This window comes from Pseudomonas oryzihabitans, from assembly GCF_024652905.1.
Classification (GTDB): domain Bacteria; phylum Pseudomonadota; class Gammaproteobacteria; order Pseudomonadales; family Pseudomonadaceae; genus Chryseomonas; species Chryseomonas benzopyrenica.
On the sequence record NZ_CP102428.1, the window covers coordinates 3270001 to 3383730 of the forward strand.

Here is a 113730-nt window from a genome sequence, read left to right on the forward strand (position 1 = left end):
AAGCCGCTTCAGCATCTGCGCCGGAAGTGGGGCGCATTATAGGGGAGTTTCAGGACAGGTCAACAGCTTATTTTCAAAAAGCTAAAAAGAAGGGGCTGCTCGCGCAGCCCCTTCTCTTATAGCCCCTTAGGCCCGACCGATACGGCGGTTGCGCCAGAGGGTGGTGAAGGGTCCGGAGACGGCATAGGCCAGGAAACCCAGCAGCAGGACGCGCGGCGGGTCGGTGAAGACCACGGCAAAGACCAGTACGGCGATCAGGATGACCACGAAGGGCACCCGCCCCTTCAGGCCCAGGGTCTTGAAGCTCCAGTACTTGAAGTTGCTGACCATGAGCATGCCAGCAGCAGCGACCATCAGGGCCACCAGCAGGGACAGCTTGGAGCCCTGGATGCCGAAGTCGCTGAAGCACCAGACGGTACCGGCCACCAGGGCAGCCGCGGAAGGACTGGCCAGGCCGATGAAGTAGCGCTTGTCCACCGAACCGATCTGGGTGTTGAAGCGAGCCAGGCGCAAGGCGGCGCCCGCTACATAGATGAAGGCGACGGCCCAGCCGACATTGCCCAGGCCGCTCAGGGCCCACTGGAAGGCCAGGATGGCCGGCGCGACACCAAAGGCGACCATGTCGGAGAGCGAGTCGTACTGTTCGCCGAAGGCACTCTGGGTATTGGTCATGCGGGCGACGCGGCCATCCAGGCCATCGAGGACCATGGCAATGAAGATGGCGGCGGCGGCGGCCGAGAAGCCGGCGGAGGCAATCTCGTACTGCCCCTGGATGAAGGCGGTCTGCGCCGCGACACCCTTGATGATGGAATAAAGGCCGGCAAAGAGCGCCGCGGTGGTGAAGAGATTGGGCAGCAGGTACACGCCACGGCGTCTGATCTTGCGACCCTGGGCGTCCTGCGTCTCCTCGATGTGTTCATCCACGGGGATGAGGCCGTCGGTGTTGGTGTTGGACGGGGTTTCTTCGGGACGCTCGCTCATGGATTTTCCTTGGGCATTACCTGACGGATTGGACTGACCTCTTGAGGATAGGGTTCAGCCTAACCTCCCATGCTAAGGCATTGCCGGGGTCGTGGGCAGTGCAATGAAAAACGCGGCCGAGGCCGCGTCTTTTACCGTTCGTTTCAAGGCAAGCGCCCTGCCCGATCAGTTCTTGGTCTTGTCGACGATCTTGTTCGACGCGATCCAGGGCATCATGGCACGCAGCTTCTCGCCGACCTGCTCGATCGGGTGAGCCGCGTTGTTGCGACGGTAGGCGGTCATGGAGGCGTAGTTGGACGCGCCCTCGGCCACGAACATCTTGGCGTACTCGCCGTTCTGGATGCGCTTGAGCGCATTCTTCATGGCGGCGCGCGACTCGGCGTTGATCACCTCGGGGCCGGTCACGTACTCGCCGTACTCGGCGTTGTTGGAGATCGAGTAGTTCATGTTGGCGATGCCGCCTTCATACATGAGGTCAACGATCAGCTTCAGCTCGTGCAGGCACTCGAAGTAGGCCATTTCCGGCGCGTAGCCGGCTTCGACCAGGGTTTCGAAACCGGCCTTGACCAGCTCGACCGCACCACCGCACAGCACGGCTTGCTCGCCGAACAGGTCGGTTTCGGTCTCGTCCTTGAAGGTGGTTTCGATGATGCCGGTACGGCCGCCGCCGACGCCGCAGGCGTAGGACAGAGCGACGTTCTTGGCATTGCCGGAGGCGTCCTGGTGGACGGCGACCAGATCAGGGATGCCGCCGCCCTTGACGAACTCGGAACGCACGGTGTGACCCGGGGCCTTGGGGGCGATCATGATGACGTCCAGGTCAGCGCGGGGCACGACCTGGTTGTAGTGGATGGCGAAACCGTGGGCGAAGGCCAGGGTGGCGCCCTGCTTCAGGTTCGGCTCGATCTCGTCCTTGTACAGCTTGGACTGGAATTCGTCGGGGGTCAGGATCATGACCACGTCAGCGGCGGCGACGGCGTCCTTGACCGGCTTGACGGTCAGACCATGGGCCTCGGCCTTGGCCACGGTGGCCGAGCCACTGCGCAGACCGACGACGACGTCGACGCCGGAGTCCTTCAGGTTGCAGGCGTGGGCGTGGCCCTGGGAGCCGTAGCCGATGATGGCGACCTTCTTGCCCTGGATGATGGAAAGGTCACAGTCTTTGTCGTAGTAAACGCGCATTGCAGGTTCTCCTGGAAAAGGGGGTATCAGATGCTCAGGGCTTTGTCGCCACGGGAAATTCCGGTCACGCCGCTACGCACCACCTCGAGGATGGACGCGGCGCCGATCGCCTGGATGAAGCTGTCGATCTTCTCGCTGGTGCCCGCCAGCTGAATGGTATACACGCTACTGCCGACATCGACGATCTGGCCGCGAAAGATATCGGTGGTGCGCTTGACCTCGGCGCGCTGGGCGCCGGTGGCCTTGACCTTGATCAGCAGGAGTTCGCGCTCGATGTGAGCACTCTCTGACAGGTTGACCAGTTTCACCACCTCGATGAGCTTGTTGAGGTTCTTGGTGATCTGCTCGACCGTCTCTTCCTGGCCGATGGTGGTCAGGGTCAGGCGCGACAGGGTCGGGTCCTCGGTCGCGGCGACCGTGAGGCTTTCGATATTGTAGTTGCGCTGGGAGAACAGGCCGACCACGCGGGACAGGGCGCCGGGCTCGTTTTCCAGCAGCAGGGAGATGATGTGTCTCATGTTCAGGTCCGCTCCGTCTTGCTCAGCCACATGTCGCGCATCGCGCCATCCTTGATCTGCATCGGGTAGACGTGTTCGGTGTTGTCCACGGCGATGTCGAGGAAGACCAGGCGATTCTTCATGGCGAAGGCCTCGGCCATCATCGGCTTGAGGTCTTCCAGACGCTCGATGCGCATGCCGACGTGGCCATAGGCCTCGGCCAGCTTGACGAAGTCCGGCAGGGATTCCATGTAGGAGTGGGAGTAGCGGCTGCTGTACTGCATGTCCTGCCACTGGCGGACCATGCCCAGGGCGCCATTGTTGAGGCAGACGATCTTCACTGGCAGATCGTACTGCATGCAGGTGGAGAGTTCCTGGATGTTCATCTGCACGCTGCCTTCGCCGGTGACGCAGGCGACATCCGCGTCCGGGAAGTTGAGCTTGACGCCCATGGCCGCCGGGAAGCCGAAGCCCATGGTGCCGAGGCCGCCGGAGTTGATCCAGCGATTGGGCTTGTCGTAGCGGTAGTACTGGGCGGCGAACATCTGGTGCTGGCCGACATCGGAGGTGATATAGGCATCGCCCGCGGTGACGTCGTACAGGGTCTCGATGACGGTCTGCGGCTTGATGATGCTGCCGTCGCCCTTGTCGTAGGGGAACATCTCGCGGCCGCCGCGCCATTCCTCGATCTGCTTCCACCAGGCGGCCTGGCTTTCGGCATGGGGCTTCTCGCTCAGCTCGCGGACCACGGCGACCATCTCGGCGAGGACGCTGTCGACCGGACCGACGATGGGCACGTCGGCCTTGATGGTCTTGGAGATCGACGCCGGGTCGATGTCGACATGGATGATTTTGGCGTTCGGGCAGAAGCGCGTGGCGCCGTTGATGACGCGGTCATCGAAGCGCGCGCCCACGGCGAGGATGACGTCGCTGTGGTGCATGGCCAGGTTGGCCGGGTAGCTGCCGTGCATGCCGAGCATGCCGAGGAACTGGCGATCGCTGCCCGGATAGCCGCCGAGACCCATCAGGGTGTTGGTGACCGGCAGGTTGAGCAGGCGTGCCAGCTCGGTGAGGGCCGCGGAGGCACCGCCGAGGATGACGCCGCCACCGGCGTAGAGGATGGGACGCTTGGCCGCCACCAGCATCTCGACGGCCTTGCGGATCTGCCCGGAGTGACCACGTTGCGCCGGATTGTAGGAGCGCAGCTTGATCTTCTTCGGATAGACGTACTCGTATTTCTTGGTCGGATCGCCCATGTCCTTGGGGATGTCGACCACCACCGGACCGGGACGGCCGGACTCAGCGAGGTAGAAGGCCTTCTTGAGGACTTCGGGGATCTCGGAGGGGTGCTTGATGATGAAGCTGTGCTTCACGATCGGCCGGGAGATACCGACCATGTCGGTTTCCTGGAAGGCGTCGGTGCCCACCATGTTGCTCGGCACCTGACCGGACAGGACGACCATGGGAATGGAGTCCATGTAGGCGGTGGCGATGCCGGTGATGGCATTGGTCGCACCGGGGCCGGAGGTCACCAGGACCACGCCGGCCTTGCCGGTGGCGCGGGCATAGCCGTCAGCCATGTGGGTGGCGGCCTGCTCGTGACGAACCAGGATGTGGTTGAGCGCCGGTTCCTTGAACAGGGCGTCGTAGATGTGCAGCAGGGCACCGCCCGGGTACCCGTAGATGTGTTTCACGCCCTCGTCGCGCAAGAAGCGGACGACCATCTCAGCGCCAGTTAATAGCTCCACGTATCACCTCATTCCACGCATGGCGAGCGCCCATTGGTGGACGCTCAAGGTTCGGTTGACTGCAAGGCAGAGCATGGGCGACGGTGGTCACCGACGATTCAGCTGCCTAGAAAGCCTTGTTGGAAGATTCCGATGAATGCTGGAGCTTCCACCCGACGCGAGGTAACGCGGTGCAGGGTATTTGACTGTGGCGGCGCGGGTAGGCACCTCATGGTCTGCCGAGCAGTCAGCTTTGGGCCGACTCGCTACAGCGAACTTTGGATTGTTCGCATTCGACCGGTGCAAGTCAAGCCGAAAGGTGCAACCGGGCGCAATCGGTCGTCGGCGATCAGCCGTGATGAAAAGGTCGACGTCTCCTCTTATAGTGAAGTCCTGTCCTCTCCCCTTCCAGGATTCCCATGCGCTCGATCTTCTGGCTTTCCGCCCTGGCTTTCGCCTGCAGCCTGTCCGCCCAGGCCGCGCAGGTCTACAAGTGGACCGACGACAAGGGTGTCACCCATTTCAGTGCCCAGCCGCCTGAGGGCCAGAAGGCCAAGGAGGTGGACGTGAAGACGGCGCCGCAGATCAATGGCGGGGGCAGCGCGCCCACCTACAAGATGCCCAACGGCACCCAGCAACCGTCGGTGTCCAATGATGCCCAGCAACAGGAACTGGATCGACGGGTGAAGGCCCAGGTGCGCGAGGAACAGAACAAGCTCAAGGAGCAGTGCGATCAGGCGCGGCAGAATCTGGCACAACTGCGCAACAACCCGCGCATCCTGGTGCAGTCCGGTCGGGGCGAGACGCGGCGGCTGAGCGAAGAGGAACGTCAGCAGCGCCTGGCCGACACCCAGCTGTCCATCGAGCAGAACTGCGGCAAGTAGCTCAGGCGCTTTCGATGATGCGGTCGAATTCGGCCAGGGACGCGAGCAGGGGCAGGACCGGATCGAGATTGCCCTGATAGACCATCTCGGCCATCGGCCGGATGCCCGAGCGCGCCGGCAGGACCGCATCGCTTTCGATGATCAACTTCATCCGCGGCACGAAGATCCACTGCAGCCACTGGGCGAAACTCAGGGTATCCACGCAGAAGGGCTCCTGGCTGGCCAGGGCCTCCGCGCTGGGCGCCTGCGCCGACCACCAGCCGAGCAGGCGCAATTCACGTTCGATCTGCAGCAGCTGATCGGCCAGGGCGGGCAGGCGCTCGTCCATCAGGTACCCACCTGAGCCTTCTGCCGGGCCAGAGCGGCCCCGGAGGCATCGCCCTGGGCCTCGCGGGCCTGGGCGATCAGCTGCCAGAGACTGGCCTGCAGGGCCGGCCGTCCGTTGGCATAGGTCAGGGCGCGCCGGGCCAGTTGCTCGCCCTGGGCGGGATCGTTCTGCGCCAGGCGTACCTGGGCCAGGCGATAGAGCACCTGGGGCTCGCGCGGCGCGATGCGCTGGGCACGCTCCAGGCTTGAGGAGGCGCCGTTGAGATCGCCACCACCCTGCTGTTGCTGGGCGGTGGTCAGCAGCGCCAGCACCGGGCCATCGAGCTGTTCGTCGGCGGCGAGACCGCCGCCACTGGAGTTACTCGCGGACGGGATTCCGGTCGGCGCCCTGTTGGCCGCTGTGGAACCGTTTTGCGTAGCGGGCGGATAGACCGGCTGCGAATAGCTCGGCTGCACCGGCGCCTGGGTGGGCGGGGCGCTGGGGCTGGACGAGGTGATCAGCGGCGCCGAGGCCGCTGGCGCGGCATAGGTTTCCAGGGGCGCGGAACTGCCGCCCGGTACCATGACGGTCACCCCGGTATCGGCCGGCGCGCTGGGCGCTGCCGCCACCGGGGCCTGGCGTTGCGCCGGCAGGGGTCGGTTGTTGCCTTGGCGATAGAGTTCGCCGTTGGACACCGGACCGCCGGAATCGACCACGGGGATGGCACCACGTTGCGGCGCGGCGCAACCCGCGAGGAGAACACCGGCGATCACCACCGGCCAGACTGCTTTCGTCACCTTGCGACCTCTCAATTCAACCAGCCCTTGACCCAATCCATGACCGGATTGCCCCCGTTGCCGTTCCCGCCCGTGGCGGGCGCGGCCGGTGCGCCACAGGAGGCACCCGGTGGCGGCTCACTGCCGCGAATATAAGGCATCTGCACGGCATTGGGACACGAAGGATCCGTGCCGCGGCCAGTGGTGGCATCGACCCAGGCCTGGGTGATGTTGTCCGGCACCGGCATGTCCAGGGAGACCGGATCGGCGCGGCGCATGAAGTTGCTCCAGACCTGCAGCGCACCGGTGGCACCGGTCAGCGGCGTCTTGCCATTGTCGTCGCGACCCAGCCAGACCACCGCCAGCAGATCCTGGCTGAAGCCGGAGAACCAGCTGTCGCGGGAATCGTTGGTGGTACCGGTCTTGCCCGCCAGATTCACGCTGGTGGGGATCTGGTTGTAGACCGAACGCCCGGTGCCCTCGCGCATGACGCGCTGCATGGCGTACTGCACCAGGTAGATGGCGCCAGTATCGAAGCGCTGCTCGATCTGGAAGGGATAGCGTTTGAGCGGCTCGCCATTAGCATCGAGCACGCTGCGGATGCTGCGCAGCGGCGTATTGAAGCCACCATTAGCCAACGTCTGGTACATCGTCGCCACTTCCATGGGCGTCAGAGCGCCGGCCCCGAGCAGGGTCGCCGGATAGGGCGGCAGGGCGCGACTCACGCCCAGCCGCTCGACGGTCTTGAGCACCTCGGGCAGCCCGAGGTCCAGGCCCAGGCGTGCCGTGGAAAGGTTGTAGGAATGCGCCAGCCCCTGGTAGAGGAAGATGGTGCCGTGTGCCTTGTGCTCGTAGTTCTGTGGCCGCCAGACCTGGCCGTCGGCGCCCTTGACCGAGAAGGGCTCGTCCTGGATCAGGGTGGTCAGGGTGTACTTGCTGGGGCGCTCCAGGGCGGTGAGATAGACCGCCGGCTTGATCAGCGAACCCACCTGGCGCACCGCATCGAGGGCGCGGTTGTAGCCGGCGAAGCGCGGATCGCGCCCGCCCAGCAGCGCCTGGACTTCACCGGTTTCCGGATTGGTCACCACCATGGCCGACTCGACGTTTTCCGCACCCTTGCGGCCATCAATGCGCTTCATGGTCTCGCCCATAGCCGCCTCGGCCTTGGTCTGCAGGATGGGGTCGAAGCTGGTGAAGATGCGCAGCCCTTCCTCGGTGAGGTCTTCGTCGCGGTAGTCCTGCTTGAGCTGGCGCTTGACCAGGTCGACGAAGGCCGGGAAAGAGCTGTTGGTCAGGCTGCCGGCCTTGGTGATACCCAGCGGGCGGGCCTTGGCCGCCTCGGCCTCGGTGGCGCTGACCACGCCCTGCTCGGCCATGAGGTCGAGTACCAGGTTGCGGCGGGTCATGGCGCGCTCGGGGTAGCGGCGCGGGTTGTAGTAGGACGGACCCTTCACCAGGCCGACCAGCAGGGCGACCTGATGCAGTTTCAGTTCGCTGAAGGGCTGGCCGAAGAAGTACTGGGCCGCCAGGCCGAAGCCGTGGATGGCGCGCGAGCCGTCCTGACCGAGGAACACCTCGTTGAGATAGGCCTCGAGGATCTCCTGCTTGCTGTAGTGCAGCTCCAGCAGCAGCGCCATCAGGGCTTCGGTGCCCTTGCGGGTGATGCTGCGCTCGTTGGTGAGGTAGAAGTTCTTGACCAGCTGCTGCGTCAGGGTACTGCCGCCCTGGCGCACCTGGCCGCTGGTGGCATTGACCCAGACCGCCCGGGCGATGGACTTGGGCGAGACGCCATGGTGATGCCAGAACTCGCGGTCCTCGACGGCCACCAGGCCATCGACCAGATGCGCTGGCGCCTGGTCGAGCTTGATGAGGATGCGATCCTCGTTGTGCGCCGGATAGATGCCACCGATCATCAGCGGTTCGAGACGCGCCACGGCGAGATTGCTGCCATCCAGGGCGCTGATGCCGGAGACGGTGCCGCCGGCGAAACGCACGCGGATCGCCCGGGCCGGCTCGACGCCTTCGTAGAACTGGAAGCCGCGGGTATTCAGCTCGACCGTGGAGGCACCCACGGAGACGCTGCCGGGGCCATCCACGGTCTTTTCGCGGCGATAGCCGAGGGCATCGAGTTCGGTGAGGAAGTCGTCACGGCTGAGCTTGACGCCGTTGAACAACTCCAGCGGCCGGGCATAGACCTTGGCCGGAATGGTCCAGCGCTTGCCGGAGAATTTTTCCTGGACCACGGCATCCAGATAGATGCATACGCCAGCCAGGGCTACCAGCGCGACCAGACCAAGCTTGACTGCCCAGCCGGACAGGCGGCGCCAGTCAAAGGTCTTGCGCTTGCGGGAACGAGAGGATCGGGGTCGCTTCATGGCGGCGCATTATACGCACTTGCCCGGTGGCCGACAGCGGCGCGCCAGCGCTTCGTCAGCTGGGGTTCAAGGACGCCCCTTCCCGGTGTCGCGGCTTGCGCAGGCAGCCCTGGCAGCGATAATGCCGCCATCCATTCCCTACAAGGACCGCCCGTGAGCCAGCTCCTGATTTCCGCCCTGCAGAACCCGGCGCTCTATCCCCATCCCACCTCGGCGTTCCGGGTCATCGAAACCCATATTTCCTGGGTCGTGCTGACCGGCGAGGTCGCCTACAAGATCAAGAAGCCGGTGAATTTCGGCTTCCTCGACTTCACTGACCTAGAGGCCCGCGGCCACTTCTGCCGCGAGGAGCTGCGACTCAATCAGCGTCTGACCCGCGACCTCTATCAGGACGTGGTGGCCATCACCGGCAGCGAAGGCGCCCCCGAACTGGGCGGCAGCGGTCCGGTCATCGAATACGCCCTGCGCATGCGCGAATTCCCGCAGAGCCAGTTGCTCAGCGAGGTGCAGCAGCGCGGCGAACTGACCCAGGCGCACATCGACGCCCTGGCCGCTCAGATCGCCCGCTTCCACCTGTCGGCGCCCCAGGTGGCGACCACGCATCCGCTGTGCACCCCGGACGCTGCCATGGCGCCGGTACGGCAGAATTTCGAGCAGATCCGCGCCATGCTCAACGAGGCGGCCGATCTCGACCAGCTCGACCAGCTCGAAGCCTGGGCCGAAGCCAGCTACGCGCGCCTGCTGCCGCTGTTTGAGGCCCGCTGCCGGGACGGCTTCATCCGCGAATGCCACGGCGACATCCACCTGGCCAACGCCACCTTGCTCGATGGCGAGGTGGTGCTGTTCGACTGCATCGAGTTCAACGAGCCCTTCCGCCTGACCGACACCATGGGCGATGCCGGCTTCCTGGCCATGGACCTGGAAGACCGCGGACTCAAGACGCTGAGCAACAGATTCGTCAACGCCTACTTCGAGGCGACCGGCGACTACAGCGGCCTCGCCCTGCTCGACTTCTATAAGGCCTACCGCGCCATGGTGCGCGCCAAGATCGCCCTCTTCCGCCTGGGCCAGGCCGAGGAGCCGGCACTGCGAGCCGAGATCCTGGCCAGCTATCGCAGCTACACCGCGCTGGCCGAGGGCTACACCCAGGTGCCCCAGCCCTTCGCGGCGGTGATGCACGGCGTCTCGGGCATCGGCAAGAGCACCGTGGCCCTGGCCCTGGTCGAGGCGCTCGGCGCCATTCGCCTGAGATCCGATGTCGAGCGCCAGCGTCTCTATGCCGACAGCGACGAGGCCACCCGCTACAGCGCGGCGGCCGGCGAAGCCACCTATGCGCGGCTGCACGAGATCGGCGCCCAGGTACTGGCGGCCGGCTATCCGCTGGTGCTCGACGCCACCTACCTCAAGCAGGGCCAGCGCGCCGCGGCCCAGGCACTCGCCGAGGCCCAGGCCGCGCCCCTGCTGATCATCGACTGCCAGGCGGACGATGAACTCATCGCCCGCTGGCTGCAGGAGCGCCAGGCCGAGGGGACCGATCCTTCCGAAGCCACCCTCGCGGTGGTGGCGGCCCAGCGCCAGGCCCAGGATCCGCTCGAACCAGCCGAGCAGGATCGCGCGCTGGTGGTGGAGCTGGGACGCGCCGGGCAACTGGAGGCCTTGCCGGCTCGCCTGCTGCGCCGACTGGGTCGCGCCCAGGCCTGACCACGACCTCCTGGGGGGCAGAACAAGCGTTCCGTCACAGCCCGTGGAGTTGTGGATTTACGGTCGCCGACGAGCGGCTTATCGTGCGACCCACGTCACAACCTCTGCGTAACAAGAAGGAATTGGCACCATGTACCTCATCGGCGATCAGCCTCCCTATGTCGATCAATTGCGTCAGGCGCTGCAGGCCATTCCGGCGCAATTGGTCAGTGGTGTGGCGCCGAGTCGGCAGCCGCTGCAGCTGACTCCCGCCGCCCTGTTGCAGGACTGGATGCGCAACGACGAGGTCTATCTGATCCAGCGTGGCCCGTTGCGGGTGGTCCTGGATCAGCGGGCGCTGTTCCAGCTTGGCGAAGGCGACCTGATCGGCCTCGGGCGCACCCTGGATCTGCCGATCCTCAATTACGAGAGCGAGGCCGACGTCCTGGTGCTGCCCTATGACCGCGAGACCTTTCTCACGGCGGCGACCGCCACCCCGGTTCAGCGCGATGCCCTGCTGAGGTACCTGCTGGGCCAGCAATCGCTGCTGGCCCAGGCGCTGATCCGCCTCAAGCCGCCGGTCACCCAGCCGGCCACTGGCTTCCGGCGCTATGCCGCCGGCGAGGTCATCATCCGCCAGGGCGATTCGGCCGAACATGTCTTCGTCATCACCGAAGGACATGCCGAGGCCTGGGTGGACGGCTGCAAGGTCGGCGAGGTCTGCCAGGACGAGATCGTCGGTGCCCTGGCGGTCTTCACCCATACGCCGCGTACCGCCAGCGTGATCGCCAAGACGGTCTGCACCGTGCTGGTGATTCCCCAGGATCAGTTCGTCTCGCTGATGGAGACCACCCCGCGCATCGCCCACAGCCTGATCGAGAACATGGCGCGCCATATCGACACGCTGAACAAGGAAGTGACCCGCCTGCGCAGCGTCTCGGAGCGGCCAATCGCCAGTAATTAAGAAATATTCTCGAATACGCTTGACGATGGAATGAGAATTGTTATTATTCAACTCAGCCGGTCGCGAGATCGGTCGATAACAGAAAGTCCAGCAGTGGTCTTTCGGGTTATCTCCTCATCAGGCTAATCACGGTTTTGGACCCGGCTCTGCCGGGTCTTTTTTTTGTCTGCGATTTGGTGGCTAGCGCCGATCCAGCAAGGCCGGCACTGGATCAGCCGGTCGCTCTTCCCCCAGGACATAGGCCGCCTGCAGCTGCCGGGCAGCCCGCGCTGCACTGTCAGCGTCACGGGCATGGATCAGGCCCAGGGACCGACTCTCGTCCACCCGCTCACCCGGCAGTGCTAGGCCGGCCAGGCCCACCGCGGGATCCACTTCATCTTCCGGACGTTGCCGCCCGCCACCCAGCTCGACGACCAGCAAGCCAAGGGCGCGGGTATCGACCTGCTGCACCCAGCCCGGGCGTGCCGGATGGACGGCGCGTACCTCTTGAGCCCGGGGCAGATGCTGCCAGGGCCGCTCGGTCAGGTCGGACGGGCCGCCCAGGGCCAGGTTCATCGCGGCGAAACGCGCCAGGGCGCCGCCGCTCTGCCAGGCCTCCAGCACCAGGCGCTCGGCGGTGGCGGCATCCCTGGCCAGTCCAGCCAGTTGCAGCGTCTCCTCGGCCAGGGCCTGAATCACCTGCCAGAGTCGTTCACTGCGCACCTCGCCGGCCAGCAGGGCGATGGCCTCCTCCACTTCCAGGGCATTGCCGGCGCTGCGCGCCAGGGGCTGACTCATGTCGGTGATGAGGGAGCGGGTACGCACCCCCGCGGCCTCGGCGACCTCGACCAGGCTATCGGCCAGGCGCAGGGCCGCGTCGCGCTCGACCATGAAAGCGCCGCCACCGGTCTTGACGTCCATGACCAGCACGTCCAGGCCAGCAGCCAGTTTCTTGGCCAGGATGGAGGCGGTGATCAGGTCCACCGATTCCACCGTGGCGGTGACGTCGCGGATGGCATAGAGGCGGCGATCGGCCGGGGCCAGATCGGCGTCCGGACCGACGATGGCGCAACCCACCTCGGCCACCACCTGACGAAAGCGCGCGAGGCCAGGGCGGATGCGATAGCCGGGGATGCTCTCCAGCTTGTCCAGGGTGCCGCCGGTATGGCCCAGGCCGCGCCCGGAGATCATCGGCACATGGCAACCACAGGCGGCGAGCAGCGGGGCCAGTACCAGGCTGGTGAGATCGCCCACACCGCCGGTGGAATGCTTGTCCACCACCGGCCCCGGCAGGTCCCAGTGCAGCACCTGGCCGCTGTCGCGCATGGCCAGGGTCAGGGCGGTGCGCTCGGCGGCGGTCATGCCGCGCAGCAGGGTGGCCATGGCGAAGGCGGCGATCTGGCCTTCGCTGAGGCTGTCATCGGCGATGCCGCCGACCAGACGCCGGATATCCGTAGCGGACAGCTCCAGGCCATCGCGCTTCTGGCGGATCACTTCCTGGGCGAGCCACATGGGCGGACTCCTTAGAAGTCGTCGAAGGCGCCGGGCAGCAGCTCGGCCAGGGTCCAGATCCGGGTGCGGCCGGGCTCACTGCCGCTGCAGACGATGGTCGCGTCGGGCGCCATCAATTCCAGCAGCACCTGGCGGCAGGCGCCGCAGGGGCTGATCAGGGGCACACCCGGTGAATGGATGGCCATGGCCGTGAAGCTGCGCGGCGGCAGGCCCTGGCTGACGGCAGCGAACAGGGCGCTGCGCTCGGCGCAGTTGGTCAGCCCATAGGAGATGTTTTCCACGTTGCAGCCATGGACGACCGCACCTTCGGCGGTCAGCAGGGCGGCGCCCACGGGGAAGTCGGAATGCGGGCAATAGGCGCGCTGGGAGGCGGTGACGGCTTCGGCCAGCAGGTGTTCGAGGGTTGCAGCAGGGACAGCGGACATCGGGAGTACCTCGGAAAACGAAAGGAGCGAGCTGAGTCTAGCCCGGTCGTGCGACCGGGCCAGCGGGGCTTAGAGACTGACGAAGAAGCCGGCCAGGGCCGCGCTCATCAGGTTGGCCAGGGTGCCACCGAGCATGGCGCGCAGGCCCAACTGGGCCAGTTCGTGACGCCGCTGGGGGGCGATGCCGCCCAGGCCGCCGAGCTGGATGGCGATGGAGGACAGGTTGGCGAAGCCACAGAGGGCGAAGGTGACGATGACCTGGGTGTGCGCCGACAGGGGTTGCACCCCCGCTGCCGCCGCCTTGAGCGGATCCAGGTAGGTCGAGAGGTCGGCATAGGCGACGAATTCGTTGAGCACCAGCTTCTGGCCGATGAAGCCGCCGGCCTGCACCGCCTCGCTCCAGGGCACGCCGATCAGGAAGGCGACCGGCGCCAGTAGATAGCCCAGCACCAGCTGCATGCTCAGCTGCGGCAGGCCGAACCAGGCGCCGCACCAGCCGAGGATGCCGTTGAGCAAGGCGATCAGAGCGATGAAGGCCAGCAGCATGGCACCGACCGCCAGGGCCACGCGCAAACCGACCTGAGCGCCTTCGGCGGCTGCGTCTATGACGTTGGCCGGGCGCTCCTCGCCCTCCCCCAGGGTCTTCATGGCCTGGTCGCGAGGCTGCTCGGTCTCCGGCTCCATCAGCTTGGCCATCAGCAATCCACCCGGCGCGGCCATGAAGCTGGCGGCGATCAGGTACTTGAGCTCCACGCCCATGCCGGCGTAGCCCAGCAGCACCGAGCCGGCCACCGCGGCGAAACCGCCGACCATGATGGCGAACAGCTCCGAGCGGGTGAGCTCGGCGATGAAGGGCCGCACCACCAGCGGCATTTCCGACTGGCCGAGGAACAGGGTGGCGGTAACGGTGGTGGACTCCACCCGGCTAGTGCCGAGCAGGGCATGCAGCGCCCCACCCACCAGGCGGATGATCCAGCCCATGATGCCCAGGTAGTAGAGCACTGCGATCAGGCTGCCGAAGAACACGATCAGGGGCAGCACCCGCACGGCGAAGACGAAGCCGCCGTTACCGAAGTACTCGAACATCCTGGGTCCGGCGAGGCCGCCGAAGAGGAATTCGATGCCCTTGTCGGCATAGAGCTGCAGCGACGAGACGGCCCCGGAGACGCTGCCGAGCACCTGCTGGCCCCAGGGAATGTAGAGGACGAACAGGCCGAGCCCCGCCTGCAACAGAAAGGCCGCGAGCACGGTACGCACGCGAATGGCGCGCCGCTGGCGGGAGAAGAGGATGGCGATGGCCACCAGCAACAGCATGCCCAACACAGAGATCATCAAGAGACTCCTAACAGGATCGCCTGGTAGCGGCGATCGATGGGCGACAAGCGCAAGCAAGGCGCCTGCCAGAAGCTGTCCGACCGATCAGCTTTTGGCTGACCTAATGGTCAGCCAGGCGCAGGGGTCGGTCCAGTTGCAGACCCACGGGCGAGAGCCGTGCCCCATAAGCCAGCACCTGCACGCCCTGCCGGCGTGCCTCGCCCAGAGCCAGGGCATAGGCGGCATCGATTTCAGCCGCCGGGCGTACCGCCTCGATGCCGTCGAGCAGCACGCAATAGAGCAGCACCGCCCGCTCGCCGGCCGCGGCCAGTGCCGCCAGCTCACGCAGATGGCGGGTACCGCGGGTGGTCACCGCATCAGGAAAGGCGGCGATAGCGGTATCGGCGAAGCCCAGGGTGACGCTCTTCACCTCGAGGTACAGCGGCCCCGCGGGATACTCCAGGCGGAAATCGGCGCGGCTGTTTTCCAGACCGTAGGCTACCTCCCGGCGCAGGGCGGTGAAGCCGGTCAGTTCGGGAATGCCGCCGGCCAGCAAGGCCTCCTCCACCAGGCGATTGGCACGGGCAGTATTGATGCAGGCCAGTCGCCCATGATCCGTCTCGACCAGCTCCCAGGTGCCGGGCAGCTTGCGCTTGGGGCCGCTGGCACGGCTGAACCAGACGCGGGCGCCCGGCGGCTGGCAATGGAGCATGGAACCGGTATTGGGGCAATGCAGGGTCAATACCTCGCCGCTGGCGGTCTCGATGTCGGCGAGAAAGCGCTTGTAGCGGCGCAGCAGGCGACCCTCTTCCAGGGGCGGCTCGAATCTCACCGGGTACTCCAGCGCTGCAGGCCCTGGGCGATGCGGGCAACGGCCTCTTCCAGGCGCGGCAGCGATTGGGTGTAGGCGAAGCGCACATGGGTGTCGGCGCGATGGCGACCGAAGTCCAGGCCCGGGGTGATGGCCACGTGCTCGGTCTCCAGCAGGAACTGGCAGAAGGCATAGGCATCGCCGCCGAAGGCGGAGATGTCGGCATAGAGATAGAAGGCGCCCTGGGGCTCGACGGCGATCCTGAAGCCCAGGGCACGCAGCGCCGGCAGCAGGTAGTCGCGACGGTGGGCGAATTCGGCGCGGCGTGCTTCAAAGATGGCCATGGCTTCAGGGGTGAAACACGCCAGGGCGGCCTGCTGGGCCACGGTGGAGGCGCTGATGTAGAGATTCTGCGCCAGCTTTTCCAGCTCCGGCACCGCAGCGCGCGGCGCCACCAGCCAGCCGAGGCGCCAGCCGGTCATGCCGAAGTACTTGGAGAAGCTGTTGAGCACGAAGGCCGCGTCGTCCACTTCCAGCACGCTGGGCGCGTCCAGGCCGTAGGTCAGGCCGTGGTAGATCTCATCCACCACCAGATGGCCGCCACGCGCCTTGAGCGCGGCCGACAGCCCGGCGAGTTCGTCGCGATCGAGCAGGGTGCCGGTCGGATTGGCCGGCGAGGCCACCAGGGCGCCGACGCTGTCGGCTTGCCAGTGCCGCTCGACCAGCTCGGGGGTGAGCTGATAGCGGGTGTCGGCGCCGACCGGAATCAGCTGGGCCGCGCCTTCCACCAGGCGCAGGAAGTGACGATTGCAAGGATAGCCGGGATCGGCCAGCAGCCAGTGACGTCCGGGATCGACCAGCAGGGCGCTGGCCAGCAGCAGCGCGCCCGAGCCGCCAGGGGTGATCAGCACCCGCTCCGGATCCAGGTCGACGCCATAACGCTCGCCATAGAAGGCGGCGATGGCCTGGCGCAATTCCGGCAGGCCGCGGGCCGCGGTGTAGCGGGTCTGACCGGCCGCCAGGGCCGCCTGGCCAGCGGCGACCACCGGGGCGGCCGTGGTGAAATCGGGCTCGCCGATCTCCAGGTGGATGACGTCGTGTCCGGCGGCCTGGAGCTGGTTGGCGCGCTCCAGCAAGGCCATCACATGGAAGGGCTCGATGGCCTGGCTGCGCGCGCTGTAGGAATTGGACATGGAAGGGGTCCGAACTTGTGGCGAAGGCGGGATTCTAACCAAGGCTTCGCAGACCGGCATCCACCGCGTCGGCAAGGAGCGGGAGGCCGGTAGTAGCGCCCCCTGGAAGCTTCTGGTAAGTTCGCCGGCTTGCATCCGCAGGGCGACTGGCCAGTCGAGAACATATTCAGCCTGGCGTCGGCATTGCGCGGGACGCCATCGGCAGCCACAGCCCCCAGGCGTTCCAACATGGAGAGGCCTGGAAACGCATCCAGCCTGTGGACAGGATCAGCGAAAGTGAGAGGGTCAATCATGCCCAGCGAAGCAAATCAGCAGAACAATCATCTGGCCCGTGGCTACGAACCCTACCAGCCCAGCAAGGGCGAGGAATACATGAGTGAGCGCATGCGCGCCCACTTCACCGGCATTCTGAACAAGTGGAAGCAGGAACTGCGCGAAGAAGTCGATCGCACCGTGCACCACATGAAGGAAGAAGCGGCCAACTTCGCCGACCCGGCCGATCGCGCCACCCAGGAAGAGGAATTCAGCCTGGAACTGCGTGCCCGCGACCGCGAGCGCAAGCTGATCAAGAAGATCGACGAGACGCTGCAGCTGATCGAAGACAACGAATACGGCTGGTGCGACTCCTGCGGCGTGGAAATCGGCATCCGTCGCCTGGAAGCCCGCCCGACCGCCAGTCTGTGCATCGACTGCAAGACGCTGGCTGAGATCCGCGAGAAGCAGACCGGGACCTGAGCCCCGCTGCCTCACCGACGAGGGCGCTACGGCGCCCTTTGTTCTTTCCGGCATTCACAGGATGAGCTATGTCCAGGCGCCCCTATGTCGGCCGTTTCGCCCCCACCCCCAGCGGCTATCTGCATTTCGGTTCGCTGGTCGCCGCCCTCGCCTCCTATCTGGATGCCCGCGCCGCAGGCGGGCAGTGGCTGGTGCGCATGGAAGACCTGGACCCGCCGCGCGAGGTCCCGGGTGCCCAGGCGGCCATTCTCACCACCCTGGAAGCCTACGGCTTCGAATGGGACGGTCCGGTGCTGCGCCAGAGCGAACGTCAGGACGCCTACCGGGCGGTCATCGCGCAGTGGCTGGCCAGCGGCCTTGCCTATGCCTGCGATTGTTCGCGCAAGCAGCTCGAAGGCAGTGGCGGCCTCTACCCCGGGCACTGCCGCAATCGCGGCCTGCCGGCGACGGACGCCGCTATCCGCATCCGTGTCCCGGAGCTGGACTACCGCTTCGTCGATCGCGTCCAGGGCGAATTCCGCCAGCACCTGGGTCGCGCGGTGGGCGACTTCGTCATCCAGCGCCGCGACGGCCTGATCGCCTATCAGCTGGCGGTGGTGATGGACGATGCCCTGCAGGGCATGACCGACGTGGTGCGCGGCGCCGACCTGCTGGACTCCACGCCGCGCCAGCTCTACCTGCAGGAATTGCTCGGCCATCCGGCGCCGCGCTATCTACACGTCCCGCTGCTGATCCAGCCCGATGGCCACAAGCTAGGCAAAAGTTACCGCTCGCCGCCGCTGCCGCCCGAGCAGGCCGGGGCCCTGCTGGTACGCGCCCTGCGCACCCTGGGCCAGCCGACCCGTGCGGAGCTGGCCGAGGAAGCCCCGGCCAAGGTGCTGGCCTGGGGCGTCGCCCACTGGGATGCCGCGCTGATCCCGCGGGTTCCGCACTTGGCCGAAGCCCAGCTGCCCGCCTAGTAGTTGGGCCAGAGTCCAGGCGTGGCCAGCTCTAGTAGATGCCCGTCCGGATCGCGGAAGTACAGACTGATCGCGCCACGAGGCCACTGGGTGCGCGCTTCGATGGCTACCCCGGCCGCCGCCAGGTGCGCGATCCAGGGCTCCAGCTCGTCCGCTCCGATCGCCAGGGCCAGGTGCTGACAGCCCTGGGCGCCATGGGACGGAATGCAGCCGCCCGGCAGCCGGACCGGTTGCTCGGTGGTGCCCCGCTGGAACAGCAACAGCACACTGGCGCCCACCGCATAGGCGGCCAGGCGTTCGTCGGCGAACATCGGGGCCAGTCCCAGCACCTCCTCGTAGAAGCGCCGGGCGCTGGGCAGATCGGCGGCATAGAGCGCGGTTTCCAGCACGGCGGCGAGGCGAGGCCTGGTCATCGTCGATCTCCAGTGGATAAAGAGGCCTTCACGGTAGAACCGTGGCGCTCCGGGGTATAGCGCTTTTGCTTTACCATGGCGCCATCGCCGTTCGGGAACCGCGCATGTACATCTACCGGTTGGTCCTGCTCCTCGTGGTAGGCATCTATCTGTTCTCCCCCGCCATCATGGATTGGTGGATCGCTCCCAGCGGCGCCTGGTATCGCCCCTACCTGCTGTGGCTCATCCTCATCGTGGTGACCTTCATCCTGCAGAGCCAGCGCGATGCCGACGAGCTTTAGTCTGTCCCAACTGGTCCTGATCAGCGCCGGCTACCTGCTGATCTTCTTCGGTGTCGCCTGGATGACCGAGAAGGGCTGGGTGCCGCGCCGGCTGGTGCGGCATCCGCTGATCTACACCCTGTCGCTGGGCGTCTATGCCAGCGCCTGGGCCTTCTACGGCACCGTGGGCCTGGCCTACGACTACGGCTACGGCTTTCTCGCCTACTACCTGGGGCTGTGCGGCGCCTTTCTGCTGGCGCCGGTATTGCTCTATCCCATCCTGCGGCTGACCCGCGCCTACCAGCTGGCGTCCCTGGCCGACCTCTTCGCCTTCCGCTTCCGCAGCACCTGGGCCGGCGCCCTGACCAGCCTGGGCATGCTGATCGCCGTGCTGCCGCTCCTGGCACTGCAGATCCAGGCGGTGGCCACCAGCACCGGCATCCTGGTGCAGGCCCGCGCCCAGGACGCCCCGGCGCTGGGCTTCTGCCTGCTGATCACCCTGTTCGCCATGCTCTTCGGCGCACGCCAGATCAACTCCAAGGAGCGCCACGAAGGCCTGGTGGTGGCCATCGCCTTCGAATCCCTGGTCAAGCTACTGGCCCTGGGCATCGTCGGCGGCGTCACCCTCTATACCGTGTTCGGTGGGCCCAACGGCCTGGAGACCTGGCTGCAGCAGAACCAGAGCGCCCTCTCCACCCTGCACACCCCGCTGCAGGAAGGCCCCTGGCGGATCCTGCTGCTGGTGTTCTTCGCCGCGGCCATCGTCACCCCGCACATGTATCACATGGCCTTCACCGAGAACCTCAGTCCCCAGGCGCTGGTCAGCGCCAGCTGGGGGCTGCCACTGTTCCTGCTGCTGATCAGCCTGGCGGTGCCGCCGATTCTCTGGGGTGGCCTGGCGCTGGGTTCGCCGACGCCGCCGGAGTACTTCACCCTCGGCGTGGGTCTGGCGCTGGACAATCCGCTGCTGGCGCTGGTGGCCTTCGTCGGCGGGCTGTCGGCGGCCAGCGGCCTGATCATCGTGGTGACCATGGCGCTGTCGGGCATGCTGCTCAACCACATCGTGCTGCCGCTCTACCAGCCGCCCACCGACGGCAACATCTATCGCTGGCTGCGCATGACCCGGCGCATGCTGATCGCCGCCATCATCCTTGGCAGCTACGGCTTCTATCGTCTGCTGCAGGGCCATGGCGACCTCTCCAGCCTGGGCATCGTCTCCTTTGTCGCCACCGTGCAGTTCCTGCCCGGCGCACTCTCGGTGCTCTACTGGCAGACGGCCAATCGCAAGGGCTTCATCGCCGGCCTGCTGTGCGGCCTGGGCCTGTGGTTCCTGAGCATGCTCATGCCGCTGGTGGCCGACATCAATCCGCTGCACATCGGCGTCTTCAGCTATCGCATCAGCGCCAGCAACTGGCACCTCGCCGCCGTGGCCTCGCTGACCGTCAACGTGCTGGTGTTCGCCCTGGTCTCGCTGTTCACCGAAGCCAGCGAAGAAGAGAAGAGCGCCGCCGAGGCCTGCGCGGTGGACAACGTCCGCCGCCCGCAACGCCGCGAACTGGCGGCCGGCTCGCCCCAGGACTTCGCCGCCCAGCTGGCCAAGCCACTCGGTGCCAAGACCGCGCAGAAGGAAGTCGAGCGCGCCCTGGCCGATCTGCTGCTGCCCTACGACGAGCGCCGCCCCTATGCCCTGCGCCGCCTGCGCGATCGCATCGAGGCTAACCTGTCCGGCCTGATGGGCCCGCGGGTCGCCCAGGACATCGTCGAGACCTTTCTGCCGTTCAAGGCGGAAAGCGAGGCTTATGCCACCGAAGACATCCACTTCATCGAGAACCGCCTGGAAGACTACCAGTCGCGCCTGACCGGTCTCGCCGCCGAGCTGGACGCCCTGCGCCGCTATCACCGCCAGACCCTGCAGGAACTGCCCATGGGCGTCTGCTCCCTGGCCCGGGACCGCGAAATCCTCATGTGGAACCGCGCCATGGAAGACCTCACCGGTATCGACGGCGCCCGGGTGGTGGGCTCGCGCCTGAGCGCCCTGCCCGATCCCTGGCAGAACCTGTTTGAACGCTTTCTCGCCGAGCCGGCGCAGCAGCACCTCTACAAGCAGCGACTGCCCCAGGAACACGAGCAGCGCTGGCTCAACCTGCACAAGGCGACCATCGACGAACCCCTGGCGGTGGGCAGCAACGGCACCGTGCTGGTGGTGGAAGACATCAGCGAGACCCAGTTGCTGGAAGACCGCCTGATCCACTCCGAGCGCCTGGCCTCCATCGGCCGCCTGGCCGCTGGCGTGGCCCACGAGATCGGCAACCCGGTCACCGGCATCGCCTGCCTGGCGCAGAATCTGCGCGAGGAACGCGAAGCGGACGAAGAGATCGACGAGATCAGCAGCCAGATCATCGAGCAGACCCGCCGTATCACCCGCATCGTCCAGTCGCTGATGAGCTTCGCCCATGCCGGTGGCCGCCAGCAGGCCCATGAACCGGTGTGCGTGGCCGAGGCGGCCCAGGAAGCCATCGCCCTGCTCTCGCTCAACCGCCAGAGCGTGGACGTCGACTTCTTCAATCTCTGCGACCCCGAGCACTATGTGCAGGGCGATCCCCAGCGCCTGGTGCAGGTCATGATCAACCTGCTATCCAACGCCCGCGACGCCTCGCCGGCCGGCGCGCCGATCCGGGTGCGCAGCGAGGCCCATGGCCAGACGGTGACCCTGAGCGTCGAGGACGAGGGCAGCGGCATCCCCAAGGCCATCGTCAGTCGCCTGTTCGAACCCTTCTTCACCACCAAGGATCCGGGCAAGGGGACGGGGCTTGGCTTGGCGCTGGTCTATTCCATCGTAGAAGAGCATTATGGTCAGATAATGATCGATAGTCCTACCGACCCCGTGACCGGCCAGGGCACCCGCATTCGGGTACTGCTGCCGCGCTATCTCGGGTTGCCGGAGGCGCCGTGACGGACCCATCCGCCTGCTGGATGGATCTGCTAAAGCATTCGGAAGTCCAGACGACCGCGACAAGACACGCTGCCTGGCGTGGGTCGTCTTGCCTTCCCGTAAGAGAGCGCACTTGATGGCCCATATCCTGATTGTCGAAGACGAGAAGATCATCCGTTCGGCGTTGCGCCGCCTGCTCGAGCGCAACCAGTTCCGCATCAGCGAAGCCGGCTCCGTCCAGGAAGCCCAGGATCTCTACGACGTCCCCAGCTTCGATCTCGTCATCAGCGATCTGCGCCTGCCCGGCGCCCCCGGCACCGAGATGATCGATCTCGCCAAGGGCAAGCCGGTGCTGATCATGACCAGCTACGCCAGCCTGAGATCGGCGGTCGATTCCATGAAGCAGGGCGCGGTGGACTACATCGCCAAGCCCTTCGATCACGACGAGATGCTGCAGGCCGTGGCGCGCATCCTGGTGGAGCGCGAGCAGCGCCCGCCGGTAGCCGCCGAGGAAAGCGTCACACCGCCGCCAGCCACCGGCGAGATCGGCATCATCGGCAACTGCGCGCCGATGCAGGACCTCTTCGGCAAGATCCGCAAGGTCGCCCCCACCGACTCCACCGTGCTCATCCAGGGCGAATCGGGCACCGGCAAGGAACTGGTGGCGCGCGCGCTGCACAACCTGTCGCGCCGGGCCAAGGCGCCGCTGATCTCGGTCAACTGCGCGGCCATTCCCGAAACCCTGATCGAATCCGAACTCTTCGGCCACGAGAAGGGCGCCTTCACCGGCGCCAGCGCCAGCCGCACCGGCCTGGTGGAGGCAGCCGACGGCGGCACCCTGTTTCTCGACGAGATCGGCGAATTGCCGCTGGAAGCCCAGGCACGCCTCTTGCGCGTGCTGCAGGAAGGCGAGATCCGCCGGGTCGGTTCGGTGCAGTCGCAAAAGGTCGATGTGCGCCTGATCGCCGCGACCCACCGGGATCTCAAGGGCCTGGCCAAGATCGGCCAGTTCCGCGAAGACCTCTTCTATCGCCTCAACGTCATCTCCCTGCGCCTGCCCGCCCTGCGCGAGCGCGGGGGCGACGTCATGGAGATCGCCCGGGTGTTCCTCGCGCGGCAATCGGCGCGCATGAGTCGCCCGGGGCTCAAGTTCGGCGCCGAAGCCGAGGCGGCCATCCGCCATTACAGCTGGCCGGGCAACGTGCGTGAGCTGGAGAACGCCATCGAGCGCTCGGTGATCCTCAGCGAAGGCCAGGAGATCAATGCCGATCAGCTGGGCATCGACGTCGAGCTCGGCGAGCTGGAGCTGGCCGACAGCTACCTGGATCCGCTGCCCAGCACGGGCCTGGGTAACGGCAATGGCGCCCACGAGCCCACCGAGGACCTGTCGCTGGAGGACTACTTCCAGCACTTCGTGCTCGAACACCAGGACCACATGACCGAGACCGAGCTGGCCCGCAAGCTGGGCGTCAGCCGCAAGTGCCTGTGGGAACGTCGTCAGCGCCTGGGCATCCCGCGCCGCAAGGCCAGTGCCAGCAGCGACGCCAGCTGATCCGCGCCGGGACGTGACAGCCGATGCGTCCCGCGGTAACACCCTCTCCCTCCGCCTCCTCATCCTTTGCAATGTGTTACCGCCGTAACAGGCGGCGGGTTCAGAGGTAACGAAAATTTGCCTGTAGCCTCCAAGCAAACAGGCTACATTTTTCGCAAACCACTGATTTCAATGCATTTTTCAAAACTGGCACGGCATCTGCTTTATGTTCTCGTACAAGAACAATAACAACGTATCCCCTCCATAATAAAAACAAGACGTAGCGACTCCAGCACAACAAGAACAAGCAGGCGGAGGCGTAGCTAACTGATCATTTTGGAGAAGAGTCGTCTAGCGGGATGGTCCGCGCGATGTCAGGCCAGAGAACAACAAAACTGCCCCGAGGCAGCACCCGTACCAGGCAGAGCAGGAATGATCCTGACGGCATCAGCTTCCAAAGTAATCCGTTTGCTCTTGGCTCTAGACTTCAGAGCCTTTCCGGCGGCCGGTATCCGCACGGGACAGACCACACAAGAAAAACAAGAGGTCTGGATAGACAATAAAAACAAAGCACGTACCACTTTGGGGGGGAGCTTCGGCTCCCCCAGTGCCTTTGACAGCCTCCCCTCCCTCGTTCAAGATCCCCTCCTTATCTATTGCGCAACGGTTCCTGCTATGGGCCAGATTGCGTATAGCCGTCTCTCCGAACAGAAACTCGCATGCTGAAGAAGCTGATCCAGACTCTGCGCTCGCCCCTGCGGCGTACTCCGCCCGCGCCTGCCTTGCCCATCGAACTGCCCCGCAGTCAGCATGCTCTGGAACGAGAGCGGATCAGTCGTTACGCCTTGAGCGTGGTCGACCGGCTGGAAAAGGCGGGTTATCAGGCCTACCTGGTGGGCGGTTGCGTCCGGGACCTGTTGCTGGGTTTCGAGCCCAAGGACTTCGATGTCGCCACCAGTGCCACGCCCGAGCAGGTGCGGGCCGAATTCCGCAATGCGCGGGTCATCGGCCGGCGCTTCAAGCTGGTCCATGTGCATTTCGGCCGTGAGATCATCGAGGTGGCGACCTTCCGCGCCAATCACCCCACCGGGGATGCCGAAGACGAAGCCCAGGGCTCGCGCCATGAAAGCGGCCGGATCCTGCGCGACAACATCTATGGCAACCAGGAACAGGATGCCCAGCGGCGCGACTTCACCATCAACGCGCTCTACTACGATGCCAGCGGCGAACGCATTCTCGACTACGCCAATGGCACCCAGGACATCCGCCTGCGGCAGATCCGTCTGATCGGCGATCCGGAGCAGCGCTACCTGGAAGATCCGGTGCGGATGCTGCGCGCCGTGCGTTTCGCCGCCAAGCTGGATTTCGAGATCGAGACCGCCACCGCCGAACCCATCAGCCGCCTGGCGCCGTTGCTGCGCGACATACCCGCGCCGCGGCTGTACGACGAGATCATCAAGCTGCTCCTGGGCGGCAAGGCGGAGCGCACCTTCGAGTTGCTCTGCCAGTACGGCCTGTTCGCCCCCTTGTTCCCGGCCAGTGGCGAGGCTCTGGAGCGCGACCCGGAGTACGCCGGCAGCCTGATCCGCCAGGCTCTGGCCAACACCGACACCCGTATCCGCGAAGGCAAGCCGGTCACCCCGGCCTTCCTGTTCGCCGCCCTGCTCTGGCCGGCCTTGCCCGAGCGCGTCCGCTATCACCAGGATCGCGGCCTGCCGCCCATTCCGGCCATGCAGGAAGCCGCCCACGACCTGACCCAGCAGCAGTGCCAGCGCACCGCCGTCCCCAAGCGTTTCACCATGCCCATGCGCGAGATCTGGGACATGCAGGAGCGCCTGCCGCGCCGTCAGGGCAAGCGCGCCGATCAACTGCTGGAAAATCCGCGCTTCCGCGCCGGCTACGACTTCCTGCTGCTGCGCGAGAGCGCCGGCGAGGAAACCGGTGGCCTGGGCGAGTGGTGGACGCGCTACCAGGAAGTCGGTGACAGCCAGCGACGCGAGATGATCAAGAACCTCAGCCGGGAAGACGGCGCGCCGGCCAAGCGGCGGCGCCGTGGCGGCAGCAATCGCAAGCGGCGCACCTCGGATGCGCCCACGTCCGGCGACGAATGATGGAAAGGGTCTATCTCGGCCTGGGCAGCAACCTGGCTGAGCCGCGGCGGCAGCTGGACGCCGCCCTGGAGGCCCTGGCCCAGCTGCCTGACAGCCAGCCGGTGGCGGTCTCCGCCTTCTATGCCAGCGATCCCCTGGGGCCGCCCGACCAGCCCCGCTACGTCAATGCCGTCGCCGCGCTGGACACCGCCCTCGCCCCCCTGGCGCTGCTTGATGCCACCCAGGCCATCGAGCAGCAGCAGGGGCGCGTGCGCAAGGACGAGCGCTGGGGTCCGCGCACCCTGGACATCGATATCCTGCTGTTCGGTGAGCGGCTGATCGACGAGCCGCGCCTGCAGGTGCCGCACTACCACCTGCAGGCGCGCGCCTTCGTGCTCTACCCCCTGGCCGACCTGGCCCCCGAGCTGCACCTGCCCGATGGCCGCCGGCTGCCGGACCTGCTGTCCGCCTGTCCTTTCGAGGGCCTGGAACGACTGGTACCGTCGTCACCTGCGCGGTAACACAGCCGTAACACCGAACATTGACTTGTGCCGGATGCGCCGGGACTATAGCAGCCGTTTGCGCGCGGCCAACCCGCGCCCGCGGCGCCCAGACAATAACCATAGCGCCGTCCCACGAGGACCTCTTGCATGCCTGATATCAGCCTCACGACCCTTCAGGGGCTCAAGCAGCGTGGCGAAAAGATCGCCATGCTGACCGCCTACGATGCCACCTTCGCCCAGGCCGCCAGTCAGGCCGGCGTCGAGATGCTGCTCATCGGCGATTCCCTCGGCATGGTGCTGCAGGGTCACGACAGCACCCTGCCGGTGACGCTCGACGACATGGTCTACCACACCGCCTGCGTCAAACGCGGCCAGGCCGGTGCCTTCATCGTCGCCGACCTGTCGTTCATGACCTACGCCACCCTGGAGCAAACCCTGACCAGCGCCGGCCGCCTGATGCAGGCGGGCGCGCAGATGGTCAAGCTCGAGGGCGACGCCTGGTTGGCCGAACCGATTCGTCGGCTGGCCGCCAATGGCGTACCGGTCTGCGCCCACCTGGGCCTGACGCCGCAGTCGGTCAATGTCTTCGGCGGCTTCAAGGTGCAGGGCCGCGATCCAGTCCGGGCGCAGCAGCTGCGCGAGGCGGCGCGCGAGTTGGAGGAAGCCGGCGCGGCCATGCTGCTGCTGGAATGCGTACCCTCGGCGCTGGCCGAGGAAATCACCCGCGCCGCCCGGGTGCCGGTGATCGGCATCGGCGCCGGTGCCGCCACCGATGGCCAGGTGCTGGTGCTGCACGACATGCTCGGCCTGGCCCTGCGCGGGCGCACGCCGAAATTCGTGCGCAATTTCATGGCCGGTCATGACAGCATCCAGGCTGCCCTGGCGGCCTACGTCGCCGCCGTCAAGGACGGCAGCTTTCCCGCTCCCGAACACGGATTTTCCGCATGAAGACGGTCCATAGCGTCCGCGAACTACGCGCCGCCGTTGCCGCCGCGCGCCGCCAGGGCCTGCGCATCGGCCTGGTGCCCACCATGGGCAATCTGCACGCCGGTCATATCGCCCTGGTGGAGACCGCGCGCCGCCACGCCGACTTCGTGGCGACGAGCATCTTCGTCAATCCGCTGCAATTCGGCCCCAGCGAGGATCTGGCGACCTATCCGCGCACCCTGGCGGAAGACAGCCGCCAGCTGAACGAGGCCCACTGCGACCTGCTGTTCGCACCAGCGGTGGCCGAGATGTATCCCAAGGGCATGGACGGCCTGACCCGGGTGAACGTCCCCGAGGTGTCCGAAGGTCTCTGCGGTGCCCGTCGGCCCGGCCATTTCGAAGGCGTGGCCACGGTGGTCACCAAGCTGTTCCAGATGGCGCAACCGGACGTGGCGGTGTTTGGCGAAAAGGACTATCAGCAGTTGGCGGTGATCCGCAAGCTGGTCCAGGACCTGGACATGCCCATCGAGATCGTCGCCCAACCCACGGTGCGGGCCACCGACGGCCTGGCGCTGTCCTCGCGCAATGGCTATCTCGATGACGGCCAGCGCGCCAGCGCGCCCTGCCTGTACAGCCTGCTCAGGCGGCTCGCCGATCAGCTAGCCGCCGGCGCAGCGGTCGAGCCGACCCTGGCGTCCGGTGTCGCCGAATTGCAAGCCCAGGGGCTTAGAGTCGACTACCTGGAACTACGCGAGCAGCTGAGCCTGCAACCGGCCGGGCCGGCCACCACCGCGCTGGTGCTGCTGGTGGCGGCCTATCTGGGCCAGACCCGCCTGATCGATAACCTGAGCTTTCGCCGCAGGCCCGGAGTGTGATGCAACCGAAGGTTAGCTCACCCAAACCCGCCTGAATCCTGGAAGCCCGGAACATACCGGGCTTTTTCATGCTCGAAGCGCGACGCCACGTCAGGCGTCGCGCGGTCGCCGACTTTCCCTTGCAAGCCAGCGGCTTGTGGGGCACAACAGCAAACAAGAGCCACCAAGGAAAAGCCTAGCCATGGAGTACTATCAACACCCCCTCGACGTGACCCAGCTCGCCTCCTGGAAAGCCCTGCAGGAACACCGCAAGGCCATGCAGAATTTCCGCATGCGCGACGCCTTCGCCGCCGATCCGCAGCGCTTCTCGCAGTTCTCCCTGAGCAGCAGTGGTCTGTTCCTCGACTACTCCAAGAACCTCATCACCGAGCAGACCCGTGAGCTGCTGGTGAACCTGGCTCGCGAAGCGGGTCTGGAAGGCGCCATCCGCACCCTGTTCGACGGTGCCTACGTCAACTCGTCCGAGCACCGTCCCGCCCTGCATACCGCGCTGCGCCGCCCGGTGGGCGACAGTGTGCAGATCGATGGCCAGGACATCATGCCCGAGGTACACCGGGTCCTGAACCAGATGACCGCGCTGGTCACCCGCATCCACAACGGCCTCTGGCGCGGCTACACCGAGAAGCCGATCACCGATGTGGTCAACATCGGCATCGGTGGTTCCTTCCTCGGTCCGCAGCTGGTGTCCGAGGCGCTGGTGCCCTTCACCCAGCGCGGCGTGCGTTGCCACTACCTGGCCAACATCGACGGCAGCGAATTCCGCGAGGTGACCTCCAAGCTCGCCGCCGACACCACCCTGTTCATCGTCTCCTCCAAGTCCTTCGGCACCCTGGAGACCCTGAAGAACGCCCAGGCCGCCCGCGCCTGGTGCCTGGCCCAGGGCTGCCCGGAGCCGGAGCTGCACAAGCACTTCATTGCCGTCTCCAGCAACGTCAAGATGGCGGTGGAATTCGGCATCGCCGAAGAGAACATCTTCCCCATGTGGGATTGGGTCGGCGGACGCTACTCGCTGTGGTCGGCCATCGGCCTGCCCATCGCCCTGGCCATCGGCATGTCCAACTTCAAGGACCTGCTGGCCGGTGCCTATGCCATGGACCAGCATTTCACCAGCGCCCCCTTCGAAGAGAACATGCCGGTGCTGCTGGGCCTGCTCGGGGTCTGGTACGGCAACTTCTGGGGCGCGACCAGTCACGCCATCCTGCCCTACGACCACCACCTGCGTAACTTCGTGAAGCACCTGCAGCAGCTGGACATGGAGTCCAACGGCAAGAGCGTGCGTCAGGACGGCTCGCCGGTGAGCATGGAAACCGGTCCGGTGATCTGGGGCGGCGTCGGCTGCAACGGTCAGCATGCCTACCACCAGCTCCTGCACCAGGGCACCCAGCTGATCCCCGGTGACTTCATCGTGCCGGTGGTGAGCCACAATCCGGTGGCCGATCACCAGCAATGGCTCTATGCCAACTGCCTGTCGCAGAGTCAGGCGCTGATGCTGGGCAAGACCCGCGAGGAAGCCGAGGCCGAGCTGCGCGAGAAGGGCCTGGGTGAGGCCGAGATCGCCAAGCTGGCGCCGCACAAGGTGATCCCGGGCAACCGTCCGAGCAACACCCTGGTGCTGGAACGCATCTCGCCCCGACGCCTGGGTGCGCTGGTGGCCCTGTACGAGCACAAGGTGTTCGTGCAGAGCGTCATCTGGGGCATCAACTGCTTCGACCAGTGGGGCGTCGAACTGGGCAAGGAGCTGGGCAAGGATGTCTATCAGCACATTATCGGCCGCAGCGAAGGCAAGGCCGACGATGGTTCGACTCAGGGTCTGATCGATTACTTCCGCGGTCGTCACCGCGGCTGATCGATCTCGGTCCGTTCCGAAAGGCGCCGCTCTGCGGCGCTTTTTCGTTTTATCGCCTCGCTGAACCCCGACAGGCCATCCGCGGCCTAAACTAGGAGCACAACAACACCAAGAAGGAGCCGGCCATGAGCCACCGCTATCCCGTGCCCGAGAGCCTGAGTGCCCGCACCCACCTCGACGAAGCCCGTTATCGCGAGCTCTACCAGCGCTCGGTGGAACAGCCGGAACGCTTTTGGAGCGAACAGGCCAGCGCTTTACTCGACTGGTCGCGCACCTGGGACGAAGTCCATAGCGGCGACATGCGCCAGGGCCAGACCCGCTGGTTCAGCGGCGGCCAGCTCAACGTCGCCTACAACTGCATCGATCGCCACCTCGGTGGCCGGGCCGAGCAGACCGCCATCCTCTGGGAAGGCGACGATCCCGCCGACAGCCAGGCCATCAGCTATCGCCAGTTGCACGAGCACGTCTGTCGCCTGGCCAATGTGCTCAAGGAGCGCGGGGTCAAGAAGGGCGACCGCGTCTGCCTCTATCTGCCGATGATTCCCGAGGCCGCCTATGCGATGCTGGCCTGCGCCCGCATCGGCGCGGTGCATTCGGTGGTGTTCGGCGGGTTCTCGCCCGAGGCGTTGCGCGACCGCATCCTCGATTCCGACTGCCGGGTGGTGATCACCGCCGACGAGGGCGTACGTGGCGGCAAGCGTGTGCCGCTCAAGGCCAATGTCGACAAGGCCCTGGCCAAATGCCCTGACGTCCACACCGTGGTCTTGGTCGAGCGGACCGGCGCCGCCGTGGCGCGCCAGGAGGGCCGTGATCTGCCTTATGCCCAGGCCGTGGCCGCGGCCGCGGCCGACTGCCCGGCAGAGCCCATGGATGCCGAGGATCCGCTGTTCATCCTCTACACCTCGGGTTCCACCGGCAAGCCCAAGGGCGTGCTGCACACCACCGGCGGCTATCTGCTGGGCGCCACCCTGAGCTTCAAGTACCTGTTCGACTACCACGAGGGACAGGTCTTCTGGTGCACCGCGGATGTCGGCTGGGTCACCGGCCACAGCTACATCGTCTATGGCCCTCTGGCCAATGGCGCCACCACCCTGATGTTCGAAGGCGTGCCGAGCTATCCCGACGCCAGTCGCCTGTGGCAGGTGGTGGACAAGCATCAGGTCAATATCTTCTATACCGCTCCCACCGCCCTGCGCGCCCTGATGCGTGAAGGCGACGAGCCGGTACAGCGCACCTCGCGGCAGAGCCTGCAATTGCTCGGCAGCGTCGGCGAGCCGATCAATCCCGAGGCCTGGGAGTGGTATCACCGGGTAGTGGGCGAGGGTCGCTGCCCCATCGTCGACACCTGGTGGCAGACCGAGACCGGCAGCATCCTCATCGCCCCGCCCCCCGGCGCCCTGGCATTGAAGCCGGGCTCGGCCACCCTGCCCTTCTTTGGCGTCCAGCCGGTGCTGCTGGACGAGCAGGGCAAGGAAATCGACGGCCCCGGCAGCGGCGTGCTGGCCATCAAGGCCAGCTGGCCGAGCCAGATCCGTACCGTCTATGGCGACCACCAGCGATTGATCGACACCTACTTCAGTGCCTATCCGGGTTACTACTTCACCGGCGACGGCGCCCGCCGGGACGAAGACGGCTACTACTGGATCACCGGGCGGGTGGATGACGTGCTCAACGTCTCCGGCCACCGCATCGGTACCGCCGAAGTGGAAAGCGTGCTCACCGAACATGCGGACGTGGCCGAAGCCGCCGTGGTGGGTTGCCCGCACGAGGTCAAGGGCCAGGCGGTCTATGCCTTCGTCACTACCAAGGGCGGGGTGACCCCAAGCGACGAACTCAAGGCTCGCCTGCGCCAACAGGTGGCCGAGGAGATCGGCAGCTTCGCCAAGCCGGAATTCCTGCAATGGGCACCCGCCCTGCCCAAGACCCGCTCCGGCAAGATCATGAGACGCATCCTGCGCAAGATCGCCTGCGACGAGCTGGACAGCCTGGGGGATACCTCGACCCTGGCCGATCCTTCGGTGGTCGACAGCCTGATCGATGCCCGGCTCAATCGCGCCCCGCAGGGCTAGCTGTAGCCCAAAGAAAAGCCCCGCCTAGGCGGGGCTTTTTTCTGCAGGCAACCTTAGTGGGCGGCTTGCATGCGGTGCTTCAGGTCACGCATGCGATCGTGGGTCGCACGGGCCTTTTCCAGCTGGCTGCGCAGGTTGGCCTGGGCATCCGGCGTGGCGTGTTCGTTGACGGCGCGCTCCAGCGCGTGCAGCAGGCGGTCTTCCTGCTCTTCCAGTTCGCTGACGTAGGTGACTTCTTCCTTTTCCTTGCTGGCAAAGGAGGTTTTGACGTCGGTGTAGTACTTGCGGAAGCTGCCGGCAAAGGTGCCTTGCTCAGCGGGCTTTTCACCAGCGGCCGATACCTGGCTGCTCAGGGCGCTGATGATCTCGGCCTTGCTCTGGGCGATCTCGGTGAACAGGGCCTTCAATTCGGGGTTCTTCACTTCGGTGAGGGCATGCTCGTAGAAATTCTTGCCGTCACGGGCGATCTCGATCAGATCGTTGAGGGTTTCGGTCGTGCTGGTCATGGCAGTTCTCCGGGTGAAGGGCAAGGGTGATGGCAGCGGCGCTGCCATCGTGCCGGGTGTTACCAGGCGTTCTTACTGAGCGGCTTTCAGCGCATCAGCCGATACGGCCTTGACGCCCTTGATGGCCTTGGCTTCCTTGATCGCCAGGTCGCGCTGGGCTTCGGTCGCCACGGTGCCGGACAGGGACACGACGCCCTTGTTGGTCTCGACCTTGATGGCGGTACCCTTGATGTGTTCGTCGGCCAGGAAGGAGGCTTTGACCTTGCTGGTGATCCAGGTGTCGGACGCGGCTTCTTCGGTCTTGTCCACGGTGTTGTTGGCAGCCAGGGTCATGTTCTGGCTGGTGGCAGCCAAGGCACCGCCGGCCAGCGGCAGGCTCAGTACGGAAGCGGTAACGGCAGCGAGGGCAAAAGTACCGAAAGTCTTTTTCATGAGATGACTCCTGTTTTCCTTGGTTGTACTGCGCCCAGGTCCTGGCAGCAGCGACTCCTATGTAGAGCGCAACGGCTGCGCCGAATTCCAAAGCCGATTAAAGACGTTGAAAATCAATGATTTAGATCAATTCATCAAAAATAACAGGCGGGCAAAATGCAAGTAATGCGCAAAAAGGTCTGGTAAATTGCACGAGGTCAGACGACTCTGGCACCGGTGTCTGGGGCAGGAGCCTCCCGTGCGCTCTGCGACAAGGGTGGACATCGAAAGGCGGACGTCGAGGTGGTCAAACCAGAACTGCCGCACCTTTATCCGGTCAATGCTGAATTGAACCCGACACCTACGATCGGGCCTCGAGGATCCGGGATGCGGCCTCTCTCCCCTGCGCGCATTGCCCTGGTTTATCTGTTGCTGAGCGCCCTCTGGGTGATCGGCACCGATGGGCTGTTGTATCTGCTGCTCAGCGATCAGGACAGTGTCCATCTGTGGCACACCCTGAAGGGCCTGGCCTTCATGAGCCTGCTGTCGCTGGTGCTCTATGGCTTGCTGCGGCGCGAAGCCCGCAATCGCGAAGGCTTCATCGAAGAGCTGCAGAGCCAGCGCGCCACCCAGGATTTCGTCCAGCGGCTGACCAATACCGGTGACTGGCAGTTGCTGGACGATGGCCGCCTGCTGTGTTCCGAACGCACTCTGGTGATGCTGCACCAGCCCAAGGGCAGCGATCCGCTGGATTTCGCCACCATTGCCGCCTGCGCCCGTGCCGATGACCGCGACCACGTCCACAGCATGCTGGAACGCCTGCAGCACATGCAGGGCCCGCTGAATTTCTCGGCGCATTTCGACGATGGCGAAGGCAGTTGGCGCTGGCTCAATTGGCAGAGCGATTTCGACGAAGCCGGCATCACCCGCGGTGCCCTGGTCGACATCACCAGCCACAAGCTGGCCGAACAGGCCCTGCACGACAGCCAGCGGCGCTATCGCGAACTGGTCCAGCACCTGCCGCTGGTGATCTTCGCCAGCGATCACCGCGGTCGCTGGCAATTTCTCAACCCCGCCTGGGAAGGCCTCACCGGCCAGCCCGCCGCCCAGCAACTCAACCACCCCCTGGATCAGGCCTTCCATCCCCAGGACGGCGCCCGCCTGCGCCAGCTGGTGGTGGATTTCGCGGCGGGCCAGCGCCTGCATTGGAATGGCGTGGTGCGGTTGCGGCTGTCGGTGGAGAGTCATCGCTGGATGCAGATGGAGCTGCGCGCCGGCCTCGATGGCGAGATCCAGGGCACCCTGACCGACATCCATCACGACTACCAGGCGCAGCTGCTGCAACAGGCCCGTAGCGACGTTCTCGACGACCTGCTCACCGGCCTGCCGCTGGCGGAGATCCAGCAAGGCATCGCCCTGCGGCTGGAGCAGATCTATCCGGAAATGCGCGTCGCCCTGTTGCTGGATGACCAGGGCGAGCATCTGCGGGTTGCCGCGGCGCCCAGCCTGCCCCCGGCCTTCCAGGCGGCGCTGGAAAGCATGCCTCGCAGCCGTCACGACCAGGGCTGCTGCAGCGCCGTCACGGGCAATGCGCCGGTGTTCACCATCGATGTCGCACTGGACCCGGCCTGGCAACCGCTGTTGCCGGCGGCCCAGGCCGCGGGCATTCGCGGCGCCTGGGCCCTGCCCCTGCAGGACGAGCAGCAACGTGCCGTGGGCGCCCTGGGTATCTACTACGGTGAGGCGCGACTGCCCGAAGCGGAAACCCAGGCGCTGATCACCGAATTCACCCGCCTGGCGGTGCTGGCCATCCGGCAGCAGCGTGTCGTCCAGGCGCAACGTGCCAGCGAGGCGCGCTATCGCGGCATCTTCGAACAGGCCTACACCGGCATCATGCTCAGTGACCTGGAAGGTCGCTGGTTGAGCGTCAATCACCACTTCTGCCAGATGCTCGGCTACTCGCAACCGGAGTTGCTGCAAAAGGACACCGCGTCGGTGACCCATCCGGACGAGCGCGCGCTGGGCGCCGCGCTGCGCAAGCAGCTGGTGGACACCGGCCAGGACCGCTACACCCTGGAAAAACGCTATCTGCATCGCAATGGCCAGCCGGTATGGACCAACGTCACCACGCGCCTGATCCGCGACGATCAGGGCGTGCCGCAATACTTCATCAGCACCGCCCAGGACATCACCCTGCGCAAACAGCAGGAAGAGAGCCTGCGCCAGGCCGCGGCGATGTTCCAGAACAGTCGCGACGGCCTGTTGCTGCTCGACGAACGCCGCTGGATCCTGGCGGTGAACCCGGCCTTCGCCCGGCTGCTGGGCGCCCAGGAAGGCACCCTGCTCGGCCAGCGCCTGGGACTTCCCGGCGGTGGGCGCCAGGACCAGCGCTTTTATCGCGAACTCTGGCGTACCGTGCGCCGCGAGGGCCGCTGGGAAGGCGAGCTGCTCTGGCCACGACTCGACGGCAGTACCTTTCCGGCCTGGACCGCCATCGACACCCTCTACCCCCGGGAGACCCGGCAGTACACGGTTACCGTCAGCGATACCACCCGCCTGCGAGAGAGCGAGGCGCGCCTGAGTCATCTGGCGCACCACGATCCCCTGACCGACCTGCCCAACCGCCTGCTGGCGCGCACCCATCTGGAACACGCCCTGGCCCTGGCCGAACCCCAGGAATACCTGGTCGCCGTACTGATCCTCGACTTCGATCATTTCCGCACCGTCAACGAAAGCCATGGCCATGCCCTGGGTGACGAACTGCTGGTGGAATTCGCCGCCCGCCTGCGCGCCCTGCTCAGCGAGGACATCACCCTGGCGCGCATCGGTGGCGATGAGTATCTGGTCATCATCGAACGCCTGGACCGGCCCGAATTCGCCGCCCAGATCGCCCAGGCCATGCTCGGCAAGCTGGAGCAGCCCTTCCACCTCGGCGAGCACGACATCTATCTCAATGCCAGCATCGGCATCAGCCTCTTTCCCGACGATGGCGGGACCGCCGATGACCTCATCCGCAATGCCGACACGGCCATGCACCAGGCCAAGGACCAGGGCCGCGACACCTTCCGCTTCTATACCCAGGCCCTCACCGAGCAGTCGCGGCGGCGGTTGAATCTGGAATCGCGGCTGCGCACCGCGCTCAAGCGCGGTGACTTCGTTCTGCACTACCAACCGCTGATGAGCGTCAACACCGCCCAGACCATTGGCGTGGAAGCCCTGGTGCGTTGGCAGGACCCGGAGCTGGGCCTCATCCCGCCCACCGAGTTCATTCCGCTGGCCGAGGAAACCGGGCTCATCGTGCCCCTGGGCGACTGGATCATCGAGACCGCCTGCCAGCAGATGCACAGGTGGCTCGCCCAGGGACTCGAACTGGAGACCCTGGCGATCAACATCTCGCCCCGGCAATTCGCCAAGCGCGATCTGGCCAGCACCATTTCCCGCGCCCTGGCGCGCAGTCGCCTGCCGGCCGAGCACCTGGAGCTGGAGATCACCGAAGGCACCCTGATGAACAATGTCGAGGAGGCGCTGCTGTCCCTGGCTACCCTCAAGACACTGGGCGTACGCATCGCCGTGGACGACTTCGGCACCGGCTATTCCTCCCTGGCCTATCTGCGCCGCTTCCCCCTCGACAAGCTCAAGATCGACCAGAGCTTCATGCACGAGTTGCGCAGCGACAGCGGCACCCACAGCAGCCAGGCCATCGCCGCGGCCATCGTCGCCCTGGGCCAGGGCCTGGATCTCGACGTGCTGGCCGAGGGCGTGGAGACCACGGAGCAATGGGATATCTTGCGCAAGCTGGGTTGCCAGCAATGCCAGGGCTTCCTGTTCAGCCCACCGTTGCCGCCGGAAGAGTTCGAAGGCTGGTATGCCGAACGGCAGCGGGCGCGCGCCTAGCGCGCTTACCGACGAATGTCACCATTCTGCAATCAAAAGCGCTCTAGAATCGGGTTTCCACTTTTCGTCTGTCCCCGAGGGTACCAGTATGAAGATCGTGGTTCGCCCCCTGCGCAAGTCCACCACCAGTGCCTGGCAGGTCTGTCTCGACAAACAGGCCATCACCTTTCTCAATGAAGCCGACGCCCGCAGCTACGTGGCAACGCTGGAGGCGCGTATCGCTGCGCCCCATCCGTTGCCGCTGCGTGAAACGACCCCGGCAATGGCCGCGCCGCTCTAGCCGTCAGCGCGCCTGACAGTTCGTCTCAGAGGTCGCCCTGGCACCGGCACTGGAGGTGCGGGCCAGGGCGACTGCTGATCTTGTCGCGCCAGACACTTGGCTAGGCAGCTATCGAAAATGTAACTTTTGCGGCCTCCACCCCATCCTACCCCTAGCCCCTGCCTCCGCCGGGACTCGCTGTCTGATGGATCTGGAACGCCCATGCTCGAACTCGCTGCTGCCTTCATCTGCTTCACCTCGCTGCTCACCTACCTCAACTACCGCTTCGTCGGCCTGCCGCCCACCATCGGCGTCATGGTCATCGCGCTGATCTTCTCGGTCGGCCTGCAGAGCCTGTCCTGGCTCGGCTTTCCCGGCCTCGAGCACCGCATCGGCGAACTGCTCGGGCAGATCGACTTCAACGACCTGCTGATGAACTGGATGCTCGGCTTCCTGCTGTTCGCCGGCGCCCTGCACGTCAATCTCAAGGACCTGCGCGACTACAAATGGGCCATCGGCGGCCTGGCCACCCTCGGGGTAATCATCTCCACAGTGTTGATCGGCTATCTCAGCCACTGGATCTTCGGCTGGCTGGGCTGGCACGTCGACCTGCTCTACTGCCTTATCTTCGGCGCCCTGATCTCCCCGACCGATCCCATCGCCGTGCTTGGCATCCTGCGCTCGGCCGGCGCGCCCAAGTCCCTGGAGACCACCATCGTCGGCGAGGCGCTGTTCAACGATGGCGTGGCCGTGGTGGTTTATTCGGTGCTGCTGGGGGTGATCCAGCTGGGCGAGACGCCCACGGTCAACGCCGCGCTCTGGCTGTTTCTCGAAGAGGCCGGCGGCGGCATCCTCTTCGGCCTGCTGATCGGCTTCATCTGCTACTGGCTGATGCTGAGCATCGAGCAGCACCAGATCGAGGTAATGCTGTCCCTGGCGCTGGTGATCGGCGGCTCGACCCTGGCCAGCCACCTGCACGTCTCGGGCCCCATCGCCATGGTGGTCGCGGGTCTGATCATCGGCAACCTGGGCCGTACCAAGGCGATGAACGACTTCACCCGGCGCTACCTGGACGGGTTCTGGGAGTTGATCGATGAGATCCTCAACGCCCTGCTGTTCGCCCTGATCGGCATGGAGCTGCTAGTGCTGCCCTTCAGCTGGGCCCACCTGGGCGCGGCGCTGCTGGTGACCCTGGCGATCCTCTTCGCCCGCTGGATCAGCGTGGCACCGGTGGTGCTGCTCAGCCCGCACTGGCGCAACATGACCCGCGGCACGGCGCGCATCCTCACCTGGGGTGCCCTGCGTGGCGGCGTCTCCGTAGCCCTGGCGCTGAGTCTGCCGGCCGGTCCGGAGCGGGATCTGATCCTGGCCCTGACCTACATCGTGGTGCTGGTCTCCATCCTCGGCCAGGGCCTGACGATCGGCCGGGTGGTCAAGAGCGTCACCGGTGGCGCACCGGTCGTGCGCGACGAGCATCACTGAACCGGGAAACGAAGAACCCCGCCGTGGCGGGGTTCTTTGAGCAACAGCCGAGCGATCAGCGCGGCAGGTTGCGGCCGGAGAAGATCTCGCGCATCTCGTGCTTGAGACGCTGAGTGATCTGCTGGCGCTGTTCCGTCGAGAGGCTGCGGGAAGCATCACCGAACAGGTAGTTGTCCAGTTCGAATTCCTTGAGCAGCATCTTGGTGTGGAACAGGTTGTCCTGGTACACGTTCACGTCGGTCATCTGGTAGGCCGCGCGAGTGTCCTCGGACAGGTAGTTCTGGATCGAGTTGATCTCGTGGTCGATGAAGTGCTTGCGCCCTTCGATGTCACGGGTGAAGCCGCGCACCCGGTAGTCCACGGTGACGATATCCGAGTCGAACTGGTGGATCAGGTAATTCAGGGCCTTAAGCGGGGAGATCACGCCACAGGTGGAGACGTCGATGTCGACGCGGAAGGTGGCGATACCGTCGTCCGGATGGATCTCCGGATAGGTGTGCACCGTGATGTGGCTCTTGTCCAGGTGGCCGAGAATGGTTTCGCGCAGCGGACCGGGCGATTCCTCGATCTGGCTCTCGGTCGGCTCGACCGGTTGCTCGGAGATCAGGATGGTCACGCTGGCACCCTGGGGATCGTAATCCTGGCGGGCGATGTTGAGGATGTTGGCCCCGATAATATCGACCACGTCGGTCAGAATCTGGGTCAGACGCTCGGCGTCGTATTCTTCATCGATGTACTGGACATAGGCCTGTTGATCTTCCGACGTCTCGGCGTAGCAGATGTCGTAGATGTTGAAGCTCAAGGTCTTGGTCAGGTTGTTGAAACCATGAAGCCTGAGTTTGCTTTTCACGGTGGTAAAGCTCCCGTCGTGCGGTCTCTGACCGCGGTCCTGAGTGCCCGTCAGTTGCGGATTGCGCAAGCTGCGTAGGGCGGCGAACACCTCTTCGCGATGGCGATTGGCTGTACTTGTCGGGGCTTGCCCCTTAAGAGCGGCGCATTATGCAGATCGGCAGCGGCTGGGGCCAGAGTCTGCCGGGCTCAGGTGATGAATTGATGTCGACGGGAAGGGATGACGCGGAGGGCGACGCCTGTACGGGCGTCGCCTGCAAAAGCATCAGGCGAGTTCGACGAGTTCGTAGCTGTGGGTGATCTCGACGCCGGCCCGTCCGAGCATGATGGAGGCCGAGCAGTACTTCTCCGCCGACAGCTCGATGGCGCGCTTGACCTGGGCTTCTTTGAGACCGCGGCCCTTGACCACGAACTTCAGGTGGATGCGGGTGAACACCTTGGGCTCGGTCTCGGCACGATCCGCTTCGAGGAAAGCCTCGCAGCTCTCCACCGGCTGCCGCGCCTTGCGCAGGATGCTGACCACGTCGTAGCTGGCGCAGCCGCCCAGACCGATCAGCACGGTTTCCATCGGCCGTACGCCGAGGTTGCGACCACCGCTTTCCGGCGGGCCGTCCATGACCACCACGTGACCGCTGCCGGATTCACCGAGGAACATGGCCTCGCCTGCCCACTGGATGCGCGCTTTCATCGCTTTCGTCCTACTTATATATGCAAATGGTGATCAGCTTAACATGCTGGATGGCGTAAACTGATGACCAGTGAAGGGCTATTCAGCTCGCATTTAAGCTGCGCATGTTCTTATCCGGTCTTTGAATTGGAACCGGCGCAGCCTATGCATGCACCGGTTCGGACATCGGTGCCCCCGACTCAGGTTAGCTCTCAACCTCAGGAATCAGCATGGCCGCTATCATCCCACCCGCGAAGTTACAGCACATCGACAAGCTGCTAGCGCACTGCTCGCGTCGCCGCTACACGGCAAAAACCACCATCATCTACGCTGGCGACAACAGCGAAAGCCTGTTCTTCATCCTCAAGGGTTCGGTGACCATCCTTATCGAAGACGATGAGGGCCGCGAAATGATCATCGCCTATCTCAATGCCGGGGACTTCTTCGGCGAGATGGGTCTGTTCTCCAAGGAAGGCAGCGAGCCCGAGCGTAGCGCCTGGGTCCGTGCCCGTACCGAGTGCGAAGTCGCCGAGATCAGCTACAGTCAGTTCCGCGAACTGAGCCAGCATGATCCGGACATGCTGTTCTCCCTCGGCCGCCAGATGGCCGAGCGCCTGCGCCAGACCACCCGCAAGGTCGGCGACCTGGCCTTCCTCGACGTCACCGGTCGCGTGGCGCGCACCCTGCTCGACCTGTGCAAGCAGCCGGACGCCATGACCCACCCGGATGGCATGCAGATCAAGATCACCCGTCAGGAGATCGGCCGCATCGTCGGTTGCTCCCGCGAGATGGTCGGCCGCGTGCTCAAGTCCCTGGAAGAACAGGGACTGGTCCACGTCAAGGGCAAGACCATGGTGGTGTTCGGCACCCGCTGAGCCCCGCCCGGTGCGCCCCTGCCAGCAGGCGGGGGCCGCTGCCCCCGCCCTTCCAGCGCGTCAGATTTCGACCTTCCGCTGTACCTTCTCCACCCGCACCGTGGCTTTCTCCTCGACGGTCTTCTCGCCGTTCCCCTTGGCCTTGGGCTCACCCACGACGAAGTGGAATTCTTCGCCGTGCTTGACCGCGCCATAGAGCACCGCCTTCTCGATCAACTCGGTGCCGCGCAGATGCCGCAGCATCAGCGGATCGCAGCGCAGGTCACGATAGAGCGCCAGGCACAGCAGCGCCATGACCACCACGAAAGGCAGCGAGACCACGATGGTCAGATTCTGCAGACCATTGAGGGCGGCGCCTGGATTGCCCGGGTCGCCGATGGCCAGCATGATCGCCGCCACCGCGCCGGTGAGGGCGCCCCAGAAGATCACCGTGCGTCGCGAGGGCTCGGTGGTACCGCGCTCGGACAGGGTACCCATCACCAGGGACGCGGCGTCGGCGCCGGACACGAAGAAGATCGCCACCAGCACCATGACCAGTACCGAGGTCACCGAGACCCAGGGATAGCTGGCCAGCAGATCGTAGAGGGCGAAGTTGCTGTTCACCGCGCCATCGACCAGGGTGAAGGCGCCCAGGCGCATGGCGTCGATCGCCGCGCCACCGAAGATGACGAACCAGACCACGCTGACCAAACTCGGCACCAGCAATACCCCGGTGACGAACTGGCGGATGGTACGGCCGCGACTGATGCGGGCGATGAACATGCCGACGAAGGGTGTCCAGGAAATCCACCAGGCCCAGTAGAACACCGTCCAGCTCGACAGCCAGTTGCCCATGGCCTCGCCGCCGCTGGCGCTGGTGCGCGCCATCATCTCCGGCAGGAGGTCGATGTAGTCACCGATGGCGGTGGGCAGCAGATTGAGCATCAGCAGGGTCGGCCCGACGACGAAGACGAACAGGGCCAGGGCCACCGCCAGCACCATGTTGGTGTTGGACAGCCACTGGATGCCCTTTTCCACGCCGGACACGGCAGAGATGACGAAGGCTACCGTCAGCACGGTGATGATGCCGATATACAGCATTTTTCCGGGTTGCTCGATCCAGCCGTTGTGTTCGAGTCCGCCAGCGATCTGCAGGGCGCCCAGGCCGAGGGAGGCGGCCGAGCCGAACAGGGTGGCGAAGATCGCCATCATGTCGATGACGCGGCCAAGGGGGCCGTTGGCGTGCTCGCCGATCAGCGGGCGGAAGGCCACCGAGATCAGCTGGCAGCGCCCGCGGCGATAGGTGCCATAGGCGATGGCCAGGCCGACCACGGCGTAGATGGCCCAGGGATGCAGCGTCCAGTGAAACAGCGTGGTGGCCATGGCCACCTGCAGGGCGGCACTGCTCTGCCCCGCGGCGCCGCCGGGTGGCGGGTTGAGATAGTGCGACAGCGGTTCGGCGACGCCAAAGAACATCAGGCCGATGCCCATGCCGGCGCTGAACATCATCGCCACCCAGGAAAGGGTGCGGAATTCCGGTTGTTCGTCGTCGCGCCCCAGGGGGATCCGCCCATAGCGACTGGCCGCCAGCCAGATGACGAAGACCACGAAGCCGGTGGAGGTGAGTACGAACAGCCAGCCGAAATGGGTGATCACCCAGCCCTGGGCGGTCGAGGCGCTGCTGGCCAGACCGGCCTGGTTGACGAAGCCCCAGATCACGAAAGCCAAGGCGGCGATGCTGGTGATACCGAAAACCACCCAGTCAGTGGTACCGGCGAGTCGGCGATCGCGCCGCGACTCCTCGGTCCGGGAGGGATCGGTGACGCTGATATCAAGTGTTTCGCTTTTTTCTTCCGTTGCCATGGTTCTTGCTTGCCCTGGTTATGGATGGCCTGGTGCGGCGGAGCCCCGGCGCACCTCGCGATGGCCGATCGACTCCTCGACCCGCCACGGTTCAGCGGGTCGGAGGTCATTAACCGGGTTTAGGGGTCAGGAAACAAAGCCCCGCGTCGGCAGCGAGTACACGGAGGTCGTTCCCGCCGATTGGGGCGGGCGTGAGTCGACCTGGGTCACCTTGCAGATAAAAAAAGGCCTCGGTGGTCGCCACCGAGGCCTTGTTCAGGCGCCTGAACGGTTAGGCATCCATGAGCGGGAAGCGCCGGTCAGGAAAGAACAGCCGCTGCAGCTCCTGGCCCGGCTCGTCGGCACGCATGAAGGCTTCGCCCACCAGGAAGGCACGCACCTCGTTAATCTCCATCAGCTCCACGTCGGCGCGATTGAGAATGCCGCTCTCGGTGATCACCAGGCGATCCTGTGGGATGCGCGGCAACAGGTCCAGGGTCGTCTCGAGGCTGACCTCGAAGGTATGCAGGTTGCGATTGTTGACGCCTACCAGCGGGGTATCCAGCACCTTGAGCGCGCGCTCAAGCTCGGCGCCGTCATGGACCTCGACCAGCACGTCCAGGCCGACATCCTTGGCCGTGGCGGCCAGTTCGCCCATCAGGCCGTCGTCCAGCGCGGCGACGATCAAGAGGATGCAATCGGCGCCGATGGCCCGGGCTTCCACCACCTGGATGGGATCGATGAGGAAGTCCTTGCGGATCACCGGCAACTGGCAGGCGGCGCGCGCTTGCTGCAGATAGGCGTTGCCGCCCTGGAAGAAGTCCACGTCGGTGAGCACGCTCAGGCAGGTGGCTCCGCCTAGGGCGTAGCTGTGGGCGATCTCCGCCGGCACGAAGTGCTCGCGGATCACCCCCTTGCTCGGCGAAGCCTTCTTCACCTCGGCGATGATCGCCGCCTCCTTTCGCGCCACCTGGGCCTGCAGGGCGCGGGCGAAGCCGCGCGGGGCGTCGGCGGCACGGGTCTGGGCCTCGAGTTCGGCCAGGCTGGTACGCGCCTTGAGCTCGGCGATCTCCTCGGCCTTGCGGGCCAGGATCTTCTGCAACACGGTTGGCACACTCACGGGCGACCCTCCTCGCGATAGACGGATGTGAAATGGGCGAGCTCGTCCAGCTTTTCCCGGGCCAGGCCGCTGTAGAGCGCGTCGTGGGCCAAGAGTACCCCTTCGTGCAGGCTGTGGGCGAGATCCGCGGCGTAGAGCGCCGCGCCGGCGTTGAGCACGATCATGTCGGCGGCCTTTTGCCCGGCTTCGGTCTTGCGCCGGCCGAGGGCGTCGCGGATCAGCGCCAGGGAGGCCTCGGGACCGTCCACGGTCAGGCCGACCAGGGTCTGGCTCTTAATCCCCAGATCCTCCGGCAGCACCTGGTATTCGCTGATGCTGCCGTCCTTGAGTTCGGCCACCTGGGTCGCCGCGGCCAGGCTGAATTCGTCCAGGCCGTCGCGGGAATGCACCACCAGCACATGGTGACTACCCAGGCGCTGCAGCACCTCGGCCAGGGGTCGGCAGAGGGCGGCGCTGAACACCCCGACCACCTGGTGACGGACACCGGCCGGATTGGTCAGCGGCCCGAGCATGTTGAACAGGGTACGCAGCCCCAGGGAACGGCGCGGCCCGGCGGCATGGCGCATGGCGCTGTGGTGCGACTGGGCGAACATGAAGCCGACGCCTACCTGTTCGACGCAGCGGGCGATCTGCGCCGGAGTCAGCTCCAGGTAGATACCGGCGGCCTCCAGCAGATCGGCGCTGCCGCTCTTGCCGGACACCGCGCGATTGCCGTGCTTGGCGACCTTGCCGCCCGCCGCCGCCACCACGAACACCGAGGCCGAGGAGACATTGAAGATGTTGGCACCGTCGCCGCCGGTGCCCACCACGTCGACCACGTGGTCGAGGCTCGGCAGCACCACCGGGGTCGCCAGTTCGCGCATCACGCTGACCGCGCCGCAGATCTCGTCGATGGTCTCGCTCTTGATGCGCATGCCCATGAGGAAGGCACCGATCTGCGCCTCGTCGGCGCCACCGGTCATGATCTGGCGCATCACCGCCTGCATCTCGGCCACATTGAGGTCGAGTTGGCCACTGATGCGATTCAAGGCCTGCTTGATGTCCATCTAGCGGCGTCCTCCCTGCTGCTTGAGAAAGTTGGCCAAGAGGTCATGGCCATGTTCGGTGAGGATGGACTCGGGATGGAATTGCACCCCTTCGATCATGAATTCGCGGTGCCGCAGCCCCATGATCTCGTCCAGGCTGCCGTCTGGATGCTGGGTCCAGGCGGTGATCTCCAGACAGTCGGGCAGGGTCTCGCGCTTGACCACCAGCGAGTGGTAGCGGGTCACGGTGAAGGGATTGGGCAGGCCGGCGAAGACGCCTTCGCCGTTGTGGTAGACCGGGCTGGTCTTGCCGTGCATCGGCTCGCGCGCCCGCACCACCTCGCCGCCAAAGGCCTGGCCCAGGCTCTGGTGACCCAGGCAGACGCCCAGCACCGGCAGCTTGCCGGCGAAGCGCTCCAGGGTGGCCAGGGAGATGCCCGCCTCGTTGGGCGTGCAGGGACCGGGGGAGACGACGATGCGCTCCGGCGCCAGGTCTTCGAGCGCCTCGACCGGGAGCTCGTCGTTGCGCACCACCTTGACCTCGGCGCCCAGCTCGCCCAGGTACTGCACCAGGTTGTAGGTGAAGGAATCGTAGTTATCCAGCATCAGCAACATGGCAGGCTCCTCAGACGGACTGTTCGGCAAGGGTGACGGCGCGGAACATGGCGCGACGCTTGTTGAGGGTCTCTTCCCACTCCAGCGCCGGCACCGAGTCGGCGACGATTCCCGCCCCGGCCTGCACGTGCAACTCGCCGTCCTTGATCACCGCGGTGCGGATGGCGATGGCGGTGTCCATGTTGCCGTTCCAGGCCAGGTAGCCCACGGCGCCGCCGTAGATGCCGCGCTTGACCGGCTCCAGTTCGTCGATGATCTCCATGGCGCGGATCTTCGGCGCCCCGGACAGGGTGCCGGCCGGCAGGATGGCGCGCAGGGCGTCCATGGCGCTCAGTTGGGGCTTGAGCCGGCCGGTGACGTTGCTGACGATGTGCATCACGTTGGAATAGCGCTCGATGACCATCTTTTCGGTCAGGGTCACGCTGCCGGTGGTGGAGACCCGGCCCACGTCGTTGCGCCCCAGGTCGATCAGCATCAGGTGCTCGGCCAGCTCCTTGGCGTCGGCCAGCAGATCACGCTCCAAAGCCAGATCGGCTTCCTCAGTGGCGCCGCGCGGACGGGTCCCGGCGATGGGCCTCACGGTGATCTCGCCGTCCTCCACCCGCACCAGCACCTCGGGCGAACTGCCCACCACGTGGAAGTCACCGAAGTTGAAGAAATACATGTAGGGCGTGGGGTTGAAGCAGCGCAGCGCTCGATAGAGATCGATGGGCGCCGCCTGGAAGGCGATGGACATGCGCTGCGAAGGCACCACCTGCATGCAGTCGCCGGCCAGGATGTAGTCCTTGATGCGCTGCACCGCGCCTTCGAAATCCTCGCGACTGAAGCTGGAACGAAAGCTCGGCTCTGGTCCGGTCGGGGCGGAAAGATCCAGGCCACGACGCGGCACGATGGGCTGGCGCAGGCGGTCGAGGATGTCGGCCAGGCGCGCCTGGGCGGCGTCGAAGGCCTCGGCTTCATCTGGATCGGCCAGCACGATCGCATGGATCTTGCCGGCCAGGTTGTCGAACACCACCACGGCATCGGACACCATCAGCAGGATGTCAGGCGTCCCCAGCGGGTCGGGATTGGGGCAGGCCGCCAGGCGGCGTTCCACGTAGCGCACGCTGTCGTAGCCGAAGTAGCCCACCAGCCCACCATTGAAGCGGGGCAGACCATCCAGGGTCGGCACGCGATAGCGCGCCTTGAAGGCTTCGACGAAGGCCAGGGGATCGTCGCAGTGCTCGATCACCTCGACCTCGCGACCAGCATCGCTGACCACCACGCGATGACCATGAACGCGCAGTACACGGCTGCACGGCAGGCCGATGATGGAGTAACGCCCCCATTTCTCGCCGCCCTGCACCGATTCCAGCAGATAGGAATTGGGGCCGTCGGCCAGCTTCAGGTAGATGGACAGCGGGGTGTCGAAGTCGGCCAGGGTTTCGAAGGCCAGGGGAATGCGGTTATAGCCTTGAGCGGCCAGGCGCAGGAAATCGTCGCGGGTCATGATCAGCCTCGTGGCGAGGAAAACGAAAGGTCGGGTGCACAGCGCGCCGGTCAGATACCGGCCAGGACAAAATCAGGCGCGCCAGCGCCAACGGGCCAGGGCCTTGATGACTTTCATCCATGCTCGCGAGGAGCCTGTGCGGGTGACCACCACGATGCGATCTCTTGCTCTTGAGGCGGGGGTTGAAGGGCCACGTTAGCCTAGCCGGCGCGGCATGGCAACCGGCCGGCCACCTCGGCGTGCTAGATGAACAGCTCGCGCAGATCGTCGACCACCAGATCCGGCTGCTCGCTGGCGATGGGCTCGCCATGGTTGTAGCCATAGCTCAGGGCCACGCAACGCACCCCGGCGGCACGGGCGGCACGGATGTCATTGCGCGAATCACCGATGAACAGGGCCTGACCGGCCACCACGCCTGCCTGCCGCATGACCCACAGCAAGCCCGCCGGATCGGGCTTCTGCTGCGGCAGGGTATCGCCGCCGACGATCCAGTCGAAGTCGCCCAGGCCCATGTCGGCCAGCAGCGGCGCGACGAAGCGCTCCGGCTTGTTGGTGATCACCGCCAGGCGCACGCCCAGGGTGCGCAGCAGCGCCAGGCTGTCCAGCACGCCGGGATAGACGCGGGTCAGGGCGTGGCTGCCGCCATAGAGCTCCATGAAGAGGGCCAGCGCGCTATCGGCAGCGGCTTCGTCCACGGCGTCGTGCTGCATGTCATCGGCCAGGGCGCGACGCACCAGCACCCGGGCGCCGTTGCCAATCCACAGCCGCACCTTGTCCAGCCCCGCCGGCGCGCGGTCCAGGCGTTCGAGCATGGCGTCCACCGCGGCGGCCAGGTCCGGTGCCGAATCCAGCAGAGTGCCGTCGAGGTCGAACATCACCAGGGCAGGCGGATGCCCGCCACCGAGCCGCACCAGGGCGCTCATACCGAGCGGGCCTTGGCCAGCTCGGCGCGCATCGCCTGGATCACCGCGGCGTAGTCCGCCTGGCCGAAGATGGCCGAGCCGGCGACGAAGGTGTCGGCCCCGGCGCGAGCGATCTCGCCGATATTCTTGACGTTGACCCCGCCATCGATCTCGAGCCGGATCGGCCGGCCGGAGGCATCGATCAGGGCGCGCGCCTCGCGCAACTTGTCCAGGGTGCCGGGAATGAATTTCTGGCCGCCAAAGCCGGGGTTGACGCTCATCAGCAGCACCATGTCGATCTTGTCCATGACGTACTTCAGCGCATCCAGCGAGGTGGCCGGGTTGAACACCAGGCCGGCGCGGCAACCGCCATCCTTGATCAGCTGCAGCGAGCGATCGATGTGCTCGGAGGCCTCGGGATGGAAGGTGATGTCGGTGGCGCCGGCCTCGATGAAGTCGCCGATGATGCGATCCACCGGCTTGACCATCAGGTGCACGTCGATGGGCGCGGTCACCCCGTAGTTGCGCAACGCCTTGCAGACCATGGGGCCGATGGTGAGGTTGGGTACATAGTGATTGTCCATCACGTCGAAATGGACCATGTCGGCACCGGCGGCGAGGACCTTGTCGACTTCCTCGCCCAGGCGGGCGAAATCGGCGGACAGGATCGAGGGGGCGATGGCGAAGGGTTGCATGGGATAGCCTCGGCGAAGGTTGAGGGGCGGCATTGTAACGGAGATCCGTGTGCGGCTCGGGCGTTCCCGCTGCCCCGACGGGGCGAACGGCGGTAGGCTCGCCAGGGTCAACCATCCCCTTGTTGAGGATTCCCGTCGATGTCGTCACCTGCCCTGCTGCCGCTTTGCCTCCTCCTGCTCGGCCTTGCCGCCCCGGTGCTTGCCGAAGAGGCTCCCAGCCCGGCGCCGGAACCGCCTGTGGCTCCTACAGCCCCGGCGCCAGCGCTGACGCGCAGCCAGGAGCAGCAGCAGGCGCTCATGCGGCAGCTGCCCGCCGAGCAGCAGAAGACCCTGCAGGCCGGCGACGAGTCCTTTCTCGCCCTGCTGTTGCCCGCTACCCGCGCCAAGGCCGCCGGCACGGTGGTGCTGGTGCCGGGCGCTGGCGAATCGGCCGACTGGCCCAATGTGATAGCCCCCGTGCGCCAGGAGCTACCCACTTACGGTTGGCAGACCATCAGCCTGAGCCTGCCCGACCCCTATGACCCGGTGGTGGCGATCGAGCGCGATACCGCCCCGGCGGACACCGACGCCCAGGCCAACAGCGAGCAGACGGCACCGCCGGTCACCGGTGGCAGCGGCACGGCGCCCGCCGCTCCGACCCAGGCCGAAGCCGGCAGCGGCGAACCAGCCCAGGCGGCGGTCGCGCCGGTCGATCCTGAAGCCGCGGCCAATGCCCAGGCCACCCGGGTGCTGGCGCGCATCGCCGCTGGCATCGACCTGGCGCTGCAACAGGGCGCCAATCCCATCGTGCTGGTCGGCCACGGCACCGGCGCCTACTGGGCGGCGCGCTATCTCGCCGAAAAGGAGCCAGCCGAGATCAAGCAACTGGTGCTCATCGATGGTCGCGAGCCCGAGGGGCTGCCGCCGCGGCTGGACGCCACTATGGGCAAGACCGACCTGCAGATCGCCGATTTGGTGCACGCACCCGGACCGGCCGCCCAGCGGCGCAAGACGCGCGCAGCGCAAAAGGCTAACAAGGGCTATCGGCAGATCGAATTGCCGGTCATCCCGGGCGACCGGGCCGCGGAGCAGGAACAGACCGTCCGCCGCCTGCGCGCCTGGCTGGATCGACTACCGCCAGCCGCTAGCGAAAGCCCCGCCGCTTCTTGATCACCTGGTAGGCAGCGTGCAACTCGGCGGTACGCTGGGCAGCGGCATAGACCGCCGACTGGCCCGCTCCGGCACCGGCCTTCTTGTCGGGATGGTGACGAGAGAGCAATCGGCGATAGGCCTGCTTGACCGTGGCCGCGTCGGCATCGTCGGTGACGCCGAGCAATTGCAGGGCCTTGCGGTATTTCTCTTCGTTGCTGGGCTGCCGCGGCGCCGCTTGCACGGGCGGTTGCAGGGCCAGCACCTGGGCTTCGGCCAGCCCCATCGCCTGCCCCCAGCCGAGGATTTCATCGCGATCACCGGGGCGTACGCTGCCGCTGATCCAGACCATGCGCCAGCAGGCGCGCAGAATCAGCTCACTGCGCTCGCTGAGTCGTTGCAGGTCTGCCGCTGACGGCAGGGTGCCACCCTTGCCCTGCTCGAAGGCGGCGATGGCTTTCTTGCGGTCGTCCGCCCCCAGCCCCAGCCGCTCGATCTCGCCTTCGGCCTGGCGGATATGGGCGGTCAGCACCCGGCCACCACGCTTGGCCAGCCGACCGAGCATCTGGAATTGCGCCTGGTGCTCGAAGCGGCCAGGGCGTCCCTGCCAGCGTGCCTTCCAGCCCGCCAGGGAGGTCAACCCCAGCTGGCGCTCGCCGGCATGGGCGAGCAACGCCACCAGCAGGGCGCCGGGAATACTGGCCACCGCCCAACCGGCCAGGAAACCCAGCAGCGTCAGCGGCCAGAACCAGAGCTTCAAGAATCCATCCCGAACAGTTGCTCCGCCTCGGCCAAGCGTTCCAGGGTGCCTACGTCCACCCAGCGTCCCGCCAACCGCTGGCCCGAGACCTGCCCGGCGACAATGGCCGGTCGCAGCACATCGACCAGCTTGAAGGCTCCTGCCGTGCATTCGGAGAAGAGCTGCGGGTGCAGCACGGCGATGCCGCTGTAGGTGAGCTTTTCCAAGGCCTCCAGGGTGATCTGCCCATCCACCAGGCCGAAATCGCCGCTGGGGTGATGAACGGGATTGTCGACCAGCACCAGGTGCGCCAGGCAGCCGGCGGGCAGTGCCAGGGCCGCGAAATCGACATCGGTGCGGATGTCGCCATTGATCAGCATGAAGGGTTCACTACCCAGCAGTGGCAGCGCCCGAAAGATACCGCCCCCGGTCTCCAGCGGCTCACCTTCGGCGGAAAAGCGAATGGAGACACCCAAGCGACTGCCGTCGCCCAGGACGGCTTCCAACTGGTCGCCCAGCCAGGCGTGGTTGATCACCAAATCGGTGATACCGGCGGCGGCCAGCGCCTGGATATGGTGCTCGATGAGCGGACGACCGTTCACTTCGATCAGCGGCTTGGGGCGCGTCAGCGTCAGCGGACGCATCCGTTCGCCCTTGCCCGCCGCCAGGATCATGGCCTTCATGGATGGGCTCGCTCGGCGTGCAACTCGTCCAGCAAGGCGCCCAGGTCCGCCAACTCGGGTCGCCGTGCGACCACGGTCCGGATGTAGGCGAGAAAGCGCGGGCTATCGGCGACGTAGCGTGGCTTGCCATCGCGGTGCCAGATGCGGGCGAAGATGCCCAGCACCTTGAGATGACGCTGCACGCCCATCAGGTCCGAGGCCCGCTGGAAGTCGGCGAACTCGGCCTGCACCGGTATGCCGGCGGCGCGCGCCTGTTCCCAGTAGCCCAGCAGCCAGCGCTGCACCAGCGGCTCCGGCCAGCTGAGGAAGGCATCCTTGAACAGGCTGGTGATGTCATAGGTCACCGGCCCGATGACCGCATCCTGGAAGTCCAGCACGCCCGGATTGGGCGTGCTGAGCATCAGGTTGCGCGGCATGAAGTCCCGATGGACCAGCACCTGGGGCTGCGCCAGGGCACTGTCGATCAGCAGCCGGCAGACGGCCTGCCAGCGTTCGAGTTGAGTGGCACTCAAAGTCAGGTCCAGTTCACGCCCGACATACCACTCCGGAAACAGCCCCAGTTCGCGGGCGAGCAGAGCCTCATCGTAGAGCGGTAGGCTGCCGTTCGTCGGCTGCTTGCCCTGGAAAGCCAGCAGGGCATCAATGGCCGCCTGGAAATAATCGTCGGCATTGGCCGCGTTGATCACCTCCAGGTAGGTCAGGGTGCCGAGGTCGCTCAGCAACAGGAATCCCCGCTCCAGATCCTGGGCCAGGATGCGTGGCACATGGACCCCGGCTTCTGCCAGCAGCCCGGCCACCCGGACGAACGGACGGCAGTCCTCCTGCGGCGGCGGCGCATCCATCACGATCAGGCTGCGGCCCTCGCCCGCCCAGCGGAAATAACGGCGAAAGCTGGCATCGCTGCTGGCCGCGGTCAGGCTGCCCGTGGGCACCTCGCCCCAGGCCTGCTCCCGGAAAATTTCCGGTAGAACGGTGGTCAGCCAGTCTTCTATCTGGTTTAAGCGAACATCTTCAGTCATTTGCAGCGGATCCCTCGGCCCTAGCCGATGCGCAGGTCATGTTTTATTATCCGCTATCTTTTTGAGCCCATCGAGAGGCCGCGGCCCCTTAATGGCCGGCGTGCAGGACGACTTTAAGGATGGCCGTGAAAACCCCCGCGTTTCGCAGAAAATTTCCCCTCTTGGTAACCGGCAGCCTGCTCGCCATGCAGCCCGTCACCGCCCTTATCGCCGCCCCCGCCGAGCAGTTCAGCTGTAGCGCCGGAGCCGGCGGTGGCTGGTCGTGCAACACCCAGGCACCCGCCGCCGCCATCCCGCCCCGGCCCAGCAAGGGCGAAACCCAGGGCATCGCCGCCGAGCCGGCCGCGCGCCAGGGCGACGCCGCCGTGCTGGTCACCGAGAGCAAGGGTCGTGCCCTCAAGTCCCGCAGCGCCGACTACAGCCACCTGGACTGGGTCCCGCGCGAGCAACTGACCCCGGCCCAGTTGGCCGAGACCGGTCCCTACTGCAGCGGCGCCTATGTCGAGCCGCAGCGCCCGGGCATGTACGACGACACCCCGACCGCCAAGGCCCCGACCTACGTTTCCGCCAAGGCCTCGCGCTACGAGCAGGAGCAGCAGGTCGCCACCCTGGCCGGTGACGTGGTGCTGCGCCAGGGCGGCATGCAGGTGGAATCCCAGGAAGCCAACCTGCACCAGCTGGAAAATCGCGGCGAACTCAAGGGCAACGTCAAATTCCGCGACAACGGCCTGTTGATGGTCGGTGACAAGGCCGATCTGCAGCTGGACAACGGCCAGGTCCAGGTCGACAACGCCGAATTCGTCATGCACCAGAGCCGTGCCCGCGGCAGCGCGCTCTATGCCAAACGCGGCGACGACGCCATCATCCGCCTCAAGGATGGCACCTACACCACCTGCGAACCGGGCAGCAACGCCTGGCAGGTCAAGGGCAACACCGTCACCCTGAACCCAGCCACCGGCCTGGGCTACGCGACCAACGCCACGCTGCGGGTCAAGGACATTCCGGTCCTCTATACGCCCTTCATCTACTTCCCGATCGACGACCGTCGCCAGTCCGGTTTCCTGGCGCCTTCGATCAGCACCTCCAGCGACACCGGCTTCGCGATCACCACGCCCTACTACTTCAACCTGGCGCCCAATTACGACGCCACCCTCTATCCGCGCTACATGGCCAAGCACGGCCTGCAGACCGAGGGCGACTTCCGCTACCTGACCCGCAGCAGCGAAGGCGAGGTCTACGGCTCCTACCTCAAGGACACCGATCCGGAGCACGAAGGCGAACCGGAAGCCACCGACAGCCGCTGGCTGTACGGCTGGAAGAACCGCAGCGGCCTGGATTCGCGCCTGATGGCCGAGGTGGACTACACCCGCATCAGCGATCCCTATTACTTCCAGGACCTGGACACCGACCTCGGCATCAACAAGCCGACCTACGTCAATCAGCAGGGTCGCCTGACCTACCGTGGCGACACCTTCGTCGCCGGCCTCAACGCCCAGGCCTACCAGCTGGCTACCGTCTCCGACGTGACGCCCTACAACCGCCTGCCGCAGCTGACCCTGAGCGGTGCCCTGCCCTACAACCCGGGCGGTCTGGACTTCACCTACGACACCGAGGCGGTGCGCTTCACCCGCAGCTTCGACGACAACACCTACTTCGACCTGGACGACAACGGCAATCGCACCAACGTGCGCAACCGTCCCGATGTCAACCTCTTCGGCCTGACCCGCGCCGAAGGCAATCGCTACCACGTCGAGCCGGGCATCGCCCGCCCGATGACCGCGTCCTGGGGCTTCCTGACGCCGTCGCTGCGCTATGCCTACACCCGCTACGACCTGGACCTGGACAGCACCGGCCAGAACGACCTGAACTCGCCGCTGGTCGGCGGTAGTCGTCGCGCCTCGGCGGGTTCCAGCGTGACCAGCTTCAATGACAGCCCGACCCGCTCGGTGCCGATATTCAGCCTCGACAGCGGCCTCTATTTCGACCGCACCTCGAATCTGTTCGGCGAAGGTGGCAAGCAGACCTTCGAACCCCGCGCCAAGTACCTCTATGTACCCAATCGCGACCAGGACGATCTGCCGGTGTTCGATACTGGCGAATACACCTTCAGCTACAGCTCGCTGTGGCGCGACAACCGCTTCACTGGTCGCGACCGCATCGGCGATGCCAATCAGCTGGCCCTGGGTGCCACCAGCCGCTTCATCGAGCCCAATGGCTTCGAGCGCGCCAACGTGAGCTTCGGTCAGCTGTTCTACTTCCGTGATCGTGAAGTGCAGCTGCCCGGCCTGACCAAGGACGACCTGGCCTACGCCCGCAGCCTGGGGCAGAACATCGACAATCCCCAGGCCACCACCTCGCGCTCGCCCTATGCCCTGGCCGGCATGTATCGCTTCAACCGCGACTGGCGCGTGAACGGCGAATTCAACTGGGATCCGACCCTGCACCAGACCGACTCCGGCAGCGTCATGTTCCACTATCAGCCGGAAGCCGAGCCGGGCAAGATCCTCAACGTCGGCTACCGCTATCGTGACAACGTCCGGGTGTTCGATCCAAACTTCGGCCGCTTCACCTACAACAGCGACGACTACAAGGTCGACCAGCACGACATCTCCTTCATCTGGCCGATCGTGCCCCAGTGGTCCGCCATCGCCCGCTGGCAGTTCGACTACAACAAGAGCCGTACCCTGGAAGCCTTCGGTGGCTTCGAGTACGACAACTGCTGCTGGAAGCTGCGCCTGATCAGCCGCTACTGGCTCAAGAGCGAAGACGACGTCTTCTACACCGCCCAGAGCTCCGAAGCCGATCGCGGGATCTTCCTGCAGATCGTGCTCAAGGGACTCGGCAACGTCTTCGGCGGCAAGACCGAAGGCTTCCTGGACAGAGGCATTCAAGGCTATCGTGAACGTGAAGACCAAGCTATGTAACGCCCTGCGCCCGCTCGCCCTGGGCGCGGCGCTCGCTCTCTCCCCTCTGGCTCAGGCTGCCGTGGTTCCGCTGGACAAGGTCGTGGCCATCGTCGACAACGACGTGGTCATGCAGAGCCAGCTCGATCAACGCCTCAACGAGGTCAAGCAGAACATCACCCGCCGGGGCGCCTCGGCGCCGCCGGAAAGCGAACTGCGTCAGCAGGTACTCGAACGGCTGATCCTGGAAGACATCCAGATGCAGCTGGCCGGCCGCATGGGCGTGAAGATCTCCGACGAGGAGCTCAACCAGGCCGTCGCCACCATCGCCCAGCGCAATGGCCTGAGCGTGGCCGAATTCCGCCAGGCCCTGGCCCGCGACGGCCTCTCCTACGATGCCGCTCGGGAGCAGGTCCGCCGCGAGATGATGATCAGCCGGGTGCGCCAGCGCCAGGTCGGTCAGCGCGTGCAGGTCACCCAGCAGGAGGTGCAGAACTTCCTCGCCTCGGACCTGGGCAAGCTGCAGCTGTCCGAAGAGTATCGGCTGGCCAACATCCTGATCCCGGTGGCGGACAATGCCGGCACCGCCGGTCTCGACGCCGCCGCACGCCAGGCCCAGGACACCTACAACCAGCTGCGTCAGGGCGCCGACTTCAACCAGTTGGCCATCGCCCGCTCGGCCGGCGACAACGCCCTCGACGGTGGCGAGATCGGCTGGCGCAAGGCCGCCCAGCTGCCCCCGCCCTTCGACCGCCTGATCGGCAGCGTCGGCGTCGGCGGCATCACCCAGCCCGTGCGCGTGCCCGGTGGCTTCGTGATCCTCAAGGTGGAAGAGAAGCGTGGTGGCGAGGCCAGCATCGTCGACGAGGTGCATGTCCGGCACATCCTGCTCAAGCCCAATGCCGTACGCAGCGACGCCGAGACCCAGCGGCTGGCCGCGCGCCTGCGCGAGCGCATCCAGAATGGCGAGAGCTTCGCCACCCTGGCCAAGAGCTTCTCGGAAGATCCGGGCTCGGCGCTCAACGGTGGCGACCTGGGCTGGATCAATCCGGAATCCCTGGTGCCGGAATTCCGCGAAGTGATGAACAGCTCGCCGGTCAACCAGCTGTCGCAGCCGTTCCACACGCCGTTCGGCTGGCACATCCTGGAAGTCCTGGGCCGTCGGGCCACCGACAACACCCAGCAGGCGCGCGAGCAGCAGGCCTTGAATCTCCTGCGCAATCGCAAGTACGACCAGGAGCTGCAGACCTGGTTGCGCCAGATCCGCGACGAAGCCTACGTCGAGATCAAGCAGTAACCCCAAGGCCGCAGGCATCCCCTGCGGCCTTCTTGTTTCCGGAGCCCGCCATGGCCCTGCGCTTCGCCCTGACCCCCGGTGAACCCGCCGGTATCGGTCCCGACCTCTGCCTGCTGCTGGCGCGCGTTGCCCAGCCCCACGCCCTGATCGCCATCGCCAGCCGCGACCTGCTGGCCGCCCGCGCGGTGGAACTGGGGCTCGCCATCGACCTCATCGCGGTAGACCCCACGGCCTGGCCCGACCGCCCGGCGCCGGCTGGTGCCCTCTATGTCTGGGACACTCCGCTGGGCGCGCCGGTGGTGACCGGGCAGCTGGATACCGCCAATGCCGCCTACGTCCTGGAGACCCTGACCCGCGCCGGCCAGGGCTGTCTCGACGGCATCTTCGCCGGGATGATCACCGCGCCGGTGCACAAGGGCGTGATCAATGACGGCGGCGTGGCCTTTTCCGGCCACACCGAATTCCTCGCCGAGCTGACCGACACCCCCCAGGTGGTGATGCTGCTGGCGACCGCCGGCCTGAGGGTGGCCCTGGTCACCACCCACCTGCCGCTGCGCGAGGTGGCAGATGCCATCGATCGCCAGACGCTGCTGAACGTGACCCGCATCCTGCACGGCGATCTGCAGCGCTATTTCGGCGTCGCCCGGCCGCGGATCCTGGTCTGTGGCCTCAATCCCCATGCCGGCGAGGGCGGTCACCTGGGCCGCGAAGAGCTCGAGATCATCGAGCCGGCGCTGGACAGCCTGCGCGCCGAAGGCCTCGACCTGGTCGGGCCGCTGCCCGCCGACACCCTCTTCACCCCCAAGCACCTCCAGCACTGCGACGCGGTCCTGGCCATGTACCACGACCAGGGCCTGCCGGTGCTCAAGCACAAGGGCTTCGGCGCCGCGGTCAACGTGACTCTGGGTCTGCCGATCATCCGTACCTCGGTCGACCACGGCACCGCCCTCGACCTGGCCGGCAGCGGACGCATCGATACCGGCAGTCTGAAGGTCGCCCTGGAGACCGCCTACAGCATGGCGGCCCATCGCCGTTCGGTGACCTGAGCGCTCCAGTGACGGTCAAGGGTCTGCTAAACTGGTGGGTCTTTGCCGTCTTGAAATCGCAGGCCCGCTGCCTGCGCCGGAGCACCTGATGACCGAGCTTTACCAACACCGCGCCCGCAAGAGGTTCGGCCAGAACTTCCTGCACGACGCCGGGGTGATCCATCGCATCCTTCGCGCCATCCACGGGCGACCCGGCGAGCGACTGCTGGAGATCGGCCCGGGCCAGGGCGCCCTCACCGAAGGGCTGCTCGGCAGCGGCGCCCGGCTCGATGTCATCGAGCTGGACCAGGACCTGATTCCCCTGCTCAGACTCAAGTTCGGCCTCAATCCGCTGTTCACCCTGCACCAGGGTGACGCCATGAAATACGACCTCTCTAGCATCGCCGCGGGCGATCGACTGCGGGTGGTGGGCAACCTGCCCTACAACATCTCCACGCCGCTGATCTTCCACCTGCTCAGTTTCGCCGACATCATCGCCGATATGCACTTCATGCTGCAGAAGGAAGTGGTGGAACGTCTGGCGGCGGTGCCGGGCAATGGCGACTGGGGCCGGCTGTCGATCATGGTGCAGTATCACTGCCGCGTGGAGCACCTGTTCAACGTCGGTCCGGGTGCCTTCAATCCACCACCTAAGGTGGATTCGGCCATCGTCCGCCTGGTGCCCCATACCGAGCGCCCCCACGTGGCCCGTGACCCGGTCCTGCTCGAACGCGTCGTCCGCGAGGCCTTCGGCCAGCGCCGCAAGACCCTCAGGAACACCCTCAAGGGCACCCTGGACAGCGCCGCCATCGAAGCCGCCGACGTCGATCCCGGGCTACGCCCCGAGCAGCTGGACCTGGCCGCCTATGTGCGCCTGGCCAACCAGTTGGCGTCCAGCTGAAGCCTTTCCACCCGTATCCGCAGAGAATCCTTTCGTGACCGAGCCCGATCCGCGCTACCTCATCACCGTGCAGGTCACCACCCGCTACCTGCCCGAACAATCCAGCGCCAGCCAGGAGCGCTACGCCTTCGCCTACGATGTGAGCATCCGCAATGACGGCCAGCTGCCGGCGCAACTGCTCAGCCGCCACTGGATCATCACCGACGGCAATGGCGAGGTGCAGGAAGTGCGTGGGCCGGGCGTGGTGGGCGAGCAGCCGCTGATCGCCCCGGGCGCGACCCACAGCTATTCCAGCGGCACCCTGATGCCGACCCAGGTCGGCAGTATGAGGGGCAGTTACCAGATGGTCGCCAGCGATGGCCACCTCTTCGACGCCGCCATCCCCACCTTCCGCCTGGCCGTACCGGGCTCGCTACACTAGGACTGCCGATGACGCTGTACGCCGTTGGTGACTTGCAAGGTTGCCTCGACCCGCTCAAATGCCTCCTCGACGAGGTCCGCTTCGATCCCGCGCAGGACCGCCTCTGGCTGGTAGGTGATCTGGTCAACCGCGGACCTCAGTCGTTGGAAACCCTGAGATACCTGTACGCGATACGCGATTCGGTGGTCAGCGTCCTGGGCAACCACGACCTGCACCTGCTGGCGGTGGCCCTTGGCGGCGCCAGACTGAAAAAGCAGGACACCCTGAGCGACATCCTCGCCGCTCCCGATCGCGACGAACTGCTGAGCTGGCTGCGCCACCTGCCGCTGATCCAGCACGATGCCGAACGCAACTGCGTGCTGGTCCACGCTGGCCTGCCACCGCAATGGACGCTGACCCAGGCCAAGAGCCTGGCCGGCGAAGTGGAGGCCGTGCTGCGCGATGACCAGGCCCATGTGCCCTTTCTCGAGCAGATGTATGGCAATGAGCCGGCGCTCTGGCAAGATGATCTCCAGGGCCAGGAGCGCCTGCGCCTGATCACCAACTACCTGACGCGCATGAGATTCTGCAGTCCGGAAGGTCGGCTGGAATTCAAGAGCAAGGAAGGCCTGGACAGTGCGCCGGCCGGCTTCGCCCCCTGGTTCAGCCACGAGCATCGGCTGACCCGCGACGTGCGCATCCTGTTCGGCCACTGGGCCGCGCTCAAGGGTCGCTGCGCAGCGCCCAATGTCGAGGCCCTCGACAGCGGCTGCGTCTGGGGCGGCGACATGACCCTGCTCGACGTCGACGGCAACCGCCGTCATCTCTGCAGTTGCAAGGAGAAGAAATGAGCGAATTCACCTGTATCTCCCCCGAACGGGCCCTGGAACTGCGCAGTGAGGGCGCCCGGATCGTCGACATCCGCGATCCGCACAGCTACGCCACCCTGCACGTCGCCGGCGCCCAGCGGATCGACAACCAGAACATCCATGACTTCATCGCCGCCGCCGATCTCGACGCGCCGCTGCTGGTGTTCTGCTACCACGGCCATTCCAGCCAAAGCGCAGCGGCCTTTCTCGCCGGCCAGGGCTTCAGCCAGGTCTACAGTGTCGACGGCGGCTTCGAAAACTGGCGCACCCTCTATCCCGAGCAGACCGAAAGCGGCGCGGGCGTTTAACACAGCGGCTTGACGCTGTGGTTACAAGAATAAACCGAATTGGCTCTTCCACATCTCGCAGATAGGACTATTCTGGAATCAGGCCCTCCGGAAACGGCGGGCTCGATAACCGGCTTTGGACCATCGGTGTAACCACTGGAGATTCGGGGGAATTCCAGGGGGACCGTTTCCATCGGTCTCCTTCGTGCGTCTCTCGAAACCCAACCCTTCTCTGCAAGCGTGTAAGGATCGATTAGGCAAGACGACCGCGAAGGTATTAGAGACGTTATCTTTCGTCGCCCGGCATGACCGCTCCCCATCGGCAGCAAGGCAAGGCTCCAGGCATCGATTCCAAGCTGGTCCAGGGTATCCAGCGAGGAGACGTCATGAGCATTTTCAGTCACTTCCAGGGGCGTTTTGAAGCGACTCGCCAGGAAGAGTATTCCCTTCAGGAATACCTTGAGATCTGCAAGAAGGATCGTACCGCCTTTGCCAGTGCCGCCGAGCGCATGCTCATGGCCATCGGCGAACCCGAACTGGTGGACACCACCAGCGACTCACGCCTGTCCCGCATCTTTTCCAACAAGGTCATCCGCCGCTATCCGGCCTTTGCCGACTTCCACGGCATGGAAGACTGCATCGAGCAGATCGTGTCCTACTTCCGCCATGCGGCGCAGGGCCTGGAAGAGAAGAAGCAGATCCTCTATCTGCTCGGCCCGGTGGGTGGCGGCAAATCCTCTCTCGCAGAGAAACTCAAGCACCTGATCGAGAAGGTCCCCTTCTACGCCATCAAGGGCTCGCCGGTGTTCGAATCGCCGCTGGGGCTGTTCAATCCCGACGAAGACGGCCAGATCCTCGAAGAGGACTACGGCATCCCTCGCCATTACCTGCGCAGCATCATGTCACCCTGGGCGGCCAAGCGCCTACAGGAATTCGGCGGTGACATCAGCAAGTTCAAGGTGGTCAAGCTCTACCCGTCCATCCTTAACCAGATCGCCATCGCTAAGACCGAACCGGGCGACGAGAACAACCAGGACATCTCCGCCCTGGTGGGCAAGGTGGACATCCGCAAGCTGGAGGAATACCCGCAGAACGATGCGGACGCCTACAGCTATTCCGGCGCCCTGTGCCGCGCCAACCAGGGCCTGATGGAATTCGTGGAGATGTTCAAGGCCCCGATCAAGGTCCTGCACCCCTTGCTGACCGCGACCCAGGAAGGCAACTACAACAGCACCGAAGGCCTCGGCGCCCTGCCCTACAGCGGCATCATCCTGGCCCACTCCAACGAATCCGAGTGGCACACCTTCCGCAACAACAAGAACAACGAGGCCTTCATCGACCGGATCTACATCGTCAAGGTGCCCTACTGCCTGCGTGTCTCCGACGAGATCCACATCTACGACAAGCTCTTGGTCAACAGCTCCCTGGCCAACGCCCATTGCGCGCCGGACACCCTGAAGATGCTGGCCCAGTTCTCGGTGCTCTCGCGCCTCAAGGAACCGGAAAACTCCAACATCTACTCGAAGATGCGCGTCTACGACGGCGAAAACCTCAAGGACACCGATCCCAAGGCCAAGTCGATCCAGGAATACCGCGACAGCGCCGGCGTCGACGAGGGCATGAACGGCCTCTCGACCCGCTTCGCTTTCAAGATCCTCTCGCGGGTGTTCAACTTCGACGCCAACGAGATCGCGGCCAACCCGGTGCACCTGCTCTATGTGCTGGAGCAGCAGATCGAAGCCGAGCAGTTCCCGGCCGAGACCCGCGAGCGCTACATGAGATTCATCAAGGAATACCTGGCGCCACGCTACGTGGAGTTCATCGGCAAGGAGATCCAGACCGCCTACCTCGAGTCCTACAGCGAATACGGCCAGAACATCTTCGACCGCTATGTGCTCTACGCAGACTTCTGGATCCAGGATCAGGAATACCGCGATCCGGAAACCGGCGAGATTCTCAATCGCGCTTCTCTCAACGAGGAACTGGAGAAGATCGAGAAACCGGCCGGCATCAGCAATCCGAAGGATTTCCGCAACGAGATCGTCAACTTCGTGTTGCGCGCCCGTGCCAACAATAACGGCAAGAATCCGAGCTGGCTGTCCTACGAGAAGCTGCGCGCGGTGATCGAGAAGAAGATGTTCTCCAACACCGAGGAGCTCCTGCCGGTCATCAGCTTCAATGCCAAGGCCAGCAAGGAAGATCAGCAGAAGCACAGTGATTTCGTGACCCGCATGGTGGAGCGCGGGTACACCGAGAAGCAGGTGCGACTGCTGTCCGAGTGGTATTCACGGGTACGCAAGTCGCAGTAAGGCAGCCTGAGGCTGAACCCGCGACGACGCGCCTGCCGCGTCGTCGTGGCGTCCTGCAATAGCCCGGAGGGCCTGTATGAGCTATGTCATCGACCGGCGTCTAAATGGCAAGAACAAGAGCACGGTGAACCGCACGCGTTTCCTGCGGCGTTATCGTGAGCACATCAAGAAGGCGGTCGAGGAAGCCGTGAGTCGGCGCTCCATCACCGACATGGAACATGGCGAGCAGATCAGCATTCCTGCCCGCGACATCGACGAGCCCGCACTGTACCAAGGCAAGGGCGGGCGCCAGACCATCGTCCACCCGGGCAACAAGGAATTCGTCAGCGGCGAACGCATCCCGCGGCCCCAGGGCGGCGGCGGTGGCCAGGGTCAGGGCAAGGCCAGCAACAGCGGCGAAGGCATGGACGAATTCGCCTTCCAGATCACCCAGGACGAATTTCTCGACTTCATGTTCGAGGACCTGGAGCTACCCAATTTGGTCAAGAAGCAACTGACCGGCACCGACACCTTCAAGACGGTCCGTGCCGGCATCAGCAACGAGGGCAATCCTGCCCGCATCAACATCATCCGCACCCTGCGCGCCTCCCATGCGCGGCGCATCGCCCTCTCCGGCGGCAGTCGCAACAAGCTGCGCGAAGCCAAAGCGGAGCTGGCGCGGCTGCGGGTGGAGGAGCCCGACAACCTGGGCGACATCCAGGCGCTGGAGGCCGAGATCGAGCGACTGCGCGCGCGCATCGACAAGGTGCCCTTCCTCGACACCTTCGACCTCAAGTACAACCTGCTGTCCAAACAGCCCAGCCCCAGCTCCAAGGCGGTGATGTTCTGCCTGATGGACGTCTCCGGCTCCATGACCCAGGCCACCAAGGACATCGCCAAGCGTTTCTACATCCTGCTCTACCTCTTTCTCAAGCGGAACTACGAGCGCATCGAGGTGGTGTTCATCCGCCACCACACCAGCGCCAAGGAAGTGGACGAGGAAGAGTTCTTCTACTCCCGCGAAACCGGCGGCACCATCGTCTCCAGCGCGCTCAAGCTGATGCAGGAGGTCATGGCCGCGCGCTATCCGGTCAACGAATGGAATCTCTATGCCGCCCAGGCCTCCGACGGCGACAACTGGAACGACGACTCGCCCATCTGCCGGGAGATCCTGACCAAGCAGATCCTGCCGTTCATGCAGTACTACACCTATGTGGAAATCACCCCGCGCGAGCACCAGGCGCTGTGGTACGAATACGAGAACGTCCGGGGCAGCTTCCCGGATTCCTTCTCGCAGCAGCAGATCGTCTCGGCGGGGGATATCTATCCCGTGTTCCGCGAACTGTTCCAGCGGAGACTCGTGTCATGAAACGTGAGCCCATCTCCACCGGCTCGGAATGGACCTTCGAGCTGATCCAGACCTACGACCGGGAGATCGCCCGGATCGCCAAGCGCTATGCGCTGGACACCTATCCCAACCAGATCGAGGTGATCACCGCCGAGCAGATGATGGATGCCTATGCCTCCGTCGGCATGCCCATCGGCTACAACCACTGGTCCTACGGCAAGCACTTCCTGCATACCGAGAAGCACTACAGCCGCGGCCAGATGGGCCTGGCCTACGAGATCGTGATCAACTCTGATCCCTGCATCGCCTACCTCATGGAAGAGAACACCATGACCATGCAGGCGCTGGTGATCGCCCACGCCTGCTATGGCCACAACAGCTTCTTCAAGGGCAACTACCTGTTCCGCACCTGGACCGATGCCAGCTCCATCATCGACTACCTGGTGTTCGCCAAGCAGTACATCACCCAGTGCGAGGAACGCCATGGCATCGATGCCGTGGAAGAACTGCTGGATTCCTGCCATGCGCTGATGAACTACGGGGTGGATCGCTACAAGCGGCCCTACCCCATTTCCGCCGCCGAGGAACGCCAGCGGCAGAAGGAGCGCGAGGAGCAGTTGCAGCGCCAGGTCAACGATCTCTGGCGGACCATTCCCAAGATGGCCGGCAAGGAGGCCCATGACGAAGGGGCGCGCTTCCCCAGCGAACCCCAGGAAAACATCCTCTATTTCGTGGAAAAGCACGCGCCGCTGCTGGAGCCCTGGCAGCGCGAGGTGATCCGCATCGTGCGCAAGATCGCCCAGTACTTCTATCCCCAGCGCCAGACCCAGGTGATGAACGAGGGTTGGGCCACCTTCTGGCACTACACCCTGCTCAACGATCTCTACGACGAGGGCCTGGTCACCGAAGGCTTCATGTTCGAATTCCTGCAATCCCACGCCGGGGTGATCTACCAGCCGGGCTTCGACAGTCCCTACTACAGCGGCATCAACCCCTACACCCTGGGCTTCGCCATGTTCCGCGACATCCGCCGCATCTGCGAGGACCCCACGGAGGAAGACCGCCGCTGGTTCCCTGACATCGCCGGCAGCGACTGGCTGGCCACCGTCACCTTCGCCATGAAGAGCTTCAAGGACGAAAGCTTCATCCTGCAGTATCTCTCGCCCAAGGTGATCCGCGACCTCAAGCTGTTCAGCATCCTCGATGACGACCAGCGCGACGAACTGGAGGTGGCGGCCATCCACGACGACGGCGGTTATCGCCTGATCCGTGAGCAACTCGCCGCCCAATACAACCTGGGCAATCGCGAGCCCAATGTGCAGATCTGGAACGTGGACCGGCGTGGCGATCGCTCCCTTACCCTTCGCCACTTCCAGCATGACCGCAAGCCGCTGGGCAACTCCACGGACGAGGTGCTCAAGCACCTGCACCGGCTCTGGGGCTTCGACATTCGGCTGGAAAGCGTGAGGGGCGAAGACGTCACCCACAGCTTCCAGGTTCCGCCCCGCCATGAGAGCCGCGATCACGACCGCCGCCTGGATCTGGCGTCGCCGATCTGAGCCGAGTCGCTCTTTCGGGCTATCCTAGACCTCCGCAAGGAGGTCTTTTTCTATGCAAATCTACAAGGTGGGCGGTGCCGTACGGGATCGCCTGCTCGGCCGACCGGTCACCGAAGTCGACTGGGTCGTGGTGGGCGCCACCGCCGAAGCCCTCGCCGCCCAGGGCTATCGCCCGGTGGGCGCCGATTTCCCGGTGTTCCTGCATCCCCAGACCGGTGAGGAATACGCCCTGGCCCGTACCGAACGCAAGAGCGGGCGCGGCTACGGTGGCTTCACCTTCCACGCCGCGCCCGATGTCACCTTGGAACAGGATCTGATCCGTCGCGACCTGACCGTCAACGCCATGGCCGAAGACGACGACGGCCAGGTCATCGACCCCTACGGCGGCCGCGCCGATCTCCAGGCGCGCCTGTTGCGCCACGTCTCGCCCGCCTTCGCCGAAGATCCGTTGCGCGTGCTGCGCGTCGCCCGCTTCGCCGCCCGCTATTGCAGCCTGGGTTTCCAGGTGGCGCCCGAGACGCTGCTGCTGATGCAGGAGATGGTCGCCAGTGGCGAGCTGGACGCCCTGACCGCCGAACGACTTTGGAAGGAAATCTCGCGCGCCCTGCTCGAAGAGCGACCCGATGTCTTCATTCGGGTGCTGCACGACTGCGGCGCCCTGGCGGCGCTCCTGCCGGAGGTGGCTGCCGGGTTCGCCGGTGAGCAACCCGAACCCGGCGCCCGGGTCTATGCCACCCTGCGCCAGAGCGCCGAGGTCCAGGCCTCACTGAACGTACGCTGGGCCTGCCTGCTGCTGGACGTACCGGAAGAGCGACATGCTGCCATCAACGCCCGCCTCAAGGTCCCGCGCGAACCCGCCGAACTGGCCTTGTTGCTGGCGCGCCATTGGCCCACGGCCCTGCAGGCGCGACAGCTGACACCGGAGGCCTGGTTCGAGCTGCTGCAGGGTTTCGACGTCTTGCGGCGTCCGGCGCGCTTCGAGGAGTTCCTCCAGGCCTGCACCTGTGCGGCGGCGGTAAGGACCGACGACGGCGAACCACCGTTGACCCTGCTGCGCCAGGCAGCCGAGGTGTTGCGCGGGGTCGAGGTCCAGCCCTTGGTCGCCCAGGGCTTCAAGGGCGCCGCCCTGGGCGAGGCCCTCAAGCAGGCCCGCCTCGACGCCCTGGCCCAGCTCTCGTAGGTTGGCGCTGAGCGCCGCGAGGCCCAACAATGGCCGCCATGCATGCCGCCTGTTGGGCTTCGACGATAGAGCCGTCTCAACCCAACCTACCCTACCCGTAGGTTGGGTTGAGCACAGCGAAGCCCAACACCCCTACCCCGGAGCACCGCTGGGCTTCGACGATGGTGCCGTCTCAACCCAACCTACGGCAGGAAGAGGAAGGCCAAGCGCAAGCCGGGTCCCCGTAGGTTGGCGCTGAGCGCAGCGAAGCCCAACACCCCTACCCCGTAGCTCCGTTGGGCTTCGACGATGGTGCCGTCTCAACTTACGGCAGGAAGAGGAAGGCCAAGCGCAAGCCGGGTCCCCGTAGGTTGGAGCTGAGCGCAGCGAAGCCCAACGACCACTGCGTTACGCCAGCTTGGCGCCAAGCAACGCTGCCGGCGTCAACGCCATACCCTTCCAGCTAAAGGATACCGGCCGCAGCACCTGGGTGGTCTGGTCGCGCATCTCCTGCCACAGCTCGTCAAAACTCCGACCATTGTCCGGGTGCCGCCGCTCACCGGCCAGTAAGGCCAGCGGCCAGAGCACGAAGGCGTTGCGCAGGATCTCGGCGCGCGGCAGGGTCAGGCCATCGAACTCGCCGCTCAGGTCGCCATGCAGCAGGATATCGATGTCCAGCGGCAGGCCCTGGCGATCCGGCGCATAACGACCGCTACGGGTTTCGATGGCCTTGAGTCTCTGACTCAGGGTCGCGGGATCGAGCTCGGTGTCACCCGCCACCACCAGGTTGAAGAAAGGCGCGCTGCGGATACCCACCGCCTCGCTTTCGAACACCGGTGAGCACTGCAGGTCGGTCAGCAGCGTCGCGAGTTCGTCCAGGGCCATGCCCAGATGCTGCTCGCGCTGGATGTTGCTACCCAGCCCCAGATAGACCCGGGTCACGCCTGCCCCCGCTCGATCTCCACGCCCACGCCCCGGGCGGTCGGCACCGCACCGGGCTTGGTGATGCGCAGGCGCAGCCAGGGCAGCTTGAACTCCGCCTGCAGCAAGGCGGCCAGGCGCTCGGCGAAGGTCTCGACCAGTTCGAAGGCGGTCTCGTGGGCAAAGGCGGTGATGCGCTCGGCCACCGCTGCATAGTTCAGGGTGTGTTCGATTTCGTCGTTCGCGGCCGCCGCGCGGATATCCCAGCCCATGGTGAGATCGATGCGCAGGCACTGGCGGATGTCACGCTCCCAGTCGTACACCCCTATCACGGTGTCGACCTCGAGCCCCTCGATGAAAACCTTGTCCACTGCCTTTGCCTCGCACCTTTAGCGTGCTCTGTGTGATCGTCACCGCCGGCCTATCGTCGGGCGGCGGGCTGTCGGTAGAATCGAGCCTTCTCCTGGCGCGGAACCCTACCATGTTCTGGCTGCTGCTCCTGCTGGCCTACCTGCTGGGCTCGCTGTCCTTCGCCGTGCTGCTCAGTCGCCTGTTCGGCACCTGCGATCCGCGTCACGACGGCTCCGGCAATCCCGGCGCCAGCAACATGCTGCGCCTGGCCGGACGCAAGCTGGCGCTGCTGACCCTGGCCGGCGACCTGAGCAAGAGCCTGATTCCCGTGCTCATCGCTCAGCAGCTGGGACTCTCGCCGCTGCAGCAGGCCTGGATTGGCCTGGCTGCCGTGGTCGGTCATCTCTATCCGCTGTACTTCCACTTCAGAGGCGGCAAGGGCGTCGCCACGGCCGCCGGTCTGCTGCTGGGGGTCTATCCACCCGCTGCCCTACTGGGTCTCGCCCTTTGGGCCACGGTGTTCGCCACGCTCCGGATCGCCTCCCTGGCGTCGCTAGTGGCGCTGCTCGGCATCCTGCCGCTGTTCGCCTGGCAGCGCCCGGACCTGTTGGCGCCGATGCTGCTGCTCGCGCTGCTCATCCTGATTCGCCATAGACACAATCTGCGCGCCCTGCGTCAGGGGACCGAGCGTCATTTTTGACCCTGGCGCCGCACGGGGATTACCCGGCGACGCCCTCCGCCCGTCTCAGAGCGCCGCCAGCTGCTCCATGGGCCAGCGCGCCTTGACGGCAATGGCCGGGCCCTCGTGCTGGCCAGCCAGCAACCGCTGGCAACCGGCATAGGCGATCATGGCGCCATTGTCGGTGCAGAAGCGCGGCCGGGCATAGAAGACGTGACCACCCAGCTCGCCAAGCATCTGCTCCAGCGTCTGGCGCAGCGCCTGGTTGGCACTGACGCCACCGGCGATCACCAGTGACTTCAGACCGGCCTGCTTCAGCGCTCTCTTGCACTTGATCGTCAGGGTCTCGACCACCGCCGTCTGGAAGGCCAGGGCGATGTCGCAGCGGGTCTGCTCGCCATCGTCACCGGCGGCCTTGCAACGCTGCCAGGTGGTGAGGGTGAACGTCTTGAGACCACTGAAGCTGAATTCCAGCCCCGGCCGATCGGTCATCGGTCGCGGGAAGACGAAGCGGCCTGGGACGCCACGCTCGGCCAGGCGCGCGATTTCCGGTCCGCCCGGATAGCTCAGGCCCAACAGCTTGGCGGTCTTGTCGAAGGCCTCGCCGGCGGCGTCGTCCAGGGACTCGCCCAGCACCGTATAGCGACCGATGCCATCCACCTGTACCAGCTGGGTGTGGCCACCGGAGACCAGCAGGGCGACGAAGGGAAACTGCGGCGGCTGCTCTTCGAGCATGGGCGCCAGCAGATGACCTTCCATATGGTGGACGCCCAAGGCGGGCACGCCCCAGGCCAGCGCCAATGCCTGGGCGCAGGCCGCGCCCACCAGCAGGGCGCCGACCAGACCGGGGCCGGCGGTATAGGCGATGGCGTCCACGTCTTCAGGGCGGCTGCCCGCCTCGTCCAGCACTTCGCGGATCAGCGGCAGCATGCGCTTGACGTGGTCGCGCGAAGCGAGCTCCGGCACCACGCCACCGTAGACACGGTGCAGATCGATCTGGCTGAACAGCGCATCGGCCAGCAGGCCGCGCTCGCTGTCGTAGAGGGCGACGCCGGTTTCATCGCAGGACGTTTCCAGTCCCAGAACACGCATGGAGATAAGCCTTCGAGGGTATAAGATGTCAGGCTGCGCATGATAAGCGCCGCTTCCAGCACCGGCCAGCGCTTTTCGTCCGCCAGGGCTTGGCAGCAAGGCAGTTGAAGAGTTACTATCCGCAACCCTTAAAAACCGACGCTTCCCGTGCCCTTTTGCCGCTAGCGTTGGATTAAACCTCGGTAAATTTGAAGGTACGACCTGGATGCCCAACGTCAAAGTCAAAGAAAACGAACCCTTCGACGTAGCGCTGCGTCGTTTCAAGCGTTCCTGCGAGAAGGCCGGTGTACTGGCCGAAGTTCGTAGCCGCGAGTTCTACGAAAAGCCCACCGCTGAGCGCAAGCGTAAAGCTGCCGCCGCGGTCAAGCGTCACGCCAAGAAAGTACAGCGCGAGCAGCGCCGTCGCGAGCGCCTGTACTGAGTTACAGCGCTCTTCTGGCGTCATAAGACAACCCGACCTCTGGTCGGGTTGTTTGTTTCTGGCCCTCCCGTTTCGCCCTGGCGTCCTCTGGCGCTAGACTGCCCTCCTCGCTCCACCCTCCGCTCTTCGCCCTTCTATCCAGACGCTGACCATGGCCGGACTCATCCCGCAAGGCTTCATCGACGACCTGCTCAATCGCACCGACATCGTCGAGGTGGTGGGCGCGCGGGTGAAGCTCAAGAAGGCCGGCAAGAACTGGATGGCCTGCTGCCCCTTCCATAACGAGAAGACGCCCTCCTTCAGCGTCAGCCCTGACAAGCAGTTCTACTACTGCTTCGGCTGCGGCGCGGGCGGCAATGCCCTGGGCTTCATCATGGACCACGACAACCTCGAATTTCCCGAGGCGGTCGAGGAGCTGGCCAAGCGTGCCGGCGTCGAGGTGCCACGCGAAGAAAGCGGCGGCCGGCGCAAGCCGCGACAACCCACGGACTCCCCGCTCTACCCCTTGCTGGCCGCAGCCGCCGAGTTCTATCGCCTGGCGCTGCGCAACCATCCCAAGCGCCAGGCGGCGGTGGACTACCTGAAGAAGCGCGGCCTGACCGGCGAGATCGCCCGTGACTTCGGCCTGGGCTTCGCCCCGCCCGGCTGGGACAACCTGGGCAAGCACCTGGGCGGCGATGACCTCCAGCAGAAGGCCATGCTCGATGCCGGCCTGCTGGTGGAAAACGCTGAGAGCGGCAAGCGCTACGACCGCTTTCGCGACCGGGTGATCTTCCCCATCCGCGACAGCCGTGGTCGGGTCATCGCCTTTGGCGGCCGCGTGCTGGGCGACGACAAGCCCAAGTACCTCAACTCGCCGGAGACCCCGGTGTTCCACAAGGGCCAGGAACTCTACGGCCTGTTCGAGGCGCGCAAGCACAACCGTGACCTGGACGAGATCCTGGTCGTGGAAGGCTACATGGACGTCATCGCCCTGGCCCAGCAAGGCATCCGCAATGCCGTGGCCACCCTGGGCACCGCCACCAGCGAAGAGCACATCAAGCGACTGTTCCGCATCGTGCCGAGCATCCTGTTCTGTTTCGACGGCGACCAGGCCGGCCGTAGCGCCGCCTGGCGCGCCCTGGAATCGGCACTACCGGTGCTCAAGGACGGCTTTCGGGTGCGCTTCCTGTTCCTGCCCGAAGGCGAAGACCCGGATACCCTGGTCCGTGCCGAAGGCGCGGATGCCTTCCAGGCGCGCTTCGTCCAGCAGGCCCAGCCGCTGGCCGAGTACTTCTTCCAGCAACTGATGATCGAGGCGGATCCGGCCACCCTGGAGGGCAAGGCACACCTGGCCACCTTGGCGGCGCCGCTGATCGAGAAGATCCCTGGCAACAACCTGCGGCTGCTAATGCGCCAGCGCCTGAGCGAACTCACTGGCCTGGGCAACGAGGCGTTGAGCCAGCTGGCACCCGCCGCGCCGCCGCAGGACGCTCCTCCCATGGACTATGGCGACTATGCCTATGCCCATGCCGAAGAAGCCCCCGCACAGCAGCAGTGGACGCCACGCCGCGACGGCAAGGGCGGGCGCGATGGCAAGGGCTGGAAAAAGGATTTCAACGGCAAGGGTGGCGGCGAGCGCATTCCACGTCAGCCCCCGGTCAAGGTGGAGACGCCGGTACTGGCCGCGCTGCGCAGCCTGCTGCACCATCCGACCCTGGCCCAGGCGGTACAGGACGCCCGCAACCTGGCCGAGGAAAGCGATCAGTACGCCCAGCTGCTGGTCGCCCTGGTCGAGGCGCTGCAGAAGAAACCGGGGCAAAGCACCCTGGCGCTCATCGCGCGCTGGCACGGGACCGAACAGGGCCGACTGCTGCGCGCCCTGGCGGAAAAAGAATGGCTGATTGCCGGCGACAACCTTGAACAACAGTTTTTCGACACCATAACGAGGTTAGCCGCCAGCCAGCGTGATCGCTCGCTGGAGCAACTCCTACGCAAGGCGCGACAGAGCGAGCTGAGCTCCGAAGACAAGGACCGCCTACGCGAACTCCTCAGCCGTCCGGCGGGGTCCGTGACCTAACTGGCACGACCACCGTCTAACCGGCTATAATGTTCAGCTATTTTTGCCCGCCTAAGCCTTCAGTGGAAGGGTACCTATGTCCGGAAAAGCGCAACAGCAATCCCGTCTGAAAGAATTGATCGCCCGCGGTCGTGAGCAGGGTTACCTGACTTACGCGGAGGTCAATGACCACCTACCGGAGGATATTTCAGATCCGGAACAGGTGGAAGACATCATCCGCATGATCAATGACATGGGGATCAACGTATTCGAAACCGCGCCGGACGCCGATGCCCTGCTGCTGGCCGAGACGGATACCGACGAAGCCGCCGCCGAAGAAGCCGCCGCCGCCCTGGCCGCGGTGGAGAGCGATGTCGGCCGCACCACCGACCCAGTGCGCATGTACATGCGTGAAATGGGTACCGTGGAGCTCCTGACCCGCGAAGGCGAGATCGAGATCGCCAAGCGCATCGAGGAAGGCATCCGCGAAGTCATGGGCGCCATCGCCCAGTTCCCGGGCACCGTCGACTACATCCTCAGCGAATACACCCGCGTCACCACCGAAGGCGGTCGCCTGTCCGACGTCCTCGCCGGCTATATCGATCCCGACGACGGCACCCTGCCCAACGAGAGCAATGAGCTGCCCGTCCCGAACAAGGCCACCGATGCCAAGGCCGTGGACGACGAGAAGGACGAAGAGGAAGAAAGCGACGACGCCGACGAGGAAGAAGGCGACGGCGGTCCGGATCCGGAAGAGGCTCGCCTGCGTTTCGGCGCGGTCGCCGAGCAGCTGGAAAAGACCAAGAAGACACTGAAGAAGCACGGCCGCGATAACGATCACGCCGTGGAAGAATTCGTTGCCCTGGCCCTGCTGTTCTCGCCGATCAAGCTGGTGCCCAAGCAGTACGAAGCCCTGGTGACCCGCGTGCGCGAGTCCCTGGAGCGCGTGCGTGGCCTCGAGCGCGCCATCATGCAGCTGGCCGTGCGCGATGCGCGCATGCCGCGTGCCGACTTCCTGCGCCACTTCCCGGGCAACGAGACCAACACCGAATGGACCGCCGGCCTGCTCAAGGGCAAGCCCAAGTACGCCGAGGGTCTCGAGCGCTTCCAGGCCGACATCCAGGCCAAGCAGGCCCAGTTGGCCGAGCTGGAGCGTGACTACGAGCTGAAAGTCTCGCAGATCAAGGACATCAACCGCGCCATGTCCATCGGCGAGGCCAAGGCCCGCCGCGCCAAGAAGGAAATGGTCGAGGCGAACCTGCGCCTGGTGATCTCCATCGCCAAGAAGTACACCAACCGCGGTCTGCAATTCCTCGACCTGATCCAGGAAGGCAACATCGGCCTGATGAAGGCGGTGGACAAGTTCGAATACCGCCGTGGCTACAAGTTCTCCACCTATGCCACCTGGTGGATTCGCCAGGCCATCACCCGCTCCATCGCCGACCAGGCGCGCACCATCCGGATTCCGGTGCACATGATCGAGACGATCAACAAGCTGAACCGGATCTCCCGCCAGATGCTGCAGGAGATGGGTCGCGAGCCGACCCCGGAAGAGCTGGGCGAGCGCATGGAGATGCCCGAGGACAAGATCCGCAAGGTGCTCAAGATCGCCAAGGAACCGATCTCCATGGAGACGCCCATCGGCGACGACGAGGATTCGCACCTGGGTGATTTCATCGAGGACAGCACCATGCAGTCCCCGATCGAAGTGGCCACCAGCGAAAGCCTCAAGGAAGCCACCCGCGACGTGCTCTCCGGCCTCACCGCCCGTGAAGCCAAGGTCCTGCGCATGCGCTTCGGCATCGACATGAACACTGACCACACCCTTGAGGAAGTGGGCAAGCAGTTCGACGTCACCCGCGAGCGTATCCGCCAGATCGAAGCCAAGGCCCTGCGCAAGCTGCGCCATCCGTCCCGCAGCGAACACCTGCGCTCCTTCCTCGACGAGTAAGGCGCCCACGCTGCACCAGAAACCGGAGCTCAGGCTCCGGTTTTTTTATGCCCGACAAGGGTTTGGCGATCCTCCCCCACCCCGGTATACTCCACCGCGCTATAGGGCCTATAGCTCAGTTGGTTAGAGCAGAGGACTCATAATCCTTTGGTCCACGGTTCGAGTCCGTGTGGGCCCACCAGCTTTCAGGAGCCGCGCGTTGCGCGGCTTTTTCATGCCTGAGATTCGGCTTTATCCGAAAGCCGGTCGCGAATCCCCTCCGAACGGCACCGCAGCCCTCGCCTGCCTGATCTAGTCTTACCTTAAGTCTCGCTATCTACAGGATCTGGGAAATGGACTTTCCCCTTCTAGCGCCCTTCGCGCCGAGGCTGTTCTGGCTGCTACCGCTCGCCTCCGCCATCGGCCTGCTCAAGTCACCCTGGATGAAGGGATGCCTGGGCGAGCTGCTGGTATGTCTTTTCGCCCACCGGCGACTCGACAGGCAGGCCTATTGTCGGGTGAGCGATGTCCCCACAACACGTCTTTACCTCGCTGTGATTCAAAAGCTTAGAGCTGAACAAAGACTCAGCGTGTTCTCACGAGTTGAACACCTCGACTCGAACGAAATTGCCCCACCGCCTCATTTACACCAGGATGTAGCGAGACCGCTTTCCCTGAATCTACATTGTCTTCTAGGCTGGAACCTCTGATTACCTACCCTGGCATAGGCCTCTCAGCTTACCCATTGCCCGATGAGAATCTCTTTGATCGTATGTGCAAGCGGAACCCCGCCGGAGGTGTAAGCTCGGGTAAACTTAGCAGCATTGAGAGCTTCTGCTCAAAGCATGAAAAAGTGGCGAGTCATCGCCTCCTTCCAAGAGGCCGATGGGGTATCGGTACTGATACCTGATTGCTAGTGAACGAAATTTGGCGGGAGAACGACGTGTGGGTACGATTGAAATGACTATCAGGTCATTGAATGAATCATCTGCTGCGTCAGAAAAAACTGAAATGGCTGAAGTTGATACTTCATTAATATTTAAGAGCCTTAAAGATGAATTCCAAGCCAGAGGGCTACCCGTAGAGGTGGATTTTAGGCAAATGGTAAACTGGGTAAAGCTTGGGGATCAACAGACGCATCAAATTCACCCATACCCAGCTAAGCTTCTTCCCAATATTGCCAATTTTTTTGTTCACGCCACCTCACTTATGCCCCATGAAAAAAAGGTTCTGGACCCGTTTTGCGGGTCCGGAACAGTGGCTCTTGAGTCCTCTTTGGCTGGTGCTACACCTTATGTAGCTGACGCAAATCCTTTAGCACTACTGATCACCAAAGTCAAAACCACCTCGTATGACTCGGTTGAACTTACGGATGAGCTTAACCGGATAGTCTCAAAGGCAAAGAGGTATAGAAAAGCTCCAGATATTGCCATTGTGAATGCACATCACTGGTATCACGAAAATCAAAAGAAGAGCCTAGAGATTTTACTTCGCTCAGTTATGGAAGTAGAAAATGAAAGCCTGAGAGACTTTTTCAGGGTCTGTTTCTCTGTTGTAGCTAGAAGACTAAGCTATGCCGATCAAGCGATTTCCGTCCCCGTCAAACTCAAAACCAAAGATAGATTTAGCGAACTGGTTAATAAACGAATTCAAGATCGCATAAACTGGGTTGAAACTGCATCAGCCCTAGAAGAATACAGGCGAATCTGTGTTACAAACATTGAGCGAACAGCATTAGCAAACCAAACAAATCCGACTAGAAAACGTGCCATCGTAGTAAGCGATGATGCGCGAAACCTCACTAATTCATCCTTGGCGAACACGGAATGTATTGGCTCCAAAGGCGTGCCATTAATCATTACGTCACCTCCGTATGGTAGTGCGCAGAAATACATAAGAGCTAGCAGCCTTTCTCTAAACTGGCTAGGTTTTGTAAGCCCTACTCAATTAACCACCTTAGAGGATAGGTCAATCGGTAGGGAGCACGCCCCGCATCAGAGGCGAATAAATCTGGAGGAAATCAGCCTCCCTAAAGCTTATGATGACGTATTGTTAGCTATCCGCAAAACTAATGAGACGCGTTACATAATCACCAAACAATACCTCCTAGAGATGAAGCGCTCTCTTCAAGAGATGGCAAAAGTTACTTGTCAAGGTGGACATGTAGTATTGGTCCTTGGCAATAACCAGGTGTGCAATCAGGTTCTAAGGAACGACCAATTTGCCATCGACGTCATGAGGGATGCAGGGATGAATCTCGAGCTAAGTCTTATTGATCATATTAAATCTCGCGGCCTCATGACTAAGCGAAACAGAACAGCCTCAGTCATTTCGCGCGAAAGTGTATTAGTCTTCTCAAGGTAGATTATCTATATGCATCGAGCAGCCTGTGAGGCAAAGCTAAGAACCTTGGTCAATCATGCATGGGACAAGGAAGTCACATGGGAAGAAATAGAGAGCTGGCTATCTAATTTTAACGGCCGCTTACTTGACACCGATAAAGAGCAACTCTACGGCCTATTTGCACTTTCAAGATTTATGTATTTTGGCAAACGACTAATGCGAGAGATGTTAAAATCTCTCTATAGAGATCACTTTGCATCGCCTTTACGCCAGCGGATACGTAGGAATTTTGGCGGCACCCTCGATGTATCTTTAATAGACAAAGTTTATGAAGAGCAGCTTAATGCAACCCGCTTTATCGGAGTAGGAAATCCATCTGAGAGCGGGGCGCACTTACTCTACTACTTCCGGCAAGTGAATTACCTTTCCAAAGATCTTTTTATTGATATAACTGGCGCTTTCAGTCCATTGACGGATAGAGATTCAGGCCGCCTAATAATGCGCGCCAGAGACATGAGTGTTACGCGGATAGTTTTTTTTGACGATATAGTGGGATCTGGAACCCAAATAAGTCAATATCTCGGCGGATACTTGCAAAGCATTCGAGAATCCAATCCTGGCATCGAAATCAGATTTATGTCTTTATTCGCCACCGCCCATGGTTTAGAGAAATTAAACGACGCAAAACTATTTAATGGACAGGCGATGAGTCTTTTTGAGCTTGATGAGACATATAAAGCTTTTCACGATTCCTCCCGTTACTTCTCCAACCCTCCAGACTGGTTTGATAAAGAACAAATGCGAGATATCGTTGTTTGTTACGGTTCAAAGCTTTGGCCATCTCACCCTTTGGGTTACAAGGACGGGCAACTTTTAATTGGATTCTCTCACAATACGCCAGATAATGTACCACCAATCTTCTGGCACGAGGGAAAAGGCGCTCAATGGTCACCAGCTTTCATTCGTTATCACAAAAAATATTAACTGGATGACCTGAAAATGATGCAAGAGAACCCCTTTGCCCTATTTAAAGCATCCGACTATACAGATGAGCAGATTAACTCTCTATGGGTTGAATTAGGCTCATCTCAAATAATAAGCCAAATCATCGAGCCTAAATCCGGTAGTTCAAAATTTATACTAGGCGGAAAAGGAACAGGTAAAACACACCTTCTTCGATATTACTCTTATCCTGCCGTGCGTTTAAGGGCACCGAACGAAAGCGGCATTGATATAATTCGGAAACATAATTTTTTAGCAGTTTTTCTTCGAGCAACTGCTTTCGATGCTGCTCGCTTTGAGGCTACAGCTGAAACAGTCCCAATGTGGCAACAATTATTCGGAATATATTTTGAGCTACGCCTAGCAGAGAGCGTATTAGATGCGCTTTGCGATATAAAAGCGACCTCTCCCAAGGAAGCTTTTTCCGATATTGACTTCATAGCGGAGCTCAAACAAGCAGTTACCGATGAGTCAATCAATACATGCCTATCAGTTGAGGACATTCGAAGTTGGGCAACTTTACAAAGACGGACTATTGATGACGCTGTCAACAATGCTGCATTTACCGGAAAACTGGATGTAAAGGCACCTTTTTCTATAGGCTCGTTATCGCTACCCCTTGGTCGCGCTGCCCGAAAATGGCATGACTCCCTTAATAGATTGCCACTAATATACTTGATTGACGAGGTGGAAAACTTCTCTTTCGGCCAACAGCAAGTAATCAACACACTAATCCGATACGGCGAAGGATTAGCCACTTTCCGCGTTACCGGCCGCCGCTATGCAGTCAAAACACATACAACACTCGCCAATGGCGAAGAGAACAGGGAAAACTCGGAATTCAGAACTACTTTCCTTGATGACATACTACTCAAAGAGCACTCAAGGTTCTCCGAGTTCGCTCATAAATTTGTAATCAAGCGATTACAATCGGCCGGCTTCAAATTAGAGCCAAATGATCCTAAGCGGGTAGAATTCAATCCGAAATTTTGTTTTGAAGAGATATCAACTGGCGAGCTCTACAGTTCAGCCGTAGAAAGTTTTAATTTATCTTCCGCAGAGCGAAATTTCAAAAAAAGTTTCTTTGATGCGATAACTCCGTCGACGTCTAGCGAAGCTGACTTAGCCATCGCAAGCACACTCTGGCAGGTGCTGACAGAGGGCTTCCCGCTAATAATAAAAAAACTCAACATACTTCTTTTTTTCAAAAAAATGAAGAAAAGTTATAAATCGCTAGATTTTGCTCAAAGCATCCGCGACGACGCCGAAATATTTATCAAAAATCGCGAAGCTGCCAAGGAGTACTACATCACAGCTTATGGCCACTACGCGAATGATATTCTCGCTCAATTATGTCGTGAGTCAGAAACCCTTGGCGCAGTCCCCTATTTTGGCTTCGACAACTTCGTTAAAATGGCGTCTGGCAACCCGAGAAGTTTATTGACGGTACTAGGTAAGGCTTATGAAATCGCGGCATTCAAAGGCCTTGATTTTATTAACGGCGCACCAATTCCTGTTTCAATGCAAACTGAGGCGGCTCACGAAGCGGCGAGGTTCATGTATGAGTCTGATACGAACTTCGGAAGCGAGTCTGACTTGGCTCGAACAGCAACAACAAGACTTGCAACTGTACTACGAACGGCACGTTACGCTTTAAACATCCCTGAAGTTTCTCCGCTTGCTGTTAGTTTCTCGGAAGCAGACTTAACAGATCAGGCTAAAAAAGTCTTACAAAGTGCGCTAAATTACTCTTTTGTCTTTGAAATATCAGACGGGCGTCCTGATCGTAATAGTCAGAAAGTAAACCGAAAGATTCAGCTTAATCCTTTGCTATCCCCTAAATGGGGGCTACCGTTAAGCAGACGCGGAGATCTCAGCTTGAACAGAGAGCTACTATGCTGCATTTTGGACACTGATCGTAAAAGTGATTTTGATCTGCTACTACGGACCTTAAACACTAAGTGGAATTCTTTTATCAAACCCGGCGTTAACGATCAGCAGCAAGGCGAGCTTTTTTGATGACCGACTACTCGCTATTCTACCGTCGCCCTATCCGAATTGACAGAATTTCGTATGAAGTCCCAGAGTTTGACATATTTATATCGGCATACAACAATAGCGATCGCGTCAATGACGTATTTAGAGAAATACGTGCAGACAAAAAAATCTGGCTAATTCACCCTGAATATGGATATGCGCCCATTGAGCAACCTGAAGGCGAACTTAAAGTTTGCCCCACCCAAATAGATGAAATAATCCAGGTCAATTTATTACTTGCAGACCTTGGAGATCTAAACGGTAAAAAGATCGGCATAGATATAACCGGTTTCATGCGGCATGTTTTAGTTTTTCTAATCGCTAAATTTGCACACATAGGCGTGCGAAATTTTATCACTTTGTATTCAGAACCAGTTTCTTATCTCAAGCAAGAAGATACTACTTTCAGCACTTCCACATCAGGCTTTCCTAGACCGGTTCGCGGAATGGCTAGTAGTATTAACTCACAGTCGCAAGATTGTCTAATTCTTGGCGTGGGCTATGATCACAAACTAATCAGCGAAGTTGTTGACCATAAAGAAAGTTCGACTGTATTTCCTATTTTTTCATTTCCTTCTTTAAGCCCCGACATGTATCAACAAAGTGCTGTTAGGTCATCCGATGGAGGAGCGGCCGCACTTGCCAGCACTTGGACGTCTAACAGGCGATTCGCACCTGCTAACGATCCCTTTTCCACTGCTGGCATAATTAGCGAATTAGTTTATGACATAGATCGCCAAGGCTTAAACGCTAACATTTATATCTCACCGCTCTCTACGAAAGTACAGGCTTTAGGTTTCGCCTTATACTGGCAATTGGAAGGCCGGTTCCGAGGAGCGGTAACGATGCTGCTGCCTGAGTGCAAGACATATTCTAGAGAGACTACGCGCGGCCTTAAACGACTATGGATGTATACCATAGAGCTATGATTGATCTAGGCTGAGAATGTAGAACCTTTATTTCAATTGCCCTCGCCAACAATTATTCAGTTAAGCTTCCCTTCCTGGCTTAATCCTAGAGTTGCCTTTTAGAGAAGGAGGATGTTGTTAAAAAGCAAGTACATTGGAGGTACACCATAAAGCCTCCAGCTATTTTGCTGACGGCTACTTAGGGCTAGAAGCAGCGCCAGTTAAGGATTACAGCATTTACAGCAAGCTACTCACGCCTTAAATCAGTTTGTAGTACTTCCAAGTGACATAATTCTTTGATCCCCGGTTGAGTCCGCGTGGACCAACCACCTTCCAAGAGCTGCGCATTGCGCATGTTTTTGATGCCTGCACCTAGCCGTTCATGCTTCTGACGTTCACACGTGCAGCAACGCCAACACTCCAACTACCACCCCTCCCCCCGCCGCCTGCAGCCAGCGCCGCCGCGTCAGCAGGGTGATGGCGGCCAGGGAGATGGCGACCTGCATCAGCATGGTGGCCTGGGCCCAGCGGTGGTGGCGGTGGAGTTGGGTTTCGCTCAGGGCTTCGTTGGCATCGACCTTGGCTTCCAGGGCTTCGGCCTTGGTACGGATCTCGGCTTTCTGCTGGGCGTAGCGTTGGCTGTCCTGGGTAAAGCGCTGGGCGGTGTCGGGGTTGGTCGCGAGGGCAGCGCCGAGGTCGGCGAGGTTCTGTTTTTCGCCCTTGGCCTGGTAGTAGCCCCACTGGTTGGCGGCTTCGGTCTTGGCGATGGCTTCTTCATTCTTGTAGTAGAGCGCCAGGCTCTCGGCGTTGCCGCCCTGGTAGGCGCAGAGCGCGCCTAGCGTCGCCAGAATGGCGGTGGTGACGGCAATGCGGCCGGTGAGGCTGTCGCGGCGATGGGCGCCGTGGGCGGCGTGTTCCACCTCGTGGTCGTGGGGGCCGTGGACTTCGTATTCGCTGGACAAGGCTCAGCTCCGCTGCGGATTCCTGCGGCGAGGCTAGCCGGGTCTACTTAACGCCTCCTTAAGACCGGGGCAACCGCGCCTGCAGCCAGCGGCGCAGCGGACCGGCTACCCAGCGCTGCATGGCCAGGCCGAGCAGGACGATGAGCACCAGGTGCAGCGGCAGCATCCAACCGGGGATGGGGATGGGCAGCGCCAGCACCTCGCCGACGTCTTCTGCCAGGTCTTCGAGGCTGTCGCCGGCCAGGTGCATCCAGCCCAGCAGGGTGCGGGTCCAGGGTTCGAGCACGCCGATCAGCGGGGTGTGGACGGCGAAGATGCACAGTGATGCCTCGCCGAGGCGCTGGGCCAGGCGGCGCACGCCGGCGCGGCCGGGCTCACCGAAGGTGGCGCAGGCCAGCAGCACGGCGGCCTGGAAGGGCGTGAGCAGGCCATTGTGGACCAGGTAGAACCAGCGGCGGCCATCGCCTTCCAGCAGCAGGGCGCCCAGCCACAGGCCGGTCAGGCCGAACAGCAGCAGCGGCAGGCGTAGGCGCTGGGTCGTCTCGGCCACCCAGGGCTCCTGCACGGCGCGATAGAGCAGGATGCCAAGCAGGAATTCCGGCAGGCGGATCAGCGGATTGCGGTGGATGACGCCCACGGTGACGGTATCGAAGGCCTGGGCCCAGGTGGCCAGCAGCGGGCCGAGCAGATAGAGCCCCCAGAGCACGGCGGCAGCCAGGGCCCAGCGACGCAAGCGCATCAGGCGCGGGCCGAGCAGCGGGAACAGCAGGTAGAAGAACAGCAGTGCCGAGATCGACCAGGCGGCACCGTTGAGCCAGAGAAAGCGCGGCTCCCAGGATTGCAGCAGGAGCAGCTGCAGGAGCACATGGGTGGTGGCGGCCAGCCAGGACAGTGGCAGCATCTCGTCCAGCGCGCTACCCTCCTCCAGCTGCAGATAGGGATGCTGGTTGTAGTAGACCGGCACCCCGTGCTCCAGCCAGGAATCCTGGGACAGCCAGTAGGACAGGCCCAGCGCCACCAGCAGGGTGAGCAGGTGGATGGGATAGAGGTTGCACAGCCGCCGCAGGACGAAGCCACGGGAGCTGCCCTTGAGCGTGCCCTGGCGATCCAGGCTGACATGGGCCAGCAGGAAACCGGAGAGCAGGAAGAAGGTGCTGGTGGCGAAGAAGCCCATGCCGGCCAGGCGGCGGAAGGCGTCCGGCAGATCGCTGTAGAGCCCGCCCAGGTGGTAGACGACCATGTACAGCGCCATGAGGAATCTCAGCCATTCCAGGCCGTAGTAACGGGCGGTGGGGCGGAGCGCGGGTGAAGGGGTCATGGCGGCGATTTGCGGCGGGTAGGCTTTGATTATAAGCCGCCCGGACTCAACCCCTGCCGCCACTCATGACAAAAGCATGACAACCGGTGTCCTGGGACTATCAGGCGCCGGTCAGCGGGCGAGCCAGGACTCCTCCCTCCAGGAGTCCTGCTGCAGCTGAGTTCGCCTGCCGCTCAGCCCGCGAAGGTGGGCTCGGGCAAACCCTGCACCCCGGGATCCAGGGCGAACAGCCCGCCGGCCAGGGGCTGGTCGGCGAGATCCCCGCCCGGGCGGATGGAGGTGACGAACAGGGTGTCCAGGTTGCGCCCGCCAAAGGCGCACATGGCCGGCTTCTTGACCGGCACGGCCAGGGAGCGGTCCAGGCGGCCGTCCGGGGTGAAGCGATGGATCAGGCCGGCATCGTTGCCGCAGATCCAGTAGCAGCCGTCCACATCCACCGCGGCGCCGTCAGGCCGGCCGGGATGGGCGTTCATGTCGACGAACAGTCGCCGATTGCTGGGGGTGCCCGTATCGGAATCGTAATCGAAGGCCCAGATCAGCTGACGGCTGGGATGGGAGTCGGACAGGTAGAGGGTGCGGCCATCGGGACTCAGGGCCAAGCCGTTGGGGACGATGAGATCGTCCAGCAGCAATCGGGCACCCTCTCCTGCGGTATGGCTGTAGAGGCGCCCAGCGGTCGCGCCCTGGGCCATGTCCTGCACCATGGTGCCCACCAGGAAACGGCCCTGGCGATCGCAGCGACCGTCGTTGCATCTCATGGCCGGCTGCGCATGGTCGAGGGTGACCAGGCGCTCCCCGCTGAGCTGGCCGGAGGCTTCGGTCTGCAGCGCGAAGAGGCCGCTTTCCAGACCGGCGAGCCAGCCGCCGCCCTCGCGGGCGGCAATGCAGGCGAGCATCTCCGCTGCGCTCCAGCTGTCCAGGGCACCCGCCGGAGTCCAGCGGTGCAGGCGTTTGGCCGGGATGTCGACCCAGTAGAGCGCCTGTTCGGCAACGTGCCACACCGGGCACTCGCCGGTGGCGTTGCGGGCATCGACCAGTAGTTCAGCGGTCATGGCAGCCACCCTCAGTCGTCGAAGGGGCCGGTGGCGACGAAGGCACCGCCCTGGTAGACCAGCGACGGATCGTCCGCCGCCGGCATGGGCTGGGCCTCGACCTTGGCGCGGAACTGCTCGGAGTTGTCCTTGGGCTGGAAGCCCAGGTGCGCGGCCAGGCGGTTGTCCCACCAAATGTCGCGATTGTCGGAGGCGCCATAGACGATGGTGTGGCCGACGTCCGGGGTGGTCAGGCTGCGCAGGATGAGGTCGGTCAGGTCTTCGTAGCTCAGCCAGGTGGCGAGCATGCGGCGGTTCTGCGCTTCGGGAAAGGAGGAGCCGATGCGGATGCTCACCGTCTCGATGCCATAGCGATCGAAATAGAACGTCGCCAGGTCTTCGCCAAAGGCTTTGGACAGGCCGTAGTAGCTGTCTGGACGTTGGGGCACGCTGGCGTCGATGCGCTGGTCCTGGCGGTAGAAGCCGATGACATGGTTGGAGCTGGCGAAGATGATGCGCTTCACCCCGTGGCGCCGTGCGGCCTCATAGAGGTTGAAGGTGCCGCGGATGTTGGCTTCGAGGATGGGCTCGAAGGCGTGCTCGGTGGAGATGCCGCCAAAGTGCAGGATGGCATCGACGCCTTCCACCAGGGCATGGACGCCGGCCTTGTCCGCCAGGTCGCAGATAACCACCTCTTCCGCTGACCCCTGGGCCGCATCCATCGGCGCGATATCGGACAGGCGCAGGATCTCGGCATGGGGCTTGAGCCGCTGGCGCAGCTCCTTGCCCAGGCCGCCGGCGGCGCCGGTGAGCAGGAGTCGATGGAAACGAGACGAGGAAACTTCGGACATGACTGGGCGCCTTCTTATGGAGTTATCTGGCAAGAGGTACGACATCCCACCTCTTTTCGCGATTCTCGCGAGCGCCTGGAGTCCTGTCAATGCTACCTAAGCGGACAGGCAGGGCAGCCGTAGCCGGAACGTCGCGCCCTGTCCGGCGATGCTTTCCACGTGCAGGCTGCCGCGGTGCGCCTTGACAATCTGGTCGGCGATATAGAGCCCCAGGCCCAGGCCGGCGATGTTCTCGGTACCGCTGGCGCGCTCGAACTGGCGGAAGATCAGCGCCTGGTGCTCCACTGGGATGCCGATGCCATGGTCCTTGACGCTGAGTTCCACCTCGGCCCCATCGCCGCGCAGGGAGATTTCCACCGGGCGGCCGGCGCCGTATCTCATGGCGTTGGTCAGCAGGTTGGTGATCACCTGCTCGATGCGGAATTCGTCCCAGAAGCCAGGCGCCGGGCCTTCGGCGTGCAGCTCCACCGGACAGCCGGCGGCGGCGAATTGCGAGGCGAAGCTGTCCACCACGGTGTTGACCAGAGCGGCGAGATCGCACTGCGTGGGACGGATGGACAGCTTGCCGGTGCGGATGCGCGAGATGTCGAGCATGTCGTCGATCAGGTGCACCAGACGCTGGATCTGCCGCTCGTCGCGCTCGGCCATGCCGGCCAGCTTGTCGGGGGTGAAGGCTTCCAGTTTGCCCTTGTCCAGGTACATGCGACGCAGCTGGGCTTCGAGCATCAGGGTGTTGAGCGGGGTCTTGAGTTCGTGGGAGACCATGGACATGAAGTCGTCCCGGGTGCGCACCGCCTGCTGCAGCTCCACTTGGGTCTGGCGCAACTCGGCTAGCAGGATCTCCTGCTCCTGGCGACTCTGTTCCAGGGCCACCAGCTGCTCGGCCAGACGCTTGCGATGCCAGTAGAGATCGACGAAGACCCGGGTCTTGCTCTTGACCGCATGGACGTCGAGGGGCTTGTGCAGGAAGTCCACCGCACCGCTCTCGTAGCCCTTGAAGGCATAGTTGAGATCGCGGCCGGCGGCGCTGACGAAGACGATGGGAATGTGCCGAGTCTTTTCCAGGCCGCGCATCATTTCCGCCAGTTCGAAGCCGTTCATGCCCGGCATCTGCACATCGAGGATCGCCAGGGCGAACTCGTGCATCAGCAGGAGCTCCAACGCGGCTTCGGCGGAGGTGGCCTGGAAGATCTCCAGCGCCTCGCTGCGCAGCAGGGCTTCCAGTGCCAGGAGATTCTCCGGCAGGTCGTCTACGAGCAGGATCTTCGCCTGTTCGACGGGTACATCAGCCATGGTCGCGTTCCAGCTCGGTGAGCAATAGATGGATGCCCGGCACATCCAGCACGAAATCCGGGTGGAATCTCTTCAACGCCGCCTCGGGCATGGTCGGCACCTCGGCCGATTGCGGCGACTGGACGACGGTCACCGCGCCGTTCTGAGCCAGGGCATGCAGGCCGCTGGCGCCGTCGTGGTTGGCACCGGTGAGCAAGACGCCGCAGACCTGCTCGCCCAGGGCATCGGCCGCGCTTTCGAACAAGACATCGATGGACGGCCGGGAAAACTGCACCGGCTCATCGCGTGACAGCGACAGGGTGAAGTCGTCCTCCACCAGCAGGTGATAACCCGGCGGCGCGAAATACAGGGTGCCCGGCAGTATAGCGTCCTTGTCCTCGGCTTCACGCACCTGCAGGGCGAGCCGCGCCTGGAACAGCTCGGCCAGGCGCGAATTGCGGTCGTCCGGCAGGTGCAGCACCACCGCCAGCGGCAGGCGAAAACTGGCCGGCAGGGGCGAGAGCAGACGCAGCAGCACCTGCAGCCCGCCGGCCGAGGCTCCGATGACGATGAGGCGCAAAGGTTTGCGGGGCGGGAACATGCTAGAGCCTGCGGAACAGCCGTTCCTGCTTCACCACCGGCTCGAAGTGACCGGCATAGGCGGAGAAGTCCAGCGACTCCTTGCTGCCCAGGCCGAGAAAGCCGCGATGACTCAGGGACTCGTGGAATAGGCCGAGCGCCCGATTCTGCAGATTCTTGTTGAAGTAGATGAGCACGTTGCGGCAGGACACCAGCTGGGTCTCGGAAAAGACGCTGTCGGTGGCCAGGCTGTGGTCGGCGAAGGTCACGTTGGCGATCAGCGACTTGTCGAACAGGGCGCCGTCGTAGGCCGCGGTGTAGTAGTCGGAAAAGGCGCGGGTACCGCCGGCCTTCTGGTAGCTGGCGGTGTAGGCGCGCATCCGCTCCAGCGGAAAGATGCCCTGGCGAGCCTTTTCCATGGAGCGCGGATTGATGTCGGTGGCATAGAAGAGCGTACGGTCGAGCAGCCCCTCTTCCTGGAACAGGATGGCCATGGAGAAGACTTCCTCGCCGGTGCTGCAACCGGCGATCCATACCTTGAGCGAAGGATAGGTGCGCAGCACCGGCACCACCTGCTGACGCAGGGCGAGGAAGTAGCCCGGATCGCGAAACATCTCGCTCACCGGGATGGTGATGAACTGCAGCAGCTCGGCGAACAGCGCCGGATCGCGCAGGACCCGCTCCTGCAGCGTTGAGATGCTCGGGCAGTCGAAGCGCGTCAGCGCCTGCAGCACCCGCCGCTTGAGCGAGGCCTTGGAGTAATTGCGAAAGTCGTGGCTGTATCTCAGGAAGATGCCTTCCAGCAGCAACCTCAGCTCGATGTCCTGCAGCCGTTCGCTCATGACCTAGAGGCGCTCCAGCGACGGCATCCAGACGCGGATCAGCGAGAACAGCCGGTCCAGATCGATGGGCTTGGCCAGGTAGTCGCTGGCGCCGGCGGCGAGGCAGCGCTCCTGGTCGTCCTTCATGGCCTTGGCGGTGATGGCGATGATCGGCAGCTTCTTCATGTGCGGCCGCTTGCGGATCTCGCGCATGGCTTCGTAGCCGTCCATCATCGGCATCATGATGTCCATCAGCACCAGGTCGATGGTGTCGCTGTTGTCGAGCTTCTCCAGCGCTTCCAGGCCGTTGCGGGCGATCTCCACCTTGGCGCCCTTCTGCTCCAGGGCGCTGGTGAGGGCGAAGATGTTGCGCACGTCGTCGTCCACCAGCAGCAGGGTGCGGCCGTCGAAGGCCTTCTCGCGGCTGCGAGCGCTTTCCAGCATGCGCTGGCGATCGAGCGGCATGTCGGCCTCGATCTTGTGCAGGAACAGGGTCACCTCGTCCAGCAGCCGCTCCGGCGAGCGCGCGCCCTTGATGATGATGGAGCGCGAATACTTGAGCAGCGCCGCTTCTTCGTCACGGGTCAGGCTGCGACCGGTGTAGACGATGACCGGCGGGAAGGAGCAGATGTCCTCGCTGGCCATGCGTTCGAGCAATTCGCCGCCCTCCATGTCGGGCAGCTTGAGGTCGATGACCATGCAGTCGTAGACCTCGTCGCGCAGCAGCTCCAGGGCCTGGCTGCCCATCTCCACCGCGGTGATCTCCACGTCCACGTCGCCGATCAGCTTGGCGATGCTGTCGCGCTGGAGGGCGTCGTCCTCCACCAGCAGCACCCGCTTGATGCCGGCGGCGAACTTGGCTTCCAGGCGGGTGAAGGCCTCGCGCAGTTCGTCGCGGGTGGTGGGCTTGATGGCGTAGCCGACCGCGCCCATGTGCATGGCGGTCTCGATGCGATCCGAGGCCGAGACCACGTGTACCGGGATGTGGCGGGTCAGGGGATTTTCCTTGAGCCGCTCCAGCACCGTGAGACCGGAATGATCCGGCAGGCCCATGTCGAGCAGGATGGCGTCGGGGCGGTATTCCAGCGCCGCGGCGAAGCCTTCCTCGGCGCGGTGGGCGACCAGGCAGCTGTACTTCAGTTCGTGGGCGAGATCGAAGAGGATCTGCGCGAAGGGCACCTCGTCTTCGATCACCAGCACCCGACGATCCGGATAGGGCCAGCTGTCGCGGTCGTCGGCGAAGGCGGCGCCCACGGGTGCCGCGGCCTCGGTGACCGGCGGCGGCGCGGCCGGACGCGGGGTGGCGGCCAGGGTCGCCAAAGGCGCGGGCGTTGTGGCGGCCGGCGTGGCGGCTTGGGCCGGAGCCATGATCGGTGTCACCGGCAGGCTGGGCGCGGCGGCTTCCTGGTACTCCAGCGGCAGACGCAGGGTGAAGGTGCTGCCCTCGCCCGGCTGGCTGGTGACGCTCAGGGTGCCTCCCAGCAGTAGCGCCAGGTCGCGGGAGATTGACAGTCCCAGACCGGTGCCGCCGTAGCGACGGGTGATGGCGCCATCCGCCTGGCGGAAGGCCTCGAAGATCAGCTCCTGCTGCTCGGCGGCGATGCCGATGCCGGTATCGCTCACCGCGAAGCTGGGCTGACCGTCTTGCAGGGACAGGCGCAGGCTGACCTGGCCGTGTTCGGTGAACTTGAAGGCGTTGGACAGCAGGTTCTTGAGGATCTGCTCGACCCGCTGGCGATCGCTGAAGAAGGCCGGCGGCATCCGCTCGTCCAGCTCCACCACGAAGGCGACGCCCTTGTTCTGGGCCACCGGCTCGAAGGCGGTCTTCAGGGCTTCCACCAGGCGGCGCACGGACATCTGCTCCGGGCGGATCTCCAGCATGCCGGCCTCGACCTTGGAGATGTCGAGGATGTCGTTGATCAGGGTGAGCAGGTCGTTGCCCGCCGAGTAGATGGACTCGGCATAGCGCACCTGCTCGGTGCTCAGGTTGCCGGCGGGGTTGTCCGCCAGCAGCTTGGACAGGATCAGCGAACTGTTCAGCGGCGTACGCAATTCATGGGACATGTTCGCCAGGAATTCGGACTTGTACTGGCTGGCCCGCTCCAGCTCGCGTGCCCGGTCTTCCAGCAATTGCTGGGCTTCGTTGAGACGGTTGTTGCGGTCGTCCAGCACGTCGCGCTGCTGCAGGAGCTCCTGGGCCTGTTCGGAGAGCTGCTCGTTGGTCTGCTCCAGTTCGGCCTGCTGCTGTTCCAGATGGACCTGGGATTCCTTCAGTGCCTGGGACTGCTCTTCCAGCTCTTCGTTGGCGGTGCGCAGCTCTTCCTGCTGCACCTGCAGTTCTTCGTTGAGCTGCTGGGTTTCCGCCAGCACCTGCTGCAGGCGCTGGCGATAGCGCGCGGCTTCCACCGAGGAGCCGATGGAATCGGCGATCAGGGTCAGTAGTTCTTCGTCCTGCGGACGCAGGGCACGCAGGAAACCCAGTTCCACCACGCCATTCACCCGGCCATCGTTCTCGATGGGTACGATGAGCGCCGCGCTGGCCTGGCGTTCACCCAGCGCCGAGTTGACCTTGAGGTAGTCGACGGGCAGCTGGTCGAGCGCCATGGGGCGACCGTCCAGGACGGCCTGACCGGCCAGGCCCTCGCCCGGTGCCAGGCGCTGGCGACGGCGGCGCCCCTCGTCGTCCAGGGCATAGTCGGCGACGCGCTCCAGGCTGCCATCGTCGAGACGCACATAGAGCGCGCCGGCCGCGGCGCCCAGATAGCGCGCCAGGAATTGCAGGATGCTCTGGCCCAGCGGCGCCAGCGACGCCTGGCCGATGACCGCTTCCGACAGCTGATTCTGGCCGGAGCGGAACCAGCTCTGCCGCTCCAGGTTGTCGGTGTGCTCGGCCTGCTGATCGAGCAGCCGGGTATAGGTCGCGGAGAGCCGCATGAGTTCCCGGCGACCAAAGAAGGCCATGATGCCCGACAACAGCAGGCTGACGATGAGGAAGGCGGCGACGAAGATCACCGTCATGCGGCTGGCCGTCTCGGTGCGCTCGGCGCGCATCTGCTCTTCGTAGGCGATGAAGTCGGTGTAGTCGCGTCGGATGCTGTCGATGCGATTCTTGCCCTGACCATCGCTCAGCGGTGTCTGGAAATCCCCCCCAATGCGGCGCGCCTCGATCACCTGGCTGGCGTATTGGCGCCACTCGCGGTGCACCGCCTCGATCCGCTCCAGTCGGCGAATCTGCACGGCACTGTCGCTGACCAGATTCTTCAGCTCATCGAGTTGCGGCTCGACATTGGGCAAGGCGCGCTCATAAGGCTGCAGAAAGCTGGTATTGCCGCTCAGCAGATAGCCGCGCATCCCGGTTTCCAGATCGACCACCAGGCGGAAGTTGGCGTTGGCCTCGCTGATGACGCGGTCGGTGTGCTCGACCCACTGGGTAACTTTCAGTAGGTAATAGATGATGGCGATGAAGAAAATCGCGCTGAAGACACCGATACTCAGGGGCAGGGAAAGATTGCGCTTGAGGATCTGGCTGAAGTGCTTCTGATCGAGGGGCGACTCGCGATTCATGGGGTCTGAAAGCCTTGTACAGGACGAAACGGTCGGCGGCGGCTAGGCCTCTGTCAGCGGGATTGCCGTCATCCGCCGAGACACGACCGAAGACCGATCAGAACCCTGCCACGCCTTGGCAGGGTTCTTTCGAAAAGCCTGCAGAACACGCGCTGGCCGGACGTGGACACCAGCGGCGCTGGCGTCGTCGCCTCCGTTGCAGCGGGCTCGCAGCTCAACTGATCGATCGAGACACGCAACGCGCGTCCGCGCCTCTGGTCAGCGACGGGCAATCACCCAGACGGCATGGATGATACCCGGAATGTAACCCAGCAGCGTCAACAGGATGTTCAGCCAGAAGGCACCGCCGAAGCCAACCTGCAGGAAGACGCCCACGGGAGGGAGGATGATGGCAAAGATAAGGCGGATGAGGTCCATTTCAGGCTCCAGTAGTGGGTGGGCAAGAAGATGCCTCTAAGACTGGTACGCCCGAATCAGGTTCCGGCAGGCAATAAAAAACCCCGCCGAAGCGGGGTTTCGCAGACTTAACCCGACATCCTTGTCGGGCCGCCAATCCTTGGCCATCTATCCCTGTAAGTCTCTGCCCGACATCCTTGCCGGGGGGCCATCCTGGCCACATTTCCTTGAAATCATCTGGAGCGCTGGGTACATCCTGTACCGCGATCCGATGGGTGTAGATTACGCAGCTCCCATGGACTAGGCGATGGCTTATCGCGGCGACGTCATGTAAGCCAAAGCTTACACCGCATGGCTTTTCACCTTGCCGGTCAATCGCTTAGAAGGCCTCCTCAGCCAGGGCGTAGAGCGGCTGGGCGCCACTGCGCACGGCGGCGGCCAAGCTCAGGGTGCGCGGCAGCAGGCGGGCGAAATAGAAGCGTGCAGTGGCCAGCTTGGCTTCGGCGAAGCTGGCTTCCTGATCCGCAGCAGCCGCCGCGGCCCGTGCCCAGAGATAGGCATAGGCGACATAGCCGAACAGATGCAGGTAATCCACCGAGGCGGCGCCGAGCTCATGAGGGTCGGTGGTACCCGCCTGCAGCAGCCACTCGGTCGCGCCATCCAGTTGATCCAGGGCCTGGCGCAGGGGTGCGGCGAATTCGCTGTCCGCCGGCAGGCTGGCGAGATAGCCGTGGACCTCTTCGCTGAAGGGCCGGTAGAGGGCGCCACGACTGCCGGCCAGCTTGCGGCCGACCAGGTCGAGGGCCTGGATGCCATTGGTGCCTTCGTAGATCTGGGTGATGCGCACGTCACGCACCAACTGCTCCTGGCCCCATTCACGGATGTAGCCATGGCCGCCGAACACCTGCTGACCCGCGACGCAGAGTTCCAGGCCGAGATCGGTGAGGAAGCCCTTGGCGACCGGGGTCAACAGCGCCACCAGGGCTTCGGCGCGTTCGCGCTCGACGGGCTCGGGGCTGTACTTGGCGGTGTCAAGTTGCAGGGCGACATAGCTGGAGAACAGCCGGCCGCCTTCGTTCAGGGCCTTCATGGTCAGCAGCATGCGGCGCACGTCAGGGTGAACGATGATGGGATCGGCGTTCTTGGCGGCCTGCTGGATACCGGCAGGCGAGCGGCTCTGCAGGCGCTCGCGGGCATAGGCCAGGGCATTCTGGTAGGAGCGCTCGCTCGACCCCAGGCCCTGGATGCCAACGCCCAGGCGCTCGTAGTTCATCATGGTGAACATGGCGGCCAGGCCCTTGTTGACCTCGCCCACCAGATAGCCGACCGCGCCATCGAAGTTCATCACGCAGGTGGCGGCGCCCTTGATGCCCATCTTGTGTTCCAGGGAGCCACAGGCCACGGCGTTGCGCGCGCCCAGGGCACCCGCCTCGTCCACCAGGATCTTGGGCACCAGGAACAGCGAGATGCCCCGCGAGCCGGCCGGAGCATCGGGCAGCTTGGCCAGCACCAGATGGACGATGTTCTCGGTGAGGTCGTGCTCGCCGGCGGTGATGAAGATCTTGGTGCCGGTGACCCGGTAACTGCCGTCGGCCTGGGGTTCGGCGCGGGTGCGGATCAGGCCCAGGTCGGTGCCGGCATGGGGCTCGGTCAGGCACATGGAGCCGGCCCACTGGCCGCTGTAGAGGTTGGGAAGGTAGGCCTGCTTGAGCGCCTCGCTGCCATGGGCGTGCAGGGCCAGACAGGCGCCAGCGCTGAGCATCGGATAGAGACCGAAGGCCAGGCAGCTGGCGTGCATCATCTCCTCGACCTGGGCGGTAAGCACCTTGGGCATGCCCATACCGCCGTATTCGGGATCGCCACCGACCCCGACCCAGCCACCTTCGGCAAAGGCCTGGTAGGCCTGGCGGAAACCCTGGGGGGTGGTCACTTCGCCGTCTTTCCAGTGGCAGCCTTCTTCATCGGAATTACGATTGAGCGGCGCCAGTTCCTGGGCGCACAGCTTGCCGGCTTCTTCGAGGATGGCATCGGCGGTCTCGCCATCCACCACCTCGGCCAGGGCAGGCCACTGACTCCAGTGGTCCTTGACCTTGAGGACGGCATCCAGCACGAAACGGATATCGCGAAGCGGCGGGGTGTAGTCAGCCATGTCGAGTCTCCTCGGAAGGTGTTCTTGTCGGTATGACTCGAGTGTAAGACCGAACCGGAAGGGAGACATAGGTTCATGATCTGACCTGGCGGTCAGCCGATCAGAGGTCCGCGCCGGCTGGCTTTTTCGCATGCGTGAAAAAGCGAAAACCCCGCCGGAGCGGGGTTTTCAGAGGAGCTTCGTACCCTTAGTAACCGAGCGCGAAGTCTTCCTCGGCCAGGGCCATCAGGCTGCCGGCACCGGCCAGCAGCGCCTCGGCATGGGCCCGGGTACGAGGAAGCAGGCGCTCGTAGTAGAAGCGCGCGGTGGCCAGCTTGGCCTGGTAGAAGGCGGCCTCGTCGGTACCGGCGGCCAGCTTCTCGGCGGCGACCCGGGCCATGTCGGCCCAGAAGTAGGCCAGGCAGACATAGCCGGAGTACATCAGGTAGTCGACGGCGGCGGCACCCACCTCCTCGCGATCCTTCATGGCGGCCATGCCGACCTTGAGGGTGATCTCGCCCCACTCCTTGTTCAGCTTGGCCAGCGGCTCGACGAAGGCCTTGAGGTCGGCATTCTCGGCCTGAGCCTGGCAGAACTTGTGCACCACCTTGGTGAAGGCCTTGAGCGACTCACCCTGGGTCATCAGCACCTTGCGACCCAGCAGGTCGATGGCCTGGATGCCGGTGGTGCCCTCATAGAGCATGGCGATGCGCGCATCGCGTAGGTTCTGCTCCATACCCCACTCGGCGATATAGCCGTGGCCGCCATAGATCTGCACGCCGTGGCTCGCCGCCTCGAAGCCGACCTCGGTCATGAAAGCCTTGGCGATGGGAGTGAGGAAGGCCATCTGGGTCTCGGCCTGCTGCTTCTGCTCTTCGTCCTGGCTGTACTTGAGGATGTCCACCAGCTTGGCGGTGTAGTAGATCATCGCCCGGCTGCCTTCGGCGAAGGCCTTGATGGTCAGCAGCATGCGGCGCACGTCGGGGTGCACGATGATCGGATCGGCAGGCTTCTCGGGCGCCTTGGGACCGGTCAGGGATCTCATCTGCAAACGCTCGCGGGCGTACTTCAGACCACCCTGGAACGCCACCTCGGCATGGGCCAGACCCTGCAGGGCGGTACCGACGCGAGCGAAGTTCATGAAGGTGAACATGCAGTTCAGGCCACGGTTCGGCGGGCCGATCAGGAAACCGGTGGCGCCGTCGAAGTTCATCACGCAGGTGGCGTTGCCGTGGATGCCCATCTTGTGTTCGAGGGAACCGCAGTGCACGGCGTTGCGCTCGCCGGCCGCGCCGCTGGCGTCGGGCAGGCGCTTGGGCACGATGAACAGCGAGATGCCCTTGGTGCCGGCAGGAGCATCGGGCAGGCGGGCCAGCACGATGTGGACGATGTTCTCGGCCATGTCGTGCTCACCGGCGGAGATGAAGATCTTGGTGCCGGTGATGGCGTAGCTGCCGTCCGCACGCGGCTCGGCCTTGGTGCGCAGCATGCCCAGGTCGGAACCGCAGTGGGGTTCGGTCAGGCACATGGTGCCGGTCCATTCGCCGGTCACCAGCTTTTCAAGGTAGGTGTGCTTCTGCTCGTCGGTGCCGTGCTGCTCCAGGGTGTTCATGGCGCCGTGGGACAGACCGGGATACATGCCCCAGGACCAGTTGGCCTGGCCGACCATTTCCGACAGGGAGATGCCGAGGGACTCGGGCAGGCCCTGGCCACCGTGGGCCGGGTTGTGCGCCAGGCTCGGCCAGCCGCCCTCGACGAACTGGGCATAGGCTTCCTTGAAGCCATCGGGGGTCTTCACGCCCTCTTCGCTCCAGGTGCAGCCCTGCTGGTCGCCGATGCGATTGAGCGGCGCCAGGACCTGTTCGCAAAACTTGGCGCCCTCTTCGAGGATGGCGGAAACCATGTCCGGGGTGGCATCGCCGCAACCGGGCAGGCTCTGGTAGTGCGCGTCATAGCCCAGGAGTTCGTCGCGAACGAAGCGGATGTCCCGCAGGGGGGCTTTGTAATCGGGCATGACTGTTACCTCTTTGCGAATGCTTGTTGTCGAGGGTGGCGGCAGCGTCGCTACGGACCCGCCGCCAGGGCGTTTAAACAGTCGTTTGAAACTAATGTTCCAGCCCCGGCCTTGTCAAGCGCGGCGAGGACGAGCGGAACGACCGGTCAGTCCGCCAGGGCCAGGGCTTCGCGCAGTTCTGCCGCCCCGTTCGGGCGTACCAGCCGCGCCAGCTCCTGGCCTTCCTTGAAGACGATCAAGGTCGGCCAGAGCTTGACGCGGAAAGAGCGCCCCAGGCGGCGCCCGGAGCCATCCTCGATCTTGAGATGGCGCACGGTGGGATGCTCTGCCAGGGCCGTGGCAAGCAGCGGCTGGGCGGCGCGACAGTGGCCGCACCAGGGTGCGCCGAATTCCAGCAGGGTCACCCCGGGCAGGGCATCGACGTCGGCGCGGGCGGGTTCCCGCTCCGCATAGGTGGTGGTCATGGGCATGGCTGGGCTCCTGAAGTCGGTTCCAACGGTGGACAAGTCGCTGGCGGGACTGCTCGATCACGGGAAAAGGACTAGGGTCGATCCTGCGGTACGCCCCGACTTCATGACAATAAAACCAGGCGCTTCATTTCTGCCTCCGTCTCCTCCCTTTCCTGAGGCCCGCCATGAGCCAGACAGCGACCCCCGTTTCACCCGCCACCCTGCGCAAGGTCATCTCCGCCGCGTCCATCGGCAACTTCGTCGAATGGTTCGATTTCGCCCTCTACGGCTTTCTCGCCACTCTGCTCGCGGCGCACTTCTTTCCCAGTGGGGATGCCACTGCCGGCCTGCTCAAGACCTTTGCCGTCTTTGCCGTGGCCTTCGCCTTTCGCCCATTGGGCGGCATCGTCTTCGGCCTGCTGGGCGACCGCATCGGCCGCAAGCGTACCCTGGCGCTGACCATCCTGATCATGGCCGGCGCCACCGCCCTGATCGGCATCCTGCCCAGCTACGCCACCATCGGCATCTGGGCACCGATCCTGCTGACGCTGATCCGTTGCGCCCAGGGCTTTTCCGCCGGGGGCGAATACGCCGGCGCCTGCGCCTACGTGATGGAGCATTCGCCGCGCGATCGTCGCGGACGCTATGGCAGCTTCGTGCCGGTCTCGACCTTTCTCGCCTTCGCCAGCGCCGCCCTGACCGCCTGGGGACTGGAGCGGCTGCTGGGCGCCGCGGTCATGGCCGACTGGGGCTGGCGCATCCCCTTCCTGGCCGCCGCGCCGCTGGGTCTGATCGGCCTCTACTTGCGCCTGAAGCTGGACGAGACGCCGGCCTTCCAGGCGCTGGAAGCCGACCATGAGGTCAGCCATTCGCCGCTGGGCGAGACGCTCCGGCTGCAGGGTCGCTCGATCCTGCGCCTGGGCGCCTTCATCTCGCTGACGGCGCTGTCCTTCTATATGTTCACCACCTACTTCTCCACCTACCTGCAACTGGCCGGCGGCTTCGACCGGGCCGCGGCCCTGGCCATCAGCCTGATCACCCTGTTCGCCGCCGCGGCCGCCTGTCCGGTGCTGGGGCGCGTCACCGATCGCATCGGGCGGCGCATGACCACGGTGCTGGCCAGCCTGGTATTGGCGGTAGGCGTCTATCCGGCGCTGCTGCTGGCCAGCAGCGGCCAGTTCGGCAGTGCCCTGCTGGGCTCCCTGTTGCTGGGCGCCGGCGCGGTACTGTGTAACGTGGTGACCGCGCCGCTGCTCAGCGAGATCTTTCCGACCCGCACCCGCTACACCGCGGGCGCCATTACCTACAACCTGGCCTACACCATCTTCGGCGGCACCGCGCCACTGATGGCGACCTGGCTGATCGGCACCACCGGCAGCAATCTCTCGCCGGCGCTCTACCTGATCCTGATCGCCCTGCTCGGCCTGATCGGCGGCCTGAGTCTGCCCGAGACCTCGCGCATCGATCTGGACGAGGTCAGCGAAGGCGGTGAACCGGCCTATCGCGCGGTGCGAGGCTAGACCGCTCGTCCCTTGGCCGGCACTTCCTCCGGGTCCATCTGCCGATAGGCAAAAGGCCCGGAGTTTTGCCATGCCCGCCGCTCACGATCTGCAACGCTTCCTCGACGCCCAGGCCGACACCTATGCCACCGCCCTGGCGGAGATCCGCGCCGGGCGCAAGCGCAGTCACTGGATGTGGTTCATCTTTCCGCAGATCCAGGGGCTGGGCCGCAGCGAGACGGCGCAGCGCTACGCCATCGCCTCCCGCGACGAGGCCAGTGCCTACCTGGCGCACCCGCTGCTGGGACCGCGGCTGCGGGAGATCACCGCCGCCGCGCTGGAGCATCCGCAGCTGTCGGCCACGGCGCTGTTCGGCCAGCCGGACGATCTCAAATTCCATTCCTGCCTGACCCTCTTCGCCGCCGTGGCCGAAGACCCCGAACCCTTTCGCCAGGCGCTGAAGACCTTTTTCGCCGGCCAGCCGGACGAAGCCACCCTGACGCGACTCTGTTAGCGCCACAGCGTGGGCAGCGCGCCCTCGCGCCCGCTCACCGGGTCGCTCGTGGGCAAGGGCACCTGGGCGATCAGTTCGACCGAACGCGCATGGGCGGCCGAATCGGCGCGTTGGGTGATGAAATCCTGTTGATCGGGTGGATAAGCGCCCACCACCAGGAAGTCCGCACTGGACTCCAGATTGCGGTGCCCGGTACCCGCCGGCAGTACCACCACATCACCCGCGGTCACCGCCACATCCTGCCCCTGCTCGCCGCCAAGACGCAGCCGCGCCTGGCCGCGCGCCACACCCAGGGCCTCATGGGCATTGGGGTGATAGTGATGGTAGTCGTAGACGCCATAGCGCCACTGCGGAGGCCAGGCGTTGTCGGCGAACAGTCGCTCCAGCGCCGCCGCGCGGTCGGTTCCTTCCAGAGGAACCTGGCGATAGAGGAGCACGGGCAGGCGGCTGTTGGGGATGACGCCGTCATCGGCGAAGTACAGGTGCTCGGGCTGACCGGTTCCCACCGGCGCGGCCAGGGCCACGGCAGTGGGGGCGAGGCCCAGCACCAGGGAAAGGACGGACAGCGGTGGACGACGCGACATACGGAACTCCCTCAAGGCTTTGCCAATGGAGGCCCGCCTGCCGCCCGGGTTCAGCGCCCGCGACGAGGGGTCAGGCCAGCCATTCCCGCAGCAGCGCCGTGGTCCGCTCCGGCAGTTCCAGCGGCGGCAGGTGGCCGCAGCTGTCCAGTACCACCAGCCGCGAGTCCTGGATACCGGCGTGCATGAGTTCGGCTTCAGCCGGCGGGGTGAGCTGGTCCTGGGCGCCGACCACGATCAGGGTCGGTATGCGGATCTGCGCCAGGGTCGGCCGCGAATCGGGGCGGTCGATGATCGACTGCTGCTGACGCAGAAAGGCTTCCTTGCCCACCGCCTTGCCCATGGCCAGCACGGTGTCAGCGACCGGCGTGCCCAGGCGCGAGGCGTGGATCAGGCGCGGCAGCAGTTGCGGACTGATGCCGAGAAAGCGCCCGCGTTCGGCCAGATCAAGCATGGCGCGGCGCTGGGCGGCGCGCTCGGGGGCATCCGGGCTGGCCATGGTGTCGAACAGCGCCAGCCGCACCACCCGCTCCGGCGCCTGGCGCAGAATCTCGAAGGCCACGTAGCCGCCCATGGACAGGGCGCCCAAGGCGAAGCGCGGCGGCGCCTCGGCCAGCACCCGGCGCGCCAGGGCGGCGATACCCAGATCGCGGGTGAGATCGGGGATAAGCACCGGGCAGGTATCGGCCAGGTCGGCGGCCTGGATGGCCCAGAGACGCCTGTCACAGAGCAGGCCGGGAAGCAGGATCAGGGGTAGCGCGTCGGTAGCTGTCATCACTAGGAACTTGAGAGACACTGCGGAAAACGCGCAGTGTAGCGCGGATCACCAGCGAACCCGGCGGGCTTCGCGGGTTCCAAGGGACATTGCCAAGGATCCGGGAACATCCATGCGTACTGAAGGCTTCTTCGACTGGCTCGGCGCTGCGCTCGGCCAGGTCATCCGTTTCATCATCGATCTGTTCGGTTCGGTCCTGGGCGGCCTTGCCGATGCCGTGCACGACTTCCTCCATGGCATGGCCCGCTCTATCGGCATGGACGACTCCTATATCAGCTTCGTGGTCCTGGCCATCGGCCTGTTGCTGCTCTACGCCGCGGTACGGGCCTTCATGGCGCGCTCGGTGGTGGGTGGCGTCATCTGGCTGATTCTTGGCCTCATGGTGATGAGCTGGCTGATCCGCGGCTGACTGGTCGCCAGGCGCGCCGCCTGGCACAGTAGGGCTCTCGCTCGGCACGGATGCCGTCATGCCCCCACCGCTCTCCCAGGTAATGAAGCGCCACTGGCAACGCCTGCGGCCCGGGACCAGTTGCGCCCTCTGCGCCGCCTGGCTTCCGGCCGGACTGCCGCTGTGCGAAGGCTGCGACAGCGAATTGCCCTGGCTTGGGCCCCATTGCCAATGCTGCGCCCTGCCCCTGCCGGTGGACGGCCTGCTCTGCGGCAACTGCCTGGCCGGGCCGCCGGCCTTCGACCAGGTACTGGCGCCCTGGCGCTATGCCTTTCCAGTCGACACCCTGATCAACAGATTCAAGCATCGCGACCAGGGCAGTCTCGGTCGCGTGGCCGGGACGCTGCTGGCGCGGCATCTGCAGCACCTGTTCGACGAAGGCCAGCCACGCCCGGAATTGTTGCTGCCGGTTCCGCTCTCACCCTTGCGCCTGCACCAGCGCGGCTCCAACCAGGCCGCCCTGCTGGCCAACTGGCTCGGCCAGGCCCTGCAACTGCCGGTGGATGGCGGATTGTTGCAGCGGGTGCAGGAACAGCACAGCCAGCAAGGCCTGAGCGCCAGCGAGCGGCGGCGCAATCTCAAACAGGCCTTCGCCCTGGTGCAGGACGCCCAGCTGGAGGGTCGCCATCTGGCTTTGGTGGACGACGTCCTCACTACCGGCGCCACCGCCGACAGCCTGGCGCGCCTGCTCAAGCGCGCTGGCGCCGGGCGGGTCGATGTCTATTGCCTGGCGCGGACACCACCACCCGGCGACTAGCCGCTGTCACCAAAACGTCATTTAGTCTGACTAGCCTCGCCTGCACACCGTGAGGGAGCCATCCGCATGCACAACGACCAGACTGATCTCGAACGCCTCGTCCACCTCAGCCGCCGACGCTTCATCGGCGCGGGTGCCCTCGCCGGTGCCGCCCTGTTCCTTGGCGGTGGCCTGCTCGGTCGCAGTGCTCTGGCCGACGCCGTCAGCGAGGCCTCGGGCAATCCCCTGATCGGCTTCGCCAACATCCCGGCTTCCACCGCCGACACCCTGGTGGTGCCGCCCGGCTATCGCGCCAGCGTGCTCATCAGTTGGGGCCAGCCACTGCACACCGATGGCCCGGCCTTCCGCCCCGATGGCAGCCCCAGCGCCGCCGACCAGGCCGTGCAGTTCGGTGACAACAACGATGGCATGGCCTTCTATCCCTTCCCGGACGATCCGGACCGGGCGCTGATGGCGATCAACAACGAATACACCAACTACCGCTATCTGCTCAGCCACGGCACGCCGCCCAAGTCCCTGGAAGACACCCGCAAGGCTCAGGCCGCCGAGGGCGTCTCGGTGATCGAGGTGAAGCGCGTGGACGGCCAATGGCACTTCGTCCAGGGCTCGCCTTACAACCGCCGGGTGCATGGCAATACGCCCATCGCCGTCAGCGGTCCGGCTGCTGGCCACGACCTGCTCAAGACCGCCGCCGACTCGGCCGGACGCGAAGTATTGGGTACCTTCCAGAACTGCTCCAGCGGCGCCACCCCCTGGCACACCTATCTGACCTGCGAAGAGAACTTCACCGATGTCTTTGGCAGCCGCGACGCCAACCTGAAATTCGATGCGGCCCAGAAGCGCTACAGCGTCAAGCACGCCAGCGTGGAGAACGACTGGCACCTGCACGACGATCGTTTCGACTTGGCGCAGAATCCCAACGAACTCAACCGCCACGGCTGGATCACCGAGATCGATCCCTTCGATCCCCAGGCCAAGCCGGTCAAGCGCACCGCCCTGGGTCGCTTCAAGCACGAGAACGCCGCCCTCGCCCGCACCCGTGATGGCCGCGTGGTGGTCTACATGGGCGACGACGAACGTGGCGAATTCATCTACAAGTTCGTCAGCCGCGACCGCCTGCAGGACGACCCCAAGGCCAATCGCGACCTGCTCGACCACGGCACCCTCTATGTCGCCCGCTTCGACGAGGGCGACCGCGACCCGAACCGTCCCAAGGGCCGCGGCCAGTGGCTGCCGCTGGTGCATGGCGAGAACGGCCTCACCGCCGCCAACGGCTTCGCCAGCCAGGCCGAGGTGCTCATCCACGCCCGCCAGGCCGGTAGCCAGGTCGGCGCCACGCGCATGGACCGACCCGAGTGGATCGCCGTCAGCCCCAAGGACGGCCAGGTCTACTGCACCCTGACCAACAACACCAAGCGCGGTGAAGACGGCATGCCGGTGGGTGGCCCCAATCCCCGCGCCAATAACCTCTACGGCCAGATCGTGCGCTGGCGCGAGAGCGGTGACGATGCCGCGGCCTTGAGTTTCGACTGGGACCTCTTCGTCATCGCCGGCAATCCCAAGGTGCACCCGGGCACGCCGGAAGCCGGCTCCCAGCAGATCAATGCCGAGAACATGTTCAACAGCCCCGATGGCCTGGGCTTCGACGCTGCCGGCCGGCTGTGGGTACTCACCGACGGCAAGTACAGCAACAAGGGTGACTACGAGGGCATGGGCAACAACCAGATGCTCTGCGCCGATCCGCGTAGCGGCGAGATGCGCCGTTTCCTGGTCGGCCCGGTCGGCTGCGAGGTCACCGGCCTGGCCTTCTCGCCGGACTACCGGACGATGTTCGTCGGCATCCAGCACCCTGGCGAGGAAGGCGGTTCCCAGTTCCCGGAGCAACGACCGGATGGTCAGCCCCGCTCTTCGGTGATGGTCATCACTCGGGAAGACGGCGGCGTGATCGGCGCCTGACCGGCGAGCGGATAGCGCTCGAGCCTTCGCCATGGGGCTCGGGCATGCGCTAGCATCTCCCGGATGCAGGGTGGCAATCGCCATCGTCCCCCGTGACCGAGGAGCGCGCCATGTCTCATCCGTTCGAAAATCTGAGTCCCGACCTCGTCATCGACGCCATCGAAAGCCTGGGCTATCTCAGCGATGCCCGGGTGCTGGCGCTCAACAGCTACGAGAATCGCGTCTATCAGATCGGCATCGAAGCCGAGACCCCGCTGATCGCCAAGTTCTATCGCCCGGATCGCTGGACCGACGCGGCCATTCTGGAAGAACACGCCTTTTCCGCCGAACTGGAGGAGCGCGAGGTGCCCGTGGTCGCGCCCTTGCAGCGCGACGGCCAGACGCTGTTCACCCATGCCGGCTTTCGCTTCGCACTCTTTCCCCGCCGTGGCGGTCGCGCGCCGGAGCCAGGCGATCTCAATCAGTTGCATCGCCTCGGCCAGTTGCTCGGTCGGCTGCATGCGGTGGGTGCCAGCCGGCCCTTCCAGCACCGTGAGTCGCTGGACGTCCAGGGCTACGGTCATGCCTCGCTGGACACCCTGCTCACCGGCAACTTCATTCCCAAGAGCCTGCTGCCCGCCTATGAATCCGTGGCGCGCGACCTGCTCTTGCGCCTCGACGAACTCTTCGAGAGCGTCAGCTACGACGTCATCCGCCTGCACGGTGACTGCCACCCGGGCAACCTGCTCTGCCGCGACGATGCCTACCACATCGTCGACCTCGACGACTGCCGCCACGGTCCGGCCATGCAGGATCTCTGGATGCTGCTGGCCGGTGATCGCCAGGAGCGGCTGACGCAGCTGTCCGAGCTGATGGACGGCTACGAGGAATTCCACGATTTCCAGCCGCGCGAGCTGGCCCTGATCGAGGGGCTGCGGACCCTGCGCCTGATGCACTACAGCGCCTGGCTGGCACGTCGCTGGGACGATCCGGCCTTTCCCAAGAGCTTTCCCTGGTTCGGCAGCGAACGCTACTGGGGCGATCAGATCCTGACCCTGCGCGAACAGCGCGCCGCCCTGGACGAGGCGCCGTTGCGACTGTTCTAGCCTGGGCGCCCGAATACCCCTCTCCCCTGGGAGAGGGCCGGGGTGAGGGTACGCCTCATGAGGACTTCTCCAATGGAAAAGGCTGCGCCGTTTTCCACGCTACAACACTGATCGCGGCCATGGGCCGCTCCTACAGGCACCGGACTTTTCGTACGAGCGGCCGCATTGGCGGACCGCCATGGCCGCGATCGACCGTCGCGACGGTCACACCACAAGCGCACCACCTCAGCCCACATCCCGCCGTCCCTTGAGCTATCCTGCCCGGACAAGAACGTTGCCTGCCTAAGGATCCCTCATGTCTGCCTTGCGCCAGGGTTATGCCCTGGGCCTCACCGCCTATGGGCTGTGGGGCTTGTTTCCGCTGTTCTTCAAACTGCTGGCGGCCCTGCCGGCGACCGAGATCCTGTTCCAGCGCATCCTCTGGTCCGCCCTGTTCAGCGCCCTGCTGCTGTTGGTCTGGCGCCATCGCGGCTGGTGGGCGGAGCTGCGCGCTCATCCCAAACGGCTACTTTGGTTGGCCGTATCCGGCGCGCTGGTGGCCTGCAACTGGCTGGTCTACATCTGGGCGGTCAACAACGCTCACGTGGTCGAGGCCAGCCTGGGCTACTACATCAATCCGCTGGTCAACATCCTGCTCGCCCTGGTGCTCCTCGGTGAACGCCTGCGCCCGCTGCAATGGATCGCCGTGGGCCTGGCGGTGCTCGGCGTGGCCCAGCAGCTGTGGACCCTGGGGCAACTGCCCTGGGTTTCCCTGGCTCTGGCGCTGAGCTTCGCCTTCTATGGCCTGGTGCGGCGGCAGACGCCGGTGGCCGCGCTGCCGGGCATGGTGGCGGAGAGCTGGATGCTGGTGCCGATCGCCCTGGTCGCGCTGCCGCTGCTGACCCCTGGGGTGAGCTTGCAGGCCGAGACCTGGCAGTCTTCCCTGGGCCTGCTGATCGTGCTGGCCGGACCAGTCACCCTGATCCCGCTGCTGTGCTTCAACGCCGCGGCGCGCAAGCTGCCCTATTCGACCCTGGGCTTTTTGCAGTACCTGGCGCCGACCCTGGTACTGATCCAGGCGGTCTGGCTCTATGACGAGCCCTTCCCCCGTGAGCGGCTGTTCGCCTTTCTCTGCATCTGGACCGGTCTTGCGGTGTTCAGCTTCGATCTCTGGCGCGCCAGTCGCAAGCTCAGAGCGAGCACAAAGGCGCGCGAGCGAGAGGCAGACAAGGCCTAGGCATTTCCCAAGAGACCCGGGGCCAGACAGCAGAACGCCCCTCGCAAGGGGCGTTCGTCATCGCGGTGGAGCCGATCAGGCTTCGCCAGCGGTCTGCATGCGCGCCAGTTCCTGGGCGTAGAGGGCGTCGAAGTTCACCGGCTGCAGCATCAGCGCGGGGAAGGAGCCACGCACCACCATGTTGTCCAGCGCCTCACGGGCGTAGGGGAACAGGATGTTGGGGCAGAAGGCGCCCAAGGCATGGGCCATGGACGCGGCGTCCAGGCCCTTGATCAGGAAGATGCCACCCTGCTGCACTTCGGCGATGAAGGCGGTCTCTTCGTTGTTCTTGACGGTCACGGTCAGGGTCAGCACCACTTCGTGGAAGTCGTCACCCAGCGTCTTCTGGCGAGTGGCCAGGTCCAGGTTGACGTTGGGCTGCCAGTCCTGACGAAAGATCTCGGGGCTCTTGGGCGCTTCGAAGGACAGGTCACGGATGTAGATGCGCTGGAGAGAGAACTGAGCGCCGTCTTCCTGGGCGCCATTGGCTTGGTCGGTCATGGTAGGGCCTTGAGTGATGAGTGTTGGTCAGGCGGACAGCAGCGGATCGAGACGCCCGCTTCGGTCTAGGGCATAGAGGTCGTCGCAACCGCCGACGTGGGTGCTGCCGACCCAGATCTGCGGCACGCTGGTGCGACCGGCCTTGCGGGCCATTTCACTGCGCAGCGCCGGCTGGCCGTCAACGGAAATTTCCCGATAGGCCACGTTCTTGCGATCGAGCAGGTGCTTGGCACGATGGCAATAGGGACACCAGGCGCTGGTATAGATGACGACGTCAGACATGCGCGGTCTCCAGTGGCCGATGGAACGGCCACGCTAGGGGGTCACTTCACCAGGGGCAGATTTTCTGCACGCCAGGTGGCGATACCGCCATTCAGTCGAGCGGCGGTGAAGCCGGCCTTCTGCAGCTCGCCGCACACGGCACCGGCTTGCTGGCCGGCACTGTCCACCACGATCAGGGTCTTGGCCTTGTGCTTCTCCAGTAGAGACAGGCTGCTGGCGACTTTCTCCTGAGCGATGTTCAGCGCGCCGACGATATGCCCGGCGGCGAAGTCCTTGCTCGGGCGGATGTCGAGCACCACACCCTCTTCGCGATTGACCAGATTGGTGAGTTCGCCGGTGGACAGGCTGCGACCGCCCCTACGGGTCTCGTTGAACAGCATCAGGGCGACGATGGCGAGGAAGGCGGCGACGAGAAGCGGATGATGGGTGGCGAATTCGACCACCCGACCGAGAAATTCCATAATGAAAGAGCTATCCAGGGAGGGCTAAAAATGCTGGCCAGTATACACAGCCCCCCGATGGCGCCATACCCTCGGCGACCCCGGGTTATCCGCAGGTAACCAGCTCATCTCAAACTGCCTCCTTGGCGGCTTTCGCCGCTCTGCCTAGGCTTGGCTTCCCTTCATTTCCGAGGAATCCAAGCCATGACCTCCATCGCCCTGCTCGGCGCCACCGGCAACGTCGGCAGCCGTCTGCTCGACGAAGCCCTCTCCCGCGGCCACCAGGTCACCACCCTGGTACGGGATCCCGCGCGCCTGGCGTCCCGCGCCGGCCTGACCGTGGTCGCCGGCGATGTCACCGATCCGCGGGCCGCCAAGGCCCTGGCCGGTCACGAGGTGTTGATCAGCAGCCTGAGATTCGCCGACATCGCACCAGGCACCCTGATCGACTTCGCCCGGGCCACCGGCATCCCGCGCCTGCTGATCGTCGGCGGCGCCGCCAGCCTGCGCCTGCCGGACGGCGCACGACTGTTCGACGCCCCTGGCTTTCCCGCGGAATACCGCACTGAAGCCGAAGCCGGCATCGCCACCCTGGATGCCCTGCGCGGGGTCAGCGACCTCGATTGGGTTTTCGTCAGTCCGCAGATGGTCTTCGCGCCCGGCGAGCGTACCGGTAGCTTCCGTCTGGGCGACGATGCCCTGCTGTTCGATGCGGCCGGTGACAGCCATATCTCCTACGAGGACTTCGCCGTGGCCCTGCTGGACGAGGCCGAACGGCCTGTCCACCACCGCACCCGTTTCACCGTGGGTTACTGAAACAGAAATGCCCCCTCGTTCGCAGCCTGGCCGCCTGGTCGGGCCGTGAACGCTGAACGGCGTGCCTTGCCGTTTTTTTTGCCGGATGTGACGGGCATACTAGGCGCTTCGCCCTTGAAACGTACGACCTCGCATGCGCCCCGTTCTTGCCCTTTTCCTGCTTGCCAGCGTTCTCGCTCCCGCCCTGGCCGACGACCGCGCCGACACCCAGCGGCAGATCGAGCAGACCCGCCGGGAAATCCAGGAGATGCAGAAGGTACTCAAGCAGGTGCAGGCCGAGAAGTCCGGCGTGCAGAAGCAGCTGCAGGGCACCGAGACCCAGATGGGCGAGTTGGAAAAGCAGGTCGACTCGCTGCAGAAGCAGCTGGAGAACGGCGAAAAAAAGCTGCAAGAGCTGGACGGGCGCAAGAAGAAGCTCGACCAGTCTCGCGCTGAGCAACAGAAGCTGATCGCCGTGCAGGTGCGCGCCGCCTACCAGAGCGGGCGCCAGGAATACCTCAAGCTGCTGCTCAATCAGGAGCATCCGGAAAAGGTCAGTCGCACCCTCACCTACTACAACTACCTGAATCGCACCCGCCTGGATCAGCTCGCCAGCTTCAACGACACCCTGCGCGAATTGCGCGAGGTGGAACAGGGCATCCAGCAGGAACAGGGTGAGCTGGTCGCGCGTCGGGAAGACCTGGAGAAGCGTCAGGCGGAGCTGGCCGAGGTGCGCAAGGAGCGCCAGGCGGCCCTGGCCAAGATCAATGCGGACTACCGCGACAAGAGTCGCGAGATCGAAAGCCGCGAGCAGGATCAGGCAGCCCTGAACAAGGTGCTCAAGACCATCGAGGAAACCCTCGCGCGTCAGGCCCGCGAAGCCGAGGAGGCCCGCCAACGGCAACTGGCCGAAGCTCGCGCTGCCCAGGCGCGGGAAGCGGCACGGCGCCAGGCGCAAAGCGAGCCGAAAGCCTCGCGCCCCTCGAACGCCCCGGAGCTGGCGGTGTCTAGTGCAGCACCTGCCTATGGCGGTGCCTTCGCCAATGCGCGCGGCAAGCTGCCCTGGCCGGTCGATGGTCGCCTGGTGGCCCGTTTCGGCAGTGCCCGCGGCGACGATCCCCGCGCGAAATGGGACGGTGTCCTGATCGCCGCCGGTGCCGGCACCCGGGTCAAGGCGGTACACGACGGCCGGGTGGTCTTCGCCGACTGGCTAAGGGGCGCCGGCCAACTGGTTATCATCGATCATGGGAATGGCTATCTCAGCCTGTACGGACATAATCAGAGCCTGCTCAAGTCTGCAGGTGACGTGGTCAAGGCCGGAGATGCCATTGCGACCGTCGGCGCCAGCGGCGGTCAGGAAGCCTCCGCCTTGTACTTCGCCATCCGCCAACAGGGCCGCCCAACGGACCCGGTCATCTGGTGCCGTGCTCAGGGATAGTGCGACACACCTCGGTTTAGGAGCTGCACATGCCGCATCGCTTTCGTCCCACCGTCCTGGTCCTCGCCCTGCTGTTCAGCGGCGTTGGAGTCGTCCAGGCGCAATCGTCGCAGAGCACGCCGGCTGCAGTGACGCCGGTCGCATCGGGCACCGCGCCCGCGGCTCCGGCCAGCGCTCCGCTGCCCTTGGACGAGCTGCGCACCTTTGCCGAGGTGTTCGACCGCATCAAGGCGGCTTATGTGGAGCCGGTGTCCGACAAGGTCCTGCTGGAAAACGCCATCAAGGGCATGCTCAGCAACCTGGATCCGCATTCGGCCTACCTGGAACCCAAGGACTTCGCCGAGCTGCAGGAAACCACCAGCGGTGAATTCGGCGGCCTGGGCCTGGAAGTCGGCCAGGAAAACGGCTTCATCAAGGTGGTCTCGCCCATCGACGACACCCCGGCGGCCAAGGCGCGCCTGCAACCGGGCGACCTGATCGTCAAGATCGACGGCCAGCCAACCAAGGGCCAGGCCATCAACGAAGCAGTCGACAAGATGCGCGGCAAGCCGGGCAGCCCCATCGTGCTGACCATCGTCCGCGGTGGTGGCCAGCCGTTCGACGTCAAGCTGGCGCGGGCGGTGATCAAGGTCAACAGCGTCAAGAGCCAGGTGCTCGAATCCGGCTATGGCCTGCTGCGCATCTCGCAGTTCCAGGTCAACACCGGCGAAGAGACGGTCAAGGCGCTCGCCAAGCTGCGCCAGGAGAACAAGGGCAAGCTCAAGGGCCTGATCCTCGACCTGCGCAACAACCCGGGTGGGGTGCTGCAGTCGGCGGTCGAGGTGGCCGATGCCTTCATGACCCATGGCCTGATCGTCTACACCAAGGGTCGACTGCCCAATTCCGAACTGCGCTTCTCGGCCGATGCCGCCGATCCCAGCGAGAAGGTACCGCTGGTGGTGCTGATCAACGGCGGCAGTGCCTCGGCCGCGGAAATCGTCGCTGGCGCCCTGCAGGACTCCAAGCGCGGCATCCTCATGGGTACCGACAGCTTCGGCAAGGGCTCGGTGCAGACGGTGCTGCCGCTCAACAACGACCGGGCGCTCAAGCTCACCACGGCGCTCTACTACACGCCGAACGGTCGCTCCATCCAGGCCCAGGGCATCACCCCGGACATCGCCGTGGCGCCGGCCAAGGTCACCCCGCAGAGCGGTGGCGACGAATACTTCCGCGAAGCGGATCTGGCCGGTCACCTGGGCAATGGCAACGGCGGCGCCGATCGGCCCACCGGCAGCAAGGCGCCCAACCAGAGTCCGCGGCCGCAGGATGACGACTTCCAGCTCTCTCAGGCGCTGTCGCTGCTCAAGGGGCTCAACGTCACCCATACCCCGTGAGGATGGGACGTTGGTTACTGGCCGGGGTGCTCGCCCTGGCCAGCGGTCTGGCCCAGGCCGCCACCGCGCAGCTGACCATCGTCATCGACGATCTCGGCCAGAATCCGGCCCGGGATCGCCAGGTCCTGGCGCTACCCGCGCCGGTGGTCCTGGCCATCATCCCCGAGACCCGCTACGCCGCCGAGCTGGCCGCCCAGGCCCATCGCGCCGGGCGCACCGTGTTGCTGCACCTGCCCATGGACCCGGCCGGCGGCCCCTATGCCTGGCATCCGGAAATGTCCTCGGCCGAGCGCCTGCAACGCCTCGATCGAGCGCTGGAACGGGTTCCCGAGGCGGATGGGGTGAACAACCACGAAGGCAGTCGCATGACCGCCGACCGACCGGCCATGGCCGAGTTGATGCAGGTCCTGCAGGAGCGCCACCTGCTGTTTCTCGACAGCCGCACCAGCGCTGCCACCGTGGCCGCCGCGGAGGCCCAGAAGATCGGCCTGGCCAGCGTCTCGCGCGATGTCTTCCTGGACAACGAGGCGACTCCGGCAGCCGTGGCCGCGCAACTGGCCGAAGGCGTGCGTCTGGCCAAGCGCCAGGGCAGCGCCGTGCTGATCGGCCATCCGCACCCGGCGACCCTGGCGGTGCTGGCCCAGCAGTTGCCGCTGCTCAAGGCCCAGGGCGTGGAGGTCATCGACCTGCCGCAGATGATCGCCCTGCGTGCCAACCAGGCCATGGCCGGGCACGGCCGCGCTGGTCGCTATCGCTAGCGACCGGCCTCCAGGCGTCAGAGGTAGTTGTTGGTGATGCTGTCGATCACCCCTTCCTTGCGCATCTGCTCCAGCGCCGCCCTGAGGCGTATCACCACCTCGTCAGGCGTGTCCTTGTTCAGCGCCAGATACTGATCCACCTCGTTGAAGCGCAGCAGCGTCTGCAAGCCGGTCACCCCCTGCTGCTTGGCGAGATAGCGACCGACAGGATCGGCGGTTGCCCAGATATCGATCTGGCCCTTCACCAGTTTGTCGACGTTCTCCTGATCGCGCAGGGCGTCGATGACCGGAATGCCCTGGGCGGTCAGCGTCTTGCTGATCACATCGTTGCGATAGGTACCGATGCGATAGCGGGCGGCGTCCTTGAGCGTCTTGACGTCCAGCTTGCTGCCAGGCAACGCCTGCAGGGTCCAGCTCGATCGGCCAAAGGGCCCCACCCATTTGAACTGATCCTTGCGCGCCTCGGTGTAGGCGACGGAGAAGAGTCCGTAGTTGGGCGTCTCCTGGGTCAGCCGATAGATGCGGTCCCAGGGGAAGCGCAGCGAAAGGCTGTACTTGATGCCCGCACGCCTGAACATCTCGCGGACGACATCGGTGGCGATACCGTCGATGGCGTCATCGCGGGCGAAGTTCTTGTCATCGACCGACATGTTGAAGGGAGGATAATTTTCGGTCAGGAGCACGACCTGATAGTAATCCGGCAGCTCGGCACGGGCCTGGGTCAAGCCCAGCGTGCAACCCAGCAGTACCCCTGCAAGACGCAACCACAGCTTTTGCATTGCAACTCCCTGGCGACACAAGGCCGCATTTCCGAGGTTTCGTTGAGTATCCCTTTACAACGTTCAGCGCTCACTGCGGCTGGCCTCACCTCGGTCGTCAAGGCTTCGCGGCCCCGTCCAGCTGCCGGGCCAATACGGAACCCCTGGCAGCTCGCGTGCAGACAGGGCGCTAGCGAATGCTCACCTCCAGCGCAACTCGCCAGGCGCCCGCCACGCGGCACCGCATTAGAGATAGTTGTTGGTGATGCTGTCGACCAGGCCTTCGCGGCGCATGGCATCCAGGGCCTGCTGCAGGCGGGTCACCACCTCGTCGGGGGTGTCCTTGTTCAGGGCCAGGTAGAGGTCGGATTCCTGGAAGCTGAGCAGGGTCTGCAGGTTGCTGACGCCCTGCTGCTTGGCCAGGTAACGGGCGACCACGTCGGTGGTGGCCCAGACGTCGATCTCGCCCTTCTGCAATTTGGCGATGTTCTCCTGATCACGCAGGGCATCGATGGGGACGATGCCCTTTTCCTGAATCATCAGGCTCACGGCGGAATTCTTGTAGGCACCGACGCGCAGCCGGGCTGCCGTGGCCAGGTCTGGCACCTTGAGGGTGCTGCCGGCCAGCGCCATGAACACCTTGCGGGTCTTGCCCAGCGGCCCGACCCACTTGAACAGCGGCAGCCTGGACTCGGTGCGCGACACGGAGAACAGCGCGTAGTTGGGGCTTTCCAGGGTCAGGTTGTAGATGCGATCCCAGGGAAAGCGCAGCGAGAGGTTGTAGTCGATCCCGGCGCGCTTGAACATCTCGCGCACCAGATCGGCGCTGATGCCGTCGATGGCGTCGTCACGCGCGAAGTTCTTGTCGTCCACCGCCATGTTGAAGGGCGGGAAGTTCTCGGTCAGCAGCACCACGCGATAGCCCGCTGGCAATTCCGCCCGGGCTGTCCCCAGGCCGAAGGTGCAACTCAACAGCACGGCGGCGATGGCCAACCAGGACTTGCGCATAGCTCTCTCCTCAGGCGACCGTCCGCGCCGATCGCTCGGCCCGCCGGGATCACAGATAACGATTGAAGATGGTCTGAACCGCACCGCTCTGGCGCATCTCGTCGAGGGCCTTCTGCAGCTTCTGTACCACCTCGTCGGGGGTCTGCTTGTTCAGCGCCAGGAACAGCTCGCCGCTGTTGAAGCGCAGCAGCATCTTGAGTCCGGTCACGTCTTCCTGGCGGGCCAGGTAGCGACCGGCGGGATCTCCGGTGGCCCAGACATCGATCTGTCCCTTGACCAGGCGCTGCACGTTTTCCTGATCGCGCAGCGCAAGATCCGGCTGGAAGCCCTGCTGGACGAGACTCTCGGCGATGGCGTCGCCCTTGTAGGCGCCGATCCTGAGCTGCTGCTTGCGGACATCGTCCAGGCTGCGCAGTTGCAGGTGGCTGTCGGCGCGACCGAGCAGGACCCAATCGTCCGGGCCGATGGGACCGACCCACTTGAACAAAGCCTCGCGCTCCGGCAGCCGGGCGGTGACGAAGACGCCATGGTCGGGCTGATCCAGGGCCATGCCGTAGATCCGCTCCCAGGGAAATCTCAGGGTGAGGTTGTAGGAGATGCCGGCCCGCGTGCACATCTCGCGGACCATGTCGACGGCGATGCCCTTGAGGTCGCCTTCGCGAGCGAAATTCTTGCCATCGACGGAGAAGTTGTAGGGCGGGAAGTTTTCCGTCAGCAGTGTCAGCTGATAACCCGCCGGAAGCTCCGCCCTGACCGCGGTGGATACCAGCAGCAAACCGGCCAAGCAGGCCCAGACTCCCTTGCGCACGCCCCTCTCCCTGCCGGCCCCGCCGGTGCTTAAGATTTTGTGGAGCGTATCACAATCCCTTTTTCGGCCAGGTACCGTTTAGCCTCGGGAATGGTGCATTCGCCGAAATGGAAGATGCTCGCGGCCAGCACCGCAGAGGCCTTGCCTTCGAGGATGCCGTCGGCCAGGTGCTGCAGATTGCCGACGCCACCCGAGGCGATCACCGGGATGCCCACCGCCTCGCTGACGGCGCGGGTCACGCCCAGGTCGAAGCCGTTCTTCATGCCGTCCTGGTCCATGCTGGTGAGCAGGATCTCGCCGGCGCCCAGGCCTTCCATCTTCTGCGCCCAGGCCACGGCGTCGAGACCGGTGGGCTTGCGCCCGCCATGGGTGAAGATCTCCCAGCGCGGGGTTTCGTCGGGGCCGCTGACGCGCTTGGCGTCGATGGCCACCACGATGCACTGGGAACCGAAGCGCGCCGCGGCTTCGCCGACGAACTCGGGGGTGAAGACCGCCGCGGTGTTGATCGAGACCTTGTCGGCACCGGCGTTGAGCAGGTTGCGGATGTCCTGCACGGTGCGCACGCCGCCGCCCACGGTCAGCGGGATGAACACCTGGCTGGCCATGCGTTCCACGGTGTGCAGGGTGGTGTCGCGGCCCTGGTGACTGGCGGTGATGTCGAGAAAGGTGATCTCGTCGGCGCCCTGCTCGTTGTAGCGGCGGGCGATCTCCACCGGATCACCGGCATCGCGGATGTTCTCGAACTTGACGCCCTTGACCACGCGGCCATTGTCCACGTCCAGGCAGGGGATGATGCGTTTCGCCAGCGCCATGTATCTCTCCAGAAAACGAAGTCAGGTACGTTGCTGCAAGGTGGCGTGCTCCGCCAACTCAGCGTCGATGAATGCGGCAATCATCGCCCGGTAGACCTGCTCGACTACTACCGGTGACGCTTCAGCCTCGAGGCCAGCGCCTTGACCTTGGCGATGACCTGCTCGACTCGCTGTGGCGCACGCACCGCAGCATCGTCCTTCTTGAAGCGTGCCGCCTGCCGTACACAGGCGCCGCGCGCTGCCAGTAACTGGACGATCTGCTGATCGAGTTCGTCGATCGCGGCGCGAACCTCATCGAGCGAAGAGCATTCGATCATTGCCATGGCCCTCAGACCTTGAAGTTGTCGCACAGCGCCTGGGCCTCGGCGACGTCGAGGGTGCCCTCGTAGATCGCCCGGCCGGTGATGGCGCCGATGATGCCCGGGCTGCGGGCGTCGAGCAGCTTCTGGATGTCACCCAGGTTGTGGATGCCGCCGGAGGCGATCACCGGGATGCTGGTGGCTTCGGCCAGGGCGCGGGTGGCCGGCACGTTGCAGCCCTGCATCATGCCGTCGCGGGCGATGTCGGTGTAGACGATAGCGCTGACGCCGTCGGCCTCGAAGCGGCGAGCCAGGTCGGTGACCTGCAGTTCGCTGACCTCGGCCCAGCCGTCGGTGGCGACGAAGCCGTCCTTGGCATCCAGGCCGACGATGACCTTGCCGGGGAAGGCGCGGCAGGCTTCACCGACGAATTCCGGCTGCTTGACCGCCTTGGTGCCGATGATCACGTAGCTGACGCCGGCACGCACATAGTGCTCGATGGTCTCCAGCGAGCGGATG

The 113730-nt window shown here is 64.4% G+C and carries 100 protein-coding genes, 1 tRNA gene and 2 pseudogenes (1 of these 103 only partly in view); 50 read left to right on the top strand and 53 right to left on the bottom strand.

The features are described 5' to 3' along the window. Nucleotides 1-126: 126 nt before the first annotated feature. The 4 genes from pssA to NRG74_RS15150 form a co-directional block, all read right to left on the bottom strand. Entirely contained in the window at nucleotides 127-981 is an 855-nt protein-coding gene (gene pssA / locus NRG74_RS15135) for a CDP-diacylglycerol--serine O-phosphatidyltransferase (RefSeq protein WP_017638575.1), read from the bottom strand. A 165-nt stretch (nucleotides 982-1146) separates the two neighbouring features. Beyond that, nucleotides 1147-2163 carry a ketol-acid reductoisomerase gene (gene ilvC / locus NRG74_RS15140; protein WP_017638576.1) on the bottom strand — a complete coding sequence of 339 codons (1017 nt, stop codon included), beginning with the start codon at nucleotides 2161-2163 and terminating at the stop codon, nucleotides 1147-1149. A gap of 26 nt (nucleotides 2164-2189) precedes the next feature. Further along, complete coding sequence (gene ilvN / locus NRG74_RS15145) at nucleotides 2190-2681, bottom strand: acetolactate synthase small subunit (RefSeq protein ID WP_007159690.1); 492 nt, start codon at nucleotides 2679-2681, stop codon at nucleotides 2190-2192. Between the two features lie 2 nt (nucleotides 2682-2683). After that, entirely contained in the window at nucleotides 2684-4408 is a 1725-nt protein-coding gene (locus tag NRG74_RS15150) for an acetolactate synthase 3 large subunit (RefSeq protein ID WP_184288720.1), read from the bottom strand. A gap of 398 nt (nucleotides 4409-4806) precedes the next feature. On the opposite strand from NRG74_RS15150, the gene NRG74_RS15155 reads away from it, so the two are divergent. After that, complete coding sequence (locus NRG74_RS15155; protein WP_257704683.1) at nucleotides 4807-5271, top strand: DUF4124 domain-containing protein; 465 nt, start codon at nucleotides 4807-4809, stop codon at nucleotides 5269-5271. Between the two features lies 1 nt (nucleotide 5272). Here the strand turns inward: NRG74_RS15155 and NRG74_RS15160 are convergent, their stop codons facing one another. From NRG74_RS15160 to mrcB, 3 genes are read right to left on the bottom strand one after another with little or no spacing between them, the layout of a single operon-like run. Further along, nucleotides 5273-5599 carry a YqcC family protein gene (locus tag NRG74_RS15160; RefSeq protein WP_007159693.1) on the bottom strand — a complete coding sequence of 109 codons (327 nt, stop codon included), beginning with the start codon at nucleotides 5597-5599 and terminating at the stop codon, nucleotides 5273-5275. Further along, complete coding sequence (locus NRG74_RS15165) at nucleotides 5599-6375, bottom strand: tetratricopeptide repeat protein (RefSeq protein ID WP_257704684.1); 777 nt, start codon at nucleotides 6373-6375, stop codon at nucleotides 5599-5601. The genes NRG74_RS15160 and NRG74_RS15165 overlap by 1 nt, the downstream gene beginning before the upstream one ends. Nucleotides 6376-6386: 11 nt before the next feature. Beyond that, on the bottom strand, nucleotides 6387-8729 hold the full coding sequence (mrcB, locus tag NRG74_RS15170; protein ID WP_257704685.1) for a penicillin-binding protein 1B: 2343 nt from the start codon (nucleotides 8727-8729) through the stop codon (nucleotides 6387-6389). A 153-nt stretch (nucleotides 8730-8882) separates the two neighbouring features. On the opposite strand from mrcB, the gene NRG74_RS15175 reads away from it, so the two are divergent. After that, nucleotides 8883-10430 (top strand): AAA family ATPase, encoded by a 1548-nt coding sequence (locus NRG74_RS15175; protein WP_257704686.1) that lies wholly within the window; start codon nucleotides 8883-8885, stop codon nucleotides 10428-10430. Between the two features lie 130 nt (nucleotides 10431-10560). Then, entirely contained in the window at nucleotides 10561-11373 is an 813-nt protein-coding gene (locus tag NRG74_RS15180) for a cyclic nucleotide-binding domain-containing protein (RefSeq protein WP_017640392.1), read from the top strand. Nucleotides 11374-11553: 180 nt separating this feature from the next. On the opposite strand, the gene deoA is transcribed toward NRG74_RS15180, so the two are convergent. The 5 genes from deoA to NRG74_RS15205 form a co-directional block, all read right to left on the bottom strand. After that, complete coding sequence (gene deoA, locus NRG74_RS15185) at nucleotides 11554-12864, bottom strand: thymidine phosphorylase (RefSeq protein ID WP_064306787.1); 1311 nt, start codon at nucleotides 12862-12864, stop codon at nucleotides 11554-11556. Between the two features lie 11 nt (nucleotides 12865-12875). Next, on the bottom strand, nucleotides 12876-13289 hold the full coding sequence (locus NRG74_RS15190; RefSeq protein WP_257704687.1) for a cytidine deaminase: 414 nt from the start codon (nucleotides 13287-13289) through the stop codon (nucleotides 12876-12878). Nucleotides 13290-13358: 69 nt separating this feature from the next. Beyond that, on the bottom strand, nucleotides 13359-14621 hold the full coding sequence (locus NRG74_RS15195) for a NupC/NupG family nucleoside CNT transporter (protein WP_017640389.1): 1263 nt from the start codon (nucleotides 14619-14621) through the stop codon (nucleotides 13359-13361). Nucleotides 14622-14724: 103 nt separating this feature from the next. Then, nucleotides 14725-15435: a DNA/RNA nuclease SfsA gene (gene sfsA / locus NRG74_RS15200; RefSeq protein ID WP_184288741.1), complete on the bottom strand. Its 711-nt coding sequence runs from the start codon at nucleotides 15433-15435 to the stop codon at nucleotides 14725-14727. Continuing rightward, nucleotides 15432-16607, bottom strand: a complete 1176-nt coding sequence (locus NRG74_RS15205; RefSeq protein WP_257704688.1) for a pyridoxal phosphate-dependent aminotransferase — start codon at nucleotides 16605-16607, stop codon at nucleotides 15432-15434. The genes sfsA and NRG74_RS15205 overlap by 4 nt, the downstream gene beginning before the upstream one ends. Before the next feature lie 291 nt (nucleotides 16608-16898). Here NRG74_RS15205 and dksA point away from each other — a divergent pair, with 291 nt between their 5' ends. Both dksA and gluQRS read left to right on the top strand, forming a co-directional pair. Then, entirely contained in the window at nucleotides 16899-17342 is a 444-nt protein-coding gene (gene dksA, locus NRG74_RS15210) for an RNA polymerase-binding protein DksA (protein WP_017640386.1), read from the top strand. A 68-nt stretch (nucleotides 17343-17410) separates the two neighbouring features. Then, nucleotides 17411-18301, top strand: a complete 891-nt coding sequence (gene gluQRS / locus NRG74_RS15215; RefSeq protein WP_257704689.1) for a tRNA glutamyl-Q(34) synthetase GluQRS — start codon at nucleotides 17411-17413, stop codon at nucleotides 18299-18301. On the opposite strand, the gene NRG74_RS15220 is transcribed toward gluQRS, so the two are convergent. Beyond that, entirely contained in the window at nucleotides 18298-18714 is a 417-nt protein-coding gene (locus tag NRG74_RS15220; protein WP_064306790.1) for a VOC family protein, read from the bottom strand. The genes gluQRS and NRG74_RS15220 overlap by 4 nt on opposite strands. A 104-nt stretch (nucleotides 18715-18818) precedes the next feature. Between NRG74_RS15220 and NRG74_RS15225 the strand changes: the two genes are divergently transcribed. From NRG74_RS15225 to acs, 9 genes are all read left to right on the top strand, one after another. Beyond that, nucleotides 18819-18995 (top strand): hypothetical protein, encoded by a 177-nt coding sequence (locus NRG74_RS15225; protein ID WP_007159707.1) that lies wholly within the window; start codon nucleotides 18819-18821, stop codon nucleotides 18993-18995. Then, the gene (locus NRG74_RS15230) at nucleotides 18979-21927 is read left to right on the top strand and encodes a sensor histidine kinase (RefSeq protein ID WP_017640383.1); all 2949 of its coding nucleotides are present in this window, start codon (nucleotides 18979-18981) and stop codon (nucleotides 21925-21927) included. Before NRG74_RS15225 ends, NRG74_RS15230 begins: the two co-directional genes overlap by 17 nt. A 115-nt stretch (nucleotides 21928-22042) precedes the next feature. After that, nucleotides 22043-23458, top strand: a complete 1416-nt coding sequence (locus NRG74_RS15235; RefSeq protein ID WP_257704690.1) for a sigma-54-dependent transcriptional regulator — start codon at nucleotides 22043-22045, stop codon at nucleotides 23456-23458. A gap of 698 nt (nucleotides 23459-24156) precedes the next feature. Next, on the top strand, nucleotides 24157-25548 hold the full coding sequence (locus NRG74_RS15240; RefSeq protein WP_017640381.1) for a polynucleotide adenylyltransferase PcnB: 1392 nt from the start codon (nucleotides 24157-24159) through the stop codon (nucleotides 25546-25548). Then, nucleotides 25545-26048, top strand: coding sequence for a 2-amino-4-hydroxy-6-hydroxymethyldihydropteridine diphosphokinase (folK, locus tag NRG74_RS15245; protein WP_257704691.1), 504 nt, complete (start codon nucleotides 25545-25547; stop codon nucleotides 26046-26048). Before NRG74_RS15240 ends, folK (NRG74_RS15245) begins: the two co-directional genes overlap by 4 nt. Before the next feature lie 129 nt (nucleotides 26049-26177). After that, nucleotides 26178-26978, top strand: a complete 801-nt coding sequence (gene panB, locus NRG74_RS15250; protein WP_257704692.1) for a 3-methyl-2-oxobutanoate hydroxymethyltransferase — start codon at nucleotides 26178-26180, stop codon at nucleotides 26976-26978. Then, nucleotides 26975-27832: a pantoate--beta-alanine ligase gene (gene panC / locus NRG74_RS15255; protein ID WP_257704693.1), complete on the top strand. Its 858-nt coding sequence runs from the start codon at nucleotides 26975-26977 to the stop codon at nucleotides 27830-27832. Before panB ends, panC begins: the two co-directional genes overlap by 4 nt. A gap of 181 nt (nucleotides 27833-28013) precedes the next feature. Further along, nucleotides 28014-29678: a glucose-6-phosphate isomerase gene (gene pgi, locus NRG74_RS15260; protein WP_017640377.1), complete on the top strand. Its 1665-nt coding sequence runs from the start codon at nucleotides 28014-28016 to the stop codon at nucleotides 29676-29678. Between the two features lie 125 nt (nucleotides 29679-29803). After that, on the top strand, nucleotides 29804-31747 hold the full coding sequence (acs, locus tag NRG74_RS15265; RefSeq protein ID WP_257704694.1) for an acetate--CoA ligase: 1944 nt from the start codon (nucleotides 29804-29806) through the stop codon (nucleotides 31745-31747). 53 nt (nucleotides 31748-31800) lie between these two features. Here acs and NRG74_RS15270 read toward each other — a convergent pair whose 3' ends face one another. Then, complete coding sequence (locus NRG74_RS15270) at nucleotides 31801-32253, bottom strand: PA2169 family four-helix-bundle protein (protein WP_007159716.1); 453 nt, start codon at nucleotides 32251-32253, stop codon at nucleotides 31801-31803. Between the two features lie 72 nt (nucleotides 32254-32325). Further along, the gene (locus tag NRG74_RS15275) at nucleotides 32326-32685 is read right to left on the bottom strand and encodes a BON domain-containing protein (protein ID WP_257704695.1); all 360 of its coding nucleotides are present in this window, start codon (nucleotides 32683-32685) and stop codon (nucleotides 32326-32328) included. A gap of 366 nt (nucleotides 32686-33051) precedes the next feature. Here NRG74_RS15275 and NRG74_RS15280 point away from each other — a divergent pair, with 366 nt between their 5' ends. The 3 genes from NRG74_RS15280 to NRG74_RS15290 all read left to right on the top strand — a co-directional run bounded on the left by NRG74_RS15280 (nucleotide 33052) and on the right by NRG74_RS15290 (nucleotide 38299). After that, nucleotides 33052-36558, top strand: a complete 3507-nt coding sequence (locus tag NRG74_RS15280; RefSeq protein ID WP_257704696.1) for a bifunctional diguanylate cyclase/phosphodiesterase — start codon at nucleotides 33052-33054, stop codon at nucleotides 36556-36558. A gap of 88 nt (nucleotides 36559-36646) precedes the next feature. Beyond that, nucleotides 36647-36838, top strand: a complete 192-nt coding sequence (locus NRG74_RS15285) for a hypothetical protein (protein ID WP_017640373.1) — start codon at nucleotides 36647-36649, stop codon at nucleotides 36836-36838. A 201-nt stretch (nucleotides 36839-37039) separates the two neighbouring features. Further along, nucleotides 37040-38299: a cation:proton antiporter gene (locus tag NRG74_RS15290; protein ID WP_257704697.1), complete on the top strand. Its 1260-nt coding sequence runs from the start codon at nucleotides 37040-37042 to the stop codon at nucleotides 38297-38299. 55 nt (nucleotides 38300-38354) lie between these two features. Here NRG74_RS15290 and speD read toward each other — a convergent pair whose 3' ends face one another. Beyond that, nucleotides 38355-39149 carry an adenosylmethionine decarboxylase gene (speD, locus tag NRG74_RS15295; protein ID WP_026083764.1) on the bottom strand — a complete coding sequence of 265 codons (795 nt, stop codon included), beginning with the start codon at nucleotides 39147-39149 and terminating at the stop codon, nucleotides 38355-38357. 264 nt (nucleotides 39150-39413) lie between these two features. After that, nucleotides 39414-39836: an OsmC family protein gene (locus NRG74_RS15300; protein ID WP_017640370.1), complete on the bottom strand. Its 423-nt coding sequence runs from the start codon at nucleotides 39834-39836 to the stop codon at nucleotides 39414-39416. A gap of 209 nt (nucleotides 39837-40045) precedes the next feature. Here NRG74_RS15300 and crp point away from each other — a divergent pair, with 209 nt between their 5' ends. Continuing rightward, a complete protein-coding gene (crp, locus tag NRG74_RS15305) occupies nucleotides 40046-40690 on the top strand; it encodes a cAMP-activated global transcriptional regulator CRP (RefSeq protein WP_093254930.1) in 645 nt (214 codons plus the stop codon). Nucleotides 40691-40750: 60 nt separating this feature from the next. Here crp and NRG74_RS15310 read toward each other — a convergent pair whose 3' ends face one another. The 7 genes and pseudogenes from NRG74_RS15310 to rpe form a co-directional block, all read right to left on the bottom strand. Beyond that, the gene (locus NRG74_RS15310; RefSeq protein WP_257704698.1) at nucleotides 40751-42532 is read right to left on the bottom strand and encodes a BCCT family transporter; all 1782 of its coding nucleotides are present in this window, start codon (nucleotides 42530-42532) and stop codon (nucleotides 40751-40753) included. A gap of 271 nt (nucleotides 42533-42803) precedes the next feature. Continuing rightward, nucleotides 42804-43631: an indole-3-glycerol phosphate synthase TrpC gene (gene trpC / locus NRG74_RS15315; protein WP_017640367.1), complete on the bottom strand. Its 828-nt coding sequence runs from the start codon at nucleotides 43629-43631 to the stop codon at nucleotides 42804-42806. Continuing rightward, nucleotides 43628-44677: an anthranilate phosphoribosyltransferase gene (gene trpD / locus NRG74_RS15320; RefSeq protein ID WP_017640366.1), complete on the bottom strand. Its 1050-nt coding sequence runs from the start codon at nucleotides 44675-44677 to the stop codon at nucleotides 43628-43630. Before trpD ends, trpC begins: the two co-directional genes overlap by 4 nt. After that, a complete protein-coding gene (locus tag NRG74_RS15325) occupies nucleotides 44678-45271 on the bottom strand; it encodes an anthranilate synthase component II (RefSeq protein WP_064306800.1) in 594 nt (197 codons plus the stop codon). It lies immediately after the preceding gene. A 10-nt stretch (nucleotides 45272-45281) separates the two neighbouring features. Beyond that, a complete protein-coding gene (trpE, locus tag NRG74_RS15330) occupies nucleotides 45282-46760 on the bottom strand; it encodes an anthranilate synthase component I (RefSeq protein WP_257704699.1) in 1479 nt (492 codons plus the stop codon). A gap of 72 nt (nucleotides 46761-46832) precedes the next feature. Then, nucleotides 46833-47683 (bottom strand): annotated as a pseudogene (locus tag NRG74_RS15335) (phosphoglycolate phosphatase). Further along, entirely contained in the window at nucleotides 47680-48357 is a 678-nt protein-coding gene (gene rpe / locus NRG74_RS15340) for a ribulose-phosphate 3-epimerase (RefSeq protein WP_058769116.1), read from the bottom strand. The pseudogene NRG74_RS15335 and the gene rpe overlap by 4 nt, the downstream one beginning before the upstream one ends. Before the next feature lie 138 nt (nucleotides 48358-48495). On the opposite strand from rpe, the gene NRG74_RS15345 reads away from it, so the two are divergent. Continuing rightward, nucleotides 48496-49506: an alpha/beta hydrolase family protein gene (locus NRG74_RS15345; RefSeq protein ID WP_257704701.1), complete on the top strand. Its 1011-nt coding sequence runs from the start codon at nucleotides 48496-48498 to the stop codon at nucleotides 49504-49506. Here NRG74_RS15345 and NRG74_RS15350 read toward each other — a convergent pair. The 3 genes from NRG74_RS15350 to NRG74_RS15360 are packed head-to-tail and all read right to left on the bottom strand — an operon-like array spanning nucleotide 49481 to nucleotide 51926. Then, on the bottom strand, nucleotides 49481-50245 hold the full coding sequence (locus tag NRG74_RS15350; protein WP_017640360.1) for a DnaJ domain-containing protein: 765 nt from the start codon (nucleotides 50243-50245) through the stop codon (nucleotides 49481-49483). The two genes, NRG74_RS15345 and NRG74_RS15350, sit on opposite strands and share 26 nt — an antisense overlap. Further along, the gene (gene murU / locus NRG74_RS15355; RefSeq protein WP_257704702.1) at nucleotides 50242-50907 is read right to left on the bottom strand and encodes an N-acetylmuramate alpha-1-phosphate uridylyltransferase MurU; all 666 of its coding nucleotides are present in this window, start codon (nucleotides 50905-50907) and stop codon (nucleotides 50242-50244) included. Before murU ends, NRG74_RS15350 begins: the two co-directional genes overlap by 4 nt. Then, the gene (locus tag NRG74_RS15360) at nucleotides 50904-51926 is read right to left on the bottom strand and encodes an aminoglycoside phosphotransferase family protein (RefSeq protein WP_257704703.1); all 1023 of its coding nucleotides are present in this window, start codon (nucleotides 51924-51926) and stop codon (nucleotides 50904-50906) included. Before NRG74_RS15360 ends, murU begins: the two co-directional genes overlap by 4 nt. A gap of 119 nt (nucleotides 51927-52045) precedes the next feature. Between NRG74_RS15360 and NRG74_RS15365 the strand changes: the two genes are divergently transcribed. The 11 genes from NRG74_RS15365 (at nucleotide 52046) to NRG74_RS15415 (ending at nucleotide 65983) form a co-directional block, all read left to right on the top strand. Then, nucleotides 52046-54850 carry an LPS-assembly protein LptD gene (locus NRG74_RS15365; RefSeq protein WP_093254944.1) on the top strand — a complete coding sequence of 935 codons (2805 nt, stop codon included), beginning with the start codon at nucleotides 52046-52048 and terminating at the stop codon, nucleotides 54848-54850. After that, nucleotides 54831-56126 carry a peptidylprolyl isomerase gene (locus tag NRG74_RS15370; RefSeq protein ID WP_017640356.1) on the top strand — a complete coding sequence of 432 codons (1296 nt, stop codon included), beginning with the start codon at nucleotides 54831-54833 and terminating at the stop codon, nucleotides 56124-56126. The genes NRG74_RS15365 and NRG74_RS15370 overlap by 20 nt, the downstream gene beginning before the upstream one ends. 50 nt (nucleotides 56127-56176) lie before the next feature. Continuing rightward, complete coding sequence (pdxA, locus tag NRG74_RS15375) at nucleotides 56177-57172, top strand: 4-hydroxythreonine-4-phosphate dehydrogenase PdxA (protein WP_257704704.1); 996 nt, start codon at nucleotides 56177-56179, stop codon at nucleotides 57170-57172. An 88-nt stretch (nucleotides 57173-57260) separates the two neighbouring features. Then, nucleotides 57261-58052 (top strand): 16S rRNA (adenine(1518)-N(6)/adenine(1519)-N(6))-dimethyltransferase RsmA, encoded by a 792-nt coding sequence (gene rsmA, locus NRG74_RS15380; protein ID WP_017640354.1) that lies wholly within the window; start codon nucleotides 57261-57263, stop codon nucleotides 58050-58052. Nucleotides 58053-58086: 34 nt separating this feature from the next. Then, nucleotides 58087-58473, top strand: a complete 387-nt coding sequence (gene apaG / locus NRG74_RS15385; RefSeq protein WP_093254953.1) for a Co2+/Mg2+ efflux protein ApaG — start codon at nucleotides 58087-58089, stop codon at nucleotides 58471-58473. 8 nt (nucleotides 58474-58481) lie between these two features. After that, nucleotides 58482-59303, top strand: coding sequence for a symmetrical bis(5'-nucleosyl)-tetraphosphatase (locus NRG74_RS15390; RefSeq protein WP_064306808.1), 822 nt, complete (start codon nucleotides 58482-58484; stop codon nucleotides 59301-59303). Continuing rightward, on the top strand, nucleotides 59300-59629 hold the full coding sequence (gene glpE, locus NRG74_RS15395) for a thiosulfate sulfurtransferase GlpE (protein ID WP_017640351.1): 330 nt from the start codon (nucleotides 59300-59302) through the stop codon (nucleotides 59627-59629). Before NRG74_RS15390 ends, glpE begins: the two co-directional genes overlap by 4 nt. 365 nt (nucleotides 59630-59994) lie before the next feature. Beyond that, the gene (locus tag NRG74_RS15400) at nucleotides 59995-61917 is read left to right on the top strand and encodes a PrkA family serine protein kinase (RefSeq protein ID WP_064306876.1); all 1923 of its coding nucleotides are present in this window, start codon (nucleotides 59995-59997) and stop codon (nucleotides 61915-61917) included. 76 nt (nucleotides 61918-61993) lie between these two features. Beyond that, the gene (locus NRG74_RS15405; RefSeq protein ID WP_007159743.1) at nucleotides 61994-63265 is read left to right on the top strand and encodes a YeaH/YhbH family protein; all 1272 of its coding nucleotides are present in this window, start codon (nucleotides 61994-61996) and stop codon (nucleotides 63263-63265) included. Beyond that, nucleotides 63262-64803: a SpoVR family protein gene (locus tag NRG74_RS15410; protein WP_064306809.1), complete on the top strand. Its 1542-nt coding sequence runs from the start codon at nucleotides 63262-63264 to the stop codon at nucleotides 64801-64803. The genes NRG74_RS15405 and NRG74_RS15410 overlap by 4 nt, the downstream gene beginning before the upstream one ends. A 52-nt stretch (nucleotides 64804-64855) precedes the next feature. Further along, nucleotides 64856-65983, top strand: coding sequence for a multifunctional CCA addition/repair protein (locus NRG74_RS15415; protein ID WP_017639523.1), 1128 nt, complete (start codon nucleotides 64856-64858; stop codon nucleotides 65981-65983). 387 nt (nucleotides 65984-66370) lie between these two features. Here NRG74_RS15415 and folK (NRG74_RS15420) read toward each other — a convergent pair whose 3' ends face one another. Beyond that, nucleotides 66371-66904: a 2-amino-4-hydroxy-6-hydroxymethyldihydropteridine diphosphokinase gene (gene folK / locus NRG74_RS15420; protein ID WP_231357123.1), complete on the bottom strand. Its 534-nt coding sequence runs from the start codon at nucleotides 66902-66904 to the stop codon at nucleotides 66371-66373. Next, nucleotides 66901-67254, bottom strand: coding sequence for a dihydroneopterin aldolase (gene folB / locus NRG74_RS15425; protein ID WP_257704705.1), 354 nt, complete (start codon nucleotides 67252-67254; stop codon nucleotides 66901-66903). The genes folK (NRG74_RS15420) and folB overlap by 4 nt, the downstream gene beginning before the upstream one ends. Nucleotides 67255-67364: 110 nt before the next feature. On the opposite strand from folB, the gene plsY reads away from it, so the two are divergent. After that, entirely contained in the window at nucleotides 67365-67934 is a 570-nt protein-coding gene (plsY, locus tag NRG74_RS15430; RefSeq protein WP_257704706.1) for a glycerol-3-phosphate 1-O-acyltransferase PlsY, read from the top strand. A 45-nt stretch (nucleotides 67935-67979) separates the two neighbouring features. On the opposite strand, the gene tsaD is transcribed toward plsY, so the two are convergent. Next, nucleotides 67980-69005, bottom strand: coding sequence for a tRNA (adenosine(37)-N6)-threonylcarbamoyltransferase complex transferase subunit TsaD (gene tsaD / locus NRG74_RS15435; RefSeq protein WP_257704707.1), 1026 nt, complete (start codon nucleotides 69003-69005; stop codon nucleotides 67980-67982). A gap of 205 nt (nucleotides 69006-69210) precedes the next feature. On the opposite strand from tsaD, the gene rpsU reads away from it, so the two are divergent. From rpsU to NRG74_RS15475, 8 genes are all read left to right on the top strand, one after another. Further along, on the top strand, nucleotides 69211-69426 hold the full coding sequence (rpsU, locus tag NRG74_RS15440; RefSeq protein ID WP_007159750.1) for a 30S ribosomal protein S21: 216 nt from the start codon (nucleotides 69211-69213) through the stop codon (nucleotides 69424-69426). Nucleotides 69427-69577: 151 nt separating this feature from the next. Beyond that, the gene (dnaG, locus tag NRG74_RS15445) at nucleotides 69578-71485 is read left to right on the top strand and encodes a DNA primase (protein ID WP_257704708.1); all 1908 of its coding nucleotides are present in this window, start codon (nucleotides 69578-69580) and stop codon (nucleotides 71483-71485) included. 76 nt (nucleotides 71486-71561) lie between these two features. Next, on the top strand, nucleotides 71562-73415 hold the full coding sequence (gene rpoD, locus NRG74_RS15450) for an RNA polymerase sigma factor RpoD (protein ID WP_064306814.1): 1854 nt from the start codon (nucleotides 71562-71564) through the stop codon (nucleotides 73413-73415). 104 nt (nucleotides 73416-73519) lie between these two features. Then, nucleotides 73520-73596: transfer RNA gene (locus NRG74_RS15455), tRNA-Ile, on the top strand. A 743-nt stretch (nucleotides 73597-74339) separates the two neighbouring features. Beyond that, nucleotides 74340-75758, top strand: coding sequence for a hypothetical protein (locus tag NRG74_RS15460; RefSeq protein ID WP_257704709.1), 1419 nt, complete (start codon nucleotides 74340-74342; stop codon nucleotides 75756-75758). Nucleotides 75759-75767: 9 nt separating this feature from the next. Continuing rightward, nucleotides 75768-76721 (top strand): phosphoribosyltransferase-like protein, encoded by a 954-nt coding sequence (locus tag NRG74_RS15465; RefSeq protein WP_257704710.1) that lies wholly within the window; start codon nucleotides 75768-75770, stop codon nucleotides 76719-76721. A gap of 15 nt (nucleotides 76722-76736) precedes the next feature. Then, nucleotides 76737-78758: an ORC-CDC6 family AAA ATPase gene (locus NRG74_RS15470; RefSeq protein WP_257704711.1), complete on the top strand. Its 2022-nt coding sequence runs from the start codon at nucleotides 76737-76739 to the stop codon at nucleotides 78756-78758. Beyond that, nucleotides 78758-79705: a hypothetical protein gene (locus NRG74_RS15475; RefSeq protein ID WP_257704712.1), complete on the top strand. Its 948-nt coding sequence runs from the start codon at nucleotides 78758-78760 to the stop codon at nucleotides 79703-79705. Before NRG74_RS15470 ends, NRG74_RS15475 begins: the two co-directional genes overlap by 1 nt. A gap of 374 nt (nucleotides 79706-80079) precedes the next feature. Here NRG74_RS15475 and NRG74_RS15480 read toward each other — a convergent pair whose 3' ends face one another. The 12 genes from NRG74_RS15480 to NRG74_RS15535 all read right to left on the bottom strand — a co-directional run bounded on the left by NRG74_RS15480 (nucleotide 80080) and on the right by NRG74_RS15535 (nucleotide 95090). Then, nucleotides 80080-80646, bottom strand: coding sequence for a DUF4337 domain-containing protein (locus tag NRG74_RS15480; RefSeq protein WP_257704713.1), 567 nt, complete (start codon nucleotides 80644-80646; stop codon nucleotides 80080-80082). 58 nt (nucleotides 80647-80704) lie between these two features. Further along, entirely contained in the window at nucleotides 80705-81964 is a 1260-nt protein-coding gene (locus NRG74_RS15485) for an acyltransferase family protein (RefSeq protein WP_257704714.1), read from the bottom strand. 173 nt (nucleotides 81965-82137) lie between these two features. Next, on the bottom strand, nucleotides 82138-83016 hold the full coding sequence (locus NRG74_RS15490) for an SMP-30/gluconolactonase/LRE family protein (RefSeq protein ID WP_257704715.1): 879 nt from the start codon (nucleotides 83014-83016) through the stop codon (nucleotides 82138-82140). A gap of 11 nt (nucleotides 83017-83027) precedes the next feature. Then, entirely contained in the window at nucleotides 83028-83846 is an 819-nt protein-coding gene (locus NRG74_RS15495; RefSeq protein WP_257704716.1) for an NAD-dependent epimerase/dehydratase family protein, read from the bottom strand. A gap of 96 nt (nucleotides 83847-83942) precedes the next feature. After that, nucleotides 83943-85139 (bottom strand): hybrid sensor histidine kinase/response regulator, encoded by a 1197-nt coding sequence (locus NRG74_RS15500; RefSeq protein ID WP_257704717.1) that lies wholly within the window; start codon nucleotides 85137-85139, stop codon nucleotides 83943-83945. Next, entirely contained in the window at nucleotides 85132-85719 is a 588-nt protein-coding gene (locus NRG74_RS15505) for a chemotaxis protein CheB (protein ID WP_257704718.1), read from the bottom strand. Before NRG74_RS15505 ends, NRG74_RS15500 begins: the two co-directional genes overlap by 8 nt. A gap of 1 nt (nucleotide 85720) precedes the next feature. Next, nucleotides 85721-86539: a CheR family methyltransferase gene (locus NRG74_RS15510; RefSeq protein ID WP_017639538.1), complete on the bottom strand. Its 819-nt coding sequence runs from the start codon at nucleotides 86537-86539 to the stop codon at nucleotides 85721-85723. A 3-nt stretch (nucleotides 86540-86542) separates the two neighbouring features. Further along, nucleotides 86543-90082: a response regulator gene (locus tag NRG74_RS15515; protein WP_257704719.1), complete on the bottom strand. Its 3540-nt coding sequence runs from the start codon at nucleotides 90080-90082 to the stop codon at nucleotides 86543-86545. A gap of 258 nt (nucleotides 90083-90340) precedes the next feature. Next, nucleotides 90341-90499, bottom strand: a complete 159-nt coding sequence (locus NRG74_RS15520; protein WP_007159763.1) for a YqaE/Pmp3 family membrane protein — start codon at nucleotides 90497-90499, stop codon at nucleotides 90341-90343. A 358-nt stretch (nucleotides 90500-90857) separates the two neighbouring features. Further along, on the bottom strand, nucleotides 90858-92627 hold the full coding sequence (locus NRG74_RS15525) for an acyl-CoA dehydrogenase C-terminal domain-containing protein (protein WP_257704720.1): 1770 nt from the start codon (nucleotides 92625-92627) through the stop codon (nucleotides 90858-90860). Between the two features lie 187 nt (nucleotides 92628-92814). Beyond that, nucleotides 92815-94620: a phenylacyl-CoA dehydrogenase gene (locus NRG74_RS15530; RefSeq protein WP_017639541.1), complete on the bottom strand. Its 1806-nt coding sequence runs from the start codon at nucleotides 94618-94620 to the stop codon at nucleotides 92815-92817. Between the two features lie 146 nt (nucleotides 94621-94766). After that, nucleotides 94767-95090 (bottom strand): thioredoxin family protein, encoded by a 324-nt coding sequence (locus tag NRG74_RS15535; protein ID WP_017639542.1) that lies wholly within the window; start codon nucleotides 95088-95090, stop codon nucleotides 94767-94769. 164 nt (nucleotides 95091-95254) lie between these two features. Between NRG74_RS15535 and NRG74_RS15540 the strand changes: the two genes are divergently transcribed. Further along, nucleotides 95255-96589 carry an MFS transporter gene (locus NRG74_RS15540; protein ID WP_257704721.1) on the top strand — a complete coding sequence of 445 codons (1335 nt, stop codon included), beginning with the start codon at nucleotides 95255-95257 and terminating at the stop codon, nucleotides 96587-96589. 70 nt (nucleotides 96590-96659) lie between these two features. Next, entirely contained in the window at nucleotides 96660-97082 is a 423-nt protein-coding gene (locus tag NRG74_RS15545) for a DUF1810 domain-containing protein (RefSeq protein ID WP_027600703.1), read from the top strand. Here NRG74_RS15545 and NRG74_RS15550 read toward each other — a convergent pair. Both NRG74_RS15550 and NRG74_RS15555 read right to left on the bottom strand, forming a co-directional pair. Next, the gene (locus NRG74_RS15550) at nucleotides 97079-97666 is read right to left on the bottom strand and encodes a cupin domain-containing protein (protein ID WP_257704722.1); all 588 of its coding nucleotides are present in this window, start codon (nucleotides 97664-97666) and stop codon (nucleotides 97079-97081) included. The two genes, NRG74_RS15545 and NRG74_RS15550, sit on opposite strands and share 4 nt — an antisense overlap. 70 nt (nucleotides 97667-97736) lie before the next feature. Continuing rightward, nucleotides 97737-98438 (bottom strand): alpha/beta fold hydrolase, encoded by a 702-nt coding sequence (locus NRG74_RS15555; protein ID WP_257704723.1) that lies wholly within the window; start codon nucleotides 98436-98438, stop codon nucleotides 97737-97739. Between the two features lie 112 nt (nucleotides 98439-98550). Here NRG74_RS15555 and NRG74_RS15560 point away from each other — a divergent pair, with 112 nt between their 5' ends. The 5 genes from NRG74_RS15560 to rarD all read left to right on the top strand — a co-directional run bounded on the left by NRG74_RS15560 (nucleotide 98551) and on the right by rarD (nucleotide 103900). After that, entirely contained in the window at nucleotides 98551-98847 is a 297-nt protein-coding gene (locus NRG74_RS15560; protein WP_007159771.1) for a hypothetical protein, read from the top strand. Between the two features lie 82 nt (nucleotides 98848-98929). Beyond that, nucleotides 98930-99643 (top strand): ComF family protein, encoded by a 714-nt coding sequence (locus NRG74_RS15565; RefSeq protein ID WP_437181195.1) that lies wholly within the window; start codon nucleotides 98930-98932, stop codon nucleotides 99641-99643. Between the two features lie 66 nt (nucleotides 99644-99709). Beyond that, nucleotides 99710-101599 carry a PhoX family protein gene (locus NRG74_RS15570; protein ID WP_257704725.1) on the top strand — a complete coding sequence of 630 codons (1890 nt, stop codon included), beginning with the start codon at nucleotides 99710-99712 and terminating at the stop codon, nucleotides 101597-101599. Between the two features lie 110 nt (nucleotides 101600-101709). Beyond that, nucleotides 101710-102684 carry a serine/threonine protein kinase gene (locus tag NRG74_RS15575; protein WP_064306828.1) on the top strand — a complete coding sequence of 325 codons (975 nt, stop codon included), beginning with the start codon at nucleotides 101710-101712 and terminating at the stop codon, nucleotides 102682-102684. Between the two features lie 295 nt (nucleotides 102685-102979). After that, nucleotides 102980-103900, top strand: coding sequence for an EamA family transporter RarD (gene rarD / locus NRG74_RS15580; RefSeq protein ID WP_257704726.1), 921 nt, complete (start codon nucleotides 102980-102982; stop codon nucleotides 103898-103900). A gap of 75 nt (nucleotides 103901-103975) precedes the next feature. On the opposite strand, the gene secB is transcribed toward rarD, so the two are convergent. Genes secB through NRG74_RS15595 form a run of 3 tightly spaced genes read right to left on the bottom strand, consistent with a single transcriptional unit; the run spans nucleotide 103976 to nucleotide 105183 of the window. Next, nucleotides 103976-104440: a protein-export chaperone SecB gene (gene secB / locus NRG74_RS15585; RefSeq protein WP_007159775.1), complete on the bottom strand. Its 465-nt coding sequence runs from the start codon at nucleotides 104438-104440 to the stop codon at nucleotides 103976-103978. Nucleotides 104441-104467: 27 nt separating this feature from the next. Continuing rightward, entirely contained in the window at nucleotides 104468-104722 is a 255-nt protein-coding gene (gene grxC, locus NRG74_RS15590) for a glutaredoxin 3 (protein ID WP_017639551.1), read from the bottom strand. Between the two features lie 41 nt (nucleotides 104723-104763). Further along, a complete protein-coding gene (locus NRG74_RS15595) occupies nucleotides 104764-105183 on the bottom strand; it encodes a rhodanese-like domain-containing protein (protein ID WP_017639552.1) in 420 nt (139 codons plus the stop codon). Nucleotides 105184-105366: 183 nt separating this feature from the next. On the opposite strand from NRG74_RS15595, the gene NRG74_RS15600 reads away from it, so the two are divergent. The 4 genes from NRG74_RS15600 (at nucleotide 105367) to NRG74_RS15615 (ending at nucleotide 109526) form a co-directional block, all read left to right on the top strand. Beyond that, on the top strand, nucleotides 105367-105978 hold the full coding sequence (locus NRG74_RS15600; RefSeq protein ID WP_257704727.1) for an NAD(P)-dependent oxidoreductase: 612 nt from the start codon (nucleotides 105367-105369) through the stop codon (nucleotides 105976-105978). Between the two features lie 133 nt (nucleotides 105979-106111). Then, complete coding sequence (locus NRG74_RS15605) at nucleotides 106112-107395, top strand: murein hydrolase activator EnvC family protein (RefSeq protein ID WP_257704728.1); 1284 nt, start codon at nucleotides 106112-106114, stop codon at nucleotides 107393-107395. A gap of 29 nt (nucleotides 107396-107424) precedes the next feature. Further along, a complete protein-coding gene (locus NRG74_RS15610) occupies nucleotides 107425-108768 on the top strand; it encodes a S41 family peptidase (protein ID WP_064306832.1) in 1344 nt (447 codons plus the stop codon). Nucleotides 108769-108770: 2 nt separating this feature from the next. Then, the gene (locus tag NRG74_RS15615; RefSeq protein WP_257704729.1) at nucleotides 108771-109526 is read left to right on the top strand and encodes a divergent polysaccharide deacetylase family protein; all 756 of its coding nucleotides are present in this window, start codon (nucleotides 108771-108773) and stop codon (nucleotides 109524-109526) included. Nucleotides 109527-109543: 17 nt separating this feature from the next. On the opposite strand, the gene NRG74_RS15620 is transcribed toward NRG74_RS15615, so the two are convergent. From NRG74_RS15620 to hisA, 6 genes and pseudogenes are all read right to left on the bottom strand, one after another. Further along, nucleotides 109544-110305 (bottom strand): substrate-binding periplasmic protein, encoded by a 762-nt coding sequence (locus NRG74_RS15620; RefSeq protein WP_257704730.1) that lies wholly within the window; start codon nucleotides 110303-110305, stop codon nucleotides 109544-109546. Between the two features lie 225 nt (nucleotides 110306-110530). Continuing rightward, on the bottom strand, nucleotides 110531-111292 hold the full coding sequence (locus tag NRG74_RS15625; RefSeq protein WP_257704731.1) for a substrate-binding periplasmic protein: 762 nt from the start codon (nucleotides 111290-111292) through the stop codon (nucleotides 110531-110533). A 49-nt stretch (nucleotides 111293-111341) separates the two neighbouring features. After that, a complete protein-coding gene (locus NRG74_RS15630; protein ID WP_026083672.1) occupies nucleotides 111342-112100 on the bottom strand; it encodes a substrate-binding periplasmic protein in 759 nt (252 codons plus the stop codon). Between the two features lie 29 nt (nucleotides 112101-112129). Beyond that, on the bottom strand, nucleotides 112130-112912 hold the full coding sequence (hisF, locus tag NRG74_RS15635) for an imidazole glycerol phosphate synthase subunit HisF (protein ID WP_017639560.1): 783 nt from the start codon (nucleotides 112910-112912) through the stop codon (nucleotides 112130-112132). Nucleotides 112913-112933: 21 nt separating this feature from the next. After that, nucleotides 112934-113229, bottom strand: a pseudogene (locus NRG74_RS15640) (chorismate mutase). An 11-nt stretch (nucleotides 113230-113240) separates the two neighbouring features. Continuing rightward, nucleotides 113241-113730, bottom strand: partial view of a 1-(5-phosphoribosyl)-5-[(5-phosphoribosylamino)methylideneamino]imidazole-4-carboxamide isomerase gene (gene hisA / locus NRG74_RS15645; protein ID WP_017639562.1) — the 3' portion only. The gene runs 248 nt beyond the window's last position; 490 of the gene's 738 nt are visible here — the last part of the coding sequence; the start codon falls outside the window, past its right edge; the stop codon is at nucleotides 113241-113243.

Excerpts from the sequence above, each read along its gene's own strand:
- pssA (WP_017638575.1), bottom strand. The coding sequence starts at position 981 with ATGAGCGAGCGTCCCGAAGAAACCCCGTCCAACACCAACACCGACGGC.
- ilvC (WP_017638576.1), bottom strand. The coding sequence starts at position 2,163 with ATGCGCGTTTACTACGACAAAGACTGTGACCTTTCCATCATCCAGGGC.
- ilvN (WP_007159690.1), bottom strand. The coding sequence starts at position 2,681 with ATGAGACACATCATCTCCCTGCTGCTGGAAAACGAGCCCGGCGCCCTG.
- NRG74_RS15155 (WP_257704683.1), top strand. The coding sequence starts at position 4,807 with ATGCGCTCGATCTTCTGGCTTTCCGCCCTGGCTTTCGCCTGCAGCCTG.
- NRG74_RS15160 (WP_007159693.1), bottom strand. The coding sequence starts at position 5,599 with ATGGACGAGCGCCTGCCCGCCCTGGCCGATCAGCTGCTGCAGATCGAA.
- mrcB (WP_257704685.1), bottom strand. The coding sequence starts at position 8,729 with ATGAAGCGACCCCGATCCTCTCGTTCCCGCAAGCGCAAGACCTTTGAC.
- NRG74_RS15180 (WP_017640392.1), top strand. The coding sequence starts at position 10,561 with ATGTACCTCATCGGCGATCAGCCTCCCTATGTCGATCAATTGCGTCAG.
- deoA (WP_064306787.1), bottom strand. The coding sequence starts at position 12,864 with ATGTGGCTCGCCCAGGAAGTGATCCGCCAGAAGCGCGATGGCCTGGAG.
- NRG74_RS15190 (WP_257704687.1), bottom strand. The coding sequence starts at position 13,289 with ATGTCCGCTGTCCCTGCTGCAACCCTCGAACACCTGCTGGCCGAAGCC.
- NRG74_RS15195 (WP_017640389.1), bottom strand. The coding sequence starts at position 14,621 with ATGATCTCTGTGTTGGGCATGCTGTTGCTGGTGGCCATCGCCATCCTC.
- NRG74_RS15205 (WP_257704688.1), bottom strand. The coding sequence starts at position 16,607 with ATGTCCAATTCCTACAGCGCGCGCAGCCAGGCCATCGAGCCCTTCCAT.
- dksA (WP_017640386.1), top strand. The coding sequence starts at position 16,899 with ATGCCCAGCGAAGCAAATCAGCAGAACAATCATCTGGCCCGTGGCTAC.
- gluQRS (WP_257704689.1), top strand. The coding sequence starts at position 17,411 with ATGTCCAGGCGCCCCTATGTCGGCCGTTTCGCCCCCACCCCCAGCGGC.
- NRG74_RS15220 (WP_064306790.1), bottom strand. The coding sequence starts at position 18,714 with ATGACCAGGCCTCGCCTCGCCGCCGTGCTGGAAACCGCGCTCTATGCC.
- NRG74_RS15225 (WP_007159707.1), top strand. The coding sequence starts at position 18,819 with ATGTACATCTACCGGTTGGTCCTGCTCCTCGTGGTAGGCATCTATCTG.
- NRG74_RS15230 (WP_017640383.1), top strand. The coding sequence starts at position 18,979 with ATGCCGACGAGCTTTAGTCTGTCCCAACTGGTCCTGATCAGCGCCGGC.
- NRG74_RS15235 (WP_257704690.1), top strand. The coding sequence starts at position 22,043 with ATGGCCCATATCCTGATTGTCGAAGACGAGAAGATCATCCGTTCGGCG.
- NRG74_RS15240 (WP_017640381.1), top strand. The coding sequence starts at position 24,157 with ATGCTGAAGAAGCTGATCCAGACTCTGCGCTCGCCCCTGCGGCGTACT.
- folK (WP_257704691.1), top strand. The coding sequence starts at position 25,545 with ATGATGGAAAGGGTCTATCTCGGCCTGGGCAGCAACCTGGCTGAGCCG.
- panB (WP_257704692.1), top strand. The coding sequence starts at position 26,178 with ATGCCTGATATCAGCCTCACGACCCTTCAGGGGCTCAAGCAGCGTGGC.
- panC (WP_257704693.1), top strand. The coding sequence starts at position 26,975 with ATGAAGACGGTCCATAGCGTCCGCGAACTACGCGCCGCCGTTGCCGCC.
- pgi (WP_017640377.1), top strand. The coding sequence starts at position 28,014 with ATGGAGTACTATCAACACCCCCTCGACGTGACCCAGCTCGCCTCCTGG.
- acs (WP_257704694.1), top strand. The coding sequence starts at position 29,804 with ATGAGCCACCGCTATCCCGTGCCCGAGAGCCTGAGTGCCCGCACCCAC.
- NRG74_RS15270 (WP_007159716.1), bottom strand. The coding sequence starts at position 32,253 with ATGACCAGCACGACCGAAACCCTCAACGATCTGATCGAGATCGCCCGT.
- NRG74_RS15275 (WP_257704695.1), bottom strand. The coding sequence starts at position 32,685 with ATGAAAAAGACTTTCGGTACTTTTGCCCTCGCTGCCGTTACCGCTTCC.
- NRG74_RS15280 (WP_257704696.1), top strand. The coding sequence starts at position 33,052 with ATGCGGCCTCTCTCCCCTGCGCGCATTGCCCTGGTTTATCTGTTGCTG.
- NRG74_RS15285 (WP_017640373.1), top strand. The coding sequence starts at position 36,647 with ATGAAGATCGTGGTTCGCCCCCTGCGCAAGTCCACCACCAGTGCCTGG.
- NRG74_RS15290 (WP_257704697.1), top strand. The coding sequence starts at position 37,040 with ATGCTCGAACTCGCTGCTGCCTTCATCTGCTTCACCTCGCTGCTCACC.
- NRG74_RS15300 (WP_017640370.1), bottom strand. The coding sequence starts at position 39,836 with ATGAAAGCGCGCATCCAGTGGGCAGGCGAGGCCATGTTCCTCGGTGAA.
- crp (WP_093254930.1), top strand. The coding sequence starts at position 40,046 with ATGGCCGCTATCATCCCACCCGCGAAGTTACAGCACATCGACAAGCTG.
- NRG74_RS15310 (WP_257704698.1), bottom strand. The coding sequence starts at position 42,532 with ATGGCAACGGAAGAAAAAAGCGAAACACTTGATATCAGCGTCACCGAT.
- trpD (WP_017640366.1), bottom strand. The coding sequence starts at position 44,677 with ATGGACATCAAGCAGGCCTTGAATCGCATCAGTGGCCAACTCGACCTC.
- NRG74_RS15325 (WP_064306800.1), bottom strand. The coding sequence starts at position 45,271 with ATGTTGCTGATGCTGGATAACTACGATTCCTTCACCTACAACCTGGTG.
- trpE (WP_257704699.1), bottom strand. The coding sequence starts at position 46,760 with ATGACCCGCGACGATTTCCTGCGCCTGGCCGCTCAAGGCTATAACCGC.
- rpe (WP_058769116.1), bottom strand. The coding sequence starts at position 48,357 with ATGCAACCCTTCGCCATCGCCCCCTCGATCCTGTCCGCCGATTTCGCC.
- NRG74_RS15345 (WP_257704701.1), top strand. The coding sequence starts at position 48,496 with ATGTCGTCACCTGCCCTGCTGCCGCTTTGCCTCCTCCTGCTCGGCCTT.
- murU (WP_257704702.1), bottom strand. The coding sequence starts at position 50,907 with ATGAAGGCCATGATCCTGGCGGCGGGCAAGGGCGAACGGATGCGTCCG.
- NRG74_RS15360 (WP_257704703.1), bottom strand. The coding sequence starts at position 51,926 with ATGACTGAAGATGTTCGCTTAAACCAGATAGAAGACTGGCTGACCACC.
- NRG74_RS15365 (WP_093254944.1), top strand. The coding sequence starts at position 52,046 with ATGGCCGTGAAAACCCCCGCGTTTCGCAGAAAATTTCCCCTCTTGGTA.
- pdxA (WP_257704704.1), top strand. The coding sequence starts at position 56,177 with ATGGCCCTGCGCTTCGCCCTGACCCCCGGTGAACCCGCCGGTATCGGT.
- rsmA (WP_017640354.1), top strand. The coding sequence starts at position 57,261 with ATGACCGAGCTTTACCAACACCGCGCCCGCAAGAGGTTCGGCCAGAAC.
- NRG74_RS15390 (WP_064306808.1), top strand. The coding sequence starts at position 58,482 with ATGACGCTGTACGCCGTTGGTGACTTGCAAGGTTGCCTCGACCCGCTC.
- glpE (WP_017640351.1), top strand. The coding sequence starts at position 59,300 with ATGAGCGAATTCACCTGTATCTCCCCCGAACGGGCCCTGGAACTGCGC.
- NRG74_RS15400 (WP_064306876.1), top strand. The coding sequence starts at position 59,995 with ATGAGCATTTTCAGTCACTTCCAGGGGCGTTTTGAAGCGACTCGCCAG.
- NRG74_RS15405 (WP_007159743.1), top strand. The coding sequence starts at position 61,994 with ATGAGCTATGTCATCGACCGGCGTCTAAATGGCAAGAACAAGAGCACG.
- NRG74_RS15410 (WP_064306809.1), top strand. The coding sequence starts at position 63,262 with ATGAAACGTGAGCCCATCTCCACCGGCTCGGAATGGACCTTCGAGCTG.
- NRG74_RS15415 (WP_017639523.1), top strand. The coding sequence starts at position 64,856 with ATGCAAATCTACAAGGTGGGCGGTGCCGTACGGGATCGCCTGCTCGGC.
- plsY (WP_257704706.1), top strand. The coding sequence starts at position 67,365 with ATGTTCTGGCTGCTGCTCCTGCTGGCCTACCTGCTGGGCTCGCTGTCC.
- tsaD (WP_257704707.1), bottom strand. The coding sequence starts at position 69,005 with ATGCGTGTTCTGGGACTGGAAACGTCCTGCGATGAAACCGGCGTCGCC.
- rpsU (WP_007159750.1), top strand. The coding sequence starts at position 69,211 with ATGCCCAACGTCAAAGTCAAAGAAAACGAACCCTTCGACGTAGCGCTG.
- dnaG (WP_257704708.1), top strand. The coding sequence starts at position 69,578 with ATGGCCGGACTCATCCCGCAAGGCTTCATCGACGACCTGCTCAATCGC.
- rpoD (WP_064306814.1), top strand. The coding sequence starts at position 71,562 with ATGTCCGGAAAAGCGCAACAGCAATCCCGTCTGAAAGAATTGATCGCC.
- NRG74_RS15465 (WP_257704710.1), top strand. The coding sequence starts at position 75,768 with ATGCATCGAGCAGCCTGTGAGGCAAAGCTAAGAACCTTGGTCAATCAT.
- NRG74_RS15470 (WP_257704711.1), top strand. The coding sequence starts at position 76,737 with ATGATGCAAGAGAACCCCTTTGCCCTATTTAAAGCATCCGACTATACA.
- NRG74_RS15475 (WP_257704712.1), top strand. The coding sequence starts at position 78,758 with ATGACCGACTACTCGCTATTCTACCGTCGCCCTATCCGAATTGACAGA.
- NRG74_RS15485 (WP_257704714.1), bottom strand. The coding sequence starts at position 81,964 with ATGACCCCTTCACCCGCGCTCCGCCCCACCGCCCGTTACTACGGCCTG.
- NRG74_RS15490 (WP_257704715.1), bottom strand. The coding sequence starts at position 83,016 with ATGACCGCTGAACTACTGGTCGATGCCCGCAACGCCACCGGCGAGTGC.
- NRG74_RS15495 (WP_257704716.1), bottom strand. The coding sequence starts at position 83,846 with ATGTCCGAAGTTTCCTCGTCTCGTTTCCATCGACTCCTGCTCACCGGC.
- NRG74_RS15500 (WP_257704717.1), bottom strand. The coding sequence starts at position 85,139 with ATGGCTGATGTACCCGTCGAACAGGCGAAGATCCTGCTCGTAGACGAC.
- NRG74_RS15505 (WP_257704718.1), bottom strand. The coding sequence starts at position 85,719 with ATGTTCCCGCCCCGCAAACCTTTGCGCCTCATCGTCATCGGAGCCTCG.
- NRG74_RS15510 (WP_017639538.1), bottom strand. The coding sequence starts at position 86,539 with ATGAGCGAACGGCTGCAGGACATCGAGCTGAGGTTGCTGCTGGAAGGC.
- NRG74_RS15515 (WP_257704719.1), bottom strand. The coding sequence starts at position 90,082 with ATGAATCGCGAGTCGCCCCTCGATCAGAAGCACTTCAGCCAGATCCTC.
- NRG74_RS15520 (WP_007159763.1), bottom strand. The coding sequence starts at position 90,499 with ATGGACCTCATCCGCCTTATCTTTGCCATCATCCTCCCTCCCGTGGGC.
- NRG74_RS15525 (WP_257704720.1), bottom strand. The coding sequence starts at position 92,627 with ATGGCTGACTACACCCCGCCGCTTCGCGATATCCGTTTCGTGCTGGAT.
- NRG74_RS15530 (WP_017639541.1), bottom strand. The coding sequence starts at position 94,620 with ATGCCCGATTACAAAGCCCCCCTGCGGGACATCCGCTTCGTTCGCGAC.
- NRG74_RS15535 (WP_017639542.1), bottom strand. The coding sequence starts at position 95,090 with ATGCCCATGACCACCACCTATGCGGAGCGGGAACCCGCCCGCGCCGAC.
- NRG74_RS15540 (WP_257704721.1), top strand. The coding sequence starts at position 95,255 with ATGAGCCAGACAGCGACCCCCGTTTCACCCGCCACCCTGCGCAAGGTC.
- NRG74_RS15545 (WP_027600703.1), top strand. The coding sequence starts at position 96,660 with ATGCCCGCCGCTCACGATCTGCAACGCTTCCTCGACGCCCAGGCCGAC.
- NRG74_RS15550 (WP_257704722.1), bottom strand. The coding sequence starts at position 97,666 with ATGTCGCGTCGTCCACCGCTGTCCGTCCTTTCCCTGGTGCTGGGCCTC.
- NRG74_RS15555 (WP_257704723.1), bottom strand. The coding sequence starts at position 98,438 with ATGACAGCTACCGACGCGCTACCCCTGATCCTGCTTCCCGGCCTGCTC.
- NRG74_RS15560 (WP_007159771.1), top strand. The coding sequence starts at position 98,551 with ATGCGTACTGAAGGCTTCTTCGACTGGCTCGGCGCTGCGCTCGGCCAG.
- NRG74_RS15565 (WP_437181195.1), top strand. The coding sequence starts at position 98,930 with ATGAAGCGCCACTGGCAACGCCTGCGGCCCGGGACCAGTTGCGCCCTC.
- NRG74_RS15570 (WP_257704725.1), top strand. The coding sequence starts at position 99,710 with ATGCACAACGACCAGACTGATCTCGAACGCCTCGTCCACCTCAGCCGC.
- NRG74_RS15575 (WP_064306828.1), top strand. The coding sequence starts at position 101,710 with ATGTCTCATCCGTTCGAAAATCTGAGTCCCGACCTCGTCATCGACGCC.
- rarD (WP_257704726.1), top strand. The coding sequence starts at position 102,980 with ATGTCTGCCTTGCGCCAGGGTTATGCCCTGGGCCTCACCGCCTATGGG.
- secB (WP_007159775.1), bottom strand. The coding sequence starts at position 104,440 with ATGACCGACCAAGCCAATGGCGCCCAGGAAGACGGCGCTCAGTTCTCT.
- grxC (WP_017639551.1), bottom strand. The coding sequence starts at position 104,722 with ATGTCTGACGTCGTCATCTATACCAGCGCCTGGTGTCCCTATTGCCAT.
- NRG74_RS15595 (WP_017639552.1), bottom strand. The coding sequence starts at position 105,183 with ATGGAATTTCTCGGTCGGGTGGTCGAATTCGCCACCCATCATCCGCTT.
- NRG74_RS15600 (WP_257704727.1), top strand. The coding sequence starts at position 105,367 with ATGACCTCCATCGCCCTGCTCGGCGCCACCGGCAACGTCGGCAGCCGT.
- NRG74_RS15605 (WP_257704728.1), top strand. The coding sequence starts at position 106,112 with ATGCGCCCCGTTCTTGCCCTTTTCCTGCTTGCCAGCGTTCTCGCTCCC.
- NRG74_RS15610 (WP_064306832.1), top strand. The coding sequence starts at position 107,425 with ATGCCGCATCGCTTTCGTCCCACCGTCCTGGTCCTCGCCCTGCTGTTC.
- NRG74_RS15615 (WP_257704729.1), top strand. The coding sequence starts at position 108,771 with ATGGGACGTTGGTTACTGGCCGGGGTGCTCGCCCTGGCCAGCGGTCTG.
- NRG74_RS15620 (WP_257704730.1), bottom strand. The coding sequence starts at position 110,305 with ATGCAAAAGCTGTGGTTGCGTCTTGCAGGGGTACTGCTGGGTTGCACG.
- NRG74_RS15625 (WP_257704731.1), bottom strand. The coding sequence starts at position 111,292 with ATGCGCAAGTCCTGGTTGGCCATCGCCGCCGTGCTGTTGAGTTGCACC.
- hisF (WP_017639560.1), bottom strand. The coding sequence starts at position 112,912 with ATGGCGCTGGCGAAACGCATCATCCCCTGCCTGGACGTGGACAATGGC.